This window comes from Chryseobacterium aurantiacum, assembly GCF_003020585.1.
GTDB classification, from domain to species: Bacteria; Bacteroidota; Bacteroidia; order Flavobacteriales; family Weeksellaceae; genus Chryseobacterium; species Chryseobacterium aurantiacum.
This window is the reverse complement of record NZ_PXUE01000001.1, coordinates 461,372-576,714: the sequence shown is the minus strand read 5'-3', so window position 1 is coordinate 576,714 and position 115,343 is coordinate 461,372. Positions and strand designations below refer to the sequence as shown.

Annotated in this window: 103 protein-coding genes and 1 tRNA gene (1 of these 104 cut by a window edge); 53 read left to right on the top strand and 51 right to left on the bottom strand. The window is 36.1% G+C overall.

What is annotated here, in order from left to right:
- Nucleotides 1-286 carry the start of a pyridoxamine 5'-phosphate oxidase gene (gene pdxH / locus C7D53_RS02575; RefSeq protein WP_106914828.1) on the bottom strand. The gene continues 356 nt to the left of window position 1, outside the view, so 286 of the gene's 642 nt are visible here — the first part of the coding sequence; it begins with the start codon at nucleotides 284-286; its stop codon lies off the left edge, out of view.
- Nucleotides 287-310: 24 nt separating this feature from the next.
- Here pdxH and C7D53_RS02570 point away from each other — a divergent pair, with 24 nt between their 5' ends.
- Both C7D53_RS02570 and C7D53_RS02565 read left to right on the top strand, forming a co-directional pair.
- Entirely contained in the window at nucleotides 311-859 is a 549-nt protein-coding gene (locus C7D53_RS02570) for a YqgE/AlgH family protein (protein WP_106914827.1), read from the top strand.
- Nucleotides 860-962: 103 nt separating this feature from the next.
- Nucleotides 963-1,544, top strand: coding sequence for an N-acetylmuramoyl-L-alanine amidase family protein (locus C7D53_RS02565; RefSeq protein WP_106914826.1), 582 nt, complete (start codon nucleotides 963-965; stop codon nucleotides 1,542-1,544).
- Nucleotides 1,545-1,627: 83 nt separating this feature from the next.
- Here the strand turns inward: C7D53_RS02565 and C7D53_RS02560 are convergent, their stop codons facing one another.
- The 9 genes from C7D53_RS02560 to C7D53_RS02520 all read right to left on the bottom strand — a co-directional run bounded on the left by C7D53_RS02560 (nucleotide 1,628) and on the right by C7D53_RS02520 (nucleotide 12,629).
- Nucleotides 1,628-2,443: an aminotransferase class IV gene (locus C7D53_RS02560; RefSeq protein ID WP_106914825.1), complete on the bottom strand. Its 816-nt coding sequence runs from the start codon at nucleotides 2,441-2,443 to the stop codon at nucleotides 1,628-1,630.
- A 78-nt stretch (nucleotides 2,444-2,521) separates the two neighbouring features.
- The gene (locus tag C7D53_RS02555; RefSeq protein ID WP_076352676.1) at nucleotides 2,522-2,908 is read right to left on the bottom strand and encodes an START-like domain-containing protein; all 387 of its coding nucleotides are present in this window, start codon (nucleotides 2,906-2,908) and stop codon (nucleotides 2,522-2,524) included.
- A gap of 190 nt (nucleotides 2,909-3,098) precedes the next feature.
- A complete protein-coding gene (locus C7D53_RS02550; RefSeq protein WP_106915551.1) occupies nucleotides 3,099-4,274 on the bottom strand; it encodes an aspartate aminotransferase family protein in 1,176 nt (391 codons plus the stop codon).
- Nucleotides 4,275-4,380: 106 nt separating this feature from the next.
- On the bottom strand, nucleotides 4,381-6,123 hold the full coding sequence (locus C7D53_RS02545) for an OstA-like protein (RefSeq protein ID WP_106914824.1): 1,743 nt from the start codon (nucleotides 6,121-6,123) through the stop codon (nucleotides 4,381-4,383).
- Between the two features lie 3 nt (nucleotides 6,124-6,126).
- On the bottom strand, nucleotides 6,127-6,600 hold the full coding sequence (locus tag C7D53_RS02540; RefSeq protein ID WP_002976876.1) for a Fur family transcriptional regulator: 474 nt from the start codon (nucleotides 6,598-6,600) through the stop codon (nucleotides 6,127-6,129).
- 67 nt (nucleotides 6,601-6,667) lie between these two features.
- The gene (locus tag C7D53_RS02535) at nucleotides 6,668-8,659 is read right to left on the bottom strand and encodes a KUP/HAK/KT family potassium transporter (RefSeq protein ID WP_106914823.1); all 1,992 of its coding nucleotides are present in this window, start codon (nucleotides 8,657-8,659) and stop codon (nucleotides 6,668-6,670) included.
- 116 nt (nucleotides 8,660-8,775) lie between these two features.
- Nucleotides 8,776-9,756, bottom strand: coding sequence for a pyruvate dehydrogenase complex E1 component subunit beta (locus tag C7D53_RS02530; RefSeq protein ID WP_076352679.1), 981 nt, complete (start codon nucleotides 9,754-9,756; stop codon nucleotides 8,776-8,778).
- A 326-nt stretch (nucleotides 9,757-10,082) separates the two neighbouring features.
- Nucleotides 10,083-10,502, bottom strand: coding sequence for a DUF2147 domain-containing protein (locus C7D53_RS02525; RefSeq protein WP_106914822.1), 420 nt, complete (start codon nucleotides 10,500-10,502; stop codon nucleotides 10,083-10,085).
- Nucleotides 10,503-10,700: 198 nt separating this feature from the next.
- Nucleotides 10,701-12,629 (bottom strand): LTA synthase family protein, encoded by a 1,929-nt coding sequence (locus C7D53_RS02520; RefSeq protein WP_106914821.1) that lies wholly within the window; start codon nucleotides 12,627-12,629, stop codon nucleotides 10,701-10,703.
- Between the two features lie 89 nt (nucleotides 12,630-12,718).
- Between C7D53_RS02520 and C7D53_RS02515 the strand changes: the two genes are divergently transcribed.
- From C7D53_RS02515 to C7D53_RS02495, 5 genes are all read left to right on the top strand, one after another.
- Nucleotides 12,719-13,432 carry a CDP-alcohol phosphatidyltransferase family protein gene (locus C7D53_RS02515; RefSeq protein ID WP_106914820.1) on the top strand — a complete coding sequence of 238 codons (714 nt, stop codon included), beginning with the start codon at nucleotides 12,719-12,721 and terminating at the stop codon, nucleotides 13,430-13,432.
- An 84-nt stretch (nucleotides 13,433-13,516) separates the two neighbouring features.
- Nucleotides 13,517-14,281: a 3'-5' exonuclease gene (locus C7D53_RS02510; protein ID WP_106914819.1), complete on the top strand. Its 765-nt coding sequence runs from the start codon at nucleotides 13,517-13,519 to the stop codon at nucleotides 14,279-14,281.
- A 1-nt stretch (nucleotide 14,282) separates the two neighbouring features.
- The gene (locus C7D53_RS02505) at nucleotides 14,283-14,681 is read left to right on the top strand and encodes a putative signal transducing protein (protein ID WP_106914818.1); all 399 of its coding nucleotides are present in this window, start codon (nucleotides 14,283-14,285) and stop codon (nucleotides 14,679-14,681) included.
- 105 nt (nucleotides 14,682-14,786) lie between these two features.
- Complete coding sequence (locus C7D53_RS02500) at nucleotides 14,787-15,392, top strand: fumarylacetoacetate hydrolase family protein (protein ID WP_106914817.1); 606 nt, start codon at nucleotides 14,787-14,789, stop codon at nucleotides 15,390-15,392.
- Between the two features lie 59 nt (nucleotides 15,393-15,451).
- Entirely contained in the window at nucleotides 15,452-15,889 is a 438-nt protein-coding gene (locus tag C7D53_RS02495; protein WP_076352686.1) for a universal stress protein, read from the top strand.
- Between the two features lie 83 nt (nucleotides 15,890-15,972).
- On the opposite strand, the gene C7D53_RS02490 is transcribed toward C7D53_RS02495, so the two are convergent.
- Nucleotides 15,973-16,206, bottom strand: coding sequence for a DUF6341 family protein (locus tag C7D53_RS02490; protein ID WP_106914816.1), 234 nt, complete (start codon nucleotides 16,204-16,206; stop codon nucleotides 15,973-15,975).
- 42 nt (nucleotides 16,207-16,248) lie between these two features.
- Between C7D53_RS02490 and C7D53_RS02485 the strand changes: the two genes are divergently transcribed.
- Both C7D53_RS02485 and C7D53_RS02480 read left to right on the top strand, forming a co-directional pair.
- Entirely contained in the window at nucleotides 16,249-17,154 is a 906-nt protein-coding gene (locus C7D53_RS02485; protein WP_106914815.1) for a DUF6427 family protein, read from the top strand.
- Between the two features lie 6 nt (nucleotides 17,155-17,160).
- Nucleotides 17,161-17,745 (top strand): DUF3109 family protein, encoded by a 585-nt coding sequence (locus C7D53_RS02480; protein ID WP_106914814.1) that lies wholly within the window; start codon nucleotides 17,161-17,163, stop codon nucleotides 17,743-17,745.
- 71 nt (nucleotides 17,746-17,816) lie between these two features.
- Here C7D53_RS02480 and C7D53_RS02475 read toward each other — a convergent pair whose 3' ends face one another.
- From C7D53_RS02475 to C7D53_RS02420, 12 genes are all read right to left on the bottom strand, one after another.
- Nucleotides 17,817-18,503: a hypothetical protein gene (locus C7D53_RS02475; RefSeq protein WP_106914813.1), complete on the bottom strand. Its 687-nt coding sequence runs from the start codon at nucleotides 18,501-18,503 to the stop codon at nucleotides 17,817-17,819.
- Nucleotides 18,504-18,706: 203 nt separating this feature from the next.
- The gene (locus C7D53_RS02470; RefSeq protein WP_106914812.1) at nucleotides 18,707-20,041 is read right to left on the bottom strand and encodes a trigger factor; all 1,335 of its coding nucleotides are present in this window, start codon (nucleotides 20,039-20,041) and stop codon (nucleotides 18,707-18,709) included.
- Nucleotides 20,042-20,217: 176 nt separating this feature from the next.
- The gene (locus C7D53_RS02465) at nucleotides 20,218-20,772 is read right to left on the bottom strand and encodes a hypothetical protein (protein WP_106914811.1); all 555 of its coding nucleotides are present in this window, start codon (nucleotides 20,770-20,772) and stop codon (nucleotides 20,218-20,220) included.
- A gap of 26 nt (nucleotides 20,773-20,798) precedes the next feature.
- Nucleotides 20,799-23,183 (bottom strand): TonB-dependent receptor, encoded by a 2,385-nt coding sequence (locus C7D53_RS02460; protein ID WP_106914810.1) that lies wholly within the window; start codon nucleotides 23,181-23,183, stop codon nucleotides 20,799-20,801.
- A 270-nt stretch (nucleotides 23,184-23,453) separates the two neighbouring features.
- A complete protein-coding gene (locus C7D53_RS02455; RefSeq protein ID WP_162926059.1) occupies nucleotides 23,454-23,810 on the bottom strand; it encodes a hypothetical protein in 357 nt (118 codons plus the stop codon).
- 146 nt (nucleotides 23,811-23,956) lie between these two features.
- The gene (locus C7D53_RS02450) at nucleotides 23,957-25,888 is read right to left on the bottom strand and encodes an ABC-F family ATP-binding cassette domain-containing protein (protein WP_106914809.1); all 1,932 of its coding nucleotides are present in this window, start codon (nucleotides 25,886-25,888) and stop codon (nucleotides 23,957-23,959) included.
- 198 nt (nucleotides 25,889-26,086) lie between these two features.
- A complete protein-coding gene (locus C7D53_RS02445) occupies nucleotides 26,087-27,433 on the bottom strand; it encodes a phospholipase effector Tle1 domain-containing protein (protein ID WP_106914808.1) in 1,347 nt (448 codons plus the stop codon).
- A gap of 154 nt (nucleotides 27,434-27,587) precedes the next feature.
- A complete protein-coding gene (locus tag C7D53_RS02440; protein ID WP_106914807.1) occupies nucleotides 27,588-28,265 on the bottom strand; it encodes a response regulator transcription factor in 678 nt (225 codons plus the stop codon).
- Complete coding sequence (locus C7D53_RS02435; protein ID WP_228422151.1) at nucleotides 28,234-28,998, bottom strand: sensor histidine kinase; 765 nt, start codon at nucleotides 28,996-28,998, stop codon at nucleotides 28,234-28,236. The genes C7D53_RS02440 and C7D53_RS02435 overlap by 32 nt, the downstream gene beginning before the upstream one ends.
- A 17-nt stretch (nucleotides 28,999-29,015) precedes the next feature.
- On the bottom strand, nucleotides 29,016-29,639 hold the full coding sequence (locus C7D53_RS02430; RefSeq protein WP_106914806.1) for a hypothetical protein: 624 nt from the start codon (nucleotides 29,637-29,639) through the stop codon (nucleotides 29,016-29,018).
- Between the two features lie 15 nt (nucleotides 29,640-29,654).
- A complete protein-coding gene (locus C7D53_RS02425) occupies nucleotides 29,655-30,428 on the bottom strand; it encodes a hypothetical protein (RefSeq protein WP_106914805.1) in 774 nt (257 codons plus the stop codon).
- Between the two features lie 63 nt (nucleotides 30,429-30,491).
- Nucleotides 30,492-31,112, bottom strand: coding sequence for a DUF5715 family protein (locus tag C7D53_RS02420; protein WP_106914804.1), 621 nt, complete (start codon nucleotides 31,110-31,112; stop codon nucleotides 30,492-30,494).
- Nucleotides 31,113-31,332: 220 nt separating this feature from the next.
- On the opposite strand from C7D53_RS02420, the gene aqpZ reads away from it, so the two are divergent.
- Nucleotides 31,333-32,052 (top strand): aquaporin Z, encoded by a 720-nt coding sequence (gene aqpZ / locus C7D53_RS02415; RefSeq protein WP_106915548.1) that lies wholly within the window; start codon nucleotides 31,333-31,335, stop codon nucleotides 32,050-32,052.
- 58 nt (nucleotides 32,053-32,110) lie between these two features.
- On the opposite strand, the gene C7D53_RS02410 is transcribed toward aqpZ, so the two are convergent.
- The 11 genes from C7D53_RS02410 to aceB all read right to left on the bottom strand — a co-directional run bounded on the left by C7D53_RS02410 (nucleotide 32,111) and on the right by aceB (nucleotide 41,884).
- Nucleotides 32,111-32,656: a hypothetical protein gene (locus C7D53_RS02410; RefSeq protein WP_106914803.1), complete on the bottom strand. Its 546-nt coding sequence runs from the start codon at nucleotides 32,654-32,656 to the stop codon at nucleotides 32,111-32,113.
- Nucleotides 32,657-32,732: 76 nt separating this feature from the next.
- Nucleotides 32,733-33,719, bottom strand: a complete 987-nt coding sequence (locus tag C7D53_RS02405; RefSeq protein ID WP_106914802.1) for a LuxE/PaaK family acyltransferase — start codon at nucleotides 33,717-33,719, stop codon at nucleotides 32,733-32,735.
- A gap of 192 nt (nucleotides 33,720-33,911) precedes the next feature.
- Nucleotides 33,912-34,682 carry a UDP-2,3-diacylglucosamine diphosphatase gene (locus C7D53_RS02400; protein WP_106914801.1) on the bottom strand — a complete coding sequence of 257 codons (771 nt, stop codon included), beginning with the start codon at nucleotides 34,680-34,682 and terminating at the stop codon, nucleotides 33,912-33,914.
- A 24-nt stretch (nucleotides 34,683-34,706) separates the two neighbouring features.
- Nucleotides 34,707-35,153, bottom strand: coding sequence for a 6-pyruvoyl trahydropterin synthase family protein (locus C7D53_RS02395; RefSeq protein ID WP_076352703.1), 447 nt, complete (start codon nucleotides 35,151-35,153; stop codon nucleotides 34,707-34,709).
- A 72-nt stretch (nucleotides 35,154-35,225) separates the two neighbouring features.
- Nucleotides 35,226-36,668 carry a serine hydrolase gene (locus C7D53_RS02390; RefSeq protein ID WP_106914800.1) on the bottom strand — a complete coding sequence of 481 codons (1,443 nt, stop codon included), beginning with the start codon at nucleotides 36,666-36,668 and terminating at the stop codon, nucleotides 35,226-35,228.
- A 55-nt stretch (nucleotides 36,669-36,723) separates the two neighbouring features.
- The gene (locus C7D53_RS02385) at nucleotides 36,724-37,104 is read right to left on the bottom strand and encodes a hypothetical protein (RefSeq protein ID WP_106914799.1); all 381 of its coding nucleotides are present in this window, start codon (nucleotides 37,102-37,104) and stop codon (nucleotides 36,724-36,726) included.
- A 38-nt stretch (nucleotides 37,105-37,142) separates the two neighbouring features.
- Nucleotides 37,143-37,667, bottom strand: a complete 525-nt coding sequence (locus C7D53_RS02380) for a hypothetical protein (RefSeq protein WP_106914798.1) — start codon at nucleotides 37,665-37,667, stop codon at nucleotides 37,143-37,145.
- Nucleotides 37,668-37,699: 32 nt separating this feature from the next.
- Nucleotides 37,700-38,095 (bottom strand): acyl-CoA thioesterase, encoded by a 396-nt coding sequence (locus C7D53_RS02375; protein WP_106914797.1) that lies wholly within the window; start codon nucleotides 38,093-38,095, stop codon nucleotides 37,700-37,702.
- A 112-nt stretch (nucleotides 38,096-38,207) separates the two neighbouring features.
- Nucleotides 38,208-38,780 carry an OmpH family outer membrane protein gene (locus tag C7D53_RS02370; protein WP_106914796.1) on the bottom strand — a complete coding sequence of 191 codons (573 nt, stop codon included), beginning with the start codon at nucleotides 38,778-38,780 and terminating at the stop codon, nucleotides 38,208-38,210.
- A gap of 188 nt (nucleotides 38,781-38,968) precedes the next feature.
- Nucleotides 38,969-40,249: an isocitrate lyase gene (aceA, locus tag C7D53_RS02365; RefSeq protein ID WP_106914795.1), complete on the bottom strand. Its 1,281-nt coding sequence runs from the start codon at nucleotides 40,247-40,249 to the stop codon at nucleotides 38,969-38,971.
- A 60-nt stretch (nucleotides 40,250-40,309) separates the two neighbouring features.
- The gene (gene aceB / locus C7D53_RS02360; protein ID WP_106914794.1) at nucleotides 40,310-41,884 is read right to left on the bottom strand and encodes a malate synthase A; all 1,575 of its coding nucleotides are present in this window, start codon (nucleotides 41,882-41,884) and stop codon (nucleotides 40,310-40,312) included.
- A 126-nt stretch (nucleotides 41,885-42,010) separates the two neighbouring features.
- On the opposite strand from aceB, the gene C7D53_RS02355 reads away from it, so the two are divergent.
- From C7D53_RS02355 to C7D53_RS02345, 3 genes are all read left to right on the top strand, one after another.
- Entirely contained in the window at nucleotides 42,011-43,483 is a 1,473-nt protein-coding gene (locus tag C7D53_RS02355) for a helix-turn-helix domain-containing protein (protein ID WP_106914793.1), read from the top strand.
- Nucleotides 43,484-43,580: 97 nt separating this feature from the next.
- Nucleotides 43,581-44,234, top strand: coding sequence for a ComF family protein (locus C7D53_RS02350; protein WP_106914792.1), 654 nt, complete (start codon nucleotides 43,581-43,583; stop codon nucleotides 44,232-44,234).
- Nucleotides 44,235-44,345: 111 nt separating this feature from the next.
- Nucleotides 44,346-45,032 carry an alpha/beta fold hydrolase gene (locus C7D53_RS02345; protein ID WP_106914791.1) on the top strand — a complete coding sequence of 229 codons (687 nt, stop codon included), beginning with the start codon at nucleotides 44,346-44,348 and terminating at the stop codon, nucleotides 45,030-45,032.
- 4 nt (nucleotides 45,033-45,036) lie between these two features.
- On the opposite strand, the gene upp is transcribed toward C7D53_RS02345, so the two are convergent.
- Together upp and der are read right to left on the bottom strand one after the other, a co-directional pair.
- On the bottom strand, nucleotides 45,037-45,687 hold the full coding sequence (gene upp, locus C7D53_RS02340; RefSeq protein ID WP_106914790.1) for a uracil phosphoribosyltransferase: 651 nt from the start codon (nucleotides 45,685-45,687) through the stop codon (nucleotides 45,037-45,039).
- A gap of 154 nt (nucleotides 45,688-45,841) precedes the next feature.
- The gene (gene der / locus C7D53_RS02335; RefSeq protein ID WP_106914789.1) at nucleotides 45,842-47,152 is read right to left on the bottom strand and encodes a ribosome biogenesis GTPase Der; all 1,311 of its coding nucleotides are present in this window, start codon (nucleotides 47,150-47,152) and stop codon (nucleotides 45,842-45,844) included.
- 256 nt (nucleotides 47,153-47,408) lie between these two features.
- On the opposite strand from der, the gene C7D53_RS02330 reads away from it, so the two are divergent.
- Nucleotides 47,409-47,479: transfer RNA gene (locus tag C7D53_RS02330), tRNA-Gln, on the top strand.
- A gap of 465 nt (nucleotides 47,480-47,944) precedes the next feature.
- Here the strand turns inward: C7D53_RS02330 and C7D53_RS02320 are convergent.
- The 3 genes from C7D53_RS02320 to C7D53_RS02310 form a co-directional block, all read right to left on the bottom strand.
- On the bottom strand, nucleotides 47,945-48,358 hold the full coding sequence (locus tag C7D53_RS02320; RefSeq protein ID WP_106914787.1) for a hypothetical protein: 414 nt from the start codon (nucleotides 48,356-48,358) through the stop codon (nucleotides 47,945-47,947).
- An 85-nt stretch (nucleotides 48,359-48,443) separates the two neighbouring features.
- Nucleotides 48,444-51,437 carry a zinc-dependent metalloprotease gene (locus C7D53_RS02315; protein WP_106914786.1) on the bottom strand — a complete coding sequence of 998 codons (2,994 nt, stop codon included), beginning with the start codon at nucleotides 51,435-51,437 and terminating at the stop codon, nucleotides 48,444-48,446.
- 999 nt (nucleotides 51,438-52,436) lie between these two features.
- Entirely contained in the window at nucleotides 52,437-53,492 is a 1,056-nt protein-coding gene (locus C7D53_RS02310) for an acyltransferase family protein (RefSeq protein ID WP_106914785.1), read from the bottom strand.
- Between the two features lie 877 nt (nucleotides 53,493-54,369).
- On the opposite strand from C7D53_RS02310, the gene C7D53_RS02305 reads away from it, so the two are divergent.
- Genes C7D53_RS02305 through C7D53_RS02290 form a run of 4 tightly spaced genes read left to right on the top strand, consistent with a single transcriptional unit; the run spans nucleotide 54,370 to nucleotide 63,006 of the window.
- A complete protein-coding gene (locus C7D53_RS02305) occupies nucleotides 54,370-55,959 on the top strand; it encodes a T9SS type A sorting domain-containing protein (protein WP_106914784.1) in 1,590 nt (529 codons plus the stop codon).
- 5 nt (nucleotides 55,960-55,964) lie between these two features.
- Nucleotides 55,965-58,916 (top strand): hypothetical protein, encoded by a 2,952-nt coding sequence (locus tag C7D53_RS02300; RefSeq protein WP_162926058.1) that lies wholly within the window; start codon nucleotides 55,965-55,967, stop codon nucleotides 58,914-58,916.
- A 5-nt stretch (nucleotides 58,917-58,921) separates the two neighbouring features.
- Nucleotides 58,922-62,629, top strand: a complete 3,708-nt coding sequence (locus C7D53_RS02295) for a DUF6443 domain-containing protein (RefSeq protein ID WP_106914782.1) — start codon at nucleotides 58,922-58,924, stop codon at nucleotides 62,627-62,629.
- Nucleotides 62,626-63,006: a hypothetical protein gene (locus tag C7D53_RS02290; RefSeq protein ID WP_106914781.1), complete on the top strand. Its 381-nt coding sequence runs from the start codon at nucleotides 62,626-62,628 to the stop codon at nucleotides 63,004-63,006. The genes C7D53_RS02295 and C7D53_RS02290 overlap by 4 nt, the downstream gene beginning before the upstream one ends.
- A gap of 33 nt (nucleotides 63,007-63,039) precedes the next feature.
- On the opposite strand, the gene C7D53_RS02285 is transcribed toward C7D53_RS02290, so the two are convergent.
- Entirely contained in the window at nucleotides 63,040-63,366 is a 327-nt protein-coding gene (locus tag C7D53_RS02285) for a helix-turn-helix domain-containing protein (protein WP_106914780.1), read from the bottom strand.
- Nucleotides 63,367-63,530: 164 nt separating this feature from the next.
- Between C7D53_RS02285 and C7D53_RS02280 the strand changes: the two genes are divergently transcribed.
- The 3 genes from C7D53_RS02280 to C7D53_RS02270 all read left to right on the top strand — a co-directional run bounded on the left by C7D53_RS02280 (nucleotide 63,531) and on the right by C7D53_RS02270 (nucleotide 67,672).
- Entirely contained in the window at nucleotides 63,531-65,906 is a 2,376-nt protein-coding gene (locus C7D53_RS02280) for a CHC2 zinc finger domain-containing protein (RefSeq protein WP_106914779.1), read from the top strand.
- A gap of 108 nt (nucleotides 65,907-66,014) precedes the next feature.
- Complete coding sequence (locus C7D53_RS02275; RefSeq protein WP_106914778.1) at nucleotides 66,015-66,830, top strand: tyrosine-type recombinase/integrase; 816 nt, start codon at nucleotides 66,015-66,017, stop codon at nucleotides 66,828-66,830.
- The gene (locus C7D53_RS02270) at nucleotides 66,809-67,672 is read left to right on the top strand and encodes a tyrosine-type recombinase/integrase (RefSeq protein ID WP_106914777.1); all 864 of its coding nucleotides are present in this window, start codon (nucleotides 66,809-66,811) and stop codon (nucleotides 67,670-67,672) included. Before C7D53_RS02275 ends, C7D53_RS02270 begins: the two co-directional genes overlap by 22 nt.
- A gap of 259 nt (nucleotides 67,673-67,931) precedes the next feature.
- On the opposite strand, the gene C7D53_RS20820 is transcribed toward C7D53_RS02270, so the two are convergent.
- The gene (locus C7D53_RS20820; RefSeq protein ID WP_162926057.1) at nucleotides 67,932-68,132 is read right to left on the bottom strand and encodes a hypothetical protein; all 201 of its coding nucleotides are present in this window, start codon (nucleotides 68,130-68,132) and stop codon (nucleotides 67,932-67,934) included.
- 291 nt (nucleotides 68,133-68,423) lie between these two features.
- On the opposite strand from C7D53_RS20820, the gene C7D53_RS02265 reads away from it, so the two are divergent.
- From C7D53_RS02265 to C7D53_RS02250, 4 genes are all read left to right on the top strand, one after another.
- Entirely contained in the window at nucleotides 68,424-69,275 is an 852-nt protein-coding gene (locus C7D53_RS02265; protein ID WP_106914776.1) for an RHS repeat-associated core domain-containing protein, read from the top strand.
- A 128-nt stretch (nucleotides 69,276-69,403) separates the two neighbouring features.
- Nucleotides 69,404-69,709, top strand: a complete 306-nt coding sequence (locus C7D53_RS02260; RefSeq protein WP_106914775.1) for a hypothetical protein — start codon at nucleotides 69,404-69,406, stop codon at nucleotides 69,707-69,709.
- Nucleotides 69,710-69,856: 147 nt separating this feature from the next.
- A complete protein-coding gene (locus C7D53_RS02255) occupies nucleotides 69,857-70,885 on the top strand; it encodes an RHS repeat-associated core domain-containing protein (protein WP_262497856.1) in 1,029 nt (342 codons plus the stop codon).
- A gap of 13 nt (nucleotides 70,886-70,898) precedes the next feature.
- The gene (locus tag C7D53_RS02250; protein ID WP_106914773.1) at nucleotides 70,899-71,585 is read left to right on the top strand and encodes a hypothetical protein; all 687 of its coding nucleotides are present in this window, start codon (nucleotides 70,899-70,901) and stop codon (nucleotides 71,583-71,585) included.
- A gap of 633 nt (nucleotides 71,586-72,218) precedes the next feature.
- Here the strand turns inward: C7D53_RS02250 and katG are convergent.
- Nucleotides 72,219-74,495, bottom strand: coding sequence for a catalase/peroxidase HPI (gene katG / locus C7D53_RS02240; protein ID WP_106914771.1), 2,277 nt, complete (start codon nucleotides 74,493-74,495; stop codon nucleotides 72,219-72,221).
- 433 nt (nucleotides 74,496-74,928) lie between these two features.
- On the opposite strand from katG, the gene C7D53_RS02235 reads away from it, so the two are divergent.
- Together C7D53_RS02235 and C7D53_RS02230 are read left to right on the top strand one after the other, a co-directional pair.
- Nucleotides 74,929-75,396 (top strand): heme-binding domain-containing protein, encoded by a 468-nt coding sequence (locus C7D53_RS02235; protein ID WP_106914770.1) that lies wholly within the window; start codon nucleotides 74,929-74,931, stop codon nucleotides 75,394-75,396.
- Nucleotides 75,397-75,400: 4 nt separating this feature from the next.
- Complete coding sequence (locus C7D53_RS02230) at nucleotides 75,401-75,811, top strand: thiol-disulfide oxidoreductase DCC family protein (protein WP_106914769.1); 411 nt, start codon at nucleotides 75,401-75,403, stop codon at nucleotides 75,809-75,811.
- Between the two features lie 117 nt (nucleotides 75,812-75,928).
- On the opposite strand, the gene C7D53_RS02225 is transcribed toward C7D53_RS02230, so the two are convergent.
- A complete protein-coding gene (locus C7D53_RS02225) occupies nucleotides 75,929-77,368 on the bottom strand; it encodes an alpha-amylase (RefSeq protein WP_106914768.1) in 1,440 nt (479 codons plus the stop codon).
- 187 nt (nucleotides 77,369-77,555) lie between these two features.
- On the opposite strand from C7D53_RS02225, the gene C7D53_RS02220 reads away from it, so the two are divergent.
- Complete coding sequence (locus C7D53_RS02220) at nucleotides 77,556-78,230, top strand: DUF4290 domain-containing protein (RefSeq protein ID WP_106914767.1); 675 nt, start codon at nucleotides 77,556-77,558, stop codon at nucleotides 78,228-78,230.
- Nucleotides 78,230-79,537, top strand: a complete 1,308-nt coding sequence (murA, locus tag C7D53_RS02215) for a UDP-N-acetylglucosamine 1-carboxyvinyltransferase (protein WP_106914766.1) — start codon at nucleotides 78,230-78,232, stop codon at nucleotides 79,535-79,537. Before C7D53_RS02220 ends, murA begins: the two co-directional genes overlap by 1 nt.
- A 134-nt stretch (nucleotides 79,538-79,671) precedes the next feature.
- On the opposite strand, the gene C7D53_RS02210 is transcribed toward murA, so the two are convergent.
- Together C7D53_RS02210 and C7D53_RS02205 are read right to left on the bottom strand one after the other, a co-directional pair.
- Nucleotides 79,672-79,983, bottom strand: coding sequence for an NIL domain-containing protein (locus C7D53_RS02210; protein ID WP_106914765.1), 312 nt, complete (start codon nucleotides 79,981-79,983; stop codon nucleotides 79,672-79,674).
- Between the two features lie 157 nt (nucleotides 79,984-80,140).
- Nucleotides 80,141-80,812 carry a YiiX/YebB-like N1pC/P60 family cysteine hydrolase gene (locus C7D53_RS02205; RefSeq protein ID WP_228422149.1) on the bottom strand — a complete coding sequence of 224 codons (672 nt, stop codon included), beginning with the start codon at nucleotides 80,810-80,812 and terminating at the stop codon, nucleotides 80,141-80,143.
- Between the two features lie 102 nt (nucleotides 80,813-80,914).
- Here C7D53_RS02205 and C7D53_RS02200 point away from each other — a divergent pair, with 102 nt between their 5' ends.
- On the top strand, nucleotides 80,915-81,613 hold the full coding sequence (locus C7D53_RS02200) for a response regulator transcription factor (RefSeq protein WP_106914764.1): 699 nt from the start codon (nucleotides 80,915-80,917) through the stop codon (nucleotides 81,611-81,613).
- An 11-nt stretch (nucleotides 81,614-81,624) separates the two neighbouring features.
- Complete coding sequence (locus C7D53_RS02195; protein ID WP_106914763.1) at nucleotides 81,625-82,986, top strand: sensor histidine kinase; 1,362 nt, start codon at nucleotides 81,625-81,627, stop codon at nucleotides 82,984-82,986.
- 30 nt (nucleotides 82,987-83,016) lie between these two features.
- On the opposite strand, the gene C7D53_RS02190 is transcribed toward C7D53_RS02195, so the two are convergent.
- The gene (locus tag C7D53_RS02190) at nucleotides 83,017-83,862 is read right to left on the bottom strand and encodes an EamA family transporter (protein ID WP_106914762.1); all 846 of its coding nucleotides are present in this window, start codon (nucleotides 83,860-83,862) and stop codon (nucleotides 83,017-83,019) included.
- Between the two features lie 440 nt (nucleotides 83,863-84,302).
- Here C7D53_RS02190 and C7D53_RS02185 point away from each other — a divergent pair, with 440 nt between their 5' ends.
- From C7D53_RS02185 to C7D53_RS02170, 4 genes are read left to right on the top strand one after another with little or no spacing between them, the layout of a single operon-like run.
- Entirely contained in the window at nucleotides 84,303-84,785 is a 483-nt protein-coding gene (locus C7D53_RS02185) for an MgtC/SapB family protein (RefSeq protein ID WP_106914761.1), read from the top strand.
- 4 nt (nucleotides 84,786-84,789) lie between these two features.
- The gene (locus C7D53_RS02180) at nucleotides 84,790-85,887 is read left to right on the top strand and encodes an efflux RND transporter periplasmic adaptor subunit (RefSeq protein WP_106914760.1); all 1,098 of its coding nucleotides are present in this window, start codon (nucleotides 84,790-84,792) and stop codon (nucleotides 85,885-85,887) included.
- 42 nt (nucleotides 85,888-85,929) lie between these two features.
- A complete protein-coding gene (locus C7D53_RS02175) occupies nucleotides 85,930-89,025 on the top strand; it encodes an efflux RND transporter permease subunit (protein ID WP_106914759.1) in 3,096 nt (1,031 codons plus the stop codon).
- Nucleotides 89,015-90,274 carry a TolC family protein gene (locus tag C7D53_RS02170; RefSeq protein ID WP_106914758.1) on the top strand — a complete coding sequence of 420 codons (1,260 nt, stop codon included), beginning with the start codon at nucleotides 89,015-89,017 and terminating at the stop codon, nucleotides 90,272-90,274. The genes C7D53_RS02175 and C7D53_RS02170 overlap by 11 nt, the downstream gene beginning before the upstream one ends.
- A gap of 206 nt (nucleotides 90,275-90,480) precedes the next feature.
- Here C7D53_RS02170 and C7D53_RS02165 read toward each other — a convergent pair whose 3' ends face one another.
- Nucleotides 90,481-90,936, bottom strand: a complete 456-nt coding sequence (locus C7D53_RS02165) for a DUF1801 domain-containing protein (protein WP_106914757.1) — start codon at nucleotides 90,934-90,936, stop codon at nucleotides 90,481-90,483.
- A 103-nt stretch (nucleotides 90,937-91,039) separates the two neighbouring features.
- Nucleotides 91,040-92,836 (bottom strand): T9SS type A sorting domain-containing protein, encoded by a 1,797-nt coding sequence (locus C7D53_RS02160; protein WP_106914756.1) that lies wholly within the window; start codon nucleotides 92,834-92,836, stop codon nucleotides 91,040-91,042.
- A 226-nt stretch (nucleotides 92,837-93,062) separates the two neighbouring features.
- Here C7D53_RS02160 and C7D53_RS02155 point away from each other — a divergent pair, with 226 nt between their 5' ends.
- From C7D53_RS02155 to proC, 8 genes are all read left to right on the top strand, one after another.
- Nucleotides 93,063-94,268 (top strand): pyridoxal phosphate-dependent aminotransferase, encoded by a 1,206-nt coding sequence (locus C7D53_RS02155; protein ID WP_106914755.1) that lies wholly within the window; start codon nucleotides 93,063-93,065, stop codon nucleotides 94,266-94,268.
- Nucleotides 94,269-94,277: 9 nt separating this feature from the next.
- Complete coding sequence (locus C7D53_RS02150; protein WP_106914754.1) at nucleotides 94,278-94,763, top strand: hypothetical protein; 486 nt, start codon at nucleotides 94,278-94,280, stop codon at nucleotides 94,761-94,763.
- Between the two features lie 2 nt (nucleotides 94,764-94,765).
- Nucleotides 94,766-95,779: a UDP-N-acetylmuramate dehydrogenase gene (gene murB / locus C7D53_RS02145; protein WP_106914753.1), complete on the top strand. Its 1,014-nt coding sequence runs from the start codon at nucleotides 94,766-94,768 to the stop codon at nucleotides 95,777-95,779.
- A 138-nt stretch (nucleotides 95,780-95,917) separates the two neighbouring features.
- Complete coding sequence (locus C7D53_RS02140) at nucleotides 95,918-98,671, top strand: TonB-dependent receptor (protein ID WP_106914752.1); 2,754 nt, start codon at nucleotides 95,918-95,920, stop codon at nucleotides 98,669-98,671.
- Between the two features lie 21 nt (nucleotides 98,672-98,692).
- On the top strand, nucleotides 98,693-99,931 hold the full coding sequence (locus tag C7D53_RS02135; protein WP_106914751.1) for a DUF4876 domain-containing protein: 1,239 nt from the start codon (nucleotides 98,693-98,695) through the stop codon (nucleotides 99,929-99,931).
- Nucleotides 99,932-99,957: 26 nt separating this feature from the next.
- Entirely contained in the window at nucleotides 99,958-101,490 is a 1,533-nt protein-coding gene (locus tag C7D53_RS02130; RefSeq protein ID WP_106914750.1) for a DUF6850 family outer membrane beta-barrel protein, read from the top strand.
- A 2-nt stretch (nucleotides 101,491-101,492) separates the two neighbouring features.
- On the top strand, nucleotides 101,493-102,641 hold the full coding sequence (locus tag C7D53_RS02125) for a cytochrome-c peroxidase (protein ID WP_106914749.1): 1,149 nt from the start codon (nucleotides 101,493-101,495) through the stop codon (nucleotides 102,639-102,641).
- 148 nt (nucleotides 102,642-102,789) lie between these two features.
- Nucleotides 102,790-103,593, top strand: coding sequence for a pyrroline-5-carboxylate reductase (proC, locus tag C7D53_RS02120; protein WP_106914748.1), 804 nt, complete (start codon nucleotides 102,790-102,792; stop codon nucleotides 103,591-103,593).
- Here proC and C7D53_RS02115 read toward each other — a convergent pair.
- Nucleotides 103,574-103,996 (bottom strand): VanZ family protein, encoded by a 423-nt coding sequence (locus C7D53_RS02115; RefSeq protein ID WP_106914747.1) that lies wholly within the window; start codon nucleotides 103,994-103,996, stop codon nucleotides 103,574-103,576. The genes proC and C7D53_RS02115 overlap by 20 nt on opposite strands.
- 55 nt (nucleotides 103,997-104,051) lie before the next feature.
- Here C7D53_RS02115 and lnt point away from each other — a divergent pair, with 55 nt between their 5' ends.
- Nucleotides 104,052-105,686, top strand: coding sequence for an apolipoprotein N-acyltransferase (gene lnt / locus C7D53_RS02110; protein ID WP_106914746.1), 1,635 nt, complete (start codon nucleotides 104,052-104,054; stop codon nucleotides 105,684-105,686).
- 226 nt (nucleotides 105,687-105,912) lie between these two features.
- On the opposite strand, the gene C7D53_RS02105 is transcribed toward lnt, so the two are convergent.
- Nucleotides 105,913-107,631, bottom strand: coding sequence for a T9SS type A sorting domain-containing protein (locus C7D53_RS02105; protein ID WP_228422147.1), 1,719 nt, complete (start codon nucleotides 107,629-107,631; stop codon nucleotides 105,913-105,915).
- 242 nt (nucleotides 107,632-107,873) lie between these two features.
- Between C7D53_RS02105 and rpmB the strand changes: the two genes are divergently transcribed.
- The 6 genes from rpmB to C7D53_RS02075 all read left to right on the top strand — a co-directional run bounded on the left by rpmB (nucleotide 107,874) and on the right by C7D53_RS02075 (nucleotide 110,331).
- On the top strand, nucleotides 107,874-108,116 hold the full coding sequence (rpmB, locus tag C7D53_RS02100; protein ID WP_002976757.1) for a 50S ribosomal protein L28: 243 nt from the start codon (nucleotides 107,874-107,876) through the stop codon (nucleotides 108,114-108,116).
- 6 nt (nucleotides 108,117-108,122) lie between these two features.
- Entirely contained in the window at nucleotides 108,123-108,305 is a 183-nt protein-coding gene (gene rpmG / locus C7D53_RS02095; protein ID WP_027373683.1) for a 50S ribosomal protein L33, read from the top strand.
- A 20-nt stretch (nucleotides 108,306-108,325) separates the two neighbouring features.
- Complete coding sequence (locus C7D53_RS02090) at nucleotides 108,326-108,478, top strand: DUF4295 domain-containing protein (RefSeq protein ID WP_002976755.1); 153 nt, start codon at nucleotides 108,326-108,328, stop codon at nucleotides 108,476-108,478.
- 89 nt (nucleotides 108,479-108,567) lie between these two features.
- Entirely contained in the window at nucleotides 108,568-109,038 is a 471-nt protein-coding gene (locus C7D53_RS02085) for a RidA family protein (RefSeq protein WP_106914744.1), read from the top strand.
- Nucleotides 109,039-109,053: 15 nt separating this feature from the next.
- Nucleotides 109,054-110,007, top strand: coding sequence for a signal recognition particle-docking protein FtsY (ftsY, locus tag C7D53_RS02080; RefSeq protein ID WP_106914743.1), 954 nt, complete (start codon nucleotides 109,054-109,056; stop codon nucleotides 110,005-110,007).
- Between the two features lie 69 nt (nucleotides 110,008-110,076).
- On the top strand, nucleotides 110,077-110,331 hold the full coding sequence (locus tag C7D53_RS02075) for a GlsB/YeaQ/YmgE family stress response membrane protein (protein ID WP_106914742.1): 255 nt from the start codon (nucleotides 110,077-110,079) through the stop codon (nucleotides 110,329-110,331).
- 70 nt (nucleotides 110,332-110,401) lie between these two features.
- Here C7D53_RS02075 and sppA read toward each other — a convergent pair whose 3' ends face one another.
- Nucleotides 110,402-112,162, bottom strand: coding sequence for a signal peptide peptidase SppA (sppA, locus tag C7D53_RS02070; protein ID WP_106914741.1), 1,761 nt, complete (start codon nucleotides 112,160-112,162; stop codon nucleotides 110,402-110,404).
- Between the two features lie 21 nt (nucleotides 112,163-112,183).
- Between sppA and folK the strand changes: the two genes are divergently transcribed.
- Genes folK through C7D53_RS02055 form a run of 3 tightly spaced genes read left to right on the top strand, consistent with a single transcriptional unit; the run spans nucleotide 112,184 to nucleotide 115,308 of the window.
- On the top strand, nucleotides 112,184-112,600 hold the full coding sequence (gene folK / locus C7D53_RS02065) for a 2-amino-4-hydroxy-6-hydroxymethyldihydropteridine diphosphokinase (RefSeq protein WP_106914740.1): 417 nt from the start codon (nucleotides 112,184-112,186) through the stop codon (nucleotides 112,598-112,600).
- 17 nt (nucleotides 112,601-112,617) lie between these two features.
- Nucleotides 112,618-113,733, top strand: coding sequence for an outer membrane beta-barrel protein (locus C7D53_RS02060; protein WP_106914739.1), 1,116 nt, complete (start codon nucleotides 112,618-112,620; stop codon nucleotides 113,731-113,733).
- Nucleotides 113,734-113,784: 51 nt separating this feature from the next.
- Nucleotides 113,785-115,308, top strand: coding sequence for an OmpA family protein (locus C7D53_RS02055; protein WP_106914738.1), 1,524 nt, complete (start codon nucleotides 113,785-113,787; stop codon nucleotides 115,306-115,308).
- The last annotated feature ends 35 nt before the right edge of the window (nucleotides 115,309-115,343 follow it).

Sequence of the window (115,343 nt, the reverse complement as noted above, 5' to 3'; positions counted from 1 at the left end):
GACATGCCTTGTGGTTATTTTCTATAGCTTTTCCTTTTCTGCTGTTATAGTTGGTATAGAAAATAAACCCTTCATGTGTGTAAGCTTTCAGCAAAACCATTCTTGTTCTCGGACAACCGTCTTCTTCCACTGTAGAAACCGCCATAGCATTGGCTTCAGAGATCACAGAGCTTTCACTGGCCTCCAAAAACCAGTCTCTAAACTGCTCAATTGGATTTTGTTTTATCTCACTTTCAATAAGTTGGGATTTCTCGTACACTTTTCTTTTGTCGTGCAGGTTTTCCATAAATATTTTTTATTAAATTTGAGTATGAATCACTCATACAAAGGTAAAATATTAATCTCGACACCTGACATTTCCGGCGATCTTTTTTCAAGATCGGTGGTATTGGTTATTGAACATAATGAAAGCGGTGCATTTGGTTTGATATTGAATAAGAAGAACAGCCAAATGAGTAGTAAGTTCAGGGAATTCTTCGATTTCAAAATTGAAGTATATGATGGAGGCCCTGTAGAAAACGAAAAAGTATTCTTCATTGTAAAAGGCGAAAGAATCACTGAAGTTTACACAGAAATTAACGATGAATACTATCTTACGGAAGATATTGAACGAGTTATAAATGCTGTATTGGGCAATGTACTGGATATTCAGAATATAAAAATATTCTCCGGGTATTCCGGATGGTCTCCCAATCAGTTGGATACGGAGGTTCAGAGAAAGATGTGGACTGTAGTAGATGTTTATAATCTTGACTATACTCTTCCCAATGATCAGACTTTATGGAAATCTATTATGCAGAACCTTGGTGGTGAATTCCTCCTTTGGGCGAATTCACCTGAAGATATCTCCCTGAATTAATAGTAACTTTTTCAGTTTCAGGACACAATTAACAAATTTTAAGATTCTGTTAACCAATTTTAAAGAAACTTTTTCCGTTCTTTGAAAAACCAAAATCATTGAAATGAAAGGTAGTACATTACTTGCTTTATCAATCTTTTCGACTACATTTTTATCATTTGCACCTCTTAACAAGAAATACATTGTCGTTGATGCCGGCCACGGAGGAAATGACCTGGGAGCAGTGCATGGTAATTTTTCCGAAAAAGATATTTCATTAAGTATTGCCAAGGAAATTCAAAAGCTGAATAAGAATCAGGAGAGGTATGAGGTGATTTTAACAAGAAGTTCAGACACCTATCCTAGTCTCTCTGAAAGAACGGTTCAAATCAATAAGCTTAATCCTGAAATGGTCATTTCTCTTCACGTCAACAGGTCTCCTCAAGAGGAAACCTCTCATCAGGGAACTGAAGTTTTCATTCAAAACGCTGAAGCTTCAAAGATGTTGGGTGAAAAAATATCTCAAAAATTTAATGCCCGTAAAATTGAGGAACGCAATCTTCACATTTTAAGAGAGACCAAGGCTCCGGCTGTATTGGTTGAGCTTGGATTTATTAATAATTCTGCTGACAGAAATTATATAACCAGTGAAGCGGGGCAAAAGGAAATCGCACAGAAATTCATTGAAGTTTTCAACGAATACTAAAATACATAACAATTTCTGATTTAATCAGAATAAAACCCGGTAAAGGACTTTAAGAACTTCGTTGTTTACCGGGTTTGTCAATTTTAATGATTAAAACTTTTTTTCCAACTTTCTACCAATTCTGAGAATCGGGAAGTTTCAAAGGTTTTATTTCTTATTTTACCTACAGAAAATATGCCTTTCTCATCAGAAATCATCAAAATTTCTTCGGCTTTCTGAGATTCAAATGCAATAATCTCGTGTTCCTGGATATCTGCAAGGTTATTTTTATGTAAAAAAGTAACAAAATTCTCCATTAATGGAGAAATGTAGGCTCCTTCTGTCTGCTTTGGAACTTTAATAATATTCCCGTCCAGAAAAAGAAGATTTCCGGAGGTAGTACGTGCAATTCTTTTATTGGGATTCAAAAGGATTACATCATCAAGATCGTTTTCCTGCGCGTAAATGCCACCATATATGTTTTCAGGGCAATGTACTCTGATATTGCTCAAAAGGTTGTTATTCACATTGATTTCCTTAATAAGGTCTAATTCCAATGCTCTTGGATGAACAGCCAATACATCTTCCATTTCCACGATTTCATAAAAATAGGAAACTGAAGATTTCGCCAGGGTTACTTCATCATTATTTCTAAAGACCTGGAAATTGATGATTCCATCCTTTATACCCTTACCATCGATAATTTCCTTTTGAAAAAGGGACTGAAAATACTCCAGTGTATAGGTGAGAGGAATGTTCATTCTCATCTTTCTCATGGAAGCCATCAGGAAGAAATAACATTCTTCATCCATGATTAATGCTCCGTTTTTTATAAAGAAAGAAACCTTTACCGCATCGCCCCAAAGAAAGGCTCTATTCTTTACATTTAATGCGTCTGATGTAAAATATTGATTTTCCAATTTTTGATGTGATTTATTTACAAAAAAATAATGAACGATAAATCGTTCATCAGTTTTATCATTTAATACGATCCCGCCTTATGCAGCACCTAATTTTATTCTAAGGTTCTCAATAAGATTTTCCCAATACATTGCGTTTTCTTCTTCATCGCCTTCCTCACAGAAGTCAGTAATATTTAATGCTAAATCTTCTGTAATATCATCTATTGTGATTGTCATTTCAAAGAAGTTCTTAGTTCCCTCATCTTCTTCCCATCTGTAACGCACGAAACCTTCAGGCTTATATCTGATTAAAGTGGCCTTTTCTGCAGGTCCTCCACCCCAGCTAAAAAAGAAGTCATCGCCTTTTTCTATTACCTCATCCGCAAACCATTCAGATAACCCCTCTCCGGTTGCCAGATATTCATATAAAATCTCTGATAAACAGTGCATTGGGAATTCGTAATGGACTTTATGTTTCGCCATATAATCTTTGTTTTTATCGTCCCGCAATATATAAATTAATTTTTTTATTACGCAAAAAAACAATTACTTTTTTATAGAATCTGTATGATATTTATCACCGGAATAAAATCTGTATTATGTTAAGTTTTAATAGATAATGGTATAATGTAAAGCATAAAAAAAATCTCTCTGAAGCAGAGAGATTTTATGTTTAGTTTTCATTCAGTATATCAAGAATAATCTGACATCCTTCTTTGATTTCTTCCATAGATAATGTAAGAGGTGGGGAAATTCTGAGGTATTCATTTCTGTATAATTGCCAGAAAACAATTAACCCTTTTTCCATACATTTTTTGGCTACGTTTAGGGTATATTCCGGAGATCCAAGATTAACGGCAAGCATTAACCCTTTACCATTGATATTTTTAATCTTTGGATGAACCAAAAGTTCTCTAAACAACTTTTCTTTTTCATCCACTTCATTCATTAAGCCACTATCCAATACTTCTTTTAATGTAGCATAACTGGCTGCTGCAATGAGCGGATTTCCTCCAAAGGTAGTAATATGACCTAGTTTAGGAGAATGAGATAGAGTTTCCATAATTTTTCGGGAACTCATGAAAGCTCCTACAGGAACTCCGCCGCCCATTCCTTTTCCCATCACCAGAATATCAGGAACTATCCCAAAATGTTCAAATGAGAACAGTTTTCCTGTTCTTCCGAACCCTGGCTGAATTTCATCCAGAATCAGAAGGGCTCCTACTTCTTCACATCTTCTTTTTAGTTTGATCAGGTAATCATGATTAGGAACGAGAAATCCTGCCGCCCCCTGAATGGTTTCAAGGATAACACAGGCTGTTTTCTCTGTGATCTTATCAAAATCTTCTTCGTTATTAAATTCAATAAAAGAAATCATTGGTAATAGCGGACGGAATTCTCTTTTATGAGTTTCATTTCCAGAAACGCTCAAAGCTCCGTGTGTATTACCGTGGTAAGAGTTTTTAAAGGAAACTATTTCCTCTCTTCCGGTGTATCGTTTTGCGAGTTTTAAACTTCCATCAATTGCTTCTGCCCCACTGTTCACAAGATAGGTTACTTCCAAAGGTTCCGGTGTGGCTTCTGCAAGCAATTTACATAGTGCTATAGGCTTATCCTGTGCATATTCTCCATATACCATTACGTGAAGATACTTGTCTGCCTGTTCTTTAATGGCATTAACAATTTTAGGATGTGAATGGCCCAGAGTATTGGCAGAAACTCCTGCTACAAAGTCAAGATACTTCTTGCCGTCTGTACCATAAATATAACTTCCCTCGGCTTTTTCGACTTCAAAACCTGCCGCAAACTGGGTGGTTTGTGCCTGATATGTAAAAAAATCTTTATGCATTTCCATCGTCTCAAAAAATTTCAGCAAAGCTATAAAAGATTCAGCAAATGCCGAAATTATTGACAGGGAATAAAAAAACCGCTTTACTAAATAAAGCGGTTCTATATTATTTTCTTACTCTTTTCGGTTTCTTAGCTTCTTCCTTGGCTCTTTCTTTTTCTATGACATCCTGTGCCTGATCATAGAGTTCATTGTCTGAGGAATACTTGATTTCTTCATAGTTGGGACTATCTACCAAAATATCCTGCCATTTCCTGATCCTGTCTTTTGTATTCCAGTTAAAGTCCGGAAATTTTCTTCTTGCAGGCTCTATTTTACTCATTGGGTAGGTATCTGAAGTGGCTCCGATGCTACAAGAGATGATCTGTAAACCTCTTTCTTCAAATAAGGCACCAATTATTCCACAGGCAGAAAGCGTTATTCCTATTCTTTCCGGCTTTTTGGTTTCTTTATCTACATCATCTACATAGGCAATTGCCTGTGCGTTTCCTACTACTCTTGCTTCTTTAATATCATTATTCTCATAGTAGACCGTCATAAACTTTCCTTTCACCTGATTAAATTCGTCTTTCAGGGTTAAGGAGTCTACTTTACTGATAGCAAAGGCATTTCCAATGACTTTTAAAGAGTCTATATTTTCGGTTTTGGTATTAAAGTAAGCTTCTACTTTATTTCCGGTTACCTGCTTTTCACCACTCCACAAAATTGGATTGGTGTACATATGCATGATACCATCTGTCTCATTGAAAGCGATAGAGTCCGCTCTTCCCTGTGCATTGGACTTGAAGATTCTTGCTTTTTTATAGGCTCTTAAATAGCTTTTCTTTATTTTAATATCTGATGAATCCGGTTTTTGATAGGAGATGATTTTTTCTGATGCAAAGTAAATGGAATCTTTTTCCATGATCTTCACCGCATACGGGTTCTTCGTCATCATTGAAGAGTCTTTCTTTTCGAAAATTTCCCCATAGCCTCCTTTGATGTATCTTCTTTCTTTAGGATCATCCAATGTTACATTTCCCGTCGCTTTTCCAAAACCAGAAAGCTGGTTGTAGTACATATCATCACCGGTAAGGATTTTATCATTATAGAAGATCTTGGAATTTTTATTAAGGAAAGCTTCCTTGGTTTCCATTCTATAAGTCCCTCTTTCGGTGTATACTCTGTTTTTTGGATTGGCACGATTGGTAATGGTTGTAGGCCCAAAAAACTCGGCCACCTTGGTATTTTGATTCTGCTTGATATTGGCCCCCTCAATGATGTATTGAGCGTTATCAATTTTCACATTACCTACAAAATCAATCATTTTGGTCGTCAGGAAGTAAGTAGCAGATTTTGTATACATTACATTTCCCTGCGTATCAGAAATGGTACCTCCTGTATTAAAATAGGCTTGATTATTAAGCTTATCATAATACAGAATATCTGTTTTAATGGTTTGTTTAGGATCGGTAAGAACAACATTTTTTCGGGCAACACCTTTTTGGATATTACCGTCATATTCCATCTCGCCGGCAGTGATTACAGAGCCATCAGCATTCTGAAGTCTTGTATTGCCTATGGCTTTTACAAAATTTTCTTCATTGTATATGATAACTTCATCTGCTGTAAGGATGGAGCCTTGATGTTCAATCTGAACATTCCCTGTAAGATATTGATTCCCTTCATATTTTTCAGGGTTTTTGCTCATCTCATCTGAATGGATGATTTTTACTTTATTTTCAGGTTTCAGCTGCTTGGGTTGAGCCGGTGACGGAGTCTGCAAATAAGGATCCCTCTTCACCGGAGTTTTCTCCTGCGCAAAGCCGAGCGTAGAAATAAAGAGTAACAGAAAAAGGATTTTTCTCATTAATTAGTCATTCTTAGTGCCATAAAAATACAGCGAATGAGAATCAATTTTTACGCCAAATGCTTCTTCAATGGCTTCTTTGATTCCTTGGATTCTTGGGTCACAGAATTCAATAATTTCTTCAATTTCTTTATCAGAGTCTTTTTTGTAGATCACTAAGTGGTCGTGCTGCTTATCAAAATAAGACTTTTCATAGGAAGAAGAAGTCAGGGTTTTTTCTCCAAACTGATGCTTACGAATAAGGCCTGCATCAAGGAAAATTTCAATAGTATTGTAAATGGTAGCCTTAGAAACATGATATTTTTTCTGCATCATCAGAAGATATAGATCATCTACATTAAAGTGATGATCCATATTATAAATCTCTTCTAATATCGTATATCTTTCAGGAGTGTTTCTAAACCCTTTTTCTAATAAGTAGTTTCTTAGAACATCCTTGATTAAAGCTATATTTTTTTCTTTTTGTATTGTATCCATTAAAAAAATTATCTACAAATTTATCGATTTTTATTTAAATAGATAGTATGGTTACATGTTCCTGAGCTTAAGAGTTATGACGGAAGTAACCGGACTGTTCAATCTTGTTGTCGTATACTGTAAGTTCTGTAATAGGTGCAGATTCTACTTCTACGTTGTGAGAAGAGACTCCCCAAGCCTTAAAGTCATCACTTCCAATGTACTTCACAAAGTTATAAATATTCAGCGTAATCTTCTGTTTAACAGTTAAAAGAATATCGTTGATATAGGTGTTATCTATGATTACATATTTCAGATCCGGTGGTATATTGTGCGCTCTTAAGGATGGATGGCTGCTTCTTGACGGAATGGTTCCATCAGCCATAAGATCTCTCAATACCATGTTGAAATAGTCATTGATCCTTCTATCTACCTTAAATCCTAAAAGGAAGTTAATTTTATAAACTGTTCCTGGTAAAATCTCATCCACAGTATATTTGAAAGTATATGGATCTTCCTGATTTACAATACTTAATATAAAGTAATGATCTGCTCTTTTCGGTTGTTTTTTGATAATGGAATAAATAATTTTAGATTCCACCTCATCATTTCTTTTTGCTCTGCTCAGATAAGCAAGGTTTGTAGCATATTTTGGAATTGTTTCGTCCAGTTTCATATCTTTTAGGATAGAAATATACTTATCAATTTTCACATACTGAATAAAGTTTGCTTTAATAAGTCTTCCGTTATACCAAGCGTACATACATACAGCAATAAACCCACCTAATACCATTGTAAGCCATCCTCCATCTACAAACTTAATTACGTTTGCATAGAAGAATCCTGATTCCAGGAACAGGTAAACGACTGCAAAACCTGCAATAAAGATTTTATTCACTCTTGTACGGCTTAGCCAGTATAAAAGAAGAATGGTAGTCATCAACATGGTGATGGTGATGGTAAGTCCATAAGCGGCTTCCATATGTTCTGATTTTTGGAAGAATACAACCACTACAAAACAGAAAGCCATTAATCCCCAGTTAATTCTAGGAATATACATTTGTCCTTTGATCCCGGATGGATATTCAATGTGTTGATTGGGCCAGAAAGAAATAGACATTGCTTCTGAGAACATGGTAAATGAACCTGTAATTACAGCCTGGCTGGCAATAATTGCAGCTGCTGTTGCCAGGATTACACTTGGTAAAACAGCCCATTCCGGCATAATTCCAAAGAAAGGGTTTACTCCGTTATGTACCTGATGATAATTATCCAACAACCAAGATCCCTGTCCCAGATAGTTTAGGATAAGCATTAGCTTAACAAAAATCCAGCTGATTCTGATATTCTTTGCTCCACAGTGTCCCAGATCGGAATAAAGGGCCTCTGCCCCCGTCGTACATAGGAAAACAGCTCCCATGATCACAATGGCACTGGATGAATGGGTAATCAGATTATACGCATACATTGGGTTGAATGCTCTGATAATCTCAATATGATCAAAAATATGCATTGATCCGGAAATTCCTAAAACAAGGAACCAGGTGACCATTACCGGTCCAAAAAACTTACCAATAGAGGCTGTTCCGAATTGCTGAACTACAAAAACGATAAACAGGATGACTAATGTGATAAGTACCACCGGAGTTTCGGGATTGTATATTTTAAGCCCTTCAATAGCTGACATCACCGTTAAGGAAGGGGTAATCACACTATCTGCCACCAGCGTGGAAGCTCCTATAATGGCGACTATATACAGCCATTTTTTCTTGAGTTTCTTTACCAGTGAGTACAAGGCAAGAATTCCTCCTTCACCCTTGTTATCTGCCCTTAAAGCGATGATAACATATTTCAGGGTAGTCTGAAGCGTCAATGTCCAGATGATACAGGATAATGCTCCCTCAATGTATTCATCAAATGGCATGGTAGCGCCGTCTTTTCTTGCATTCACAATCGCTTTCATTACGTAAAGCGGTGACGTACCTATATCTCCGAAAACGATCCCTAGAGATACTATAACGCCTACAAATGAAAGCTTCTTTAGGTCAAAGTGATGACCGCCTTCTGTAACTTCTGCCATATCAGCCAATTTATTTTTTTAAAAGCGCAAATTTATATCAATTTTATGACCCCAAGAATTTTTCTTCATGAATATAATAAATGAAAAAACTTCCTTTCGGAAGTTTTTCTCTATTACTATTTAACGTACATTGCTTTTTTAATTTCCTCTTTTACTTTTTCAAGCTTAGGGAACCACTCTGCAAATAATGCAGAAGAATAAGGCGCAGGTGCATCAGGAGTAGTAATTCTCTTGATTGGAGCATCTAAATAATCGAATGCTTTTTGCTGTACCATGTATGTAATTTCAGAAGATATTGAACCAAATGGCCAAGCTTCTTCCAAGATAACTAATCTATTTGTTTTCTTCACAGATTCTAAAATTGTATCAAAATCTAGTGGACGAATTGTTCTAAGATCGATAACTTCTACAGAAATCCCTTCTTTAGCCATATCTTCAGCAGCCTGAATAGCCAGCTTCATGATTTTACCGAAAGAAACCAAAGTAACATCTGTACCTTCTTTCTTAATTTCTGCTTTTCCTATTGGTAAATAGTATTCTTCCTCAGGAATTTCCATTTTATCTCCATACATCTGCTCAGATTCCATGAAAATAACCGGGTCATTATCCTGAATAGCTGTTTTCAACAATCCTTTTGCATCGTAAGGGTTCGAAGGAACGATTACTTTAAGACCAGGAACATTTGCAAACCAGTTTTCGAAAGCCTGAGAGTGGGTAGCTCCCAATTGTCCTGCAGAAGCAGTAGGTCCTCTGAAAACGATAGGACAGTTCCACTGACCTCCACTCATTTGACGAATTTTCGCTGCATTATTGATAATCTGATCAATACCTACCAATGAGAAATTGAACGTCATATACTCTACAATTGGTCTGTTACCATTCATCGCAGCTCCTACAGCAATTCCTGTAAAACCAAGTTCAGCAATGGGTGTATCGATTACTCTTTTAGAACCAAATTCATCCAACATTCCTTTTGAAGCTTTATACGCACCATTGTATTCTGCAACTTCCTCCCCCATTAAAAAGATGGATTCGTCTTTACGCATTTCCTCGCTCATTGCTTGTGCAATTACCTCACGAAAAGTATATTCTGCCATATTTATTTGAAAAATTTAGACTACAAAAATAGTGTTTTTTTATTACTAACATAACAAAAAAGGCATCTCATTTGAATGGAAAGCCTCAATATTAATTTTATTTAAAAAGGGTTTTCCTCCTGACAGCCCCGTTCTTTGTAGTTTTTTTCTAAGATCATACCAAATTTTTATAGATTTTGTTGTTCGTAATTTCTCATCTCTATTTATATCTATTTAAAGTGATGGTACCATATATTATGCTGAGATTTCCGATAAAGCTTTTTTCAAAAAAATAAAACGACATTTCATTTCTGAAATGCCGTCTTAAAATTCTATTTAAACTTATATTAATTAGCTTTCTCCCAAACCTGGGTTCTTCCTAATAATGATAATCCCAGATATCCTCTTACATTTAGCTTATCTCCGCTTTTTGTAACAGTACATTTGTAAGTTTTACCCGTTTTTGGATCTGTAATAGTTCCTCCGGTAAACTCATCTCCTTCTTTTTTCAATCCTCTGATGATTTCCAAACCTACAATTGGCTTACCTTTTCTGTCATCTTTACAAGCTGAACAGTTAGGATCCGCAGGCTTTATCAGCAATTGAGAAACTTTTCCATAGTATTTCCCATCTGATTTTTTAAAAATCTCTACAATAGACTTCGCTTGCTTTGTTTCATCATCTATCGTCTTCCATTTGCCCTCTATCTGTGCAAACGTAAGTACACTGAATAAAGAAAGTGCGAATGTTAACATTAATTTTTTCATATTTCTTATAGTTTTAATTTTAATACAATATTCTTATCTACGTATTGATAAAAATATAAATTAATTTTCAACAAACAAAAACTTTTATTATACAAAGCATAAAGAGACAAAATAGGGAAAAGATAAAATGACAAATCTCACTATTTCCGGATCAGATACATCTATCTTTTGCAGCTTTCCTCTTTGTACTTTTTACTTCTAATAAAGCTTCCTGTTAATCACCCTACTCATATAATCCTGATACCAGGCCTTAGCAATCATCTTCCCTTTTTCCACTTCAGGTGTTTTAAGCTGATCTATCAGATTCTTTTCAAAAGCCAGATCTGTTTTATCATAAACCCCTATGATTTCCTTTCCGTCAAAACGATAAATATAGTTCCCAATGATAAACTGCTCTGTATTTCCATCCGAATTCATCATAATAGGAGTGTATTTTTTATCGCTTACCAAACTTCTTCCCCAGCTCCTAATAGGCTTGTTGTAGCCAATAAGATCTGCCAGTGTGGGATAAATATCTATTTGCTGGGCTATTTCCTGATTTTCTCCTTTAAGCTGATATTCAGGATTTGGAGAATAGAAAACCAACGGAACAGCAAAACGGTTCATTGCCTTTTCATATTCAGGATAATAAATCTGGTTGGTATGATCTCCGGTGAATACAAATATGGTATTATTAAACCAAGGTTGTTTTTTCGCGGTTTCAAAATACTTTTTAATGGCGTAGTCGGTATACTGTATGGGTTCATGCATTTCCAGTGGTCCTTTTTTGAATTTCCCCTTATATTTTTCTGGAATTTTAAAAGGGTGATGGGAAGATGCTGTGAACACCGTTGTCATGAAAGGCTGTTTCTTTCCTACGTTTTTAGCAAAATACTGAAGGAAAGGTTCATCCCAAATGGCCCACATCCCGTCAAAATCCTCATCATGATTGTATTCTGTTTTTCCAAAATAATGTTTAAATCCAAGGATATTTCCAAACCCAAGGAAACCCATAGATCCATTTGGCGCTCCATGATAAAAGGATGTATCATAACCAAGATCGTTACATACAGAAACAATGGATTGTATTTTCTGATTAGAATATGGTGATCCTGTAAAAGCATCCGTAAGACTCGGAATTCCTGCCAATACGCTGCTCATCCCATGAATGGACTGTCTGCCGTTTGCAAATGTATTGGGGAAAATAAGACTCTGGGTAGCCAGGCTATCCATAAACGGTGTATAAGAAACATAATCCTTAATATTTTTATCCTTATTAAAGGCTCCCGAATATTCTCTCCCAAATGACTCTACAATAAAAATAACAATATTGGGGCGGTTCTCTACCTTTCTGTCATATACTTTATAAGGCTGTACATTGTCCTCAATATACTTTTCATCCACAAAATGAACTTCCTTAAAATTGTTCGTATTTAAAGTTCTAAAAAATGAAAAAGTACTGTTAAGAACCATATTTCCCTGCAATGGGTTGGTTACAAAACGTGTAGCATCTACCATATTGATAGGTCTTGTACTGTGTTTGAAATCTCCCCTGATCCCCCCTACAACCAACACTGCAGTAATGCATAAAGTAACGATGGAGGAAAGAAAGTATGGTAATAATCTGGCAGGTTTTGCCTCTTCCACTTTTACTCTTTTATAAAGGAAAACCCATAATCCCATTAAAATTACAAACCAAATCAAGACAAAGGGATGCTGCCCTATTGAGATCATAAGTGTCTGTGAAACGTTGGACTCATGTTCTGCTACCTGAAATACAGCAGACGTTAACCTGGCCTGAGAGAATTTATAATAAATAAAATCTCCAAAATTCATGGCATATGCCAGTCCGTTTGTTATAAAATAAAGCCAGAAAAGAACTTTCTGAAACACTTTTTTCGTATTGATAACCAGCGGAAGAAGACTGAGCAGTATAAACAATGCATTAACGTATAAAATTGCCGTGGTATCGAATGCTGTACCGTGATAGGCAAGCTTTAGATAGTCTGAAACAGAATCTACCTTGATCAGGTCTTTATTAAAAAACCAAAATAAAAGTCTTGCAATCTGATAAAAAGCATAGGCTAAAAAAATTCTGTAAAGCAATGCCAGAACTTCCTGTTTTCTAAATCCTTTTAAAAATTTCATGGGGCAAATTTACACCAAAATCACTTTATTGCATTTTTTAGTGCAGATTATTTTGAGTTAGAATTTTTAAAAACTGTAATTTTGTAGTTATGGATTTTATAAAGAATAATCTGGCCAATGCCTTGACCCTGGCTAATTTATTTGCAGGCTGTGTGGGTGCAATACATCTTATTTTAGGAGACTATCAAACAACGGCAATATGCCTTATCCTCTCCTCTATCTTTGATTTTTTTGACGGATTTGTAGCCAGAGCCGTAAAATCAAACTCCAATCTTGGACTTCAGCTTGATTCTCTTGCGGATATGGTAAGCTTTGGATTGATCCCCGGACTTACCATGTATAAAGCACTTGAACCATTTGGAATAGAGCTTCTTGGATTGCATTTTCCATTTGAAATCAAATATATAGGATTACTGGTAACCACTTTCTCTTGCTTAAGGCTTGCTATTTTTAACCTTGACGAGGAACAGAGATATTATTTCAAAGGATTGAATACTCCTACCAATACTGTTTTACTATTTGGATTATATTATGCCTTTAAGGAAACAGGAACCTTCAGCTTTTTATTTGAAAACGAATTACTGCTGATTTTACTAACACTTCTTACTTCATGGCTGCTAATCAGTCCGATAAAGATGATGGCTATGAAGTTCAAATCCAAGCAACTGAAAGACAATTATCCAAAAGTAGTATTACTGGTGGGCGGAATTGCTATTCTGGCTTTCTTTCAGGTGGTAGGAATTCCTATGCTTGTTATTTATTATATATTGGTATCCCTTGTTTTTCAAGGACAACTAAAATAGACGTTAAAAAACTTATACGAGGAGATAAAACGAAACTATCCCTCCTTTTAAAATTAACACATTTTCAAATTATTAATTATCAACATGAACTTAAAACTCCATAAACCACTTTGTATTTTTGACCTGGAAACTACAGGAACCAACATCGGAAAAGACAGAATCGTTGAGATCTGTATCCTAAAAGTAAACCCTGATGCATCCAGAGAAAGCAAAACATGGCGTGTAAACCCGGAAATGCTTATTCCAAAAGAAAGCAGTGAAATCCACGGAATTTATGACGAGGACGTAAAAGATGCTCCTACATTTAGAGATATTGCTTCTAAAGTGATGGAAATGATTGCCGGCACTGACCTTGGAGGTTTCAATTCCAACAGATTTGATGTTCCGCTTTTGGCTGAAGAGTTATTAAGAGTAGGAATGGATTTTGATCTTAGTAAATTCAAATTGGTGGATGCACAAACGATCTTCCATAAAAAGGAACCTAGAAACCTTGGAGCAGCTTACCAGTTTTATTGTGGAAAAACCCTTGAAAATGCACACTCTGCAGAAGCAGATGTAATGGCAACGTTTGAGGTTTTGGACGCTCAGGTAGGAAAATATGATGATATTCCGAATGAAATTGCCCCTTTAAGCGAGTTTACATTCCATAATAAGAATGCTGATCTTGCTGGATTTATTGGTTACAATGAAAAAATGGAGGAAGTTTTCAATTTCGGAAAGTATAAAGGACAAGGGGTAAAAGCAGTCTTCCAAAAGGATCTTGGATATTTCGGATGGCTTCAAAATGCTGATTTCCCTTTATATACCAAGAAAGTTTTTACAAAAATACAATTGTCAAGTAAATTTTAATATGTCTGATCTGATTCGTTTTAAGTTTTATGAAACTGCCCTTGAAGCCAATAGGGATAAACAAATATTGGCTGAAAACGGCATTAATAGTTTTATAGCCAACGAACAGCTTATCCAATCAGACTGGCTGCTATCCCAAGCTGTGGGCGGAATTCAGCTTCAGGTTTTTGAAGAGGATCTGGAAAAGGCCAATCAGGCTCTTCAGGATTATAAGGATAATGAGCAGTATTCACTAGAAGTAGAACATACGATTGATGATCCTGAATTTGATTTTTCATGTCCCAAATGTGGTTCCAATCATATTTACAGAGATGACAAAGCAACCAGCTTCTTTGGAATTTCATTTTTAACGAGTCATAAATTTATATGTTATTATTGCGGAAATGAGTTTACACATTAAAGCATAAAGGATTATATATTTCAGGCTTATCATCTTTTACTATTAAATAAAAAAACGGCTTCGCTACCTGCCCTGTGGTTCGAAGAAAATAAATAAAAAAGAATTATGAAAATCATCTGCATAGGAAGAAATTACAGCGAACACGCTAAAGAATTAGGAAACGAAATTCCGGAGAACCCTGTTATTTTTATGAAGCCGGATACTGCGGTTTTAAAGGGAAGTGATTTTTATATTCCTGAATTTTCAAATGACATCCACTATGAACTGGAAGTGGTTTTGAAAGTTTCAAAAGGCGGAAAGTATATCCAAAAAGAAACGGCTCATAAGCATTACGAAGAGATCAGCTTAGGAATTGATTTTACAGCCAGAGATCTTCAAAGTGAGCTAAAGTCTAAAGGTCTTCCCTGGGAGCTTGCGAAAGGCTTCGATGGTTCCGCAGTAGTAGGAAGCTTCTTCAAGAAAGAAAACTACAATCTGGAAAACCTGTCCTTTTCCCTTTTAAAAAATAAAGAAAAAGTTCAGGATGGAAATACAAAGGATATGCTGTTTCATTTTGATGATATCATAGCTTTTGCTTCTCAGTACTTTAGCTTAAGAGTGGGTGACCTTATTTATACAGGAACACCAAAAGGGGTTGGAAAAGTGGAAGAAAATGATATCCTTGAGGCCTATCTTCAAGAGGAAAAAATCCTTGACATCCGAATATTGTAAGTTAATTAACATAAAGTCTGGCAAATTTTTCATATCTTTAGGTAACAAAATGAAAGGTTATGATAAACATTGTATTGCCCGTAGATTTTGGGGACAAAACTGACCAATTGGTAGATGGCGCCATAAAATTTGCAAAACAACTTAATGGTAAAATTTACCTTATCCATGTAGCACCTTCAGATATTGGCTTTGCCATTGGTGATATGGGGTTTCAGTATTTCCCGGAAGTGGAAGCGAATGAAATCAGGGAAGAGCTTGTACAGCTTAACAAAATTGAGCAAAGAATCATTGCACATGATATCGATTGCGAACATCTTTTAAAGCAAGGACTGGCCAAAGATATTATTTTGGAATATGCAAAGGCTAAAAGCGCTGATTACATCGTAATGGGATCTCATGGCAGAAGTGGAATTTATGATGTATTTGTAGGAAGCTTAACAAAAGGGCTTACTAAAAGTTCAAATATTCCGGTTCTGGTACTTCCTATCCACGACTAAGTAAAAGAAATTTTTAATCGTTAGTAATAAAAAAACCGATCAAATAAATTATTTGATCGGTTTTTTACTATATAACCAATTAATTAACCTTCTTTTTTGTAGATTTTAGGATCGTAGTAAGGATTCTTACCTTCCGTTGGAGAATAATAGTCTTTGTCTTTATCGCCTCCTAGTGTAACTACCAGTACGTAGCACCAGTAAACAAACAATACACAGCAAACTATAAATAGAATCCAGTTTAAAACATTTCCAAAAGCATCAAAGAAACCGAAAGTCCATTTGAAAACTTTGCTTAAGAATAGAAAGAAAGACGTCATTATTTTCCTTTTTTAAATTAACTTTGTACAAATTTATAAAAAATGTTTAAATTACTTTCAAAAGAAAGCAATATTTTTTCAATTCCTGTTTATATTGGTTTTCTTCTTTTAGTAGTCGTAATATTTAACATACTGAATTTCAACACTTATGAAGCAATTATTGCCGGAATTACTTTTCTGGGAATTGCTTTAGGATATTTTTGTTTTCACAGTATTGCGCTTAATTATCAGACACATCTTCCTTTATTTCTATATACCATTTTTATTTTCGGGTTATATCCGGGAAATCTGGATATAGGAATAGCTGTTTCATTACTTACCAATTCCTTCCTCATCCTTCTTCTTACAAGTGCAGATGAAGACGTAAGGAAAAAATCATATGTGTTGGTAGGAGCCATTATTGCCCTTAACTTTATTTTTCTTCCCACAACCTGGCCCTTGGCTCTTTTTGTAATTATCCACGTGATTGCAACTTCTGCCAAAATAGGATTAAACCTTTTCAGGTTTCTTTTGGGAATTATTTTAATTATATTCAGTTATTTTTCTGTCATGTATTTTGTTCAGTTTACTTCATGGGATATCGATTATTTTCCGTTTGGAAAAATGAAACCGGTAACCGATTATACTGAACTTATACCTCTGATTCCAGTTGTTATTATGCTCATCTACGCAGTATATGACCACTTTAAAAACTATAACAAGAAAAGCCCGATAAGCAGATATAAATATACTTTTCTGCTGGTTTTTTCCGCAGCCCAACTTATTACCATTATTCTGTATATGAATAAAAGCTACGAATATTTACTTCTTTTGGCTTTTCCATCCAGTATTATCTTAAGCAGAATGATGAGATTTTTACCTAAATACTGGATGCAGGAGACTTGCCTATGGCTTATTATTATAAGTTTATTTGCCTTTAAGGCAGGTACAGTTTTTGATTTATTTTAAAAAATTATGATTCAGATAGACGATAAATTGATTTCTGAGGAAATCTTTTCCGAAGAATTTGTTTGCAACCTTACCAAGTGTAAGGGGGCATGTTGTGTGGAAGGAGATGTAGGAGCTCCTTTGGATAAAGATGAGCTTGAAATACTGGACGGTATTTTTGATAAAATAAAGCCCTATCTTACCCAGGAAGGGGTAAAAGCCCTTGAAGAACAAGGAACATGGACTACCGATCCACACGACGGAATGTATGTTACTCCAATGGTGGAGAATCGTGAATGCGCTTATGTAACCTTTGATGACAAAGGAATTACTAAATGTGGTATTGAAAAAGCCTATGAAGATGGTGCTGTAGACTGGCAGAAACCTATTTCATGCCACCTTTACCCAATCAGGGTTACAGAATACTCTGCATTTACAGCTTTAAATTATCATGAATGGAATGTCTGCAGTGATGCCTGTACTCTTGGAAAAGAACTTCAGGTACCTGTTTACAAATTCCTAAAAACACCATTGATAAGAAAGTATGGTGAAGAGTTTTATACTGTTCTAAGCGGAGCCGCTGAAGAATGGAAGAAAGAATATGGTTCATAAAGATTGATAAACCTTTGATATTAAAAAAGCCGGAGTATTTCCGGCTTTTTGTATTATAATACAGGGGATTTCTATTTAAAATCAGCATCTGTAACACCAGAATTGATAACAATTTTAGTAGTCTTGATGTTTACTTTTTGTCCGCCTCCCTCAGCATCTACTTCAGCCGGAAACTTCAAGCCATCTACTGTCATATAGCTTTTTACGGTTATATTACCCTCTCCTGCCAGTGTTTTATACAAAAGCCCTGTAGCGGCATCAAAATAAAACTTTCCTTTATCTGAAGAAAGTAAATTATAATCTTTACCATCCAGTTTTTCTACAGTTACATTTTGAAAATTAGCACCCTCAAAAGCCAATGCATCCACTGGTTTTCCTTTTTTCAATTCAGCAATCTTCTCAGCAGGAATATCTGTTTTATTTCCCATCTGGTCAAAATATCCTTTTTCACCATCAAAAAGCTGAACCATCTTCTGCCCCATAAGTGACTGAACGGACTTGAATTTATTTCCTAATTTCATTGTGGTCATTGTAATTTCCATACCCTGAGTACTCATTGTGTTATCAGTAATCATGGATTTTACGCTTTCTAATTTATCTTTTCCTCCCAATGCCTTGAAGTAATTATCTAATACATCCTTAGCTGTTAGTTTGGATTGTACAGCCTCTTTTTTAGCAGAAGCGGCATCTTTCTTCTGAGCTGCAGCCGGCACAGAAAAAAGTACGGCACAGAAAAATGGAATGATAATCTTTTTCATATATGTAATAAGTTTAAAAGGTAAATATAGGAATATTGGATGACATACCTAAAACAATAAGGAATGAATCATAAGCAATGAATATGGACTGAAATGATAAAGGATAGAGAGAAAGATAACTTGGCAAATTTGTTCCCTTCCACATTCAATAAAAAAAACCGTCAAAAAATTGACGGTTTTCAAATATTTATATCGGAGTATAATTATTTTTTAAGCTCTTCTAAAAATTCGTCGTGAGAAATTTTAGTTTCTTTTTTGCTAGATTTTTCAAGGATAACATCCTTCAATTTAGCCATAGCAACTTCAGAAGAGATTTGTCTTACTTGCTCTTGGTCTTTCAACATTTCAACAGCATATTTTTGGATCTCCTCCTCACCTAGGTGGTGAATTCCGTAGATAGCCAATTGATTTTTCACTAACTGCTCAGCTTGTGCCAATACATCAGCATAGTCAAGGTTAATTTCGTTATCAGTCATCAATTTTCCTTCGATGATCTGGTATCTCAATTGGTTTTTCTCAGCTTCAAGGATTTCTTTAGCCTGCTCTTCAGACTGGATGTTCTGGTTAGAGAACATTAACCATTTTACAAGGAAAGTTTCAGGAAGTGCTACTTCTTCTTTTTCAGTTACTTGCTCCAATACTTTATTCACGAAGTGAACGTCAGCATTTTGTTGGAAGTACTCGTCTAATTCAGTTTTCACTTTTTCTTTAAGCTCATCTTCAGACTTAATGTTTCCTTCTCCGTATACTTTGTCGAATAAGTCTTGGTTAAGCTCAGCTAGGTTTAATGAATAGAAGTCTTTTACTTTTACTTCTACCTCATTATGGTGTAGGTGCTCTACTTCTTCTTTGCTGAATCCTAATTCTTTAGCTAATTCTTCATCACCTGCAAGAGTTTCCTTAGTAACATTTACAGAACCGTCCATTTTCAAAGCTTTTACTAGTTTGAAAGCTTCCTTATTGTCAGCTGTAACAGTAACGTTCTTTGGGTGGTGGTGGTGCTCTCCTTCAGCGTCTTCTTCAACTACTTGAGAAACTTCTAAAGCAATGTAAGAATCTTTAGTGATTTTATCTTGAGGAACTTGCTCAGCGAAACGCTTCTGCATGTTTTCAATGCTCTTTGTGATTTCTTTTTCAGAAGCTTCTACTTTGTAGTGAGGTGCTTCATATTTAGCTAAATCTATAGTAAATGCAGGCTCATATCCTACTTCGAAAGCAACTTCTAACTGATCAGCATTGTAATCGAACTCGTTTACTGGCTGAGGAACTGGCTGACCAACTAATCTTAACTTGTTTTCGTTAACATAATTGTTCAAAGCATCAGAAACCTGTCTGTTAATTTCTTCAAATGCAATACCTGCTTCATATTGTTTTTTAACCATACTCAAAGGCACTTTCCCTTTTCTGAATCCAGGAACTTGCGCATTTTTAGCATAATTAATCAACTGCTTCTCTACTTTTTCTTTGTAGTCAGATTTTTCCAATGTCACTGTAAGCAATGCACTTACATCATCATGGTTTTGTGCGGTAACCTTCATTATTGATTAAAATTTTAGGTTGCAAAAATATGAATTTTTTATGACAAATACCCATTTAAAATCAACTAATACAGCCAAATATTGTTAAATAAAAAAACCACTGAAAAAATCAGTGGTTTACCAAATTTAATATGAAAAGATAAAGGTCCTTTTCTCGAAAAGGTTTTCTTTTTTAATTAGTGAAAATCTATAAATAGATCTACATCGCTTTCACCTCCTACAGTGCTTCCTAACTGGTTATCTGCAGATGGAGAATTATCATTTACAGAAGTAGGGCCATGTACCAGTGTAATATTTACCTTACCGGCCGCTGCTGTAGCTACAGTCCATTCTGTTTTAAGTCCTAATTTTTTACCATCAGTTCTTACAATATCATCAGCAGCTCTTTTTACTTTAATATCTGCTCCTGAGAATTTATACACAACAAAGTGCATATCTTTTTCTTCTATAATTTCTTCAGCACTGTGGTAGTGATCATCGTGCTTAATTTGAAAATCCACGTCTACAGCATAGGTTGCTCCCTGATTAAGGTGAAGGTGATCCGCTGTTTGGCCATCAATCACATTTACAGTCTGCTTTTCACCATTGGCTTTATTGGTAAGAGTTACCACAACCTTTCCAATTTCTTCATGCTCATGGATATCTTCAGGAATATCATCGTTTCCGTTACGACATGAGAATAATAATACAGCTGCAAATAATAAAAGTGATATGTTGAATAATTTTTTCATTTTAATTTAATTTTTAATATTAATTGTTAGAAATTGTATTTAAGAGTAACCACAAAATTTCTTCCCGGTTCCGGCATATAATATCTCAGTCTGTTGAGATACTCCTTGTACTCTTTGTTAAAAATATTATTGATTCTGAAATTCAGATTCATGTTTTTGAATAGATCTGCACCTATCGATGCGTGAAATATTGAAAATGAGGCAGGCGGAGTACTGTAATCTATTATTCTGGTTACCAGTTCTCCATCCTCAATAAACTGCACAGGCTGATCTCTGATTGGGAAGCGATTCTGCTTGAACATATTTTCATTTTCCAGTCTGATGTAGAAGTGAGATGGTTTATTCAGACTAAACTCCAATGAATTTCTAAGGTTCATAGGCATCATTAGGATAAGAGGTTCATTTTTTGTTAAATCATCTCCTCTTAATGCGCTGAAGCTTGTTGTCCATTTTAGGTTATCTGAAATAGTAAGCTGTGCATCCGCATCTATTCCATACATTCTGGCTTTCACCTGCTGATAGGCCCAAACAGCAAAGGTTCCCCTGCTTGTATTCTGGATTTCTATCGGCATTTGATTGATGAAGCTGTCAGAAAATATAACATAAGGATTAGCCTCCACCTGTAGTCCTTTCAAAACATCGAAACGCCCTGTCAGAGAAAGATTGGCATTATAAATCTCTTCCTTTTTGATTCTTAAATCTCCTTTTTCAATAATGGCAGCAGAATGGTGAAGTCCGTCAGCAAATAACTCAGCCGGATTCGGGGTTCTGCTCATTCTTGAAAAGTTAAACTTAACATCAAAGTCTTTGGAAGGTTTATAATTCAGACCAATATTTGCTGAAAAATTATGATAATCAAAGATAGGACGGGAAAGCACTCTGCTTCCACTCTGCTTTATGTAAAACTGAGGAAAAACACTTGCATATTTTTCATTCCACTCCTTGGCATCATAATATTTGTAAGAATCATATCTGCTAAAATCATATCTCACTCCGGCCTCTGCATTTAACTTTGGAGAGAAAGTATATTTAAAGATAGAAAAGGCTCCTGCATCATAACGGTAATAATCAGGAATCAAACGTCTAACCTCCGTTGCCGGATTAGGGTAGTTATCCTGAAAATCTGCTGAAATTCCGCTTTCCAGACTCCATTTTGCACGTTCAATAAGGTGGGTAAGGCTTGCCGAATGGGTAATCAGCCTCAAATCCATCGAAGGAGTGTCTTTCAGATCTCCTTTTCTGATATCATATTCCTTACGTTTGTTCAACTGAAAGCTGTATTGGAAAGTAATTTTCCCAAAATCAGCAAAACGCTTATAGGCAGAAAACTTCGCAATGTGATGTTCTACATTCTGCTTTGGATACCCTATATCATAGCTGAAATTATCCAGAAAATAAGGTTGTCCGAAGTTCATAGCTCTGTAGATATCATAGCTGTTTCCAAGGTGTGCCCCTTTATAAATTCCAAAATCCTGATTGATTCCGCTATAGGAAACATCAAACCCCTGCATAAAACCATGCTTTCCAAAAGAAAAATTGAATGAATTCACCTCGGCTCCGGTATTCTGAAGAGTATGATGTGGAATATAAATATCACCAAGCTTTTTGTAGCTTCCGCCTGCTTTTACAAACCATTCATTCTCCCAGGATTTAAGCACATTGGCAGAAATCTCGCCTCCTCTTCCGTTGGAAATTCCGGACAGCTTAACATTTCCCATCAAGGTATCTTTCTTTGGTGGAATTGCAGGTTCCAGAAGTACAACTCCCGCTACTCCATCATTCCCATATTTCAATGCGGATGCCCCTTTGATAACATCTATATGTTCAAAGTCATTGACATCTACGTTGGGAGCATGCTCTGCACCCCATTCCTGTTCTGCCAGCTTCACCCCATTATTCATAATAGAAATACGGCTTCCATAAAGACCATGAATAACAGGTTTTGTAATATTATTTCCTGTCTTCAACACTGCAACTCCCGAAATTTTGGAAAGAATATTCCCTAGATTCTCGGTAGAATTTCTTTCAAGCTCTGCTTTATCCAGTGTTTTCATTACTACAGAGCCTTTATTTTTATGGCCTCCGTGTAAAGTAATGGTTTCTATATCACCTGTATGGTGTTCTAAAGTAATGGTAATGTGAAGGTCCTTATCAACTCCTATATTTTCAGTATAATCATTGCAATCAGGATGTTTGGCAATGAGTGTATACTTCCCCGCAGGAATCTTATCAAAGGAAAACTTCCCTTTTTTATCTGTTTTCACTGTAAGGTTTCCGATTTTCACCACAGCATTTTCCAGCATGGTTTTATCATGAAAATCCTGAACGGTTCCTTGTACGGTGTAAGTTTGTTGTGCACTCGTGAATACTGATCCACAAAAGATCAGTAGCAGGCAATATATCAATTTCATTGTAAATAGATGGATTGCGTACTCTTTTAGTAAGGGTACATTTTTCGTTAAAATTTGTTGGATGGATTTACCTTCATGGTACAATGTATCATTTAAAATGTATTAAGGACAGGAGTAGAAATTAGACGTTACTAAATGTGTATTTTTTACAACTACAACATCAAGGTACGAGCTATTTCTCAACGACCTAAAACATTACATTTTAAGTTTAAAAACATTATACTTTGAACCCTAAAGTTCAGAGCTATAAATCCAATAAGAATTGTTTGATTAGGCAACTGCGGGCGGTCCCCGAAGCTGAAAAGTGAATTTGGTCTGAGACCAAATTTTTTCCTGAATGGCAATAATTTGCTTTACTTCGTGCGTATAATGCTCAAAGGTAAAGCTGAATTCTTCAGGAGCCAATGTATGTCCGGTAACCAAAAAGTGGCAGGCCAGACAGTCGCCAGCTTTCTCTTTAGCAACAGCTTTCGTCATTGAATTTTCAACCTTTTTAAGATTAAAAGCCTTAAAATAGTCTACAGAATCATGATGGTGAAAGCTTTGAGAAAGCAGCGCAAGGAAGTATACCCCAAACAATAGTCTGGAGATAAAACTCTTTAAGTTTCTGCTTTCTTTAAAAATCATTTTTCAAAATTAGGAAAATAATTTAATTTTCAGACTAAACTTCTATTAAATTACTTTTATGATTTACAGATAATACGTCGAAACGACATCTATATTGTTACAAAAATAAATGCTTCATAATTTTTATGAAGCATTTATTTTTTATTTTAAGTAAGTTGAGTTCCCAGATATTCCCATTCCTGCAATGCTGCGTCCAATTCTTCTTTATCAGCATTATACTTTTCTAAAGTTTCATCAGATGGGTTTTCTTTGGCAAAGGAAGCTTCCATTTCTTCAATTTTTGTTTCAAGTTCAGAAATTTTCTCTTCTACTTTCTTTATTTTATTTTGAATATTCTTCTGCTCCTTGCTTACAATATTAGATGCCTGACTGTTACTAACGGCAGGTTTTTCTTCAGTTTTTTTAGTTTCTACTTTTACATCATCCTGATGAAGTTTAGCTTTTTCTGCAGAAATCTCTCTAATTGTTTCCTTTTGTCTGTATTCAAGGTATTCATTAATGTCACCCAGAAATTCTTTCATCTTTCCATCACGGAATTCGTAGATCTTATCACAAAGTCCCTGTAGGAATTCTCTGTCGTGAGAAATTACGATCAACGTTCCTTCAAAATTCTGTAAAGCCAATTTAATAATCTCCTTAGACTGAATATCCAAGTGGTTGGTAGGCTCATCCATTATCAGCGTATTGAAAGGACGAAGCAGCAATTTACAAAGGGCCAGACGGTTTCTTTCTCCTCCGGAAAGCACTTTTGTTTTCTTAGAAACAGCATCTCCCTGAAACAGGAAAGATCCTAATAAATCTCTTACTCTAGGTCTTGTTTCTTCTGTAGCAGCATCTTCAGCCTCTTCTAAAACAGTTTTGTTAGGGGTTAAAACCTCTTCCTGATTTTGGGCAAAATATCCTATGTTTACATTATGTCCAAGATTCCATGAACCAGAATAATCCTGAATATCACCTGCTAAAATTTTAGCAAGTGTAGTTTTCCCTTGTCCGTTTTGCCCCAAAAGAGCAATCCTGTCTCCTCTTTGAACGATGAAATCTACATCATCAAAAATTTGTTTTTTTCCGTAAGCTTTTCCTAAATGTTCGGCTTCGAAAATAATTTTTCCAGGAACCATGGATTGTACGAAACGGATATTGAATTTTGAAACGTCTTCGTTATCAACTTCGATACGTTCAATTTTATCTAGTTTTTTGATCAATGATTGAGCGAAAGATGCCTTTGTAGCACTTGCACGGAATTTATTAATGTTATCTTCCATCTGCTTGATCTCCGCATCCTGATTCTTTTTAGCCTGAATCAGTTTTTCACGGCGATCTTCTCGCATCACAAGATATTTTGTATAGTTGGCTTTGTAATCGTCAACTTTCTTATTGTTGATATCAAATGTTCTGTTACAAACAGCCGTCATAAACTGTTTATCGTGACTTACCAGAACAATTGCTCCCGGATAGTCTTTCAAGAAGTTTTCTAGCCAGATGATGGATTCCATATCCAAGTGGTTGGTAGGCTCATCGAGAAGCATAATATCATTCTTTTGAAGAAGTAATTTTGCCAGTTCGATTCTCATTCTCCATCCTCCTGAAAATTCATCGGTGATTTTTTGGAAATCATCTGCCTTAAATCCAAGACCAAATAACACTTTTTCCATGTCTCCTTCAAGATTGTAGGCGTCATGGTTCATTAAAAGATCATTCAGTTCCGTCATTTTATTGATCAAATCCGTATAAGAATCACTTTCGTAGTCGGTTCTTACAGTCATTTGATGATTGACTTCCTCCAGTTCATTTTTCCAAGCATTAATTTGCTCAAAAGCCTGCATTGTTTCAGCCCAAACGGTTCTTCCTTTTACAAAATCAAGATCTTGCTTCAGAAAACCAATTGTAACACTTCCTTCGGTTACAACTTCTCCTTCGAAGAAATTGATTTCTTTGGATAGCATTTTCAATAAAGTGGATTTTCCCGCACCATTTTTTCCTACGAGACCTACCTTATCATCCTTTTTAATGGTGAAATTTACATTTTGAAATAAATAATTTCCTGAATGGTGTAATCCTAAACCTTGAACCGAAAGCATTTTTTAAATTAATGGTTAATAATGTATAATGAATTTTCGAGCGCAAAAATACGGAAAAAGAAATGAATAGCCCAGAAATAAAAAATCGGGAGCTGTAATACCGTCTTTATACGTCTTTATACACTTCAAAAAAAAGAAAAAGGACATCTTAACCTGATGTCCCCAATAACCTAAATTTAAAACTGAGAAGTACTAATGCTAATGGTTAATTTCATTTAATATTCTTATTGCTGGAGACTTTACAATAGACCGCATCCAGATATCATTATTGGGAACACTGGTTCCGTATAGAAAATCTGACACAAAGTTGTCTTCAGGCAAGTGAAGCTCAACGGAGAGCCTTGTCTGGCTGTCTGGATCTACAGTAGTATTGCTTGAAACATTCAATCCATTGTTGAGCAGTTCAACATTTTTTTCATATTCTGACCGATCCAGCCGGTTATCGTTGTACAGTCCAAAGTTTGCTGAAATATGGGTATAATCAGCCAATCCATGATAGTTGTATATTGGTTTCTTATTCAGGGAAAGGTCTTCCATATAGGTTTCCAGTTCTGTATAGAAACTTTCAAGCAAGGGATGCCTGTTATAATCTACTTCAAAATACATCTCCAGATTAAAAACGGATGCTATTTTATTGGTTTCTTCAAGCATAAGTTTTCCATATATTTTCGAAAGTTCGTTGTAAACCTTATCTCTGCAAACATAAGCCTGTGATAAAACGGCACCTTCCTCAATTTTGTAATCTGAAAGTAAAGCGTTCCATATTTTGTTTCCTCCGGCATCTGTTTTTGCGTTTCTGATGTCCTCAACATAGACTTTCAGATGATCGATATTTAAAAAATCTGTAGAAATGTATACTGACTGAGGTCCTTCCAAATAGCCGCCTCCAATGTCTGCATGGGCACCGGGAACAAAAACCTCTTTCCAAACTGATGAATACCCCTCTATTTTCTGATCCTCCATTGATCTTGAGTTCCCAAAAAAACCTGTTAATGGAAAGAAAAACCTAGATTCATTCACCGCACAGAAGTGAAGTGCATTTTCTACGTGATGAGAAAGGCTCAGATCATAGGTGTTAAATGGTTTGGATTCTACAGCATCAAAAACTCCCATGAATTTTATCTTGACATTCCCATTGAAATGCTGTGACAGGAATTGATTGCAAAAAGTTCTTGCCAGCATTCCTCCTCTACCGAATCCGTATAAATAAAAATGATATTCACAGCCAACTTCTTTGATGATATTTCTTACAAAATCATGGGCTTTCTGAAGTTTATCATCAGAAGAATATCCGTTTCCATAGGGCGGGTTCGCACATGTTGCCATTGCAAAATTGCTATCTTCTTTTCCGGCTACGGTTCCTATTCCCTCAATATATATTTTCTCATATCCGTTAAATGATCTGTACAATTTATAGATATTGGTAAATGCACCATGATAGCTTTCATTATTGTTCAGTGGTTTATCTGATGAAAGAGCATTTACTCCGTTGTTTCCTGTACCGTCAAAAAAAATTCCGACGGAAATCACTCTACTGCCATTCATTATTTTAATAATTTTTAATACAGATCCTGTCTGTACATTTATGTTTTTTTGCTTAAAATCCCTAAAAGAGACATTTCAAAATAACGGAAGAAAGATCGGTTAAGCTAGAGTGAAAAGTACCAAATAAAAAATTCCGTATTTCTACGGAATGGGGTTATATTTTTTCAAGGGAGTAAATATTGTTGACAATGGCGTAGATTACGATTCCCACTGTATTTTTGGCTCCAATTTTTTCAAGGATTCGTTGTCTGTGGCTTTCCACAGTTCTTGGGCTTATAAAGAGTTTTTCGCCTATTTCATTGTTGGTAAATTCCTGGCAGATCAGTTTTACAACGTCTTTTTCTCTTTCAGACAGTTCATCTTCTGTTTCAAAAAGCGAATTTTTCTTGGCTGTGCTGTTCATATAGGTAAACAACATCTGGTGATCTTCGGCTGTAAAGAAAACTCCGTTTTTATCAACCATTGTTATGGCATCTATAAACGTTTTTTTATTTGAATTTTTGGGAAGAAATGCAGAAACCCCCAGTTTCACCATATACCCCAGAATGGAGGTTTTGTAGTGGGAAGAGAGAATAATAATTTTAAGATCAGGATATTTTTCCTTGAGAATCTCCACCAGTTCAAATCCGTTCATTGGTTTCATCTGGACATCTACAAGGGCAATATCAGGAAATTCTGATTTTGAAAGTTTTTCCAGATCTTCTATAAAATCGGGACCGTTATCAGCTGTAAGGCTAACAGATATGTTTTTTTCATTAGACAGCAGCATTTTCACTCCTTCAAGGATTAGCTGTTCATCATCAATCAGTGCTATTTTGATTTGGGAACTCATGATATTTTGGAATTTTTACAATTAAACGACTTCCTTTATTTAAAAAAGTTTTTTTCCATTTGTGAACGGCATTCATAGATTGAATTCTGGATTCAATATTCTTGATTCCCATTCCTTTTTTCACCTCTTCATATTCAAACCCCTGTCCATTATCTGAAATAACAACAGCCATATTTTGTGAATAATCTTTGATGTAAATCCACAGGTCTGTAGCATCAGAATGCTTGATAACATTGGTGGTAAATTCCTGAATAATCCTGTACAGCTGTACTTCTACAAAAAGGTCTTTCTTTTCGTATCCCGGCATTACCTGCAGGGAAATATTAATCTTATGAGAAAGGTTGGCAATGAGTTCTTCAGCATATAAAACCAGCCCCACCGATTCAAGATTAACAGGATATAGTGAGTGGGAAATACTTCTGGCAGCGTCAATCAAGGAAGACATTTGGCCGTAGATATTTTTTTTAATCACCTCATCACCCTGGGTATCCAGATTATTAAGCCATAAGGAGAGGATATTGAGCCTGTTTCCAATATCATCATGAATCATGACTGCAATTCTTTTTCTTTCCTCTTCCTGGGCTTTGATGTTCTCAAGTACTAATTTTTTCTGATGAAGAACTTCAGCTTCATGCTGGGTGTTTTTTTCTTTGATAATCCTGCTTATAAAAGCCCTGTAGGCTAGCATAATAAAAGATACTATAATTGCTATGGTAACAATTATAAGGATCAACAGGTTAATATTTAAGGTTACTTCTTTAATTTGATGAAAGTATATAAAAGTGAACAATACAAAATACTGGAAAGAATATTATTGGCGCTAAAAAGCATGTAATAATCACTTTCTGAAAGATTGGCGATCTGATGCTGAACAATAAAAATAAATACCGACACTGAGTAGTAGAAAAATATACTGGCATCCACAAAAAGAAACCGGCTCTGGGCAGATCCTATTTTGATTTCACTAATCAGGGTAAATCCTGAAAGGCAAATAATAATGATATTTGAAACCACTTTTGCAATATCTGCATTGGCAGGATAATCGAAACCATATTTTGAGATCATAAACCCGACAGCCAGTGTTCCTACCAGGGGCAGAAGATATTTTGGCCAGTCCAGTTTTCTTATGAATAAACCTGTTAGCAGGAAAAACTCTCCGGCAATATAAAACGGATAAAGAAATGAGGTATCATTGAGCCTGAAAACATAAGGCAATACAAGATTCAGTAATTCAATAAAAAAAAGAAAAGCAATACAATGAAAATATTGCCTTTCCTTATGATTTAATATGCGGTATTTAGCTGCTCCCAACAGTATTACAGCCAGAAGCAATCCGTAGTTGAGGAATAAAATCGTCTTATAAAGCTCTGCCATTCCTAACGATATATTTTAAAATTCACTCCCTACATCCGGGATACGGCAAATAGGAGGACATGGTTTTGCCCAATCATAGGTATTGGTAATCAACTGTACGCGCTCTGCTTCGCTTTGAAGGTTTTCATGGAAAGATATAAAGATAAGTGTTACCAACATTTTACCATAGATATCATTGTATTTAAGTCCGAAAGAGCAGGTAATTTTTGATAAACCAGCATCTGACAGGCATAAATCGGCTGTAGGAACATAGAACTTTTTAAAGATTCCTCCTCCCTCAGATTCTTTATATTCCTTGTAAAACCAATCCATTCCAGATTCTCTCCATCTTTCAATGGCTTCTACTGCTACATCCTGTTCCAAAATAGGCTTATTGGATACCGGGAAAGCCATATCTGTATTTTTCTCTATTTTTTCAAATCCCTTGGACAGAATTGTATTTTTAACAACTGTATATTCCAAAACTTCCTGAAGTTTCAGATCACTTGTAAGCTCAGTAAGGTAACTGCATGGGTATTCCTTTTGGTCAATCCTTTTCCCTTCATTATTCATAGGATAAAGGATTAATATCAATGTCCCTTTATGAATACCTATTGCTGCACAAAATTCCGGATATTCCTTATATTCCCTCATCCAATCAAGTTGGCCTTCGGAAATATTAAAAACATAGTTGGTTGGGATTAGATCTTTTAATCTTGTAAAATTGGTACGACACGTGTTCCAATCCTCTGTAGCAGCTCTGCACTCGTCTACAGAAAGCATGAAGTCTACAATGTTTAATGTTGTCATAAGCGTGGTTTTTAGTTGTATAAAATTATACAAACTAAACATGCTACGCAAGTAAGAATTTAACTAATAATTTTTCACCGTAATATGATAACAGCTTTGTTGTTTTTCTTTTATGTAATATATTCTACCAGCATTTGCATAATGCTTTAAAACTTTCTCTAATGCCATTTCCATTTTCGGATTGTACTTGAGAACATCATTGAATCTTATATAGGAAATATCGAAAGAGTTGCCATAATTATGAGAACTTATCCCTAGTGAGGCATTGGAATTTACTTTTCTTAGCCTGCATTGGTCTTCCAGTGTTCTTGTAATGGATGAAACAGTAAATGTTCCTCCTTTGGTAGCCTTACTGAATTTAGTCCCCATATTTTCCAGCGTGGTTTTCGCCTTAGAAACCATATACCCTCTGCTATAATCAAGTTTTTGGACACGATATCCTTTCCCTGACTTCTTTATTTTATGAAATTTTCCTTTGTTGATGTATTTCTGCAGTATTTTAGAATCTTTGAGCAATTGAATACCAAAACTCTTTGAGGCATCAAGATGGGGTTTATAAAGTGCAGTAGGCTCCACTTTCAAAACAGTCGTAAGATCATAGCAGGGAAGAGCTTTCTTCGCTGCCTGCGAATAATGTAAACTATAAATAAAAGGCACGAAGACCACACACAGAAACTTTTTCATTAACCACCACTTTAAATTACCAACGAAAGATAAATCGTTTATGTTATATCTTTCAACTATGACTCTAATAGTATTCAAATAAATCCCAAACAAACATTAAACCAAATTATTGAATTTATAATTTTTGTTCCCACATTTTTGAAATATTTTTTCAGTTTTAACTTTTTATTTTAAGATATAAATTCTACATTTGAGATACATTTTTAAAATAAACAACATGATAAAAAAACTTTTTGCTGAATTTTTCGGCACATTTTGGCTTGTTTTCGGAGGTTGCGGAAGTGCAGTCTTCGCAGCTGGTGTTCCCGATATTGGTATTGGGCTTTTAGGAGTTGCACTAGCCTTTGGTCTTACAGTTCTTACAATGGCATACGCTGTAGGCCATATCTCCGGAGGTCATTTTAATCCGGCTGTTTCCTTTGGACTTTTAGCAGGTGGAAGATTTTCTGCAAAAGATCTTATTCCTTACATTGTAGCACAATGTCTGGGAGCTATTGTTGCAGCAGGATGTCTGTACACCATTCTAAATGGTGCCGGAGTGGTAGATTTCTCTAAACCGGGTGCATTTGCCACCAACTTCTACGGAGAGGCTGTTTATAACGGAAAAGCATTCAGCATGGGAGCTGCATTTCTGGCAGAGTTCTTATTAACAGCATTTTTCCTTATCGTCATTATGGGAGCAACGGATAAATGGGCTAATGGTAAGTTTGCGGGAATCGCAATTGGTCTTGCGCTTACTTTAATTCACCTGATCTCTATTCCAATTACCAATACTTCTGTAAACCCTGCAAGATCTCTTTCTCAGGCTGTTTTCACAGGAGGACTTGCCATGTCACAACTTTGGTTGTTCTGGGTAGCTCCAATTTTAGGAGGAATTGTAGGGGGATTGATCTACAAATTCTTACTTCAGAGAGATTCTACCGAAGTAGTAGAAGATTAGAATATGCTTACAAATAGATTAACTTAAATAAAGAAAACCTGTCAGCCGACAGGTTTTTTTATTTCAATTTTTTGATTTCAAAAGGATTTTTAAAAATCAGTTCTTCATGTTTACCTTTGATTTCCATTTTACGTTGAAGTAAATTCAAAGCCATTTTTCTAATGAACAGGTCTTTATCGTTTAGCTTCCAGTAAGAATCTTCATGAAGTCTTTTGGGTTCGCGGATAAGATAAAATTCCGTTTCCCAGGTGTCTGCATTATGATAAAATTCAATGATACCACAGTGTTCAGGAATAAGATTGACATCTATCATTCCCATTGGCAATAAAAAACTGAACGCGTTACAGATGTAGTCTCCACAGGAAATCTTGTCATGCTTCAGAAATTTCTCACCGGTATCTTTATTTAAATATGACTTCCTGAAATCATTTTTAAAGTCACTTTTTGAAAACTTGATCTCTATTTCATGGCTCATCCCTTCAGCATCAACTATGAGTATATCTGCCTCCCAGTCTGCCTGAAAATAATTTGTCAGAACGAGTTCTTTCTCAAAATCGCAGTGAGAATGAATGTAAGCGTGAACAAGTTCTTCTATTTTGATCATGAGATGGTTTGAAATAGGGTTAAAGGTAAAGATTCAGATATAAGAGGAGACTTTATCTCTGAATAACAAATCTTAATCAGCTTACCAGCAAGCTACAGCCTCGGATATCAGAATGGTCTATTCTTCCCAATACCTGAAATTTTTCTCCTGTTATTTTCCCTAAATCCTGAGTAGCAATAAAGGAGCATGAATGAGTATTGGCAAGATCAATAATATTAATAGCTCCTGTTCTTCCCTCTTGTTCATAAGAAAAAGGATCTTCTGCATTTCTAACCATAATCTTCATCCAGTTAGGACAGCTATATTCATTATTTCCCAAAGAATAAGCCTGGGACAATAACTCTGTCATAGAATATTCTGAATAAATTTTGTTCGTATTAAAGCCGTTCTGTAAAATCTTCAGAAGTTCATCCTTTGTCATTTCTTCTTTTCGTCCTTTCATTCCGCCCGTTTCAATAACAGTCATGTTATGAGATTCAGAAATTGACAGATTAAGAGATTCTATGGTATCTAAAAAATCTAGCAGGGCAAAGGAAACCCCAAAAAGAATGACTTTTTTATCTTTTAATTGGTGTAAGAGGTCATAAAGTTCGGAGTGGTTGTAAAGAAAATATCCGTTTTCAGGTTTGTCTGATTTTTTCATCAGATAATCCACCATATAAATCAATGAGGAATTTTGTTTTTCCAGATAACTTGGAAGCAGGCCAAGAAAGATAAACTCCTCAGGTTTTCCAATGAACTGTTCAAAACTTTTATAAATGCTTTCCTCATAAAGTTCAGGATTGGCTATGAAATGTTTTGATAGATTCATCTGTGTAGTTCCCGAACTTTGAAAAAACAGATCAGTAGTTACATTTTGATCCAGAATCTGATGATTTTTAAACATTTCAATGGGTAAGAAAGGAATTTTTTCAAGACTTTTAACCTCATCCGGATTGATGTTTAAATAGTCAACAAATTTCCTGTATACTTCAACATTTTCATATTGATAACGAAATGTTTTCAATGATGCATTCAGGAAATCCTGCTCTGTTTGTATGTTGAATATACTTTTCAGCTCCATAATTTTTAATCTTCTACAGTTTTAAAATAAAGCAATTATTGAGAAACAATATTTTTATTTAATAATTTTTTAATACTAAAATGATACTTTGGTAAACTTCTTGTAAGTATTTATTTGGAATATGGATTAAAAACAGAATGGGTCTCCCACTCATTCGCAAATTACCTCTTTTAGGGGTAATTTTTTTGTGATTTATTTTTCGTAGACCTTTAATTCAAAATCCTTTTCAAAAACGCCATAGGTAAAATAAGAAATCCAGTCTCCAAGGTTGATATACTTTGAATTCTGTTCCAAATCCAGTACCATTGGAAGATGTCTGTGCCCATACACAAAGTAGTCAATCTTCTGAGTTTTCAGTTTTTCTTTGGAATAGATAATCAGGAACTCTTTGTCCTCACCTAAGAAAGCTTTATCCTCTTCTCCGGAGATCATTTTATTCTTTTGAGAAAGGTATAATGCAATTTTCATTGCAATATCCGGATGAATCCATTTGAAAAACCATTGTGCCACCGGATTGGTGAATAGTTTCTTCATTCTTTTATACCCTTTGTCTCCAGGTCCAAGTCCATCACCATGAGCCAGCAGAAACTGCTTGCCTCCCATTTCAAAGTATTGTTTCTGATAGAAAACCGTACATCCTATTTCTTCTTCCAGATAATCTTTCATCCACAGGTCATGATTTCCTACAAAGAAATAAATATGAATTCCTCTGTCTTTCAGTTCAGCAATTTTCCCTAAAACACGCACATATCCTTTTGGTACAACGTGTTTCCATTCATGCCAGAAGTCAAAAAGGTCACCCATTAAAAATAAAACCTGTGCATCTTCCTTAATTTCATCCATCCAGCGTATAAATTTCTCCTCACGCACTTTGCTTTCCTGAAGAGTAGGAGCTCCAAAATGCTGATCTGAAGCAAAATATACTTTTTTTCCAGGTTCTAAATTAATTGTTGTTTTTAACACCTTCTGCGTTTTATGGGGTAATAATTATTGATTGTCTTCTGCAAACCATTCTCCATAAGAGTTTTCTGTCTCATGAAGTTTAAGATAAGCCAGTGATATTCCCTCAGGAAGTCTGGATTTTACTTTGGCGGCAATAGCATACAGCATATTTTCACAGGTTGGCTGGAAGCTGCAATAGATTACTTTATGTCCTTTTTGCTCAAGATCATCTCCCAATTCCTTATGGGGAGTTAAAGCGTTTAAAAGAACTGCATGATCCCAAACGTCTACAATTTCAGATTTTACGATACTTTTGATATCTCCGAAATCAACTACCATCCCGTTTTTAGGGTTTTCAATATCATTAATCGGCTTTCCTTTCACCGTTACAAACAGCTTATAAGAATGTCCATGCATATTTTTACACTTCCCATCGTAGTTGTACAGTACGTGGGCCGTTTCGAATGTAAAAATTTTTGTTATACGTATCATATTGCAAAGATATGATAAAACCGTTAAACACAGAAAAGACTGTTTCTATTACAGCGATATTCAAATCTGCATTTAATCTATTTTCAGGGTTAGATTATTGTCTTGTGTTCCGTCTACGTTGGCAGCATTGTAAGGAACTGTTAACCATCCGTTTTTGTTCATGACAAACTTAAAGTTATACGTTTTTCCTTTTTCAAAGTTTGATTTTGGGATCGCCAATTCAAAAGTATGGTTGTTTTTGGAAATTAATTGATAGGATTTATGATCCGCTTTCCAATCATTAAATGAACCTGCCACTGAAATACTGCTAACCAGCTCAGAACTTAGATTTTTAGGGTATTGGTAAGAAAATATGACGTTGTCTTTTTCTATTCTGTATCCGTAAACATCTTTTTTCAGATTAGGATGAACATAAGGTTCTGCAATGGTAATCTCCTCTGTAAATGTATATGGATCTATGAGTTTTTTGTCCATAATTCCGGCAATATGATTAATCATTTGATACATCACCGGAAATCCCTTGTTCCCATTATACATGACAACAATACTCATATCATTATCAGGAAAAATACTGTATGCGCTTACATTTCCACCGGAAAAACCATACGATCTTATATTATTGGAATCTGTAATTTCCCAGCCATACGCGAATTCAAATCCATTATTTTTGTAATTAAATGGCTGCCACATCCTTTTTTTTGTTTCCGGCTTCAAAAAATCATTTTTACTAAAATGTATACTCCACTGTAGAAAAGCAGGAAGTGTAATGGCCAGTCCATTTGAAGAATGGGCTCTCACGCCTTCAATGGCAGTTAATTTTTCGTATTGTTTTGTTGTAGAATTGTAATTATACTTCCCTACCCTGTTAGGTATTTTTTCTACAGAATTGGAAGAAAATACGATCTGATCTCTGGAATCCGGAAATTGATTTTCTATAATAAAGTTTTCATAGGTTTTTCCTGTTATTTTTTCAATGATCATCGTAATCAGCAGGTAATTGGTTTGGTTATACCTATAATGATCTCCGGTTTCAAATTCCATTTTTTCCTTTCCTAACCGGTCAATGACTTCGGCATTGCTTGCATTTACCGAAATATCTTTAAAATCAACCCAGTTTGGAAGACCTGAAGAATGCGAAAGAAGATTCTTCACCTGAACATTTTGCCATTCCTTGGGTAAGTTGTCCACATACTTTGAAACTTTATCTTCCACGGACAGTTTTCCTTCTTCAATAAGTTTAAAAAGGCCAATATTTGACATTAACTTTGTATTGGAATAAATCCTAAACTTTGAATTGGAATCTACTTTTTTATCACTTTCCAGGGTTTCTGCTCCGTAATATTTTTGGAAAACTATTTTGTTATTTTTCACAATTCCCACAGACATTCCTGGGATTTCATTGATTTGAATAACATTTTTCACATAGCTATCGACAGCTTTTGATGGGATTGTTTTTTGGGCATAGCAGAAAAAAGAAAGATTAAGTAATAATCCGGTTAAGATAATTTGTTTCATTTTTGTATCGTTGATTTCTTTATATAAGACAATTCTGGAGATTATATTATTACCTTTAGGGTTGTAATTTTTCTATTTCAAATCCCCATTCTTTCAAATAGTCCAATCCATTTTGTTTTTTTATAGTATTTTCTCCCGTCCAGCCATTTTTTAGCCCTTGTAAAATGAGTTGTCTTATATATTTTGGTTCATTCATATTGACTACTTCTATTGAATTTGTAATCTTATTAGCAAGACTAATCCCTGATTTTAGAGGCTGTCCCATTATATAGTCATCAAAAGTTAGGAAATCAATAATTAGTGGAGTTTGCTTGCTTCCGTTTAAAAAAATTTTAACGGTCAGAGTATTGGTTTCTGTCCCTTGATGATATTGATCTGTGACCACATACAGGTACTCCAGATGATCAACAACTATTTTTCTTAATTTATTTTTCATTCTGCATTTTCTGTTTCTAATTGTTTGCAGAGTATATTTTATCTGTAGTAATCTTTTCCTCCAATTCCGATGCTCCAGAAATTTTTTGCTTTTATCAGATCTTCTTCCAGCCAGTTTTTATTTTCATCATATTCGTTATTGGCTTTCATGTCGGCAATATCTTCTTCTACATCTTTTTCCGTTATCTGACGCCATACTCCCACTGAATTATTTAAAAAAGCATAACAATATTCCGCTTCACAATCATCAACATCCCCATTATTTTTTTCTGAAAGAATCTCAATAAGCTGATTGGCACCAATCTGAAACGGATCAATCCCATAGATTGAAAGCTCTGTGCTTTCAGGAAAAGGCCCGTAAATAAATTCTATAAATTCAGCATTTTCATTTTCATCAAGATCTATTCTAAATTCATAATCATCGTAGAATAATTGCTCCTCACTGGAGCTATCTGATGGGGGACCCAATAATTTTTCAATATTGAACCTGGATTCTCCCAATGGAAGTTTTCCGATGTTTTCAATGTGAATACCATCTAATGGTATAATCTCAATTTTTATCATTTTGTGGACATGGTTATTTAGATTTTGAAAATTTATAAGATCAGCCCAAGTTTTTCGAGCCAGTTTCTTTCTAATCGTTTTATTTTCTTTGTTTCAGTATCAAACAAAATCCAAAGTGTACTTGAATCTACCACCAGTTCACCATTGCAATAAAATTCTACTTTTCTTGGCTGTTTGGCACCTTCAGGAGTTTTGGGATAAGTTTTTGCTGTAATGACATCATTCAGATATACTTGCTTTTTATATTGGATATGGTGATCCAGAAGCATCCAGACATCATTTACATATTCTGTCTTTTGTTTTAAAAGATCCCAGTGCTCAGCTGCTATTTCCTCTACCCAATGTACATACTGCACATTATTGACATGGTTGTTCTGGTCTATATGTTCTTCCGTTACCTGTATCTGTCTTTCATATATTAAACTCATCTCTCTGAAATATTTACTCAAATTTATGATTTAAAAACAAAACGTGCTTTATACAAAAAAAACGGAATCAGATATTAATCCGATTCCGTTTTATATTATTCTAACAATAAGATTATTTTTTAGACTTTGGAGCAGCCTTAGTTGTTGCAGAAGCTCCCAGTTTAGTTTTTACCTGAGCTGTAATATCCTCACTCCCATCTGTATAAACAAGATTATTACTATCCTGTGATGAAGTATCAAATATATAATTCAAATTTCTTTCTTTAGCTACAGCAGAAATAGCATCCTTTACTTTTTGTTGTATTGGAGCAAACAATTCATTTTGTTTAGCAGAAAGTTCTTTAGCAGCCAATGCTCTGGATTCTTCTATTTTTTTAGCTAATCCCTGTAGTTCTGTATGAGCAGCCATCAACTCTTTTGTTACAGCTTCCTTATTGGCTTCTGTAATTGTACCCTCTTTATCTTGTGCAGCTTTAAGTTTAGTCTGATACTCATTGATCATTTTTTCAATTTCAGTCTGCTTTGCTTTAGTCAACCCTTCAATAGTTGCCCCTACCGTTTTTACGTCGGACAAATTAGCAAAAATATCATCAGTGTTCACGTTTCCAATCTTCTGCTGAGCATTGGCAGCATTCGCTGTTAATGTTAACCCTGCTGCAATAAAAAATAATTTAATTAACTTCATTTTATATATATTTCAAAAAATTCATTTTTTTCGAGTCCAAATATAACATAATTTTCCATTTGTTTTCGGTCTATTTTTTTCCACACAATCAAGGAGTGATTAGCACCAAAAACATTTTGAAATTATACTAAAAATCCCTTCTCAGTTTTGAAAAGGGATTTGAAAAATATGATGCGAAATACTAATTATTAATGAAACTGTGCTGTTTCCGTAGAATCCTTCATGGCTACTGTAGCAGAAGAACCGTTGGTAACAACATTTTGTACCTCATCAAAATATCCGGTTCCTACAAAAGACTGATGCTTCACTGCACGGAATCCTTTTTGCTGTAGGGCAAATTCACGTTCCTGTAATTCTGAATATCCTGCCATTCCTCTTTCTTTGTAGGCTAAAGCCAGCTCAAACATAGCCGTATTCAAGGCATGGAATCCCGCCAATGTAATAAACTGGAATTTATACCCCATTTTTGCCAGCTCTTCACGGAAAGTAGACATCTCTTCCACACTTAGCCTTGCTGCCCAGTTAAAAGATGGAGAACAGTTATATGCAAGCATTTTTCCTGGAAATTTTGCATGAATTCCTTCCGCAAATTTTCTTGCCTGTTCCAAATCCGGATTAGAGGTTTCCATCCAGATCAGATCTGCATAGGGCGCATAGGATAATCCTCTGTCTATCCCCTGATCTACTCCGTTTCTTACTACATAAAATCCTTCAGAGGTTCTCTCTCCTGTCACAAACTTCTTGTCTCTATCATCAATGTCTGAAGTCAATAAATCCGCAGCATCAGCATCGGTTCTGGCAATAATAAGACTTGGAACCCCTAATACATCTGCCGCCAGACGTGCTGCTATTAATTTATTGATGGCTTCCTGAGTAGGAACCAGTACTTTCCCACCTAAGTGTCCGCATTTTTTTGCAGAAGAAAGCTGATCTTCAAAGTGTACACCGGCAGCTCCAGCCTCAATCATCTGCTTCATCAGTTCAAAAGCATTCAGGTTACCTCCAAAACCAGCTTCAGCATCCGCAACAATTGGCACAAGATATTCTCTATCTCCGGCACCACTTACTGACTGAACCTGATCTGCTCTCAATAAGGCATTATTTATTTTTTTTACTACAGACGGCACTGAATTCGCCGGATACAATGACTGGTCAGGATACATTTCTCCTGATAGATTGGCATCCGCTGCCACCTGCCATCCGGAAAGGTAGATTGCTTCCAATCCTGCATCAACTTCCTGTACGGCCTGGTTACCTGTTAATGCACCAAGTCCTGCTACATAATCCTGGGTATTTAATTTATCCCAGAGTTTTTTAGCCATTTCTGTAGCAATGGTATAATCAATTTTGTAAGAACCGCGAAGTTTTAAAACTTCTTCAGCTGTATAGGGTCTTTTTACTCCGTTCCAACGTGGGTTGGTCAGCCAATCTTGCTCTAGAGCCTGGGTTTGTTCTTGTTTTGTTTTCATAATATTTGGATTTTGTTAGATTAAGGTTTGGTTTAAAATTCTAAGTGTTTTACTTTCAATTTAAATAAAAGGATAGGCCTTTAGGGTTAAAAATTCTTCAAATTTTTCTGAGAAAATCAATTCATTAAAAAGTTCTTTAGCAAGATTGAATTTTCCGTTTTTGAAAAGGGTTTCTCCCACATACTTTTCAATATTATCCATTTCTTCGGTTTCCCATTGCAGGATCATATTTCGGGTTAATGTTCTGTCATCAATCAATACGGCTTCATTTTTCAGCCATTGCCAGATCTGTGTTCTGGAAATCTCTGCGGTTGCTGCATCTTCCATCAAGTTATAAATGGCCGCAGCTCCTGTTCCCATCAGCCAGCTTTCAATGTAAAGAATTCCGACGTTGATGTTTTTTCGGACACCCTTTTCTGTAATTTCACCTTTAGGAATTTCCAGCAGATCACTTTCTTTTATATGGTATTCAAACTTTTTATCAATTTGATTTTTTGATGGCATATACTGGTTAAAAATTTCCATCGCTACAGAAACCAATGCAGGGTGTGCCACCCAGGTTCCGTCGTGTCCATTTTTTACCTCCCGTTCCTTATCGCTTTTTACTTTTTCAAAGGCAATATTATTGGCTTCATCATTATCTTTTACAGGTATTTGTGCAGCCATTCCGCCCATTGCATGAACGTTTCTTTTATGACAACCTTCAATGACTCTTTTTGAATAAGCGCTCATAAAGGGAGAAGTCATTGTTACCTGATCTCTGTCCGGAACAATAAACTCAGGCAGGTTTCTAAATTTTTTGATGTATGAAAAAATATAATCCCATCTTCCGCAGTTTAATCCTGCACTATGTTCTTTTAATTCGTATAAGATTTCATCAATCTGAAATGAAGCAGTAATGGTTTCTATTAAAACTGTTGCCTTAATAGTTCCCTGTGGAATTTCCAGATAATTTTGTGCAAAAACAAAGACTTCATTCCACCATCGTGCTTCTTTGTAATGTTCTAACTTGGGAAGATAAAAGTAGGGGCCACTTTCTCTTTTTAAAAGATTTTTTACATTTCTGAAAAAGTAGATTCCAAAATCCACCAATGATCCTGAGGTCTCTTCTTCATTTATTTTAATATGCTTTTCCGGAAGATGCAATCCTCTTGGCCGAACCAATAAAACAGCCGTTTTTTCATGAAGCTGATAGCTTTTTCCTTTTTCGTTTACAAAATCAATGGTTCTGTTTACAGCATCAGAAAGATTAATCTGTCCCTCCATGCAGTTTTCCCATGTTGGCGAGGTGCTGTCTTCAAAATCCGCCATAAATGTTAACGCTCCGGAATTCAAGGCATTGATAATCATTTTGCGGTCAACAGGTCCGGTAATCTCCACTCTCCTGTCTAATAAGTCTTCCGGTAACGGGGCACAAACCCAGTTCCCATTTCTGATTTCTTCAGTTTCCTTTAAAAACTCTGGAAGCACTCCCTGATCGAATTCCTGCTGAGTTTTTTTTCTTTCTTTTAAAAGTTCTAGTCTTTTAGGATTAAAGTTCTGGTGAAGAGCAATCAGAAAATCGATTAAATCCGGAGTAAAAATTTCTTCAAACTGTGTCTGAGCCGTTATTTTTAGTTGAGTCTTGGTTTCCATAACTAATTGATTTTGTGATTTGATGTTACAAACATAAATAAAAATTTTCACAAATAGCGAACGTTCGCTAAATTTATTTAAAAATTATTATGCGAATAATCGCATCTAAATATTTATATTTGAGTAATGAATTCAGAAAGCGACTTTATCAAGACAGTTTTCGGGCTGAAACTGAAACAGCAGAGACAAAAGAAAAATTGGTCTCTACAGGACCTTGCTGTAAAAACCGGATTATCAAAATCTTACCTTAATGAAATTGAAAATGGGAAGAAATATCCTAAGCATGACAAGATCATTCAGCTTTCTGATGCCCTGAATTGTACTTTTGATGACCTGGTTTCTACGAAACTGGATAAAAGCCTTGCTCCTTTTAATGAAATTCTTCAATCGGATTTTTTTAAGGAAGTTCCTTTGGAATTGTTTGGGATTAATAAAAATAATCTTATCAGTATCATTAGTGACGCTCCTAAAAAGGTAACTGCATTCATTAATGCATTAATAGAAATATCACAAAACTACAATCTTGGAAAAGAGCGTTTTTACTTTGCTGTTTTAAGATCATTTCAGGAATTGTATGATAATTATTTTCCGGAAATTGAAAGTAAGGTAAATTTGTTTACTGAGGAGAATCATTTACAGATTGATAAAAACCTGAAGTCTGACATTCTGGAAAATATTCTTACGGAAAAATTTAGCTATACGATCCAATCTGAAGATTTTGCAAAATATGGTACGCTGGACAATCTGCGGTCTCTTTTTATTCCCGAAAAGAAATTGCTTCTTCTAAATAAAAAGCTTGAGAAAGATCAAAAAACCTTTATTCTGGCAAAAGAAATAGGGTTCAATGTCTTAGAGCTGAAAGTTCGTCCTACTACCTATTCATGGCTTGATTTTGGAAGTTTTGAAGAGATTTTGAATAATTTTTATGCATCTTATTTTGCAGGAGCATTATTAATATCAAAGGAATCTGCCATTGAAAAGGCTTCTGAGTTTTTCCAGCAAAATATTTGGGAACCGAAGAGCTTTGAGGAACTTATCAGTAGCTTCACCCATTCTCCTGAGACGTTTTATTATCGCCTGACCAATATTCTTTCTGCGGAAATGGGAATTAAGGATTTGTTTTATTTATGTCTTGTCAAAAAGAAAGACTCTGATAAGATTCAGATTTTAAAGGAACTTCATCTCAACCACCAGCAGGCTCCTCATGCCAATGCTACTAATGAGCATTACTGCCAGAGATGGATTGCTGTAAAAAACCTTCACCATTTAACGGAAAATGAAACGCTGACAGATGCTCAAATCTCTCATTACAAAGATCAGGGAATAAGTTATCTGGTTATTTCCACTTCTCAGAAAAATCCTTTTTCTGATGGCAGTAACAGAAGCTACTGCTTGGGAATTCTTTTAAATACCCAAACGATTAAAAAGATTGGCTTCATCAAGTCTCCTTCGCTAAAAACCATCAATGTTGGGGTTACCTGTGAATCCTGTAGTATTGCGGATTGTGAGATAAGGCAGGCTCCTCCTGTACGACTGGAAAAGGAACATTTTAATCTTAGTATGAAGAATTCAATCGAAAGAATTAGAAAAGAATTTTAGTATTGGGGTGTTGAACAAGAGAGTATCGAAAGAATTTTGTGTTTATGGTATTGATTATTAAGCTAAAACTTTTTCTTATCTTAGTAAAAACACATTGATGATACTTGACTTACTTTTCCCTAACCGATGCATTCATTGCAATAGAATCATTGGGCCTGATTTTTTGGTTTGTGATCTTTGTTTCAGCCAAATTCATTTTACTCATTATGATTATTTTGAGAGTAATCCTATCAAGGAAAAATGCAGTCTTCTTTTCCCTGTTGAAAATACCTTTGCATTAATCAAGTTTGAGGAAGAAAGCCTAAGCCGAAAAATTATTCATGAACTGAAATATAGAGGCAGGGAAATAACGGGGAAAATCTTAGCGGAATGGACAACTACCCATCTTGATTTTAAAAATCAGCATCCTGATCTTATGGCAAGCGTACCTCTTCATCCTAAAAAATTGAAGGAAAGAGGATATAATCAGCTTCATCTATTTACAGAAAGTCTTTCAAAGTTTTATAAAATTCCATTTGATCATCAATTGATTAAAAGAAATCATTATTCTAAAGCTCAGGCGTTAAAGGATAAACAGCACCGTTTAGAAACGGCTAACCCGTTTTCCGTCACCCAACCCATTACCGGAAAGCACATTCTTTTGATTGACGATGTTTTTACCACTGGAAATACTGTTTCCTCCATTGCTTGGGAAATTCTAAATGCAGGAAATAATAAGGTGAGTATTTTAGTGATGGCCGTGGATGTCTGAATTTTTAAAATGTTCAAGGATTTCTATATTCAAACTATTTCACATCATTACTTTAAAATTCATTTTCACCTCCCGATTCTTTTGCTTAATTTTCAGGAAAACTAAACCATCATGCCTCATCTGATCTTATTACACGGAGCTTTAGGCCATAGTGATATCTTCAAGCCTTATCTGGAGAGCTTATCTGCCTATTTTACTATTCATACTCCATTATTTTCAGGACATGGAAATCTTGAACTTCCGACGGGAGGGATCAGTATAGAAAAATATACACTAGAGCTAACGAAATATTGTAAAGACAATAATCTGAAAGATGTATTTATGCTGGGACACAGCATGGGTGGATATGTAGCGCTCTGCTATGCCATGAACAATCCTGAAAATGTAAATTCCATTATAACTCTGGGAACAAAATTTGACTGGAATGAGGATCAGGCTTTAAAGGAAAGTAAAATGCTGAATCCTGATATTATTTTGGAGAAAATACCACAATATGCTCAACTTTTAGAAATTCAGCATGGTACAAAATGGAAACAACTTCTTCCTGCTATTGCTGATTTGATGATTAATCTAGGGAAAAATCCACCATTAAATAAAAACCTTTCAATCATTACTATTCCTGTTCAAATCATGGTGGGAGACAAAGACAATATGGTAAGTATTGAGGAAAGTACTGAAGTTTATAAAAGCCTTCCAAATGCAAAATTGGCCGTACTCCCGGATACAAAACATCCCATGGAAAAAGTACGACCTAATTTATTATTGAATTTAGTAAAAGATTTCTGGAATCTTTCTTAAACTGTTATCGTTGAAGTTTTTCTCCGTAGCTTAAATCTCCGGCATCTCCCAATCCTGGTGTAATATACCCTTTCGATGTTAGCTGCTCATCAATAGCTCCTACCCATATGTGAGCATCAGGATAAGCATTTTGAACTGTTTCAACTCCTTGCCTTGAAGCAATGGCTGCCACAATGTGAAGCTGGGTTGGGGTTCCGTTTGTTAATAAGTCTTTAATTGCCTCAATTAATGAAGCTCCAGTTGCTAACATTGGATCTGCAACAATCAAAGGTCTTCCTTCAATGCTTGGACAAGTCAGATAATCCTGTTTGATGGAGAAATAATCATTGGCATCGTGCTTTCTATAGGCAGCCACGAAACCACAATCTGCTCTGTCCAAATAGTTTAAAATTCCTTCAAACAATGGAACTCCGGCTCTTAAAATAGTTGTAATAACCGGCTGAACAGCAATTTCTGTACTTTTTATAGTATCTAAGGGAGTTTGTATTTCAACTTCTCTTATCTCTAATCCTTTGCTTATTTCAAAAGCTGCAATTTCTCCGATTCTTTCCATATTTCTTCGGAATCTCATTCGGTCATGCTGAACATTAACGTTTCGAAGTTCGTTAATCCATTCATTGACAAGGGAAAAGTTTTGTGATAAAATAGTAAGCATGAAGATCTTAGGGTTTTAATTATAGTGGGTTAACATTAATTCCTGCAAAATTACAACTAAAAAACGAATTTGCAGATTGATACCAGCGCATTAAGGTATATCTATAAAAAATCTGGCAAGGAATTCCTCACCAGATTTTTATTAAAAAGTCATTTTATTTTTGTCTGAAATACACTTCGATAGGAACTCCGGTAAACCCGAATTCTTTTCTTAATTGATTTTCAGTAAATCTTTTATATGGTTCCTTCACATACTGCGGCAGGTTGCAGAAGAATACAAACTGTGGTGATGGTGTAGGAAGCTGAACACAATATTTGATCTTAATATATTTTCCTTTAAGTGCAGGCGGCGGCGTATTTTCGAAAATAGGAAGCATTACTTCGTTTAATTTTGAAGTTTTGATCTTCTTTTTACGGTCTTCATAAACCTCCATTGCTACTTCTACGGCCTTCAGGATTCTTTGCTTAGTTAAAGCAGAGACAAATAGAATTGGAATATCCTGGAACTGACCGATTTTGTCTTTAATTGATTTTTCGAAGTCACGGATTGTATTTGTTTGCTTGTCTTCAATCAAATCCCATTTGTTGACAAGAATTACAATTCCTTTTCTATTCTTTTGTGCCAGTCCAAAAATGTTCATATCCTGAGATTCCCATCCTTGCGTAGCATCTACCATGATGATCACTACATCAGAATATTCAATAGAACGGATAGATCTCATTACGGAATAGAATTCTAAATCTTCATTTACTTTAGATTTTCTTCTCATCCCCGCAGTATCTACCAATACAAACTCATGTCCGAATTTGTTATATAAAGTTTGGATACTATCTCTTGTAGTTCCTGCAATATCTGTTACAATATTTCTTTCAACATCAAGTAGAGCATTCGTCATTGTAGATTTCCCTACGTTTGGACGACCTGCAATGGTAATTTTAGGTAATCCTTCAAATGGATCCTTATATTCTGTTGTTGGAAAGTCTCTTACAATATCATCCAACAAATCTCCTGTTCCTGAACCTGTCGCTGATGAAAGAGTGTAGTATTTATCAATTCCTAGCTGATAGAATTCCGTTGCCGGAAGCTCTTCTTTAGAAGAATCCACTTTATTAATTACAATGTAAATAGGTTTGTTGGATCTTCTTAGTAATCTGTAGATTTCGTAGTCCGTATCTGTAAGCCCCTCTTCTACGTTCATCATAAAGATGATTGAAGTAGCCTCATCTACTGCTAATTGTACCTGCTTACGGATCTCTTCTTCAAAGATATCATCTGTACCTACATCATAACCTCCTGTATCAATTACAGTAAAGTCTACTCCATTCCAGTCAGATTTCCCGTAATGACGGTCTCTGGTAACACCGGCTGTAGAATCTACAATAGCCTCTCTTCTTTCTAATAAACGGTTAAAAAGCGTGGATTTCCCTACGTTGGGACGTCCAACGATTGCGACAATATTTGACATAAAAAATGTTTAATAATCCTGTTGCTATGCCCAGGATAAGTTATTAATGGGTTACTCCAACTTTTGGAGCCCAATTTTTTGCAAAGATAAGATTTTATTATTTAGTAATAAAAATGTAGCGGTTTTGGAATTTTTTATGAAAAATAATTCTTTGGATATCAGAAAGTAAGGCCACCCAAGCCCCTATTATGTTAATAAATATTTAATTTTGATTTTCATATTTAAAATAAATTATATAATTTCGCAGCATCAAAACAGACCTATAGTGTAACGGTAGCACTCCGGTTTTTGGTACCGTCAGTCGGGGTTCGAATCCCTGTGGGTCTACAAACCATCCTTTTTTAGGATGGTTTTTGTTTTTTAGTCAATAAATTTATTTTTAAATTTTAGTATTGATAGTATTTCAATCGTTTCACACCCTCTACATCAATAAAGATTTTTCAATTCCTCTAGGGTCTAACGCCTCTTACTCATTAATCTGTTTCATTAGTTTTACATATTTTTCCAACTACTGGTGAACAAAAATCACTGAACCCAATTAATAGAATTCTAAGTCTTCATCTCGAGTTGAAATTCGATACTGAATTGGCTTTCCTGAATTATATCAAAACTTCCAAAAAGAAGACAAAGTCAAAAATGGAACTTCAGAAAGACAATAAACTGCACTCCTTTTTAAGGGAATTTAAAACTAACAATTCTGGAGGGGAAAAATTATCCTTGAGTATATCGGGGCCTGGCTTATTGAAAGTAAACTGAACATTTTGTCCATTTCTTTTTGTAAAAACAAGGGGTTTATTTTATAAAATCCAATTCCTGCCCAACTTGGATCTTAGTGGGAATATAAACTTTATAAGTACACTTTTTACCAGTGACAGGGCTGAAATATATTTCGGTTCCCATATCAGAGTAAGATCCGGAGATAGATGCTTTGGTTAAAGTAAAGGATATCTTATGGATTCCATCCACACTTATTCCTTTAAAAATATTGATGTTTTGAATGGGTTGTTCAGAAATGCTGCTTTCCGTTACATTAAATAACAACTCCTTTCCGTTTAGATCAAATATTCTTAGCTGTAGAGGCTGTTTCTTGTTTTTTATAAACTCTTTTCTGAACTTCTTCACATCAAATTTAAAATGATATTCCGTGTTTTGAGAATACAGTCCAACAAAAACGAATAAGAGAATCAGCGATATTTTTTTCTTCATGATTGAGGCTTTTATATTTAAACTAGCATTTTCTAAAAAAAAGAGATGGCCTAGCAGCCATCTCCATTATATTTTTCAGTTCATATTATTTTTTAATAACAGTTTCCTGATGGATTAAACCTTGCTTATCAAATAATCTTAAAATGTAGGAACCTGTTGAATATTCTCGGAAACTTATATTCCCCGAATATTTCTGCCTGCCTGTTAGATTTCTTCCAGACATGTCATAGATTTCATATTGATTGATATTCTGGTCAGTCATTACAGACAATACATCTTTTACAGGATTAGGAACAATTTTTATACCACCGCGGGTCTGGATATCTCTCACATTCAGACTTTCAGTTAAGGTAAGAGTTCTGGAGTTCCTGCTTTCATTTAAACAGATATTCAAGGCAACAAGCTCACTGATGCTTTTGCCCACAAAGTTTGAAACATTCGCTGTGTTGATATACGAGATGCCTTGTACAGTATATGTGCCTGTTGGCAGAGACGTAAAATCTGCAGTGGAACTTACAGCCTGAATTTTACCTGTCGAAATATTAATTGCAGCAAATGTATAGTTGTAACCTGAAGGTGCCATAGATGTTTCATATAGGCTTCCAGGGCCTGTAGCAGTTATGGTATAGCTGGTAGCATTGGCTGGACTCGAGAAATTAGAAAGAACCATATAATAATCTACCCCTTCGCTTAACACTACAGCTTTTGTGGATCCGGTAGAACTATAACTTGAGCCGTTGTAGTATGAATTTGAAGTTAAAAAGTTAGCCATTGAAGCAGGACTTCCGGAATGTACAGAAGTAATAAGGAATCCTGATGATTTGGAGAAAACATAGGAACCACTTTCCGTTACTCTGAATTTAAATGTATTGGTCACCGAGCTGCTGCTTACAGAGTAAGGAGCCGTCATTGCAGAGTTACTGTATACAATAATTCCATTTGTGCTGGTTCCAACATTATATACAATGGTTTTCGAAGTATATGGAGAACCTGCAGCAGGAGGTATGGACATATTCAAATTGCTTGACGGGCTTCCTGCAATTGTTGTGACAGCCGTTTTTGGTGTAATGTACGATGTATAAGCATTGCAGTCTGATGTTATCGTAAAATTATTGTCGGAAACATCAAAGAATTCTGCATATGGATTGATCACACCCACTATCTTGATTCTAGCCTTATCCGTAGCAGGAATATAAGGAATAGTAACATTGGAACTTCCATTATTTAAAACATTGGAAGCCAAGATATAGGGAAATGTGACGCCTCCGTCTCCAGACAACAGGATATCAACATTACCTTTAATGGTATTCGTATTATTCACATCCCATGTAACCGTGATGCTAGCATTTGATGCCACTGAAATACCCGTTGCACTTGGATAGGTAACAGCCAGTGGTCCTGTATTATTAACAGTTACAATAATTTCATCTGAATCCAATCCTCCATTTGTAATATTATTATCCCTTACCGTAAAACGAAATTTCATTGTTCTTGCCACTAAAGGCAGAGCTTCAGCATCATTGGTGGGAGGATTGTTTTGATTGTTAAGAACAAATTGCATTTTAGGAAAATACCTTTCTGTGGTAGAGATACTTTGCTCTGATCGGAATAATGGAGCAGTGGTACTGTTCACTGCAGTATAGCCGCCTGTCCCGGTAATGGTAGAGCCAAATGCTCCTTTATCGTTAGCAGAAGCTATATCAGCCTGCTCCCAGGTATAAGAAATATTACTATCATTAGGATCCGTACCAATTCCTTTTAATTTGAACGGGGTGTTTTTCGGAATGGTAACATCTACTCCGGCATTAGCGGAAGGAACAAGGTTGGCACTAGCCATCAAGGTATAGCAGCTAGCCGATGATTGTAGATTGGCCAGAATCTGGTCCAAGCTTTTTGCGTTAAAATAGTTTAAATTATTGTTCCCTGTATTGGTCTGATTATTAGGTGTTGTACAATTGTTGGCATAGCTCATGATCGTTGATCCTGCCCCTGGTTCAACAGCTGTAGTCGAATCCCATCCACTTGTACAAAATGTAGGACTGGTTGCACTACCTCCCACAGCATTGTAGGTATGCCAGGCAGAAAACTGATGTCCCATTTCATGGGCGATTAAGCCTGCAACGGTTCCTTTTGGCATAGTTAAAGCCCATTGGCTCCATGCTCTTGCTTTCGAAGTGTTGTTGCAAGGCTGCGGACCAGCCTGTCCCTGTGCCCCGCCACTGCTTAAGATATTAAAGGTATGCCCTATGTCATATTTATTGTAGACCAGTGTGGCATTGGTATTAAGTGTATTAAAACCGGTCTGTGAATTTGCCGCGCTGGCAAAAGAAGGATCAACAGTGAACGGATCTGTAGCAGCATCAGTAAATATCAATGACTTATTGGTGGTTTCTGCAATAAGGCTGAACGTTACTGAAAGTTCAGATTCATAGATCTTATTGATCAGATTTACCATATTAACAAGTTCTGCCAGAGCATCATCCGTATTTCCGCTAAAAGCCTGAGCAAACTCACCAGTAGTAGCCACTGCCAATCTGAATTTACGAATCTGATTTCCAAACGGAAAATTGGATACTGATTTGGATGCTAAAGATTCTTTAACTGCAGCCAGTTCTTTAATGACTTCATTTTCTTCCACACCGCAAACGAATCTTTCTCCAAAGTTTGAAAATGCACTATAAATTCTATATTCACCAGGAGCTGTTTTATAGGGTTCCACAAAAAAGTACCCAGCATTGTTTTTAATAATGGCATTAAAGTGATCTTTAAAAACAGAGAGCTTTAAAGAAGATGTTTTATCTTCACTTATCCCGTCAAAGGTAAGGATGCTTCCAAGTCTTTGGTCTGTAAGACTGTTTTCATGTAAAGTAAATCTTGTCTTTCTTCCGTCTTCTGTAGGAAGACTAATAGACATTTCTGAGATTTTTTCTTTCTTTAAGCGATTTTCTTTGAATTGATTTTCAAATCCCTGAAAGTCGAAGCGGAAAATACTACCCGGCAGTGAATCATTTTTTGAAAGATTCTGTGCACCCAAATAGTTAAAAACCATTAGTAGGGCTAAAATAAATTTGTGCTTCATATCTATATGTTTTACACAAAATTAGTAAAAAAACAATGATAGCAATATGAATAATTCATTTACAATTGTTTTTATTGAAAAACAAATACTAATAACTTAAAATTAATGATATTTTATCATAAAATACGCAATTTAATTAATAATTCACTTATTTTTAAACAGAATTCAAGAATAAACAATTAAAACATTATATAATTACAATTTAATCAAGTAAAATATCATTCAACGTATTATTGCTGTAAAAATTTAAATTATTTTTATCTTATAACAATTCAACATATAATCCCAGAGCATACTTTTCTTTCGTTTCAATGCAGGTTTTTTGTACAGTTCGAATATCAACAGTCACTAATGATAAAAGCCCCTCACTTTAGGTGAAAGGCTACACTAATTCTGATTTGAAAAAAATTTATCTAGAGAAATTCTCATGTAAGGTAAAGATGTTTTATATGCATTCAAAGCACATTTTCACAAATACGAATATCTCTCTAAAAATTATTGGAACAGGTTAATGATATATGAAAAAAGTGAGCATTTTATAGTTTTTTTTAATAAAAGCATTATAGTTCAGCTTGCGGATCATCATGAGTTGCTCCGCGTTATTTCCCCATGCGTGTATGATATCTAAAAAACCTCGGTAGTGTGCAAATAAAATAAAAAGATACCTTAGTTTGTTTCCTTTATTTCAATCGTCTTTAGGGGCTCGAACCTATATTCTACAACCAGCACTCTATCTCTATTTTAGTCTTTTCAAATAACTACTGCATGATTCTTCCACAGTTTTAGTCATTATCAATTATAGAATACAAAGTTTAATTTTCAGTAATTTAAGAGTTTCCAAAACAAACCTTTTTCACACTATTATAAAATGCATCTAAGTGCCCCATATATATTTTTCAAACATTTTTATAGAAGATTTAGACAAGATAGCTGAGCTCTATATTTAATAAATGAATTAACCATTCCATATTTTATAAAGATCATAAAATAATTACAGACCTATTCATCATGATGAATAGGTCTTTTAGAAACTAAATCTTTATAACCTAAAGCTCTAGCTTCAATGAGGTGCCAGGAAAAATATCCAAATAATAACGATAGGACTAATGAAAGAATCATTAAAGGAATTGTATTTAATTTATAAAAGTACATAAGAGCCTGTTGTATAGGGAAAGAATAAATATAAATCCCATAAGAAATATCTCCAAAGACATCACCGATTCTGTTAATGTATATCGTTGAATTCCTACCTATAAAGATAACCAATATGGGTAAAGTAAAAAAGCAGGTATAACCAACTATTTTCAGATATACACTTCCAGCCAACACAATAATTGAAAACATGATTAATAAATTCTCCAGTCTTTTATCCCTAATATTCAAGTAGGTTAATAACATTCCACCTGTGAAAAAACACATCAAATCATAGAAATTTTTGCCATCCAATCCTGCCCTTAATAAAGTACTGGAAAGAAAAGAACTAGCATGTACAGCTAATAGGTAACTGGAGATGAATAACATGCCTACTGTTATTTTTAGAACAGATTTTTTACGTATAAAAAACAATAAAGAAACCATTATGTACATACTAAACTCATAGCATATTGTCCACAAGCTTCCATTAATAGAACCCGGAAATGGATTATTACCGAAAACACCATTAATTTTATACTGTAGGAAAAACAAGCTTATGTTACGGGGAATATAAGTATAAACTGATATATTCTTCCAATAAGGAACATGATGCTCATATACAGCAGGAGCCAGAGCAACAGTCAGAAGCAGAACAACAAATAACGCAGGGAAAAGCCTTAAAATTCGTTTCCAATAAAAATCAGGAAGGTTTTTACAATGTAGTAAACTTTTAAAAATTAAAAATCCAGAAATAATAAAAAAGCCTTTTACGCCAATGTATGAAAGAGACATTTGTCCAAAAGTTAATTGAGATAAAAAATCAGATCCATTAGCCCCAGATAGAGGATAGGAGTGGGTAATGACAACTAAAACCGCAAAAATAAGTCTTAAGAAGTCAAAATTGTTATTTCTAGAAATCATATTTTGTTATTTCTTATTTAATAGCTTGAGAGTTTTAAATGAATCTTAGATATAATTGCAAAAACATCGGGTTATGATTTGCAATCATTGAAAACCGAACACAAGTCACTTGAGTTTAATTAATATTCTTCATCCAATACTGATAATATTCCGCTCCTAAATATTGAACCCATGAAAGAGGAATTCTTAGGCAAGGTAAAGATGTTTTATATGCATTCAAAGTACATTTTCACAAATACGAATATCCCTCTAAAAGTTTTTAAAACAGGTTAATGATATATAAAAAAGCAAGCATTTTATAGTTTTTATTGTTGTTTTTTTTAATGAGAATATTGTAATTCAATTTTGGAGATATTGTAAACCTCACTTTGTTTTTCCGCGCACGCGTGTAGACACAAAAAAGGTTAATTTTCTTTTAATGACCGTTCCTTATATATTCTGACATCCAAAAAGTCTTGTTTAAGGTCATCATTTCTAATCCTGTAACTCTTTCGACCTTGCCTAAATCTGTATTGTACCGAATTACTTTAGACTAGTAAATGCTTGTTTTTTTTATGTACCTAAGATTTTTAGCGTGGAATTTCTTTAAACCCCTAGGCTTAACTTGTTTCATAATTTCTGGTCGTTATTTTTTGCTTTTATCACACTCTCCCACTTAATCATCTTTAAGAGTATTTCACGTCGTTCAACACAAAATAAAACACGACAAGTTTTGTCGCTACCAGAAAATATCTTTGTATTCAGCTAATATAATGCTGTGAATTATACCTGTGAATTACACATTTTCCATTAAATCACATTAATCCGAGCTGTAGTGATAAAAAAGGTTAAATTTACAGGCATATAAAAAACTAATCTCTAACTAAAAAAACTGAGAATGAAAAAAATTTATCTCGGTGCATTTACTCTGTGCACTGTGATGGGTGCATCTGCCCAGGAAGTACTCTGGCAAAGGGATATCAAGTCCTCCACCCAGGACTTTCTAAGCCAGGTTACTACCACCATCGATCAGCAGTATCTTATTACAGGAAGCTCCATTCAGAGCGACAAGATTCAACAAAATAGCAGACAAAACAATGGCTACGACTTCCATTTGGTGAAACTGAACCAGCAGGGAGAACAGGTTTTTGAAAAATACTTTTCAGGACAGAATCATGATTATCTTTCAGCCACCGTAACCACGCAGGATGGCGGATTCCTTTTGGCAGGAACTTCCTATTCAGGGAAAGGTTTGGATAAAAAGGATGATTCCAAGGGAGGCTCAGACATCTGGCTGATCCGCATCAATGAATTCGGAGATGAACTGTGGCAGAAAACATTGGGAAGCTCTTCGGATGAAGAAGCTAAAGCTGTTATCCAAACTACGGATCAGGGATTCATTGTAGCAGGGAATATCCAAAACTCACCTAAAGGATATGGCTCCAAAGATGTTTGGCTGGTGAAGCTTGACAAAAACGGTAAGGAAATTTCCCAACTTATTTTGGGAGGAAGAGGTCTTGACGAGGTTGAAAAAATGATTCCCACCAAAGATGGCGGTGCATTACTGGGCGCTTATTCCCGAAGTGGAATTGTGAATAACAATGGGCAATCAACAGAGAAATCTACTAGCGCCAATCCATTATCTACAACCTCCAAGCAAAGCGAAAACTTTGGTGAGGGAGATTACTGGATCATCAAGCTCGACAAGAATGGAAGGGTTGAATGGGAAAGAAACCTTGGAGGCAAGGGAGATGACCACATCAGAACCCTGGCATTGACTTCCAATGGCTACATCATCGGCGGGGAATCCAGATCGGAAAGGTCAGGGAACAAGACCGTGGGAATTGAACAGGGTACAGACCTTTGGCTGATATCCCTGAATGAACGTGGAGATGAGCAGTGGCAAAAGTCCTACACCTTTGGAAACAGGGATGTTTTGATGGGAATGAATGTGATTCAAGGTCAAGACTTAACCAAGGGTATCCTGCTGGGAGGCTATACCCAGGCTGAGGGAAGAATGGAAAAGGATGATGAGACTTTCTGGATGCTTTACCTTGACGGAAACGGAAATGAGCAGTGGAGAAAGCACGTCAAGGGAGAATCCAAGAAAAGGGAGGAGAGACTTTCGGATGTAAGGCTTAACAAGGATGGTTCCATTATTCTGGCAGGAACGAGTGCCGAGGAACTGGGCAAGGAGAACTGGAAGATTGTCAAGCTGGGTGACAAGCAGGTGAATGACTTGATTGAAAAATATGACATCAAGATTTATCCAAACCCAGTCTCGGATTATGCCTATGTTGAAATAGGCTTTGACTTCAAGGAGGCTGATATTCTAGTCTATGACATGAGTGGAAGACAACTGCAAAACCTGAAAACGAAAAATAGGGTTACTAAAATCAATACACAGGCCTTGGTTCAGGGAGCCTACCTGGTGACCATACAGACTGATAACAAAAAGACGGCGAATGCAAAGCTAATTAAGAAATAAACACAATGAAAAGAAAGATAATAACGTTAGGTACCATTTTATTTTTAAGTACAATGGTACAGGCACAGTATATTCCGAAAATAATCCCTCCATCACCCAATGCTACTTCTATAGCAAAGTTTGTAGAGAGTCCGGTTTCCTACTACAGAGGTTCGGCAAATGTGAGTATTCCTTTATTTAATATTGATTCAGGAGATCTTCCGCTTAATGTATCTATACAGTATGACACGAAAGGAATTCCAATTGGTGAAGTAGCATCCTCAATTGGAACTGGTTGGAGTTTAAGTGCTGGGGGATTAATAACCCGCCAAGTGAGGCAACGACCAGATGAAAATAAACATGGCTATTTAACTTATTCTTATAATGCAACTTATCAAAGTGATGCTGATTTGCGGAATGAATTAGGTGTTGAAAATGCATCATTTAGCGATTCAGATCAACCAGTAGATGAAGATCCGGATTTATTTTTTATTAACTTCTTGGGAAAATCAGGAAAGTTTATTATTGATAATGTTAGCCCAAAAAAGGCTGTTGTACAAGGGTTTGATGACTGGAAAGTTGATATAGATTATGTAGATATAAACTCTTCACAATTTGAAATTAATAGGATTGTAATTACTGACGAATTAGGAAATAAATATTATTTTGGTCAGGACTATTCTGGAGTCAATTCAGCATATGATATTGTTAATTCCATAAGTTCAGGAATTCTTGAAGCATCTACAAAACAGCTTGAAGATAGCTATAAAACAGCCTGGCATCTTAAAGAAGTCAGAACAGCTAAGAACAGTTATTTATTTAATTATGCTCAGGAAATAGTACACTCTTTTTCAAAAGAAGACCTGAAAGGAAATGTTTCTGGTTATATCAACCCTATATCAATGACCAGAACTGTAACAAAACAGCAAGTGCTTAAGAATATTTCTTTTCCAGAAGGAACATTAGACTTTATATATGGGACTGCTGATCGTGAAGATTTGAGAGGAGGTAAGGCTTTGAATACAATCATATTGAAAGATACAAAACCAAATCAGATCAGAAAAATATCTCTCGTCCAAGGTTACCGTACAGGAGATGGTAATCATACGAATATTCATCCAAAGCTTTTAAGTACGGACTTGAAATCAGACAAAAGACTATTTTTAAATCAGATCAATGAAATGGATAAGGACGATATTGTTATTTCATCTCACAAGTTTGAATATAATCCTAAAGAGCTTCCTAACCGCTATTCCAATTCTATTGATCATTGGGGATATTTTAATGGAAAACCTAATAGTATGAATATTTTCCAAACGGTTGCTGATAGAAATATATATGCAGAGTATGCTGAAGCAGGCATATTAACAAAAATTACCTATCCTACCGGGGGAACTGAAAGCTTTTTTTATGAAGATAATAATGTAATCATTCCCACACACTTATTCAATGCAATATACCCTGTTCTCCCATCAGTAAATATTGTAGGAGGAGGAAGAAGAATTTCTAGCATTGAGACCAATGACAACAATGGAAAAATTACCAAAAGAAAATTTACTTACACTTTACCTAACGGAACAACATCAGGAAAATTGCTTGGAATACCTGATTATATGTCTGTTATAAAAAGATATGGAAATATTCCTATTGTAATGGGGCAATTATCTCGTACAGCACAACCTATGTCCAGTTTTAACAATGCCGGACAGGTAGGATATTCAATGGTAAAAGAATCCTTTTTATCGGCAGACAACTCCGTATTATGGTCCAAGACCTATACATTTACCAATTATCTTGATGGTGGAGAATACTATAGATATCCTTATCATCTTCCTGATGACATGAGCTGGGCAAGGGGATTAACCCTAGGCGTAACATCTTCTGATTCTAGTGGAAAAACTGTAGAATTATTACAAAATCAGTATAGTTTTTCAGGAGAAGAAATATACCCCTATAGATTTTACGAAAAATATGACGGTACAGTGATAAGCAATGTTTATAAATACGGACCACTTCCAGGAATGCCACCATCTCAGGCTGAACCCAATTATCTTCTGTCTCATAATGTAAAAAGTATTCCCATGTATAAGCCTGGTAGATATTGGGATAGTTTAACCATTCCTACTGATGATCTTGATAACTATAATATATACAGAACAGCCTTTTTTTATGGTGGCGTCATCAAAAATTACCAGAAGATCAAAACAGAATATGAGAATGGAATTCCTGTAAAGACAACTACTACAGACATAGTCAATGAAAGCCTGAACCACCATAAGGTAACCTCTGAAAAGACGACCTATTCAGATGGTACAAGCCAGGAAAATTCGTACCAATATGCCCACGAAAAAGGGAATGTAAAATTGATCAATGCCAATATGGTAGGTGTTCCCCTGGAGACCAAGGTTATAAAAAGGCAGAATTCTAATGATATGTCAGGTAAGATAATATCAAGGGTAGAGACAAGGTATGACTATCCTTTAAAATTGTTTCCAATTTCAGTATCCTCCTATGATCTTCAGAGTCCCAATACTAAAAACCTGGAAATCTTCTATGATCTATATGATCCCAATGGTAATCTTCTACAATATACCACAAAGGGTGAGATATCAACGGTTATCATTTGGGGATATGGCAAAACCAAGCCCATTGCCAAGATTGAAAATGCAAAGCTAGAAGATATTCCTGACTCATTGATCAGTGCCATAGTAACAGCATCCGATACAGATGGACAAGATGTCCCTGGTAATAATGAAACAGCATTTCTGGCCGCTCTTGACACCTTTAGAAATAGCCTGCCCAACTATCAGGTCACAACCTACAGCTACGACCCTTTGATTGGGGTAAGAAGCATCACCCAACCATCAGGAATCAGGGAAGTTTATCTTTATGATAATGCCAGAAGACTTATGGAGATCAGAGAAGATAACCAGTCAGGAAAATTGTTAAAGGAATTCAACTACAAATACAAAAACTAACACTGATGAAAAAAATAATTATACCTATTGGTGCCCTTTTAATGATGAGCACAGTACATGCACAGGTGCAATTGCCAAGCGGTCTTACTGGGGTAACCAATGAAAACTATATCTACACAAGAACCTACCTTGAGGCAAAAACCCAGAGTGATGCTAATGCCAAACAAATCCAAGGGGTACAATATTTTGATGGGCTGGGAAGACCTAAACAGATCGTGAATATGAAGGCTTCCCCATTAGGAAGAGACGTTGTCACCCAAATCGTATATGATGGTTTTGGAAGACAGGTGTTGGATTACCTGCCTGTTCCACAGGGAGGCACTTCAAACGGTGCTATTGTTACAGACCCATTATCCAATGCCAGCCAGCCGGGTATTTATGGCTCAGAAAAGATCTATTCTGAAAAAATACTGGAAAGTTCACCCCTAGGCAGAATCCAGCAGCAAATCCAGGTGGGTAGCGACTGGGCCAACAAACCTGTAAAGTTTCAGTATGAAGCCAATACTACTGGAGAGGTAAAAAAGTTTACCACCACTACCACATGGCCTGATGGAGCCTCCTTGTCAAAATTAGACCCGGCCACGGATGCCACGGATCCTGACTCTGAAAACGGATTCTACAAGAGCGGACAGCTCTACAAAAATATAGTCACCGATGAGGATGGAAACAAGACCATTGAGTTTAAGAATGCCAGGGGACAAACCATTTTGGTAAGAAAGGTCCTAAGCGCTACAGAAAATGCAGATACCTATTATGTTTACAATGAATATGACCAGCTGGCATTTGTCATTCCTCCATTGGCATCAGCCTCGGGATCTTTAGACTTATCTACCCTTGACAGGTTGTGCTACCAATACAGATATGATGGCAAAAACAGACTGGTTGAGAAGAAGCTTCCCGGCAAGGGCAGGGAATACATGGTCTATGATAAACAGGATAGACTGGTAGCCACCCGTGATGCCAATCTAAGAGACAAGGGACAATGGCTTTACACCAAGTATGATCAGTTTTCAAGACCCTGCATTACAGGAATTTGTACGGGAGGTGAAAGAATTGCGGAGCAGACCCTGGCAGATGCAGTAAGCTCCAATAACCTAAAGAGCATCGACTATGTTTTCTTTCCCTGGCAGGGAATGGACGTATACTATAACTATCCCGGTACTACCTATCCAAGTTCCGATAAGTGGGTGGATATGCTGAGCGTTAATTACTATGACTTTGTTCCCGGATACAGCTTTAATCCGTCCTTTCCTACCAATATCTTAGGAGAGCCGACCATCAGCGGTACACCCAATGCTGATGGAATCAGTACCAAGGGGCTTGCCGTACTAAGCATCGTAAAAAACATTGAAGACAATAACTGGACAAAAAACTATTCCTACTACGATAAAAAGGGAAGAGTAATTGGAACCCATTCCATCAACCATTTGGGGGGATATACAAAAACGGAGTCCAAACTTGACTTTGCTGGGGTTACCCGGAATACAGTAACCACACATCTAAGAAGAGCAGGCGAACCTGAGGTAACGGTAAAGGAGAGTTTTGCATATGATAATCAAAACAGGCTTTTGAAGCACTATCACCAGGTGGATTACTGGCCGGAGCAGCTATTGGTAGAAAACTCCTACAATGAACTTTCCCAGCTTAAGAACAAGACGGTTGGAAATAGTCTGCAAAGCATTGACTATGCCTACAATATCAGGGGATGGATGACTGATATTAACCCTGCTCAAATGTCATTATCTGACCTGGGAGGGAAGTTATTTTCCTACAAGATCAAGTATAACCAAAAGAATGGAACCACCAACCCTGACATGGGCTTTTTTGTGGGCAAGAATGTAAAGCCCATGTACAATGGAAATATTGTCGAGGTGGACTGGCGTGCCGTGGAATCGCTGGGAGCCAACCCTCCCCTGGAACCCAAAAGATATGGCTATGCCTATGATGGTTTGAACAGGCTCACGGCAGGATACTACCAGAATCCCAACAACCCATGGAGCAAGGAGCACACGGAGGCAATGGACTATGACCTGAATGGAAACATCACCAAACTATACCGAACCTCTGTCATGAATGGAACCACTGCCGAGGTTATTGATGACCTGGTGTATAACTATGGCCCAGCCACAAATCCTGGGAACCGTCTTTTGGATGTCAAGGACAATCGACATAACAAGGCTGGATATGAGGGCGGAGGAAATACCATTTCCTATGACCCCAACGGAAACATGATTAATATGCTGGATAAGCAGATCACAGGCATCAGCTACAACTTTCTGAACCTGCCCCGTACCTTGGATATAGGCCATGATCCCATCACCTCCCAGGTAAAGACCAACTATAGTGCTGACGGGGTAAAGCTGAGAAAGGAGAACATGCAAACCTCCATTGGCGTTGCGGGTACCAGCTGGACAAAGGAGATTACGGACTATCTTGATGGCTTTCAGTACCTGAACAAGACTTCCTCAGGTGCTGTTGAAATGTTTTCCCGGGAAACCACCTTTGCATTGGAGCAACAGGCATTCAGTATGGCAAGTCGTGTGGTTATCCCTCCAACAGGTGGTGATGGAGGAGGAATCATCAAGAACCCCCACAACCCTGAACTGCAGTTTTTTCCAACAGCAGAGGGCTTTTATGATTATCAGAAAAAGATGTATATTTACCAGTACAGGGATCACCTTGGAAATGTAAGGGTAAGCTTTGGTAGAAATAATGTAGGTGCCCTTGAAATTACAGACGCCAATGACTATTATCCTTTTGGGATGAACCATTTGAAGACGGGTAATGCGTTCTTTGGAGTGGGTAGCTATAAGAATTATAAGTACAATGGTAAGGAGCTTCAGGAGACAGGTATGTACGATTATGGAGCAAGGTTCTACATGCCAGACTTGGGAAGATGGGGTGTTGTGGATCCCTTGAGTGAAAAATTCAGAAGATGGACACCATACGCTTATACAATAAACAATCCGATTAATTTTGTTGATCCAGATGGAAGACAAATAGAGCCTGGTAGTCAAAAAGATTGGGACAGACAAAAACAATCTGTAACCTCAGAAAGAGATAAGTTGCAAAAGAATGTTGATAATTTAAATCAAAAAGCTTCTGAGAAAGGTTGGAGTGCTGAGAAACTTGCGGGAAAAATTGGAAATATGCAAGATCGTATAAACAGCTTAAATGGAACAATTTCTAATTTGGGAACTTTGGAAAGTAGTACACAGGTTTACAGTTTATCAAATATTGGAACATCAGCAAATGGAGGTATTACTTATGACACTACTACTGGTAATATTGTGATAGCATATGGGACTACCGGCAATTTTGTTCACGAAGCTACACATGCAGGACAATTTGAAAGTGGAGATATAGGATTTAGTGCCAATACAGGACAAGTTATAGGTCAGGATATTCAAGATGAAGTAGCAGGATATAAAGCACAGTTTGCATATGACCCTTCATCTGTTTCTGGTTTAGCTTCAACATCAGGTGTAACAGCAAATTCATTTGGTAGTATCACACCAGGTTGGGTACAAGGTTTAGGAGGTGGTACTTTGTATAATCCTGGAGGAAGTGCAAATACAGGTATATCACCTGTTAATATGAATTCTACAAAACCTGATTTGATCAAAGCGTATCCTCATCAAGCAACAACTCTCCAAAGCTTACCTAATAATTTTGTATTAAAAACAGACCCTTCGGTTTACTATAAAAAATGATAAAGATAATAGGATATTTTATTTTGTGTATATTATGTATTTCCTGTGCTTCTGCTCAACAAGTAGATGAAAATAGTATTATTGGCGTTTTTTACAATAATAAAGCATCAGCGAGAAATGCATTAGGCTACGAATATACTCTTAAACTTGAAAGAGGAAATAGATTTAGTATGTTTCAGCGTTTTCAAGATGCTTCACCAAGATGTGATGGTTATTGGGAGCTGAAAGATGGTCTTTTACTTTTGAAATGTTCAGATATTGAAAGTATAACAGATAAACTGTCAAATGCTTATATGAATCAGCGAGATTTTAAAATAAAAATAAAAAATAAGGATAAACTAGAATTAAATAATAGTATAATTTTAAAAAGAAAATAAACAAAACCCCTCGCAATAGCGAGGGGTTTTGTTTTATAAAATAGATTGAATTTTTCTTTTTGCAATAAAAGCGTCAATGACAGAGAAGATATGATTGCGGTCTTCAGCTTCAAATTTTGAAACCTCTAAAATACGACTACTTATATTTTTATCAATCTGCACGTCTTCTTTTCCGGTAAGATAATCTAAAGATACGTCTAAAATATCTGCAATCTTACGAGCGATATCTATCGAGGGGAAAACTTCGTTCCTCTCGTATCTTCCCAACACGTTTTTATGTATTCCTAACAGACTGGCTAAGTCGGTTTGAGAAATCCCTTTTTGTTTTCTAAGCTCTGAAACTATACTTCCGAAATTCATAATAAAGAAACTTTATAGGTTTAAAAAACCTTGTTTACTATTGAAATGTAAATATATGAAAACAAAATTGGTTCTTAAAAACTAAAAAAGTTTGCAAAATAAAACTAAAATGGTATCTTAGCACCGAAATAGTTGTCAAAAAATATTTTAAACTTTTTTATCCTATGGAAATCCCCAAAATAAAATCTCTGCTCACAATCTCCAATGTTCTGCATTATTACGGTCTAAAACCTGATAAGAACGCTAAAATGTGCTGTCCGTTCCACGAGGACAAAACACCGTCAATGCAGATTTATTACAAAACGCAGACAGCATATTGCTTTAGTTCCAATTGCAAAACCCACGGCAAAAGTATGGATGTGATAGATTTTATAATGCATAAAGAAAGTTTATCCAAGCATGAAGCGATAAAGAAAGCACAGGAAATTATAAATCCGGAGACGAGAAAAAATAATCGTCTGTCCGATACGGACTTTTTAAATAATATGTTCCAATATTTTAGGAATGCCATCAGCAACAGCAAACCTGCAAAGGGATATTTAGAGAAAAGAAATTTAGACAACAGCCTTTTAGAAATCGGCTATAACTCGGGACAGTTCCACCACGGAGAAAGGAAAACGGAAGAATTATTGAAACAAGCTTTAGAAACAGGATTGCTTTTAGACAAAGGATTAATAAATAACAGAACCAAAGAAAAAGCATATCAGGTTTTTGGGAAATGTTGTATCTGTTTTGCGCTCAGAAACCGGAAAAATGAAATTACAGGACTTTATTTTAGAAGCACGCTGAATGACGATAAACACAAGCATTATTATCTGAAAGGCCGAAAAGGAATTTATCCTGGTTATCCGAAATCAGACACCAAAAAACTGATATTGACGGAAGCTATCATCGATTGTGCGAGTTTACTCCAGATAAAGGAAATCAGGGACAATTACAGTCTGATAAGTTGCTTCGGGACGAATGGATTGAATGAAGAGATTTTAAAAGCTATAAAGGAACTCAAGGATTTAGATGAGATAATATTTTGTTTTGACAATGATGAAGCAGGAAAAAAAGCGGTTATCAAATGTAGCAATCTAATAATGGGACAATGTAACAATGTGACACTGAGCGTAGTTGAAGTGCCGAATAATGATGTAAATGAAACCCTGCAACTGCACGATGAGACAATATTTACAGAATTATTAAAGAAGAGAAAGGATGTTTTTCTTTCATCTGAAAAAAATAAATCGGACGAGGGTTCGAATCCCTCCAACGACACGAAAAGCGGAACTGGTCTCAAACACCAGTTCCACGAGAATAAAGGTTCAAGTCTTAGTAAGGCTACCACAAGTGTTGATTTTACAAAGGAAAAAGGCAATATCCCCCCAGAAATACCCCCGAAAAATAGCATAGACTTTTTACAACAAAAAAACTTACTTCAGAACCTTAATCAACTGATAGAAAAATCCGGGATTATCGGTGAAGAGCAGTCCAGGCTGCTATTATTCTTAATCACGATCAGTTATCTAAATAGAAGTCCTTTACATGGTATTGTCCAGGGAAGTTCTGGAAGTGGGAAAACCCACATAATAAGCAGGATTGCGGATTTAATGCCACAGGAAGACGTGTTGAGATTTACAAGAATTACAGAATCAAGTTTATACAATTGGGGAGAATTTGATTTATTCCAAAAGATAATTATCATCGAAGATCTGGACGGATTAAAAGAAGATGCATTATATGCCCTAAGAGAATTTATCTCCAACCAGGTATTAAGAAGTTCCGTTACCATTAAGGATAGAAAAGGAAACAATAAATCTTCCCATAAAGTTGTTAAAGGACAATTCAGCAGTTTATCGGCAACCACTAAAGGAGAATTGTATGAGGACAATATGAACCGCAGTTTTATTGTAGCCATTAATGAAAGCGAGGAACAGACCGAGAAAATAATATCCTACCAGAACCGCAGAAATGCAGGAGAAATCGACCGAAACATACAGGAAAAAGCAATCAGTTTTATACAAAAGTTGGTAAGAAATTTAAAGCATTACGAGGTTATAAATCCTTTTGCAACACAGATACAGTTACCAAATAATGTAAAGAATAAAAGGCGTTTAAATGAAATGTTCCAAAGTATCATTAAGCAGATCACATTAATCCATCAGTTCCAAAGAGAAGTTAAAAACGGCTTTTTAGTTACAGAAATAGAAGATATTGAGACTGCCGTAGAAATATTATTCGAGAGCATTATTTTAAAGATTGACGAGCTGGACGGAAGCCTGAGACAGTTTTTTGAAAAGCTAAAGAAAGCCTTTAAGGAAGAGAGCTTTACAAGGTTTGATGCAATGGAGGTTACAGGATTTAAGAAGACACAATTACAGTTCTATCTGAACGATTTAGTAAGGCTGGAATATTTAAAACAGATTGGCTTTGCCAATAAAGGATTTAAGTATAAAATCTCTTACAGTGATAATATACAGCGGGTTAGAAAAGATTTAAAGGAAGAATTTGTAAAACAATTAGGAAAACTAAAAGCGAACGCTACTGAACACTAAACGGAAGCAAAACGAACATTAGAATATTGAAAAAGTCCGATGAATAAAGAAAAGTTTGTTAGCGTTCGGAAAAACAGAAAATATTGAGTAAGCAAAACGGTCATAGATATGGAAGACATTTATTTATTCAGAAAAGAATTACAGAATTTAGGGTATTGCAAAACCGTTGTAAACTCTTATCCAAAAGTGGCTGAAAGATTTTTGAATCATTGTAAGAAACCAAAAGAAGAAATAAAAACGATTGATATTTTAAACTATCATTCTATCCTTAAAGCCACCAAAAGCAGAGTAACCAAAGAGAACCTAAGCCAAAGCGGAATAGCAGGAATAATGCGTGCAGTACGATTATATTTTGAGTATCTCCAAAGAACCGGAGAAATAAAATTGAGTCCTTACCAACTGAAAATAAAACCCCCGAAATACGAAGAAAGAAAAGTATTTACAGACGAAGAAATCAGAAAATTATACAATAAAAGTAGCGAATTACAAACGATAATATTACACCTGTGTTATGCGTGCGGACTCAGAAGAACAGAAGCAACAGAACTGAATATTAAAGATATAGATTTAGAAAATTGTTTGCTATACATCAAAAAAGGAAAAGGTAGGAAACGAAGAGTAATCCCATTTACAAAACAGGTTCAGAGAGATATTAAGGATTTTATTTTTTCATCTGCAGGAAAAGAAAATTTACTCAACATTACGCCGGAAAGAATCTATATAGAGTTCAAATACCTACTCAAAAAAACAGGATTATACGGACAGGGATTTACATTACATTGTTTGCGACATACGATTGCTACACAGTTATTGGAAAAAGGAATGGAGCTTGAAAAAGTAAGGGATTTTTTAGGACATGAGTATTTAGGAACAACCCAAATCTATACAAGAATAAAAGGCAAATGGAAATCAGAGAATATTTAGAAAATCATTTATCAGAAAGCTCTGCACAAGGATATTTGTATGAAATAGAAAAGTTCAAAAGACATTATAAAAATCCGGAGAAAATAAGCCATCAGAATATTATGGATTATATAGAACTGGTCAGAAAAACCAATTGCCCGCAAAGCGTACACAAGATTTTACAGGCGATAAAAAAATATTTTGAATACCTACAGGAAACAGGAAAAGTAAAGCATAATCCTGCGAAACCCATAAGAATAAAAGACGGAAAAGAAAATCCTATACAATTACAGGAACTGCTCACAGAAAAGGAATTACAACAGCTTTTAGAACCAAGAGAAGAACGCTATCCAATACTTACAAAAAGGAATCAGATTATCATAAGTTTACTCGTCAATCAAGCGTTATTAGTCGGAGATATTGAAAGATTAAAAGTTGAAGACATTGATTTGAAAGAAGCAAAAATAAGAATCCAAAAAACAGGAATTACCAACGAAAGGATATTGAATTTAAAAGCCGAACAAATCCTATTATTTTATCAGTATTTACAGGAAGAAAGAGCAAAATTAGTAACGTTCAGAACCGAACCGGAAAACTACTTTTTATTAGGAAAATTAGGAACAAAAACCACAAAAGACGATATCAATTATTTGGTATCAACTTATCAGAACAAGTTTACAAAACGATTGACTTCCACAAGAATAAGACAAAGCATAATTAAATTAAAATTAGACAACGGAGAAAACCTTAGAAAAGTTCAATATTTTGCAGGACACAAACACGCAGACACAACCGAGAAATATAAAGAAACCGGAATCAATGCGTTGCAAACAGCGATTAATCAGTTCCATCCGATAAAATAAGAGCCAAGTAAAAAGGAAAAAGAACCAAAGTCCAACGCTTGCATTTTAAATAATATCCCGCCCCCAAAGCTAAAAAAGACATTTTCCTCCAACGCTCGCCCGAAGCTTGTCCGACGCTTTAATGCCACAGCAAATTACATAATCGAAATTATACGCAAATTGCCACCGCAAACCGTTGCCTTCCACTCCGCTGAAGCTTCGTTACAGGCAAACCAGCACCATCTTTGCCTATAATTTGGGATTATGTAAAATGCTTTCCTCACGCTTCGTGCATAGCAACTCCGCTTCCAACGCCCCCGAATCTTCCCATCCCAAAACCGGCACCGAAAAATACCTTTTCCACCAATGCTTCAACCATCCGAAATAAGGAAAAATGCACCATCCGCCCTGAATCGCCGTTGAACCGGAGGTATGTTAAAGGATGTGGATTTGTGGATAAAGCTGGGGCTAATAGCATCATCAATTTTACCCACAAGTCCACATCTACAACAACAGCGACAGTAGAAATTTTCTACAATTTTAGAAAAGAGATTTATTTTTTCAATTGAAATAAAAAAGTTGGCGGGTAGAACTCTGAATTGAGTGGAATTTTTCTTTTTCAGTTGAATAAATCTGTATTTTTGAAAAAGCGACAGAGAAGTGTTCACCAGGCAAGCCGTCGCACGAAGAAAGGTTGAGTAGGCAAATCCTGAAAAGTTGAGCGGAGATATAGAACTACAAGTACAATGGCAAGGAGCTTCAGGAAACTGGGATGTATGACTATGGAGCAAGGATGTATATGCCGGATATTGCAAGATGGGGAGTTGTGGATCCCTTGGCAGAGAAGATGAGAAGATTTAGTCCATATAATTATGCTTGGGATAATCCAATTATGTATGTTGATTATGATGGAATGTTTGCTACACCACCAGATGATTATATTGACGCTAGTGGTAAATATTTAGGAAGTGATGGAGCTAGTACTAAAAATATTAGGATTATAAATAAGGTCGATTGGAATAATATTACTGAAGAAAAAGGAGGATCTATGTCCGCAGCCGCTACATCAGCTTTACAAGCAAGTAGCTCTGTAGTTACTGTAAATAATACTCAGATAAATTCAGATATTAATAATGCAAACAATGAAACTATTGCTGATCAAACAAAAGAAAGACAAGTGTTTATTGGAATTGAAGTTACAAGAGGTGATGTACCTACCGCACAAGTCACATCTGTGAGAGGTCCCGATGGAGTCGATGGAAAAACAACAATAACAATGGATCAACGAGTGGATGCTTCAGGAAATATAGTAAAACAAACATTTGAGGGGACTAAATTGCTTCCAACAGCTCAAGTACATACACATAACACTACTCAAGATCCTAATCTTAAAAATGTACCTGGTACATCGGATTTAGATAAAAGCACTTCAAGTCCTTCCACAGGATTTAACATTCCAGTTTATGCAGTAGATTCTTATACTGGCGTTCAAACAAATGGTAACTCTATACATAGAGTTATGCCAAATGGTACACAAACCAATAATGTTGGTACTACGAATACGAATAATATTGGTCAAGAATCACTAAATCAATTTGTTAATAAACAAAAAACTCCATACTGAAAAAGAATTTATTAATATTAGTTTTAAATTTTTGTTTGGTTAGTTGCTATTCACAAAAATCAAACTCGGATATAATATATTTTTTACCATCTTCCGTCACTAAAATCCTTAATCATGAGGTACAAAAGATGGGAGAGGATAAAAAGGTTTATATGGTTTTAGACAAAGAAAATAAAGATATATATACTATCTATTTGAATAATCTTTCGAACTCAACAGAAAATTTTTGGATAGAATATAGTAATAGAGCTGTGTTTTTAAATGGAAAGTTAGTACCTCTTTATTTTTATTCAGATGAATATTTTTCATTTGCTGAAAAAGGAGAAAACGTATTAAAAAAGTTGGGAACCGAAGAGAATATTAAAAAAGTCATTAATATTCGAGAAAATGTTTTCAATATAAGATTTAATCTTAACGGAGAAATTATAAAATAAATACCGGAGTTACTATATTTTTAGAGTGAAAAGTTTATACTTTTTATCCTTTCGAAGTTAATGAAATGTTATAAATAATTAGGGTATTGATTTCAATGCCCTAATTTTTAAACAAGTTTCGGGAAAAAGAGCGCGGGTACCCTTGAAATAACAGATGCCAATGATTACTATCCTTTTGGGATGAAACATTTGAAGACAGGGAATGCGTTCTTTGGAGTGGGTAGTTATAAGAATCATAAGTACAACGGCAAGGAGCTTCAGGAGACAGGGATGTATTCCTATAAATTCAGGCAGCTAATGATTGATCTTGCACAATGGACAACTCCAGATCCGTTGGCAGAGATATATCCGGGACAGAGTTCATATGCCTTTGTTGGTAATAATCCAATAAATAGAATAGATCCTTTAGGTTTAACAGATTATAAAGTAAATGGAGAAATTCGAACAATTAATGACGGACATACAAATGTAACAATGAATGTAACAGAGCGTCAATTTAATCGTCTACAGAAAAGGTTCAATAAAGGAGGTTCTAGCTATGAAAGATTAATGAACCTATTATCTGATCGCAACGGTTACACCACTTTCTCTGCAAATGGAAGTGGCGTTGGTGATGGCTTCACAATCACAAAGCATAAACCAGGTGAGGACAGTTATGGCCAATGGTCAATCCAGAATAATCATCAGACTTACGGAACAGTTGAACATATAGCAAGAGTTACGGACTCTAGTTTAGGATCTGTGACAGGTCAATTTGGAAATATTAATGTTGGGAGTAACAATAAGCTTTACTTTAGACAAAACACTGGAAGAATCTTTAATGGTAACCAGTATGTAAGAACTGTTTCTGCTGCATCAAAATATAGCAAATTAGCGAAAGGAGCTAAATGGGGAGGTCTTGCTACAGGTGTTGCATTAGGAGGATATGAAATATATCAAGGAGTTCAGCAAGATGGGGGCACTTATGGATATAATGCACAAGTACAAACAGGTGGCGCAGTTGGTGGTTTGGCAGGAGGATTAGCTGGTGCTGCAGCAGGAGCTGTTATTGGCACTTTTTTCGGAGGTGTAGGAGTTGTCCCCGGAGGAATAATTGGAGGATTGATAGGTAGTGCTGCAGGAGCTTGGGGCGGAGACTATTATGGAGAAAAGGCAGCTAAGGCAATTATTGAATAAACTATAACTTATTATGAAAGATATTCTATTGCTATGGCAAAAAATGCATTATAATATATATAGATTTAATGTGTTTACAAGTATATACGTATTTGGATTGCCTATCATGCTGCTACTAAAAAATAAATATATTCTTGAAGTCTATAAAAAAAGAGGTATTAGTAATCCTGAAAAATTAATTAGACGTACTATATCAAATCCTAAAGTAGGAACAATCAATTGGTTAACTGATGGATTTATGATATTATTTATAGCGTTAGTTTGTTTTTCTATTTTAAATTTCATTACGATAACATCGGGATATGTAATTTGGAAAGACTGGTCCCCTTTAGTTTTTATTTTGTTAATTGGTATTCCAGCAATAGTAATTAATTATTTTGCTCTATGGCAAAATGACAAATACCTAACATATTTTAAAGAATTTGAAAAAGAAACAAGAAAGATGAAGCGTAAGTGGGCTTTGATAAGTTTTAGTTTGGTTCTTGGAATTTTTAGATTATTAATTTTCAGTTTTTACTGTATTAATAACACATCTAGAAGTAAAACTTTAACTCCTCAAGCTAAAGAGAAAATAAGAAATTCTTTTTTGAATAAAGCTGAAGATAGTTTATACCAAGGTATTGATAAAGACTCGATTGACGCTAATATAGAGACTCGATTAGAAAAAATAGAAGATAGCTTATATAGAAATATAAATTGAACTAGTCAATAATCTAAATCTCCCGCTGCTGCACAAATCCTTTCATGTGGAAGATAAATAAAAAACCCACCGCAATTGCGGTGGATTTTTATTTAAAAGATATTTACACAAGTAATTCATTATATATTTCGACACTCCTATTTCAATTCCCAATATTTTCATAAGTTTACCTCATAAAATAATATGACAAACCAGTTTTTATGGAAGATGATTTTAATATAGAAGTTGACAAGTCCAGTAAAAAAACTATTACCCTATTTATCGTTTTTTTTTGGGATGTATTTTACTATTCACCATTATCTATTCTATTATAAACTCCAATTCTGATAAAAAACGAAACTTATTAAATATCGACAGACATACAAAGGTTGTTGAAATTTACTCGAACAAAAATCAACACAATTTTAGCTATGTTAAATATTCTAATGGAATTAATGAGTTGTTAGAATATCCATATAAAGTAGGAGATTCAGTATCAAAGAAAAAAGGAGATTCTATAGAATATATTTTCAGGAATGATAGTATAATCATAAATAATTATTTAGAAGAAGCGAGGAAAAATGGAGTATTAAAATAAAAAACAAAAGGCTGCAATAACTGCAGCCTCTTTTATATTGTTTTAAAACATTGTCATTAAGCCAGATCAAATCTATCCAGATTCATCACCTTTGTCCAAGCTGCAACAAAATCATTGATAAATTTACCTTGAGCATCAGCACTTCCATAAACTTCTGCAATCGCTCTCAATTCTGAGTTTGATCCGAAAACCAGATCAGCTCTTGTAGCAGTCCATTTTGGTTGACCCGTTGAGCGGTCTGTACCCATATATACTTCATTGTCTCCTGACATGGCTTTCCATTGCGTTCCCATATCCAGAAGATTTACAAAGAAATCATTAGTAAGAACTCCCGGGCGGTTGGTAAATACTCCATTCTTAGAACCATCGAAATTGGTATCCAAAGCACGCATTCCGCCAATCAATACCGTTAATTCAGGAGAAGTAAGCGTTAATAGCTGAGCTTTATCAATTAATAAAGACTCTGTAGAAACTGTGAATTTTCTTTTCAGATAATTTCGGAATCCGTCAGCTGCAGGCTCCAAATATCCCATAGATTCTACATCAGTCTGTTCTTGAGAAGCGTCCATTCTTCCCGGTGAGAAAGGAACCTTAACTTCATGTCCTGCATTTTTTGCAGCAGCTTCCACCGCAGCATTTCCTGCTAAAACAATGACATCAGCCAGTGATATTCTCTTGCCTCCACTTTGAGAATCATTGAATTCTTTTTGAATACCCTCCAATATTCCCAATACTTTCTGTAATTGTGCAGGATTATTTACTTCCCAATTTCTTTGAGGCTCCAGTCTTATTCTGGCACCGTTCGCTCCACCACGTTTATCGCTTCCTCTAAATGTAGATGCAGACGCCCATGCTGTTGAAACCAATTCAGAAATGCTTAATCCCGAAGCTAAAATTTTAGAAGTAAGAGATTGAACATCCATATCATTGACTAGTTCATGATTGGCCTGAGGAATAGGATCCTGCCAGATCAGTTCTTCCTGAGGTACATCTGGTCCCAGATAACGGGCACGAGGTCCCATATCTCTGTGGGTAAGCTTGAACCATGCTCTTGCAAACGCATCTGCAAAGGCATCAGGGTTTTCATAAAAATGTCTTGAAATTTTTTCGTAAACGGGATCCAGTCTTAAAGAAAGATCCGTTGTAAGCATCGTAGGTTTATGCTTTTTAGAAGAATCAAATGCATCAGGAATGATTTCAGCCCCATCTTTTGCTACCCATTGGTGAGCGCCTGCAGGGCTTTTCGTTAATTCCCACTCGTTTTCAAACAGGTTTTTAAAGAAATAATTACTCCATTCAGTAGGAGTTTCAGTCCATGTTACCTCCAATCCACTGGAAATGGCATCTCTTCCGCTTCCGGATTTGTAGCTGCTTGCCCATCCTAATCCTTGTAATTCAATACCTGCGGCTTCGGGTTCCTTGCCAACATGATCTGCAGGTCCGGCACCGTGGGTTTTTCCAAAGGTGTGGCCTCCGGCAATTAAGGCTACTGTTTCCTCATCATCCATCGCCATACGTCCAAAAGTATCTCGGATATCTTTAGCGGCAGCAATCGGGTCAGGGTTTCCGTCCGGACCTTCAGGGTTTACATAGATTAATCCCATTTGTACAGCGGCCAAGGGATTTTCAAGATTTCTGGAGTGAATATCTCCATCTGCGTTATCATCAGTAGGAAGAACAGCTCCTTTCTCTACTACTCCTTCAGAACCATGAGCATAACGGATATCTCCTCCCAGCCATGTTTTTTCTGATCCCCAATAAACATCTGCATCCGGCTCCCATACATCCTCACGTCCACCGGCAAATCCAAAGGTTTTGAATCCCATAGATTCAAGGGCTATATTTCCTGTAAGGATTAAAAGGTCTGCCCATGATATATTTCTTCCGTATTTCTGCTTAATAGGCCACAATAATCTTCTTGCCTTATCTAGGCTTACATTATCGGGCCAGCTGTTCAAAGGGGCAAAACGTTGCTGTCCTGCTCCTGCTCCACCTCTACCGTCGCCTACACGATAAGTTCCGGCACTGTGCCAAGCCATACGGATAAACAAAGGGCCGTAGTGACCAAAATCTGCCGGCCACCAATCCTGTGAATCCGTCATTAAGGCATGAAGATCTTTTTTTACAGCTTCAAGATCAAGGTTCTTAAACGCTTCAGCATAATCGAAGTCTTTATCCATAGGGTTGGATAGTGAAGAGTGCTGACGCAAAAGATCTACCCTAAGCTGGTCAGGCCACCAATCCTGGTTTTGAGTTCCTCCACCTGCTACATTCTTCTTCATGGTTCCGTTGTGAAACGGGCATTTACTGATGTCATTCAAATCGTTTTCCATTTGTCGTTTATTTATTTTTTTATATTGATTAGTACAGTTTAAGTAACTTCTTTAGTTGTAAGAACATGGCAAACTTACAACGTCTTTTTAATAAATACAATCTATTAATTTTTATTTCAATGATAGTTAAAAACTATAAAGAAACATTTCCGACAGCATCTGAACTCAGGACACAATTGTGGTATTAAGTTAGTAAATTTTTAAATTCATCTTGGTAAAAAAAAGCAGTACTCTACCCTATTTAGAATAACTCAATATAATAATCAACAGAAAAAGGAAGAAAACATATGGGAAGAAAATTGTTTATTTTGCTATAAATAAAAATCAACACATAAAACTGTATAACAAACACTTATATCATTAACATCAACTCAATTAATGATAAAAATTATTTAGCTATCTTTATAATTAACAAACATGAATACCATTCCCTATGAAAAAAATACTCGTTGTTATCCTCGTTGCATTCATAATCATTCAGTTTTTTCCTATTGATAAAACCAATCCGCGCCCTACCCCCGGCATGGACTTTTTGAAAATAAAGAATACACCCGAAAAAGTAGCTAAGGTTATCAGAACTTCCTGCTATGACTGTCATTCCAATGAAACGGTTTACCCTTGGTACTCCAGTATTTCTCCAGTTTCATGGTTTGTAAAAAATCATATTGATGAAGGCCGAAAGCATCTTAATTTTTCTACCTTTGCAGTATATGAACCTCAAAGACAGCTTCGCAAACTTAAAGAAAGCATGGAGATGATTGAGAAGAAAGAAATGCCGCTTGAGTCTTATTATCTAGGACATCAAAACGCCAAGTTAACAGATGATCAGCGTGCAGATCTCATAAAATACTTCAAGCAGGTAAAGGAAGATACAGAAAGAAGGATCATGTTTAATAAATAACATTGTGGAAAACTGGGAAAACAAACATATTGTATTTTTTGACGGCGACTGTGGAGTGTGTAACTTCTGGGTCCAATGGATTTTGGAAAGGGACAAAAAAGATAAATTCATGTTTGCCTCTCTACAGTCTGAATTCGGACAGGAATTTTTATCTGAAAGAGGATTGAAAACCACAGATTTTAACACCATGTATCTTTGGAAACCCAAACAATATTATCTGATCAAATCAAGAGCGGTCCTTCAGATTGCCGGGTTATTGGGTGGAATTTACAAACTTTCAGCCATTGGTAAAATAATGCCTGCCTTTCTGAGTGACAAGGTGTATGATGTTATATCCAGAAACAGAATGAAACTGGCTAATCAAAAGTGTTTTCTTCCGAATCAGCATCAGAAGAAAAAATTTATTCAAGTATAATTTCCCACAGATTTCACAGAATTACACAGAGGTTTATGCTCTAAAGAATCTAAGTTATCAGCAAAATCTGCGAGAGATTATATATTTTTTTTAAGCTCTGACCTCGTTACTCATTACTCATAAATTAGGCGACCACACCGAGTAACTATTGGGTGGACATTGAATTTTCACCCACTTATCTCCCTGCGTTGTAGGATACCAGCTTGAACTTCCGGTAAAATCCTTGATCTGCTGATTACTCCAATTGGTTTCAATCCAGCGTTCCTGCCAGCTTGATGATGTATTGATATAAACTACCAGCCCCGGATTTCCGTTGTATCCATTACGTCTTGCAATGTATTCATCATTATCTGTATATAAGATAGAAGTTGTTCCCGTAGCCTTGTTATTGTGAATCCAGATTAAATTATTTAGCTTGTCCTTATTCAGCCATTCTTCATAATCTCTGTAGAAAATGGTTGGATATCCCTCATGGGTTAAAATATAGGCATAGGCCGGCATTTTATTATAAATGATGTCTGTATCATGATTCGCTACAAAAGTTACGGCCTTGTACGGGTTTCTTTTCCACATCATGTCATCATTTAAGGCGTTCAGATTCCCATTGTCAAAGGCTTCATCCATTTTATAATAGGCTGCAAAATCAAATACGGAGCTGTTTGCACTATTTGCCCAAGCCTCCAAAGTATTAACATTAGAATCCCAAAGTTCTCCTACAGAAAATCCTCCCACCTTTGAATTCCAGTTATTGACTACCCAAGGTCCAAATCCTTTAACATAATCAAACCTCCAACCGTCAAACTTCATGACATTTTTGTAGTATTTCCCTACAGAATCATCTCTGCCCCACAGCCAATCCTGTACATGAGGATTAGCATGACAAAGATCCGGAAACCCTCCAAAAGAACCTTCGTCATTATTTCCGTAAGAGTTTTTATAAAAATCATTGTAACTTCTCTGAAATTTGCCGGAAGCTACCCCTGAAAAATTAGTCCACGTATTCGTTCCGGTGTAAGGGTTCGCTTCAGATTGCCCGCCACTGTTATGATTAATAACAATATCAGCATACACCTGCATATTTTCAGCATGGGCTTTTGTAATTAAAGCCTCCAGTTCTGTTCTTGATCCAAAACGGGTTTCTACACTTCCATTTTGATTAAAATCTCCAAAATCATAATAATCCGTAGGATCATACCCCATTGAATAGGCTCCATTTTGCGCCTTTGAAGCCGGAGGAAGCCATACAGCACCAATTCCCGCGTTAGACCATGCCGTTAATTTATCTTTAACTGTATTCCACCAGTTACCTCCTTCAGGAACATCCCAATAAAATCCCTGCATCAAAACACCGCCACCCGGACCTGCTACAAATTTCCCCTGTATAGATCCAGATCCTTTTCCGGTACTGAAAGGTCTGCCATCATGATGGGTTACGTTTACAATTTTATCATGTACCTCATCTTTTTGAGAAGGCTCTTTGATAAATTCATCATTGTTCTGACAAGATCCTGCGAGTGCCAATGCCAGTAAGGAAAGCAAAAATTGTATTTTTTTCATCGGAATATTTAATTATCAATCTATTAAACAAGTTACAATTTTCTTAAAACCAAATTCAAATTAACGTGAAATATTTTTATTTTTCATAATAAATCAATAAGATAGCCTGCATGAAGTTTCATTAAAAAATCATAATTTTTTAAGATTCTCGAAACAATTTTTCTTTTAATCCATATATTTGCATACTATGGAATACAATACCCAAAAAACTCAGCTTCATATGCCGGAATACGGCAGAATTATACAACAGTTGGTTGAGCGCTGCAAAGAACTTCCTACCAAAGAGGAAAGGAATGAAATGGCTATGGCAATCATCGATTTTATGGGTCAGAGAAACCCACAACTTCGCGACGAGGAAAATTATAAACATAAACTTTGGGACCATCTTTTTATTCTTGCCAATTATGATTTGGATGTAGAATCTCCTTATCCGTTTCCTACTATGGAACAATTGGCAGAAAAACCTAAAAGGATGGAATATCCAAAACTTCAAGGTGACTTTAAGTTTTACGGAAAAAGTATTCTTCAATTGATAGAAAAAGCAATAGAACTGGAACAGGGTGATGAAAAAGAAGCCCTTATTGAGGTAATTGCCAACAATATGAAGAAGTCTTATAATGTATATAATAAAGAACATGTGACGGATGACGTTATTTTCCGCCACCTGAAAGAACTGTCTGAAAACAGGTTGGACCTTACAGGAATTGATTCTCTTGAAAAAAGTAAGATTTACTATACTAATAATAACAACAGAAACAATAACGGTAACAACAACCGAAATAATAGCAACAGTAACAACAACAATAATAAAAATCAACCCAACAAAAGAAGACATAATAACAATCATAAAAACAGAAAATAATGAGTGGAACATTTCAAATAAGAGGAGGAAAAAGACTGCAGGGTGAGATAACTCCACAAGGAGCCAAAAATGAGGCTCTACAAATTTTATGTGCGGTTTTGTTAACTGATGAAGAAGTTAGGATTAAAAATATTCCGGACATTCATGATGTTAACAGATTGATTGAAATTCTGGGAGATTTTGGTGTAAAAGTGGTTAAAAATGGTCACGGAGACTACACCTTCAAAGCTGATAAGGTTAATTTTGACTATATAAAGTCTAATGAGTTTAAAAAAGACGGAGCTAAACTACGTGGCTCTATCATGCTTATGGGACCAATGTTGGCACGCTATGGAGAGGCTTATATGCCAACTCCGGGGGGTGACAAAATCGGAAGAAGAAGATTGGATACTCACTTCCAGGGATTAGTAGAGCTGGGTGCAGAATTTCATTACGATGAAGAAGAGTATTTCTATTCTTTAAAGGCTAAAGAGCTTAATGGTAAATTTATTTTACTGGAAGAAGCTTCTGTAACAGGAACGGCCAACATCGTTATGGCTGCTGTATTGGCTAAAGGAAAGACAAGAATTTACAACGCTGCATGCGAGCCCTATCTTCAACAGCTATGTAAAATGCTGAACAGAATGGGAGCTAATATCTCAGGAATCGGATCTAACCTATTGACTATTGAAGGAGTAGATTATTTAAGAGGTACTGAACACACAATGCTTCCGGACATGGTAGAAATCGGATCTTGGATTGGTCTAGCGGCTATGACAAAATCTGAAATCACTATTAAAAATGTAAACTGGAACCAACTAGGTGTGATCCCCAATACATTCAGAAAACTGGGTATTCAGCTTGAACAAAGCGGTGATGATATTTATATTCCTGCTCAGGAGCATTATAAAATCCAGAAATTTATTGACGGGTCTATTCTTACCATTTCGGATGCTCCATGGCCGGGATTCACTCCGGACTTGTTATCCATTATTTTGGTGGTAGCCACTCAGGCTAAAGGAAGCATCCTTGTTCACCAGAAAATGTTTGAATCCAGACTATTCTTTGTAGATAAATTAATCGACATGGGTGCACAGATTATTCTATGTGATCCGCACAGAGCTACCGTAATCGGATTAAACCAGGAAGCTCCGTTAAGAGGAACTACAATGGTTTCTCCGGATATCAGAGCCGGAAATGCACTTCTTATTGCCGCATTATCTGCTGAGGGAAAATCTATTATCCACAATATCGAGCAAATCGACAGAGGATACGAAAATATCGATGGAAGACTAAAAGCAATTGGTGCTGATATCGAAAGAATTTAAAAATATTTTATTTAATATAGAAGCGTTCAGAGTAATCTGAGCGCTTTTTTGTTGATTGATTTGAAATAAAATTAAAAAAGTGCCTGATTAAAAAAATCAGACACTTTGAGTAATTAAAACTATATGAATCTCCCCTATGAATATTTTCGGCAGAGATACTCCACCGTTGTATTCAAAAGTTTATTTTTATTCAGATAAACTTCAAGCTGATGATAGTCTTCTGAATTAACATTAATGTATAATTGTACTGAACCAAAACTGTATCCGTTCACATATTCCACATTGGCTGACAACACTCTGTGACAAATCCCAAATTGATTATAGATGGTATTCATTAAATGCTCAAATTTCATTTTGCCATTCAATTCTATTTCCAATAACAATTCTTTTTTAGGTAGGTTCAGTTTATTTTGCAGAACCTGCAGGCCAGGATTAGGTGTAATCATCACTAAACATTTTTTGGTTAAACACTTTCAGATCATATTGCTCTTTGCATTTAAATCTGTCACAAAAATATAAAAAAATATTAGTCCACCAAATTAGTAGACTAATATTTTTTAAATTTTAACAAAAAAAGAAGCCTTTACAGCTTCCTTTGGTATTTTAAAATTCTTTTATTCTTTCCAGTTTTTCTGAACCGGCCAATCCGTTGGGATTGCAGCCAAGCTCTCCCTCAGGGACTTTCAGATTTTTTTTGCTATAAAAATTCTCCCAAAATATATTGATTTTTCCTGTCTTGGGATCAATAAATGTCATGGGCTCCAATTTGAAAATTTGATCACTTCTAAAGGCCCTTTCTATAAAATCTGAGCAGTAATATGAATTTTCATCTAAAATATAATTGAAATTATAAGGTTTCCCTAACATTGAATTCGCTTTTTCAATGGCATTCGGAATTGCTTTTTGATAATCACGCTTCAAACGATACACCACTACATTCTGGCCATCTTCTTTCTGATCTTTAATAAACTCCTTTAAATCCTGCTTCTGAGATCCTCCTTTCGGTGCAGCATGCAAAACATACATTTTACCACCTACTTTTTCGAGAATACCAATATGATCAAAGGATGCCATCTTTTGCTTTTGCGTAACATTATTAATGGCACCGGAAAGTCCTGTTTCCTTGGCGGTAACAAAAAGAAGGTCTCCATTATTAAGATGTTCTGTATCCTTTTGGGATGCACATTGCATAAACACAACCATTAAAAAGGACAGAAGACCTGCAATGGATATTTTTTCTAATTTTTTATCTAAAAACATTTTAAATCCTGACATTTGATTATTATTTCGGGATCAAAATTACAAAATAGAATTCATTACATTTGTGGTGAATATTGAGCGAGTTTTCATTCCAATAAAAACACTTTACACATTCTTATGCCTCATATTTTACTAGTAGAAGACGACAAAAGACTTTCACGGCTTATCGGCAGAGGACTTCTGGAACAGGATATGGACGTAAGCTTTGCCTATGATGGTGAAAAGGCATTGGAACTGGCCTCATCTCAGGATTTCGACCTCATCATTACGGATATTATTGTTCCATTAAAGAATGGACTGGATTTTTGCAAGGAAATAAAAAGTTCGAAACCCCACATTCCCGTTATTATGCTTACGGCTCTCGGAACCACTGATGATAAATTGGAAGGGTTTGATTCCGGAGCGGATGATTATCTTACCAAACCGTTTGAAATGCGTGAACTCATTGCCAGAGTTAAGGTTTTAATGAAAAGATTTTCTCTACTATCCCCTACAGAACAGCTATTGAAATATGAAAATATTGAAATGGATCTCAAATTGAAGTCTGTAAGCAGAAACGGAATCTCCATAAAACTGACTCCCAAGGAATTTAATCTGATGAAATATATGCTGGAAAATCCCGAAAGGGTTCTCTCCCGTTCTGAAATTGCAGAAAATGTATGGGAAACTCACTTTGATACGGGCACCAATTTTATTGATGTCTATATCAATTATATCAGAAAGAAAATTGACAGGGATTTTGAAAGCAAACTAATCCATACCAAAGCAGGAATGGGTTTTATTTTGAAAAAAGGATACGAAGAAAACCACCAATAGTACTTTAAAGCATGAAAGTCAGAACCCGGCTTACTCTACTTTTTACTTTTGTCACAGCAATGCTGATGATATTCTATGGTATTGCCGTTTACTATTCTTCAAGTGAAGCAAGGGAAACCTCATTTTATGCTCAGCTTAGAAATGAAGGCGTTGCCAAGGCCAATCTTTTTTTCCAGAGTACATTATCTGAAAAGGAAATGCACCGTCTTTACAAAAACAATACAAAAACCATTAATGAAGTTCAGGTAGCCATCTATGATCCGGAATTCAACCTTATCTATCATGATGATTCCAAGGTAGATTATGTAAAAGAGGATCCGAAGATGCTTTCCCGAATTCTGAAAAATAAAGAAATAAGTTTTCTTATCGATGATCTTCAGGCGGTGGGAACCGTTTATTCTCATAATGGGAAAGAATATTTAGTAACTGCAGCAGGATATGATCAGTATGGCTATAACTCAATCAATCATCTGCTTACCATCAGTATCATTGCTTTTATCAGTATTCTTATTCTGATTTATCTGGCTGGAATTTTTCTTTCTAAAAAAGCCTTGAATCCACTGAGTGAAATGGTTGAACAAATCAAAAGGATTACAGCCGGAAAATTACAACTGCGTTTGAAAACCACCAAAGAAAAGGATGAGCTTAATGAGCTTGCCAAAAATTTCAATGGGATGCTGGAAAGACTGGAGAATTCCTTTGATGCTCAAAAGCATTTCGTATCCAATATTTCACATGAGCTTCGTACCCCGTTATCTGCCATTATTACAGAACTGGAACTGGCCTCTGAAAAGGAGCAGACCAAGGAAGAATATCGGGAAACCATTCTGTTTGCTTTGGATGACGCCCGTAATATGGTCAAGCTATCCAATAGCTTGATGGATCTCGCCAAGGCCAGCTATGATGCGAATGAAATCAGTTTTTCTGAAATACGGCTTGATGAAATTCTTCTGGAATCCTATTCAAAGATTATAAAGGAAAATTCAGAATACAAAGTTTCACTGAATATAGACGATAAAGTGGAGGAAACCCAGCTTATCCTTCAAGGAAATGAGTATCTGCTACAGGTTGCCTTTAATAATCTCATTGATAACGCTTGTAAATATTCTCCTGAGCATAGGTGTTCTATAGATGTCCAAACCCATGCAAGTTCATTAATCATCAGTTTTACCAATACAGGAATTATCATTTCACCGGAAGATCTACAGTATATTTTTGAGCCATTTTACAGAAGTGAAAATTCAAAAAAAGAAAAGGGATATGGCATCGGACTATTTCTTACCGACAAAATTATTCATCTTCATCATGCCATCATTAAGGTAGCATCAGAAAACAATAAAACGGTTTTTATGGTGATCTTTGATTTTCAATAGGGATTTAAAATGTCTTTCCCCCTTTAAAGTTTACTCATGAGAAATTCTACTGAAAATTGTAGTTCCGATACTGGCTGCGATGACACAGGCAATGGATATCCACTGCAAAAAAGTTAATTCTTCTGCCAAAAACACCAATCCCGAAAGGGCTGCAAAAGCAGGTTCCAGACTCATCAGAATGCTGAAAGTTTTTGCCGGAAGTTTTTTAAGGGCCATCATTTCTAATGAAAATGGCAATGCACTTGAAAGGATTGCCACCCCTAACCCTTTCATAAAAATTGTAGGCGTGAGATTAAAAACGGCTCCATCCCATATTGTAAAGGGAATAATCACCAGACTTGCAAACAGCATCCCAGTGGTAACGGCATCTTTTCCGTCCATTATCTTAGAAACTTTTCCACCCATCACGATGTAAAGAGCCCAAAATATTCCTGCAAGAAAAGCAAGTCCAAGTCCCACTAAATCGATATGGTCACTTTTCCAGGGAACAATAAGCAATATCCCTACACAAGCCAACAGGGCCCATACCACATCCAATAATTTACGAGAAAGAGCCAAGGCGAGAAATAAAGGTCCCGCAAACTCAACAGTAACCGCTAACCCTAGTGGAATTCTCTGAATAGCCATATAAAAAATAAGGTTCATAGCAGCCAACCCTACTCCGTACATTGCACAATATTTCCACTTTTGGCTGGTGAACTGCAAAAACTTCGGGCGGTTAATCAGTGTCAATAAAATGGCAGAAAGAACAATCCTTAAGGTAACAGTTCCAATAGCCCCTATCGCAGGGAAAAGCTGCTTGGCAATAGATGCTCCGCCTTGTACACAGACAATAGCTAAAAGCGTAGCGGGGATCGCCAGATTTGATTTTTTCATTTCTACAATTTAATTTATAAAGACAACTTTTGGTATGAAACCGGGAGATAAAACAAGCTTTATTCTACAAAATTAAGAATAGTGTAGTACAAAACTGAATTTTTGCAAATGTATTGAATTATTATCTTAAACCATGGTTACAGTTTGGCGCTTTAATTCTAAATTCTGTAACCATTCATAAACCTTTATATAGGATCGAGTGTTGCTATCAATTATATAATCTTTCATTTAAAAAAGTACTCCCCTATTTTCTCTAATAAAATTCTAATAGCATTCTAAAACCTTTCTAACGGTAAAAAAGCTACTTCATTTCTACTTTTGCACAGTAAAAAATAAAGCATATGGACTCAGATCCCTACAGTAATTATCAATCTTAAAAGCTTTAGTTGTACCCGCTTTTCCCGTACAGCCTAAAAGCTTTGCAAAAAACAGGAAAAGTTATGAATACATTTGAATTTACCCTTCGTTTATTAACTGCTTTCTGCCTGGGAGCCGGTATAGATTTCGAAAGACAGTGGCGCAGAAAAAATGCAGGCCTACGCACCAATACTCTGGTTTGTATAGGCTCTGCAGCATTCGTATTAATTGCCATCAGAATTGGTGGTGATGCAGCCGGAAGAATTACCTCTTATATAGTAAGTGGAATCGGTTTTCTTGGCGGTGGTGTTATTATGAAAGACGGCCTTACCGTAAGAGGTTTAAATACCGCCGCTACTTTATGGTGCTCTGCAGCAATAGGCGCCTTATGTGCCTTAGGCTATCCCAAGGAAGCACTTATCACCGTTTTCTTCATTGTTTCCACAAATATATTTCTACGCCCCACTTTGTCTACCCAAAAGGAAGCGCGAAGTAAAAACATCGTCATTAAAAAGAGAAAAAACGATACAAAAACAAAAATCAGCAACAGTACTCAATTTTATTAAGATCATGAAAAAAATAATCTTAGGCATTATTACCCTCTTTGCAATTTCCTGCAAAGACAATGCCCCTCTGCAAAGCAAGGAAGAGGAAATTACCATCAAAAATAATCAGGTTACTATTCCGGAAAGTAGTCCTGTTTTAAAAAAAATAAAAACCATAACCGTTAGCGATCAGCAATACAACCATGATATTACCTCTGTAGGAACCATAGAAGCCATTCCCAACAACTACGCCGAAATAGCAAGCCCTTTTTCAGGAAGAATTACAAGAGCTTTTGTTAATATCGGCCAAAAGGTAAGCGCAGGAAGTCCCCTTTTTGAGGTTCTTTCTTCCGGTTATCTGGATGTACAGAAAGAATATTCTGATGCTTTGAATGAAGCCGGCCTCGCTGAAAAGAAATACAAGCGCCAGCAGGATCTTGTAAAACACGGAGTAGGAATACAGAAAGAACTGGAAGAATCAGAAACCGAATTTAAAAACAAAAAGATCTCTTTAACCAATGCATCTACCGCATTAAAAATCTACAACAGTCAGAGCAAAGGTTCCGGAGGATTGATTGTAAGAGCACCTATCTCAGGAGAAGTTATTTCTAACAAAATTGTAACCGGACAATATCTTCGTGAAGATGCTGAACCTGTAATGATTGTTGCTGAACTCTCAAAAGTCTGGATCTCAGGAGAAGTTAAGGAGAAAGATCTTCGATTTATAAAAAACGGAGATCAGGTATCTGTAAAAGTTAATACTTATCCGGACAGAGCCATCACCGGAAAGGTTTATCACATCAATGACTGGGTAGACGAGGCAACACGAAGCATTAAGGTGCTAATACAGTGTGAAAATCCAGACAGAACCTTGAAACCGGGCATGTTTGCCACTATTATTTATTCTACCGATTCTGAAAACACAATTATTATCCCAACCTCTGCATTGATGCAAAAAGACGACAACCAGTATGTATGGATTAAAACAGGAAAAAATCAATTCATAAAAAGAAATGTCACCACAGCAGAAGCCTCTGAAAAAACAGTAAAGATCACCTCAGGGCTTAAGTCTGGTGATGAAATCATGACGACCGGTGGAATCTATTTGCTGGATGTAAAATAAATGTCAAATGCGGAAGCCGAAGTTTCCCATTAAAGTTAGCATATGAAAAAGTTATTAACAATTTCCATACAGAAAAAATGGCTGATACTGGCCCTCTTCATATTATTAGGCGTTTTTGGATATTATTCCTGGACTAAACTTTCCGTTGAAGCCTATCCTGATATTGCCGATACTACATCACAAGTTGTAACCCAAGTACAAGGTTTAGCCGCCGAAGAGGTGGAACAACAGATTACAATTCCTCTGGAAAGGGCTCTCAATGGGATTCCCGGAATGCACGTGATGAGAAGCAAGAGTACGTTTGGCCTTTCCATGATTACCATCGTATTTGATGATGGAATTGATGATTATTGGGCCAGACAGCGTATTCAGGAAAGACTCTCCGATGTTTCCCTACCCTATGGTGCACAGCCGGGGCTGGATCCTTTAACCTCTCCCGTAGGAGAAATTTACCGCTACGTTATTGAAAGTGACAACCATAGCCTAAGAGAACTTACTGATCTGCAGAACTTCGTCATTATTCCCAGAATAAAACAAGTTTCCGGGATTGCTGATGTCACTAATTTTGGAGGAATCACCACGCAGTTTCAGATAGAGCTTGATCCCAATAAGCTGGAACAGTACGGTCTTTCCCTGGCCGAAGTCATCGAAACCATTAGTAAAAACAATGCCAGTGCAGGAGGAAGCATGCTTCCCCGTGGAGATCTGGCGTATGTGGTTCGTGGAATAGGACTCATCAAAAACCTTGATGATCTGGGAAAAACCGTTATCAAAACAGAAAAAGGAGTTCCCGTTTTCCTGAATGATATCGGAACATTGAAATACGGAAACCTTGAACGTAAAGGAATTCTGGGCTTTACAGACCGTAACCGAAATTATAATGAGAGCGTAGGAGGAATTGTTCTTTTACTAAAAGGGCAAAATCCGTCACAAGTTTTAACAGGCGTACATGAAGTAGTAGATGAACTCAACAAGAATATTCTTCCGGCAGGCGTAAAAATTCATACTTATCTGGATAGAACCGATCTGGTAAAAACAACCCTCAATACAGTTTCCCATACCTTAACGGAAGGAATTGTACTGGTTATTATTATCTTAATCATATTTCTTGGAAGCTGGCGCGGTGCACTTCTTACCGCCATTACCATTCCTTTTTCGCTTCTTATTGCATTTATTTTAATGCATTTTACGAATATTCCCGCTAATCTTCTTTCATTGGGGGCCATAGATTTCGGAATTATTGTAGATGGTTCCATTGTAATGCTGGAAGCTATCTTGAAGAAAAGAGAAGATCATCCTGATGAAGAACTGGAGGAAAAAACAATTATCCAGAAAGCCACTGAGATTGCAAAACCTATTTTCTTTTCAGGAATTATTATCATTACGGCCTATTTACCGCTATTCGCCTTTGAAAGAGTAGAAAAAAAGCTATTTACCCCAATGGCCTTTACGGTAGGATATGCATTACTGGGAGCATTGGCTGTTGCTTTACTTTTGATTCCCGGACTGGCCTTTATGATCTATAAAAAGCCAAGAAAAATTTATCATAATAAATGGCTTGAAAAAATAAGCAATGCCTATGGAAGAGGAATAGACAGCATCATGGCTGCTCCCAAAAAGATTTTCATCCCTGCCGGAATTGTACTGGTAGGTGCCGGAATTCTCTCTTACAACGTAGGTAAAGACTTTTTACCTGAGCTTGACGAGGGTTCCATCTGGCTGCAGGTACAGCTTCCTCCTGGCATTTCATTGAAAAAGGCTCAGGAAATGAGTGATTCGCTTCGCCTCAGAACGATGAAGCACTCAGAAGTCACTTACATTATGGTACAAGCAGGAAGGAATGATGATGGAACAGATCCATGGACTGCTTCTCACTTTGAAGTATCAGTAGGAATAAAACCTTACAAGGAATGGCCATCCGGGAAAACCAAAGCCGATCTTATTAAAGAACTGGCAGAAGATTACAAAGAAATGCCTGGTTTTACCGTAGGGTTTTCGCAGCCGATGATTGATGGTGTAATGGATAAAATTTCAGGAGCGCACAGTGAACTGGTGGTCAAGATATATGGTGATGATTTTTCAGGAACAAGACAGGTGGCAGACAACGTACTTTCACTTTTAAAGAAAATTCCAGGATCTGCTGACCTTGCCATTGATCAGGAACCTCCGCTTCCTCAATTACAAATCATTGCTGACAGAAATAAAATTGCTCAATACGGCCTCAATGTCTCCGATGTAACAGACCTCATCGAGACTGCCCTTGGCGGAAAAGCCGTTTCACAAATTTTTATCGGAAACAAAGTTTATGATATTTCCTGCCGATATGTAGAAAACAGCCGTAATACTCCTGAGAAAATAGGAAACCTAATGCTGGCCTCTTCATCCGGAGCCAAAATTCCGCTTTCCCAGATTGCAAGTGTAACACTAAGTACCGGAGAAAGCACCATAACAAGGGAAATGAATAAAAGACACCTTACCGTAAAGCTTAACCTGCGCGGAAGAGACCTTACCTCATTCCTCAACGAAGCACAGAAAAGCATTGAAAATAATATCCGCTACGATCATGAAAAGTACCAGATCAAATGGGGTGGCCAGTTTGAAAATAAAAACAGAGCCTACTCAAGACTGGCAGTCATTGTACCGCTGGCATTGGCTCTTATGTTCCTGCTGCTTTATGGTGCATTTGGAACTTTCAGACAAGCACTTATATTGATGAGTATTATTCCGCTGGCATTATTTGGAGGAATGCTTGCCCTGAATATCAGAGGAATGTCTTTGAATGTTTCTTCTGCAGTAGGTTTCATTGCCCTATTCGGGGTAGCCATCCAAAATGGGGTGATTATGGTTTCTCATATCAATACCCTCAGAAAAAATGGCATTCCTCTCAGAACATCGGTTATTCAGGGAGCCAAGGATCGTTTCAGACCGGTATTAATGACTGCCTCAGTGGCTATTATAGGATTACTGCCCGCTTCACTGGCAACAGGAATTGGTTCCGATGTACAAAGACCTCTGGCCACAGTAATTGTGTATGGACTTATGTTCTCTACATTCCTTACCCTGTTTGTACTTCCTGCCATTTATTATTTAGCTGAACTTCGTTTTGACAAACAAAATGTAACAACCCATGAAATTTAATTTTTTAATCATATGGTGCTGTACCGTTACAGGTATTTTCATCAATGCACAAACCGTAAAAGAGCCTCTTTATTTCAATGAATATCTGGCTTATGTTAAAGATAAAAACCTAGGTCTTGCCGCACAAAAGTATAATGTCAGCATGGCAGAAGCATCTGTTCTTACCGCAGGTATTTTTCCTGATCCGCAAGTAGAAATGGAAACCTCAAACAACGGGGTTTCCAAAGATATGGGACATACCATAGAGGGAGCCATCAGCTGGACTCTTGAATTAGGAGGAAAAAGAAAAGCAAGAATTGAAACGGCAAAAAATGAAGCAGAATACTCCAAGCTGCAACTACAGGATTACCTTAGAAATCTGCTTGCTGATGCCACCTTAGGATATATTGAAGCTTTAAAATCTAAAGCCTTGCTGAACGTTCAGAAAGAGTCTTATCAAAGTATGCTGAAACTGGCAAAATCTGACAGTATCCGATACAAATTGGGTGATATTTCTAGAGTAAGCTCTCAGCAAAGCAAACTTGAAGCATCTTCTTTACTGAATGAGGTATACCATCTTGAGGGAACCCAACAGCAATCCATTACTGCCCTTTCTGATTTTATAGGCAGTGACAGTACAGAAAAAGAGGTAAGCGGAGACCTGAATTCTTTTAACAGAAACTATCATCTGAATGACCTTATTACACAAGCTGTTAACGAAAGGTCTGATCTTTTGGCATCCAAGCAGAATATCAATACAGCTGCAAGTCGTATTAAACTTGAAAAAGCCAATCGTATCATAGATCTTGGATTAAGTGCCGGTGCAGGCCACAATACTGTTGCCAATAATGAAATAGCTCCTTCACCTGCAGTAAACACTGTAAAATTAGGAATCAGTGTTCCTCTGAAATTTTCCAACCGGAGAAATGCCGATCTTAAAATTGCAGAAATGAGTTATTCACAGGCAGAAACTGAATACAGACAGATTGAAAACAGTATCCGAATGGAAGTTACCCAAGCCTATCAACAATATACTTCTTCCCAAAAACAGTTACAACAATTTGACAATGGCATGCTGAAAGAAGCTGAAAATATTCTGAAAGGAATTACCTACAGCTATCAACGCGGTGAGAGCTCTATTCTGGAAGTCCTCAATGCACAGAGAACTTATAATGAACTTCGTCAAAATTACTTCCAGCTTTTGGCAGAAAATGCAGCAGCCTTAATTGATCTTGAGCGTAAGGCGGGAATCTGGGATATTGATTTCTAAGAAGAAGCTGATTGTTTTCAACCACAAAAGTCACAAAAGCTTTTTTTAACACTTAAGTAAGAATAAGTTATTATAGATACGATTGAAAAGAACACTTAGGTTTCTATGAAAATCTATGATTCTCATCTTATGTAAACTAAAGTATTTTTAAAGAAAACTTTTGTGGTTTAACCTAATCTGCGGTTCAATTTAAAAACAAATTAAAACTACTTCTTATACTGTGACTCGTAAATAGCAATCCAGTCCTCTACCATCATTTTCTGGCTCAGTTCAGCAATTAATTCAAAGGGAATATCTTCCGGTTTCTTGAAGCGTACACAAGATTTGCCCATATCCAGTTTTTTCTTTGAATGTTTAGGATATTCTGCAACAAACCAGTCAAGGAGCTCCGGCTTGGAATACAATCCCATATGATAAAGTGCTATAAAGTTCTTTTGGGAAGCCAGATTGATAAACGGCAAAGGAGTATTGGCAGCACAATGATATCCTGCCGGATAGGTTTCCATGGGAACTACCCAGCCTATCATTCCGTAATTGGAAGTATCTTCAAAACCCTTTGGGAGATGAGTATTGATGGTGTCAAAAAGTTTTTTAAAGGCTTCCTGTCTTTCTTCGGGAATCTTTGAAATATAGTCCTCTATAGAATGAGATGAGATTTGCATTTTCAGTTAGTTTTAAGGTTTCAAGTTAATAAAAAAATCATTTACTATAAAAAGGCGGCAGCACAAAATGTACTGCCGCCCCACTTTATTTACACTAAAAAAATTATTTTTTAATTGCTTTTACCGTAGACTTAGATCCGTCCTTAAAGTAAAGCGTAATAAAATATAGTCCCGTATTCAGTCTGCTAAGATCCAATTCTTTTACAGCTCCTTCAACAGTCTTTACAATTCTTCCTGATGCATCAGCAACGCTTGCAGATTTCACTTCTCTCGTATCTGATAGGTATAGAATATCTTTAAACGGATTCGGATGAACGGCTGCTTTTTTGGTCTGAGAGCTTACTTCAGAAGTACTTAACTGTTCTTTTTCAACTGTGAAATTATCAATATAGAAATTATAATCAAGATCATCATCTACCGGACCTGTATCTCCATAAAAAGCAAATACAGTATTGGCATTTGTAAAATTAGCTAAGCTAAAGGTATATTCGGTTGAGGTATTAGACGGGCTATTATTGGCATTCCATGTTTGTAATATAGTCCACGTACTTCCTCCATCATTGGAAACTAAAAAATGAACTACATCATCACTATCCATTTCTGAAGCTGCCGTTCCGCTATATGTAGTTACTCCATAGTCAAATTTCACTTTATATCCTCCCGCTGAAAGATTAAAAGGTAATGTTTTAATCCAGCCGGTCTTTGAAGTCCCATATAAATTCATACTTGCAGACCCGTTAGATGGTCCATTCAGGAAATTACGCTGATTCCAATAGCTAGTGCTGCCTGTAGGCCCTGTATCCGGAGTTCCGCCAGAAAGTGAATTGGACCAGCAATTCCCGGGATAACTTGTAAAATTGTTAGTATAGGATGGTTCTACCGCTCCACATAATGTAGTAAATGATTTTGAGAATGACCATGCACTTTTACTTGATGCACCACTACAGTTTGTTCTTACCCAATAGTAATAGTTTGTACTTGGAGATAAGCTTCCCAAAGTATAAGATGTCCCGCTAACAGCCGAATGACTTGGAACCGTATTTGCGGTAGGTGTTGCAGCATTGGTACTGTAATAAATATCATGACTTACAGCCTGATTGCTTGAAGGAACTGTCCATGAAATTTGGGCAGAGCTTGAGGTCACTGCAGTTGCAGCTTCTGTTGTTGGGGCAAGACAGTCTGTATAGGCATCTGCTGAAAAAGCAAAGACATTCACAACTCCTGCGCTATTTGTTTTTGTTACGGTAACGCTTTGAATCGGTTTTGCCTGATTGGCGGCATCAATATTTAAAACATTTTGATATAACCTTGGATTGGTAGAATTTGGCTCCAAAGAATTTGAAGTCCTTAGAATTCTTCCAATTCCCTGAATGGCAAAATTAATTCCGCTGTACCAGTCTGAAATATTTTGTCCTGTAAAAACCTGTGTAGTATTATCTGTAAAGTTAACTGTTATGGTAACTGTAGAACTTCCACTTCCACTGGTAGAAAGCATGTATAATTTAAAAGCAGCCACCGGATTGCTAAATACAAGTGTTCCGGAATTGCTTCCCGCAGCATTCGTATTGATTCTTAAGGAATTATTTCCGGAAAAATCTGCAAGCTGGTAACTTAAACCAGGTGTTGAAGCCACTACAGAGTTAATAATCCCATTAGTAGGAATACCATAATTAATAGGTGTACTCGTTGAAGTCAGCTGAAAATCCCTGGAAACAAAATTATAGGAAACCCCATCTACATCGGTTGTTGTAGAAATCATGGAAGAACCAATTCCGTTAGCAATAACATCAGCGGTATACCCTGAACTAACAGGCATTGTTTGAAAATTTTGCCCCATCATGGCAGTTGCTGAGAGAAGCGCAATAGCCGGAAGAGCTTTAAAAAATAAATTTATTGTCATTTTATTCACATTTGATTGGAAAATTAAGAAAAATATCAATATAACAATGTTATTTTTAATAAATATTTAACAATTAATTAAAATTTATCAAATTTTTATCATTACAATAATTTGAGTTATTTATGATAGAAAAGGATATAGAGGAACGATGAGCCACTATCTTCTTGCTTTGAATTTTATTATTGAGAAATTAAATCCTATTTTTGTCATACAAATTTTTTGAACAATGCCAAATATTTCAAACAGAGCACTGCATATGCCGGCATCACCGGTAAGAAAACTGGTTCCCTTTGCATTACAAGCAAAACAAAAAGGAATAAAAGTATATCACCTTAATATCGGACAGCCTGATATTGAAACTCCGGAAACAGCTTTAAATGCTTTAAAAAACATCGATTTAAAAGTATTGGAATATGCACTTTCTGAAGGTAATATTGAGTATAGAAAGGCCCTTACTGAATATTATCATTCATTAGGTTTTTCAGATCTTACTCCGGATAACTTTATTGTTACCAATGGTGGTTCTGAAGCCCTGAACTTTGCTATTTCAACATTATGCGATGATGGAGATGAGGTGATCATCCCTGAGCCTTATTATGCAAATTACAATGGTTTTACCAGCACATTTGATGTAAATGTAGTCGCTGTTCCATCTACCATTGATACTGGTTTTGCATTACCTCCGATTGAGGAATTTGAGAAAAAAATCACAGAAAAAACAAGAGCAATCATCATTTGTAACCCAGGAAATCCAACAGGATACCTGTACACTCGTGAAGAGCTGAAAAAGCTTGCTGAAATTGCCTTAAAATATGATATTGTCATCATTTCAGATGAAGTATACAGAGAATACGTATATGACGGAAAACAGCAGATTTCAATGCTTGACTTCCCTGAATTGAGTGAAAACTGTATTATTATTGATTCAGAATCCAAGCGTTATTCTATGTGTGGGGTAAGAATCGGATGCATGGTTACCCGTTCTCAGAAAATCCGTAATGCAGCGATGCTTTTTGCACAGGCAAGATTAAGCCCGGTTCTTTTGGGACAGATTGCAGCAACTGCAGCACACCAGAATGACGGTGCCTATATCAGAGCGGTAAGAGAAGAATATACCCATAGAAGAAATATTTTAGTAGACCTTTTAAATGCTATTCCGGGAGTAATCTGCCCTAAGCCAAGAGGAGCATTCTACTGTGTTGCTGAACTTCCGGTGGATGATACCGAAAAATTTGCACAATGGTTATTGGAGAAATTTTCTTATAACAATGAAACCATTATGGTAGCACCTGCTGGCGGATTCTACAGCAATCCTGAATTAGGAAAAAAACAGGTAAGAATTGCCTACGTTTTGAAAGAAGAGGATTTAAAGAAAAGTGCTGAAATTCTTAAGGAAGCCTTAAAGAAATACAGAGAAGAATTTAGCCTATAAAATCATATCATGCCGACAACAAGAAATATCCATCTGAAAATACTCTTTTCGATTCTTTTGCTGTCGGCATTTTTTTCTTGTGACGAACCCAAAAAAGAAACTGCAAGCAGTTCTAAAGTCCCCAATGAAATAACTTCTATCAGGCTATCTCATATTGGAGGAACTATGGGTGAGTACAGGATCATTAAAGTGACACCAGATTCAGTATTTGCTGAAAAAGGTGCTACCGCCCATAAAACTCATCAGGAATGGTCTTCGGCCATTAACATGGATACCTGGAAGCAACTTAGATCTTCGATCAATGTTAAGGATCTTGATAATATAAAAAGTTCTCCGAGCCAACAGTCAGTGGATGGAATTGATGAAACTTTTCAGATACGTACTCCTAAAAAGATCCATATTTATGTTAATTCTTTTGCGGATACCGAACACTACAAACAACTTCAACAGTTTAAAGAACAATTAGACCAAATTCTTCCCAAAGAATACAAGTAAACATGCAAGAAAATTTCTCATTAAAGCCTTACAATACATTTGGCGTTGATGCCAAGTCAAAATATTTCATTGAAATTAACAGCATTGAAGAATTAAAGGATGCCTTAAGTTTTTCAAAGGCAAAATCTTTTCCTCTTTTATTTTTAGGAGGTGGAAGTAATATTCTTCTGACAAAGGACTTTGATGGGGTTGCCATTAAGCTTAATTTAAAAGGTATTTCTGAGGAAGACCTTAACGAAAATGAAGTTCTTGTAACGGCAAAAGCTGGTGAAAACTGGCATGAATTTGTTCTTAACTGCCTTGAAAAAAATTATGGAGGGCTGGAAAATCTTTCTTTAATTCCGGGGAATGTAGGAACTTCTCCAATGCAAAATATCGGAGCCTATGGAACGGAAATTAAAGATGTATTTGTAAGCTGTAAAGTACTGGATCTGGAAAATCTTGATCTGAAGACTTTCGATCTTGAGGAATGTAGATTTGGTTACAGAGACTCCATTTTTAAACAAGAGGGAAAAGGCAGATATATCATTCTGGAAGTTACCTTTAAGCTTACCAAAAAGGATCACCACATTAAGACTGAATACGGAGCCATTACTACTGAGCTGAAAAATAGGGGAATTGAGCATCCTACAATTCAGGATGTTTCTAAGGCTGTTATCAGTATCAGACAAAGCAAATTACCGGATCCCAAGAAAATTGGAAATGCAGGAAGTTTCTTTAAGAATCCAACTATCCCTTTGGTTCAATTTGAAGCCCTACAACAAAAGTTTGAAAATATTCAGGGATACCCTAATGGAAATTGGGTAAAGGTGCCTGCCGGATGGCTGATTGAACAATGCGGATGGAAAGGTAAGCAGATTGGAAATGTAGCTTCACACAAACTTCAGTCATTGGTTATCATCAATGCTACCGGAACTGCAACTGGAAAGGAAATCTTTGACTTCTCTACTGAAATCATCAGTTCTGTAAAGGAAAAATTCGGGATAGAGCTTGAACGGGAAGTGAATATTATATAAATTCCACATTATATTATATAACATTCTCAGGATAATTTTCCTGACATTTGTCTATTATTTTAATTTATTCTAAATAACTATTGGTCAGCATTATTATATTTTATAATTTTGCCACCTGCTTATTTAGAATAAATAAAAATGACTAGATCTTTATTTCTTGTTTTCTTTTTCATCTTCAGTATACAGTGTTTATACGCTCAGGATGAAAAATCACAATTGAACATCACTGTTTTTGACGAAAACAATAAAGAATTAAGGGGTGCCTCTGTTATGATCAATCAGACCTCTTTAACTACTGATAAGAATGGGAATACCGGTATTTCCATTTCCAACGGTCAATATCTTGTAAAAGTTCTCCATCCCAGTTATCAGGAAAAAGAACTGAATATCAGTCATTCATCAGCACAAAACATTACCATCAAGCTTCAACCCATCAATAAGCTAGAAGAAATAGTGGTATTTTCTAAGGAAAGTAAGGGCTTAACCACCAAGTCTGTTATTGACAGACAGGCCATGCAGCACCTACAGCCTTCTAGTTTTACAGACTTAATGGAGCTTCTTCCCGGAGGTCTTTCTAAGGCACCTGTATTAAATTCAGTAAATAAAGCTACTCTTCGGGAAAATACAGGAATCTATACAGGAAATCAATATAATACTTCCTCACTGGGGATACAGTTTATGATTGATGATAACATCATCAATTCCAATGCAGATATGCAGGTTTCACTGGATGAAAAACAATTTTTGGAAGCTCCGAAATACAGAGAAACCTCATCTTCCGGAGTTGATATGAGAACTATTTCTACAAATGACATTGAAAAGGTAGAAATTATTCGTGGGATTCCGTCTGCAGCCTATGGAGACTTAACTTCCGGTTTAATCAAGATTGAAAGAAAAATAAAGGCTTCTCCTCTACAGGCAAGATTTAAAGCGGATGGATTCAGCAAGCAATATTATGTAAGCAAAGGTTTTAAATTAACTGATAAATGGCAGCTGAGCGCGAGTGCAGATTATCTGGATTCAAAATCCAATCCTACAGATGATTTTGAAAACTATCAGCGTATTACGGCTTCTATCCGTTCAAAAAAGATTTCCACGCTATGGTCAAGACCTTTGGAATGGAGGTCAAATATTGATTTTTCCACGAATATTGATAACAAAAAATATGATCCGGATAACGGATATCCATCTATTGACAAGTATACTTCGAACAATAAAAGAATAAGTTTCACCAATAATTTTATCTATCAACTGGATAAAAACTCATTTTTCAATAAACTGGTTTTAAATACAGCCATCCGACAGGGATTTGAAAAGATAGAACAGGTAAAACTGATACAATTATCGGGGCCTCGTTCTTTTTCACTCGCTACTCAACAGGGAGAAAATGCAGGATACTTTCCGGATCTTCGCTATGTTGCAGAATTTTCTACAGAAGGAAAGCCATTGGACATTACTACTTTTCTACAGGCAACCGGTACTAAAAAGACCATGGGAATTACGCATCAATATGAAGCGGGTCTCGACTGGAGATATTCTAAAAACAATGGTAAAGGGCTTCAATATGACATGAGAACTCCGCCCTCTGCCAATACAGGTATTACAAGACCCAGAGCTTATAATGATATTCCTGCTTCAAGCCTGGTAGCTGCTTTTGTTGGAGATCAGATGAGTTATGCTATTGACCAGCATAAATTCACATTGTATGCAGGTTTAAGATTTTCCAAAAATCTGGGAATTGATAATTCCTATGCAATCAGTAAAAAAGTATTTACCGAGCCTAGATTGAATTTTCAATACAGCCTGCCTCATATCATAATCAATAATTATCCTTTAAAAACAGATGTTACATTAGGATATGGTCTTTTCTATAAGCAGCCTACTCTATTGATGCTTTACCCTAATAATGAATATTGGGATTATACGCAGCTGAATTATTACCATAATGATGCTCAATACAGATATGTCAACTTCATGACCTATGTACAGCCCAGAGAAAACAAAGAACTTCAGGCTGCTAAGAGTATAAAAAAAGAAATCCGTTTAGACCTTTCCTACAGAAATCATGAGTTCTTTATGACTTATTTCAAAGAAAACATGAACAATGGTTTCCGTACTATGGATAAAACAACTGTTCATAATTATAAACAATACGATGCCACAAAGGTGGATATTTCTCAATGGACCCCCAACGGACCAGACTTAATGAATGTTCCGTATGAAGTAAAAAATATTTTCGGAAACTACACCACTACAGAAAATGGAAGTGAGACGTTGAAGCAAGGTATCGAATTTGGTTATACCTCGCCAAGAATTAAGGCCATCAATACAAGGTTTACCTTTACAGGAGCATGGTTTAAATCACAATACAGAAATTCAGCACCTGTTATTTTTAAACCTCCGGTAACCATTGGTTCAGAGATTTACCCTTATTACGGGATCTACAAGAGCGATTATGGATATGTTAATTCAAATTTAAATTACAATCTTCTTGTAGATACTTATATTCCAAGTCTGGATCTGATTGTTTCAACTTCATTTCAGGGAAGTTTATATGATCATTCAAGAAACGACAGAAGAATCGCAGAACCTATTTCTTATTATGGAATGGACGGTGTAGTACATCCTTACACAGAGGCAGACAAAACAGATACCTACAAACAATGGCTGGTAAGAAATGTTTCAGTTTCTGATAATCTGGACAGGCTTACCACCTTTACAATCTCAGGAAATATAAAGGTTACAAAAAGTATTTATAAGGCATTACGTACTTCGTTATTTGTCAACAGACTTTTCAACTACAGTGCCCCCTACACATTCAACAATGTAAAGGTCTACAGAAAAAGGATGAATACGCCTTACTTCGGAATGGAATTAAACTACAATTTTTAAAATATACTAAAAGGAAATAGCATGAAAAAAACAGTTTTACTATTAAGCTTTGTAACCATGATGGGAGCTGCATTTACAGTTACCTCATGTACAGATGATGAATTCGGAGTACAGACTGCACAAATTGGTGTCTTAACTTTATCTTTTACTGGCGAGAATATTAATTCTTACGAAAATCTGGATATTGAACTTAGAGAAGTGAATACCGGAGCTATTATCACCAAAAAAACTCAAAAAGTAACGGCAACCTCTATAGAAGTCCCTTATGGTTCTTATAAGATTATTGTGAACGGTAAAGTAGTTACCACTCAGTTGAAAACTACTGATGCTGCCGGTACAGCAGTCGCAGATATCACCACAATGGCTACCAATATTACGGTTCCTTTATATTTTAAAACATTCCATGAGGATTTTATCATTGAGGAAGTATTCTTTACAGGAGTTAAAACTCCAGATGGTAAAAACTATAACTCGAGCCGTTATTTTAAAATCGTAAATAATACAGATAAAGTTTTATACGCGGATAACCTGATCATTGGCCAGTCTCAATTCATGACAACTGAAGATGACAACCCTACTCCTTATGACGTTAACCAATATTTTCCGGTAAAAGGAGTTCTGATTTTACCAACCCATGAAACAGACCCAACTAAAAAAATATACCCTGTACAGCCTGGTGATTTTATCGTTGTAGCAGATAATGCAATTAACCATAAAGCACAGACAAGTACAGCTTTTGATCTTCATAATGCAGACTTTGAATTCCCATCAACAGCTCCTGCCCTAGGACAGGTTGACAATCCGGCTGTTCCTAATGTAGATGTTGCTTTTAGCACAGCAAAGAATATGTTTATCATGCACAACAGAGGGTTTGAAAGCTATGTTATAGCACGTTTCCCGGCTGGAGAGTCAAAAGATACATTCCTTCAAAACCGTAAATACGATTTTAGCTATATCAATTCTGCAGGGACCGTTACCAAAAGAAGTGTTTATTCAATTCCGAATACATGGATTATAGATGGGGTTAACAATAGTGTTCCTACCAAGTTTTTCCACACATTAACATCTCCTAGCATTGATGCAGGATGGACTTCTGCAGGATCTGTAGATAGTGACCCTACCCGTTTCGGAAAATCTGTAAGACGTAAGATTACAGGAAAAATGGTAGGGAATAAAAATCTTTACATGGACACCAACAATTCTTCGAATGACTTCGTTAAGGATTCCGAAGCTAGTTTAAAAGACGGTATTGTTCATTAAAATATCGGTTTAACTTTCAATACATTATGTTCAATACAAAAACATCTTTCTTCCTGCTATTGGTCAGCATGTGTTTTCTCTCTGTGAAAGCACAGGACAGTATCAGTCTTTTTAAGACCATCAACAACCAATACGATACAGAAAGAAATTTTAAAGATAATTTTTTCTATAACCCGGCTTCAATGTCGGGTTATAGTCCTTCGTCATTTTCGGAGTTCAGTGTTGGTTATCATAAAAATGATAAAAAAATATACCGCCAGCAACTCGGAAACGGAGATAAGGGTTTAACCGTTGAAGCAAAGTCATTTCAAAAATTAAAACCCAACCGTTATGTTTGGGGAAATGCAAGCTATCAAAATCTAAAAACCGGACTGCTGCAATGGAACGAATCATTAGATTATGACCGTGTAGCTCCCTACATCACTGCAGATTCTGCCGGAGGGAAGTTAAATCTTGAACGCTATCATTTTGCCGGAGGATATTTACAGAAATTTAACCGATGGACCATTGCCGGACAGGTAAGCTATCTTGCACAGATGGGATTCCGTGCGAAGGATCCACGACTAAAAAGTACGACTTCTGACCTCCGTATAAAAGCAGGTTTGAACTATATTTTTTACAAAGAATATGAAGTAGGCGTATTTGGTGAATTCAGCAAGTATACCCAAAATAGCTCCATCACATTCCAAAGTTTATTAGGAAGACCTTTTACATACCAAATGTCAGGTTTTGGATTTTCAAACTACCTCTTCAACGGAAGTGCCAATCCCAATACCACTTTTGAAGAATTTGCCTACAAAGGAGGGATACAAATAGCCAATAAACAAGGCAGAGATTTTTATCTTCAAGCTGTGTGGGGGAAATCAAATAATATTAAAAGCTATGTCAACAGTCCATCTTCCAACTTATTTTATGATCTTTCCGATTTAGAAAATAAAACCATTGAAGTGGAGGGCGCGAAATTTTTCAGCATCAATGAAAAAAACAGAATCGGACTTTTAGCTAACTTTTCTTCTTCTGTAAAAACAGGCTATGAATATGGGTATTCACTGAATACGGCAAGCTTACAACAGATTTATAAAAGAAAATCATACCGTAAGGAAGATTATACAACTGTAGTGAAAGGGTTTTACCAATACAATCAGGAAAACTTCTCTATTACTGCAACTCCGTTTTTCGCATATGAAGAAATTAAGGAAAGAAGACTCTATCCTGCTGCAGGACAAAAATTCATATACAGCTATTTCGGAATTAATGTTGATTATAAGCAACAAATCAAAGACAATCAGGTACTGACAGTACAGCCTTATTTCTCACAACGAGTGGTTGGCAAAAATTTTAATGCCTTAACTACTTCAGGAAATGCTGCTGTAAATGAGTGGATTCTTCAGGATTATATTTATCAGGCGAGCGACATGACCACATGGGGAGCCTCTGTAAGATATGACTTTAAACTGCCAAAACTTCCTGCGTTCTTTGTAGGAGCGCAGTATCAATCCCAGAAAATTCAGAAAAAAAATAATAATTTTGTAGGTGCTAGTATCGGGATAACGTTTTAGACATGAAAAAAATAATCTATTGGGGGTTAGGCGGAGCTGTAATGATCTTACTAAGCTTTACTCCTAAGGTAAATCAGGATCTTCTGAGATTTCAGGATCCTACCATTGAAGATATTGTTAAAAGTTATAAAAAAGCAATATCAGAATGGCCAAAACCAAATATTGACTATGGTGTAAAATGGAATGAGTTTTCACCCATTAAATCTGATTCTTCATTTTTTGCAGAGCAGGACAAACCCAATGTTATTTTGGGGAAAACATTATTTTTTGATCCCAAATTATCCCAGTCCAATCAAATCTCATGCAGCTCTTGTCATGACCCTGAAATGGGTTGGTCAGACCGAAGACATGTAGCCTTAGGAAATGATCACCTCCAAGGAAACAGAAATACAATATCACTTTATAACATTGCGGAAAGGCAACTGTTTTTCTGGGACGGAAGAGCAAAAACCCTTGAAGAGCAGGCAGCAGGCCCTTTGGGTGCACATCATGAGATGGCAATGGATGTAAAAACATTACCTGCAAAAATTCAGGCATTAAAAGGTTATAAGCCGCTTTTCAAAAATGCCTATGGGGATGAAAAGGTAACCTATGACAGAATTGTAAGAGCTATTGCAGACTTCCAGAAAACCATCAAAAGCCAGCCAAGTCGTTTTGATAAATTTTTAGAAGGAAAATACACCGCATTATCTGACGAGGAAATTTATGGTATGCATATTTTCCGAACCAAGGCAAGATGTATGAACTGCCACAGTGGCCAGTACCTTACAGACGAATCTTTCCATAATATTGGTTTAACCTATTACAAAAGAAAATATGAAGATCTCGGACTGTATAATATCACCAAGAATGCTGAAGATGTAGGTAAATTCAAAACGCCTCAACTGAGAGACCTGATGCTTACCCAGCCATGGATGCATAACGGGCTTTTCAATGAGCTTGAAGGAGTTGTAAATATGTACAACAGCGGAATGCACATGATAGATCCTTCTCCTGAAGCCAAGCAAAAAGACCCTCTTTATCCTGTGACTGATCCTTTATTGAAGCCTTTAAAGCTAACGAAAGAAGAAAGAAAAGCCCTGGTTTCTTTCCTGGAAGCTCTTTCAGGAACAAAATATAAAATGAGAAGACCGGAATTCCCCGTGGAATAAGAAATGGTTTAAAACAATAAAAATAAAGTCCGGTACAATACCGGACTTTTTCGTTGAATAATATGGTGATAACTTCAGGCTTTAACGTGAACAGTCTTTCCTGTCACAATAAAAAACATTATTTTCGTTAAGAAATAACGCAAACAATATGAAAATAGCTATTTTGGGAGCCGGAAACATGGGATTATCCTTTTCAAAATCATTTTTGAAGTATGAACTGATTAAGCCGGAAAATCTTCATCTTATCATTCGAAATTCATCAAAAGTTTCCAAAATAGCTGAAGAATTTCCTAAGTCAAAAATTTCCACCTTTGAAGAAGTAAAAGATCTGGATGCAGACCTTATTATTATTGCTGTAAAGCCACAGGATTTCCAAACTGTTGCTCAGAATATTCAATTTCCCCTAAAGGAAAACCAGATGGTTCTATCCATCATGGCCGGAATTAATATTGAGAAAATTCAAAAATCATTACAACATCCATTGGTGGTAAGAGCCATGCCTAACTCTCCTACTCTTTTAGGAATGGGAATTACAGGCTATACCGCTGCAGATGGCATTTCATTCAGTCAGCTTATCAATATTGAAAGGCTTTTGAATAGTACCGGAAGATCTGTTTATCTGGAAAATGAAGACCTTTTGGATGGTGTTACCGCCCTTTCAGGAAGTGGACCCGCCTATTTTTATTATATTATTGATGCCATGATCAAAGCTGGAGTAGAAATGGGAATTGAAGAGAATCTTTCCAAGCTTTTTGTAAAGCAAACCATGCTGGGCGCCTATCACTTAATCAATAACTCTGAAAAAAACCTGGAAGAGCTTATTAAGGATGTTGCCTCAAAAGGGGGAACTACGGAAGCTGCTTTAAAAACATTTGAAGAAAACAGCTTTAAGGAAATCTTAAAACAAGGAATTTTAAATGCCGAAAAGAGGGCTAAAGAACTAAATAACTAAATTTTTTCTCAATAAACCTACAAAGTCGCCATCCCAAATACACTCCAAAGGTATTCAGGATGATATCATCTACCTCAAATATTCCCATTCTTGTAAAATATTGGAGTGCTTCTACAATGACGATTGCTGACACAAAAGTAAAAATCAATGTTTTCAGCTTTCGTAAATTTGGAAAGTTCCATCCCAGAAAGCCAAAAGGTATAAACATGACAATATTTCCAACAACAATCATTACAACATCTTTCCAGGACATTGCACCCTGAATAAATTTGATGGTAGAAAACACTGGTTCCACTGTGATCAGGTTATCTTCATACTGAAACCTGCCCATTCCCAGAAACATCAGGTAGAGCAAAAACAGTGAATACGGAATAATAATGATTTTATAAATTTTCTTTAACATCAGGTGCTAATATATTCATTTCAAAAACATTAAATTTGTATGTTAAAATAATTTAATGAAATACGTTCTACTTACACTTATTTCAGCAATGCTGCTGTCGGTTTCATGGCCTACTTATGGAGTTCCGTTTTTTATATTTTTCGCCCTAGTTCCCCTTCTGATGATGGAACATGGAATTTCAAAATTTTCAGATTATAAAAGAAAAGGCTGGATCATCTTTGGGCTGTCTTATCTTTGCTTTATCATCTGGAATATTGTTACCACAGGATGGCTATACGGTGCTAAAAACCCGGATGGAAGCAATTCTCTGATGGCGGTAGTATTTCCTGTACTTGTTAATTCCCTTTTATATTCCTTTATTTTCCAATGCTATCATTGGTACAAGAATGCACAGGGAACGTACTGGGGACTTGGATTCTTTATTGCCATCTGGATGAGTTTTGAAAAATTCCATTTAGGATGGGAACTTACCTGGCCTTGGCTGAACTTAGGTAATGTATTTTCAGATTATCCAAAGCTAATTCAATGGTATGATACTCTAGGAGCAACCGGAGGAAGCTTCTGGATTCTTCTTATCAATGTTTTAATTTTCTATACTGTAAGAACATGGGAAGCCGGAAGAAAGAAAAAAGATTTGATTAGAAACTCATCCATTGTAGCAGGTTTAATTGCTATTCCGATGATTATTTCAATTATTAAGTACAATAATTTTAATGAAAAACCATCAGGACAGGTCAATGTACTGATGCTGCAACCCGATCTTGATCCTTACGCAGAAAAATACTCTAAGGATAGTTTAGCCATTGAACAGGACCTTCTTAATCTTGCGGAAAAAAACTCTACCACAAAAATAGATTACTATATTGCTCCGGAAACAGCGCTTCCCGGAAGAGGCTCTATTTCTGAAACAGCTTTTGAAAAGAGTTTACTTTTAAATAATATCAAGGATTTTTTATCCAAACATCCGGGTTCTGTCTTTGCAACAGGAATTTCTTCACATCGTTTTTATTTTGATCCTGCAAAAGTACCCAATGAAGCCTATCAAATTAACCCAGGGGTATGGGTGACAAGCTACAATACATCTATTCAGCTTGCTCCTCAGCAAAAGGTACTGGCCTACCACAAAGGAAAACTTGTTCCGGGTGTTGAAATCTTCCCTTATATGAGTGTTCTTAAACCTATTCTGGGTGATGCAATGCTTAATCTGGGCGGAACGGTAGCTTCCTTGGGAACAGATAAAGAAAGAATTGCTTTTTCCAATCCTTACAATAAAGGGAAAATTGCTCCTATTATTTGCTATGAAAGTATCTACGGTGAATTTGTAACCGATTATGTTAAAAAAGGAGCTAACTTTTTAGGAATTATGACCAATGACTCCTGGTGGGGAGTTACTGAGGGACACAAGCAGCTTTTATCCTATGCTAAATTGAGAGCCATAGAAACCCGAAGAGAAATTGCCCGTTCTGCCAACAGCGGAATTTCAGCACACATCAATGCAAAGGGTGAAATAGTGGCGGATACCTTCTATGGTGACCAAACTACTCTGTTTGCCAAGGTAAATCTTTACGAGAACATGACGTTTTACTCAAGAGCGGGAGATCTTCTCTCGAGATTTTCAATCTTTGCCTTAGGGTTTTTATTGTTTTATTTTCTGATTAAATGGTTTCAAGCTAAAATGAAGAAAGCATAGTCTTACCATAGTAATTATACTCGCTTTACAGCATATAATATAAGAATCTGCGTTATCCGCCAGATTTGCGATAGAAATATAAGTTCTCGCAGATTTTGCAGATAACGCAGATTTTTTTTTAGAAGAGATTGAATTCTTTCTTTATTTTAAAATACCAAAAGATTCACTAAATAAAAAGAGAAAAGCCAGCTGGACGTCTGGCTTTTCTCATGATAGAATGATTCAGTTATTTAATTGTAAGTTTTTTCGTGGTTATTTCGTTTTTTATTTTCAGTTTTAATAGATATACTCCTTTGGGTAAATGAGAGACATTAATAGATTGGTCTCCATTTAAAATGACATTCAGCTTTCGTCCATCCATTGAATACACTTCAGCTTCAGAAACCTTTTCACCTTTAATATAAACTTTATCAGAGGTTGGGTTTGGATAGATAACAAGTTGTTTTTCTGTATTGATATTATTTTCTTTAGTTGCCAGTGTACCTACGGTAGAAATATCTGAATATACCTTTGAAGCATCAATGGTTCTTACACTCCAGTATACATTCTGTACAGACGGATCTAAATCCAGAAACCATGACGGTGTTGTTACTACATATTTAGCAATGTCATGCGCACCCTGAGTTGATCCCACCTTAATTTCGTAGCGCAGGGCATTAACAGGAGTTTTATCATCTGTTGCACCACTCCACGTAAAATTGAACCTGTTTCCGTTTCTTGTCAGATTAAGATTGGTGGGAGCTGTTGGCTTTGCATTTGTAGCTGTGGAATTATTTTTAAAAGCTTTTGTGAGTGATGGCAATCCTGAATCTGACCAATCAAACCCGCCTAATACAACATCTAAGTGGTTATCATTATTAAAATCAAACAATTGAACCATTCCCGGACCTCCCAATTTATAGATACCTGTTGCGGTTCCTTCTGTAAATGTCTGGCTGGCCGGATTATATAAATAAGTCTTTACAACTGCATTATAGTTGATATCACCGGAGATGATAAAATCATAATATCCGTCATTATTCAAGTCTCCTACACTTAATGATGCGTCAGAAATCTCAGCAGGGCTGATTTGTTGAGTAACCAATGTACCTGTTCCATCATTCATTAAAATGGCAAAATAAGGATCATCATTAGGATCTTTACCCGCCACTACAACATCCTGAAAACCATCTGCATTGAAATCTGCAACCTCAAGTTTTCCGGATATCAAAGAATCCAGAGATTGTGTATCAACCAAAGTTCCCCCCTGATTCATATATACCTTAGATACAGGATCTCCGTTGATATCAGATCCAATTACAATAAGATCCAAAAGATGATCATTGTTTAAATCTACTACCTTAAAGCTTCCGTTTTGAGTTCCGTTAACCCAGTTTTCAGTTACTTCAAAACCAGTTCCTGTATTTCGGTAAAAATCTAATGTATTATTAAACTCCCCGCTACCATGGGCAAATTGAGTTCCATTAATTGCATAATCCTGCTTTCCGTCATGGTTGAAATCAAAGACTTCCATAGAACCATAGATTTTCCCGGGAAGCTCTTGCTGTTTTACAAAACCTACTCCGGTATTTTTAAATCTATAATGCTTATAGTTCACAATATCCATATAGCTAAGCCCTGTAGAGACTATATCCATTAACCCGTCATTATCAAAGTCAATAAATTTCACGTCTCCCAAATGCGTCACATCTCCACCAAGATCAGTGTAAGGCTGAAATGTTGTTCCATTATTCTGATAAACTTCGTTATAGGTAGCATCGGGCTGTCCGTCTCCATCAGAATCTATTGCTCCGGTGACTACAATATCCAGGGTGCCATTATTATCGATATCAGCAATATCAGAAGCTGAAAAATAAAAATTATTCATCCCGGTCTGTATCTCACTGAAGCTTTGCGCTGCCAAGCCTACAGGAAACATAGACAATAGAAAGTAAATTCTCTTCATGTTATTCTTATTTAGATTAATTAAAAACAAAGATAGAATATTAAATTTCTTTGTTAAAAAAAAGCCTGTATGAAATATATCAGCAGGGATTTTCGGCTATATCCCAGAAATTCGGGTATTTTAAAAAATCAATATTATTAATCAGCCACTTATTTGCAAATATTTTCCAAAAGATTTGTCTATCTAAAAAATTCTTCGTTATTTTGCACTCTCAAATATTATACAAATAAGAACATCGAGATATGTCAAGAATTTGCCAAATAACAGGAAAGCGTGCAATGGTTGGTAACAACGTTTCTCACGCTAATAACAAAACGAAGCGTCGTTTTGAAATTAACTTATTAGAGAAGAAGTTTTACCTTCCGGAGCAAGATAAGCACGTTACACTGAAAGTATCAGCTCATGGATTGAGAGTGATTAACAAGATTGGAATCGAGGAAGCTATTGAAAGAGCTACTAGAAACGGATTGATTAAAAAGAATTAATAAATCATGGCAAAAAAAGGAAATAGAGTTCAAGTAATCCTTGAATGTACAGAGCACAAAGAAAGCGGTATGCCAGGAATGTCTAGATACATTTCTACAAAAAACAAAAAGAACACTACAGAGAGATTGGAATTAAAAAAATACAATCCTGTTCTTAAGAGATCTACCCTTCACAAAGAAATCAAGTAATTTATAAATAATAATTTACCATGGCAAAGAAAGTAGTAGCAACCCTACAAAGCGGTCAGTCTAAAAAGATGACTAAAGTGGTGAAAATGGTTAAGTCTTCTAAATCAGGAGCTTACGTTTTCGAAGAAAAAGTAATGAATGCTGATGAAGTAGATGGTTATTTGAAAAAATAATTAATACTTTATTTACAATATAAAAAACTACTCATATTTTGGGTAGTTTTTTTGTTATCTTTGTTCACCAGATTATTAATCAGTGAAATATGAAAAAAATTCTAATTCTGGCCTGTACAGTAATTTTTCTATTTTCATATAGTCAGGAAACAATGAATACGATAGAATATAAAAGTTCTTCAAAAGTTTTCAACATTCAGGGATTATCACAATCAGTAAGTATTGATTGTGGAAGTTCCAAAATGATTTTATTATCTGGGCAGGTTCCTCTGGATTCAGCAGGAAATCTGGTGGGAAAGAATGTAGAGGAACAGACACAGCAAATTTTCAATAATATTGAAAATATTCTGAAAGAGTACGGAGGTACAGGAAAAGATATTGTGAAGCTTGTGATTTTCGTCACAGACATATCAAAAACTCCTGATTTCAGAAAAGTAAGAGACAAACATGTCAATCTTCAAAACCCTCCCGTAAGCAGCCTTGTAGAGGTAAGCAAGCTTTTCAGAGATGATGTCCTGATAGAGGTAGAAGCCACAGCAGTAATTAAAAACAAAAGATAAGAACAAACTAAAACTATGAGTTGGTTTAAAAATATTTTCAAAAAAGAAGAAAAAGAAACCTTAGATAAGGGGTTGGAAAAATCCAGTCAGGGATTCTTTGAAAAAATGACGAAGGCCGTTGTCGGTAAAAGTAAAGTAGATGACGAAGTTCTGGATGATCTTGAAGAAATACTGATTGCATCCGATGTAGGCGCTTCTACCACCATCAAGATCATAGAAAGAATTGAAGAACGTGTATCCCGCGATAAATATGTTGGGGTAAACGAACTGGATAAAATTCTTCGTGATGAAATTGCTGGTCTTTTGCTTGAAAACCCTCACGCAGGAACAGGAAATATCGACACTTCCAAAAAACCCTATGTAATTATGGTAGTAGGGGTAAACGGTGTTGGAAAAACAACAACCATTGGAAAACTGGCTCACCAGTTCAAATCTGAGGGTAAAAAAGTAGTTTTAGGAGCTGCTGATACCTTTAGAGCTGCTGCCGTTGACCAGCTTACCATCTGGAGTGAAAGAGTGGATGTCCCTATCGTAAAACAAGGAATGGGTTCTGACCCTGCCTCTGTAGCTTTTGATACAGTACAAAGTGCTGTTGCCCAAAATGCAGATGTTGTCATTATTGACACCGCAGGAAGACTTCATAATAAAGTCAACCTGATGAACGAACTTTCCAAAATCAAGAGAGTAATGCAGAAAGTAATTCCTGATGCGCCTCATGAGATCCTATTGGTTCTTGATGGTTCTACAGGACAAAATGCATTTGAACAAGCCAAGCAATTTACAGCAGCTACTGAAGTGAATGCACTGGCGGTAACAAAGCTGGACGGAACAGCAAAAGGAGGAGTTGTTATTGGAATCTCAGACCAATTCCAAATTCCGGTAAAATATATAGGTGTAGGCGAAAAAATGCAGGATCTACAGCTTTTTAATGGTACGGAATTTGTAGACTCATTCTTCAAGAAGAGATGATTTATGTCATGTTTTCCCTTATATTAGCAAAACAAATCAATAAATATTAACAATTAAAATCTTAAAACTATGGGAATTTTAACTTGGATCATATTTGGTCTTATTGCGGGAGCCATTGCTAAATTAATAATGCCTGGTACTCAAGGAGGCGGATGGCTAATAACAATTATTCTGGGAATTATAGGAGCTTTTGTTGGGGGATTTATAGGAAATTTTCTTGGCTGGGGAACAGTAGACAGTTTTGACTTCAGAAGTATGCTACTTGCCATAGGGGGATCACTGATTGTCCTTTGGATTTACGGAATGGCTACAAAGAAAGGTTAATCAATATTATTAAAAAATAAAATCCCGGATCTGAAATTCAGATCCGGGATTTTCGTTCAATATAATTTAGTTAGTTGTTGATTCTAATCTGGTAAGGCATTTCCATTTTCACTTCAGACTGCAGCTTCTTGTCTGTAATCTGCTGTAAAATCTCATAGTTAGATTTTCCTATTTTACTCTTAATGATTCTCGCGGAAACATCTTCTTCGTTCAGGTCCTTAAAGATCTGCTCGAAAGGAGACATTTTCTTAGGGAAAGACTCAACCTGGTATGCTGACTTTAATCCTGCTTTCTGCGCAGCAAACTTTACAGCATCATTCAGTGTTCCCAGCTCATCCACTAATCCTATTTGCTTAGCACGAACCCCACTCCATACTCTACCTCCACCTACATTATCGATCTCTTCAAAAGTTTTCTTTCTGTTTTGAGTAACAAAATGTACAAATCTTTTATATGTACCCTCCACACTTTTCGTCATCATATTTACTCCGTAGGGCGTTACTCCATTCAAACCTGAATAATACATAGAATTAGCATTAGTAGAAACCACATCTGCACGAATTCCATTCTTGCTGGCAATATCCTTATAATAAGGCAACACTCCGAAAACTCCGATAGAACCGGTAAGCGTATTAGGCTCCGAATAAATCTTATCTGCAGCCATTGCTACATAATATCCGCCTGAAGCAGCATAGTCACCAAATGAAACTACCAGTGGCTTTTTCTTCTTCAGCTGTTGTAATTCAAATAAAATTTCATCTGAAGCATTTGCACTTCCTCCCGGAGAGTTGATTCTAAGAACCACCGCCTTCACTTTATCATCATCCTGAAGTTTTTTAATGTACTTTACATATTTTTCAGAATGGATGTCGTTATACTGATCTCCATTGTTGATAGATCCTGACGCATACAATACAGCTACCTTTTCACCGGATTTATCCTCATCTTCGTAAGAACTGATATAATTAGTCAAAGAGATCTTATTCAGCTTTTCCTTATCTGTTAAACTTAATTTAGCTTTAAGCAGATCTTCATATTCTGTTTTTTGAATAAGTTTATCCGCAAGCTTATATTTTAATCCCTGCTCCGGAATCATTCCATACAAACTGTCAACAATCGTTCTGAACTGAACTGTATCAATCTTTCTTGATGCTGCCATTTTATAGGAAGTATTTTTCCAAAGATCATTCAATAGAGTACTTAGCTGTTCCTTATTTTCCGGGGAAATATCATTTCTTAAAAATGGCTCCACCGCAGATTTAAATTTCCCGTGACGAATCACTTCAATCCCAATTCCATATTTATCAGCAAAGTCTTTAAAGAATGTAACTTCAGTAGCAAGTCCCTTCAATTCTATTCCTCCCGCAGGATGCAGATAATATTTCTCCGCTACCGACCCTAAGTAATAAGCAGATTGAGAAACCCCGTTACCATAAGCATAAACAAATTTTCCACTTTTCTTGAAATCCTCAATAGCATTTCTAAGATCATCAATCTGTGTTAAGCCTGAATTCAGCTCATCAGCCTCAATACTGATTCCTTTAATATTATCATCAGTCTTGGCTTTATTAATAGCTTCCAATGCATCATATAGAAGAACACTCTTATTCTGATTACTGATACCGAATAGTCCCATCTCTTCTTCCGTAGGGCTGTCTATTATGTTTGTCTTTAAATTAATCGTAAGAACCGAGTTCTTTTTCACAGCAACAGCCTTATCACTTCCCATAGAACTGAACACAATCAACATAATGAAAAAGATGAAAAATACAGCGCAAAGTATAACTATAGCTACTATATTTGCCAAAACATTTTTAAAGAAACTTCTCATAAATTCAATCAATTTTCTAATATGTCGCAGCAAAAGGTAGTTTTGTTACTAGGAAGTAACCTTGGAGATCAAAAAAAAAATATAGAGCTTGCTTTACAGAAAATAAGTACCGCTGGAAACACCATTTCCCAAACCAGCGAATTTTTAATGTCTGATCCTGTAGAATTTGTCAGTTCCAATATTTTTTGTAATATTGCAACAATAATATTCACGCATCTTTCACCAATTCAATTGCTTGATTGTATTAAGAAAATTGAAATTGACATGGGAAGAATTAATGATTCAAAAGTATCAGGAGGCTATACAGATAGAGTAATAGATATTGATATCATTAAGTACAATGAATTAAACTTTAAGTCAGAAAGATTAGAAATCCCTCATAACAAACATCTTTTTGAAAGGGATTTTTCAAGAGTATTATTAAAAGATTTTATTTAAAACATAAAACATATTGTATGAAATTAGGTTTATTATTATTGGCTACTACCTTGCCAATTGCAGCTTTCGCGCAGAATAGCAGTACTACAGTAACCTCTTCTACTGAGTATCCTAATACTTTTTCCTCAGGTTCCGCTAATGTACAAACTTTCAACAACAAAGCCAGACGTTTCAGAGACTGGTCTATTTCAGTTGGTGGAGGTCCCGCATTTATGGTACACTCTGATCTAAAATCCCTTCGCAAGGATAAGACCAACTGGGGTTACAATGCTTATATAAGTGTTGATAAGCAAATTTCCCATACTTTTGGCTTAAGCTTAATGTATACGAGAGGAGAGACAAAGCAGACAGGTCAACTTCCTGGTACAGCCGGCCAACTTGCCGGAGTAGGTACTGCAACAACTCAATTTGACCAAATTGCTCTAATGGGAGATATTAACTTCTCTAATCTTTTGAGAAGAGTTGATAATCATTCTCCTTACAGATGGGCCATTCACGGTTATGCCGGTATTGGTATCCAAGGATTCAGAACGTCTTTACATGACAATGATGAATTCAGATGGAGCAATAGCCCAAAAAGAATTCCTTTATTTATCAAACAAGATATGGATATTAATTCCATATTCTATCAAGGAGGTTTAGGGGTAAAGTATAATGTTTCAAAACTTATTGACGTAGAAGCAAGAACCATGTACATTATCAGTGGTGATGATGAATTTGATGGCGGCGGATGGGCTGGTCCTGGTGACTATGAGCCAGGTTCAACAAGTTCGAAATATAATATGCTTAACGCCAGAAGATCAGACAATGCATGGACAGTAAGTTTAGGGGTATCTTTCAAATTAGGAAAACACCTATCTCACTTAGCATGGCATGATCCACTTCAGGAAGCATACTACAGAACCAGCGTTCTAGAAAATGCTACTACTGATCTTGTAGTTTGTGAAAAAGGAGACGCAGATAATGATGGAGTATGTGATGATTGGGACAGACAGCTTGACACTCCTGCAGGAGCAAGAGTAGACGGTGCTGGTGTTGCCTTGGATATGGACCTTGACGGGGTTATTGACCTTTATGACAAGTGTGTAACTGTTCCCGGACCTGTTGAAAACAACGGATGCCCAATTAAATAATAAAAAGAAGCTAAGAACTGCTTTTCAAAAAATCAAAATAAATAATACACGATGAAATTAAGTTTAGCAATTGCTGCACTGGCTTTGGCGATGCCTGCTATCAGCTATGCACAAGACTCTGCAGTAACCACAGATGGGAAGTATCCAAATACTTTTTCTTCTGGTTCTGCAAATGTTTCCCCTTTCACTCAACAATCAAAAAGGTTTAATGACTGGTCTATTTCTGCAGGGGTTGGAGTACCACTAATGCAGTCAGCAGATTTAACCTCTATCAAGAATGGTAACGGTAAAAACCTTTTTGGATACTCTGCTTATGTAAGTATTGATAAGGCAATTACCCATGCTTTTGGTATTAACTTACAATATGACAGAGGTGAAACAAGACAAGGATGGTTCAATACCAAGGATGCTGCACCTGACGCAACCGCTGTAGGCGCAAGAACTCAGTATGATGCAATCTCAATCTTGGGAGATATTAACTTCTCTAATCTTTTGAGAAGAGTTGATAACCATTCTCCTTACAGATGGGCTCTTCACGGATATGCCGGTGTTGGTACCATTGCGTACAGAGCATACCAGAAAGACATCAAGGGACAAAAATTAATGACTGAAATCAAACCTTTCCAACTTGGATCTATGTTTATGCAAGCTGGTGCTGGTTTGAAGTTTAAGGTAAACAGAAGAATTGACATTGAAGGTAGATTAATGTATGTTGTTACCGGTGATGATGAATTTGATGGTGGTGGTGACAAATACAGTGCAGTCAATAAACGTGAAGAACAAGTTTCTGATAACTTCTTCAATGCAACGTTAGGTCTTTCTTTCAAATTAGGAAAACATGAATCTCACTTAATGTGGCATGACCCACTTCAGGAAATTTATTACAAGCTTGATGTATTGGCTAATAAAAAGCAAGACATTGAAGTATGTAAGAAAGGTGATGCTGATAATGACGGAGTATGCGATGATTGGGACAGACAGCTTGACACTCCTGCCGGTGCAAGAGTAGATGGTGCTGGTGTTGCCCTTGATACAGACCTTGATGGAGTTATTGACCTTTACGACAAGTGTGTAACTGTTCCTGGCCCTGCTGAAAATAATGGATGTCCAGTGAAGAAAGATAATAAAGAGACTGCGATAGAAGTAGAAAAAACACTTAAGGATATCTACTTTAACTTTAATAAAGCAACGATAAGACCAGAGTCTAATAGTAAACTTGACTTAGCTGCTTCAATTATTAAGGAAAATGGTGGTAATTATCTATTAACAGGACATACCGATATCAAAGGTAATGCTGCATATAACCTAAGATTATCTAAAGAAAGAGCTGCTGCTGTAGTTGGAGCTTTAGAAACAAGAGGAGTAAATGATAATGCATTAAAATCTAGAGGTGTAGGTTCTGCAGAAGCAATAATACCTGCTTCAGCTTCAGATGCTGAAAGATTAGCTGACAGAAAAGTTACAGTAAGATTTATAGAAAGTTCTGAATGGGATTCTATTAAAAAGAAAGATTATGAAGATGCTCCTGTAAAAAAAGCTACTAAAAAAGCACCTGCTAAAAAAAAGAAAAAATAATTTCTTATTAAATACATAAACCGAAAAGAATTGTT

What these genes read in the sequence shown, in the direction of transcription:
- C7D53_RS02570 (WP_106914827.1), top strand. Translation starts at nt 311, where the DNA reads ATGAATCACTCATACAAAGGTAAAATATTAATCTCGACACCTGACATT.
- C7D53_RS02565 (WP_106914826.1), top strand. Translation starts at nt 963, where the DNA reads ATGAAAGGTAGTACATTACTTGCTTTATCAATCTTTTCGACTACATTT.
- C7D53_RS02555 (WP_076352676.1), bottom strand. Translation starts at nt 2,908, where the DNA reads ATGGCGAAACATAAAGTCCATTACGAATTCCCAATGCACTGTTTATCA.
- C7D53_RS02550 (WP_106915551.1), bottom strand. Translation starts at nt 4,274, where the DNA reads ATGCATAAAGATTTTTTTACATATCAGGCACAAACCACCCAGTTTGCG.
- C7D53_RS02545 (WP_106914824.1), bottom strand. Translation starts at nt 6,123, where the DNA reads ATGAGAAAAATCCTTTTTCTGTTACTCTTTATTTCTACGCTCGGCTTT.
- C7D53_RS02540 (WP_002976876.1), bottom strand. Translation starts at nt 6,600, where the DNA reads ATGGATACAATACAAAAAGAAAAAAATATAGCTTTAATCAAGGATGTT.
- C7D53_RS02535 (WP_106914823.1), bottom strand. Translation starts at nt 8,659, where the DNA reads ATGGCAGAAGTTACAGAAGGCGGTCATCACTTTGACCTAAAGAAGCTT.
- C7D53_RS02530 (WP_076352679.1), bottom strand. Translation starts at nt 9,756, where the DNA reads ATGGCAGAATATACTTTTCGTGAGGTAATTGCACAAGCAATGAGCGAG.
- C7D53_RS02525 (WP_106914822.1), bottom strand. Translation starts at nt 10,502, where the DNA reads ATGAAAAAATTAATGTTAACATTCGCACTTTCTTTATTCAGTGTACTT.
- C7D53_RS02520 (WP_106914821.1), bottom strand. Translation starts at nt 12,629, where the DNA reads ATGAAATTTTTAAAAGGATTTAGAAAACAGGAAGTTCTGGCATTGCTT.
- C7D53_RS02515 (WP_106914820.1), top strand. Translation starts at nt 12,719, where the DNA reads ATGGATTTTATAAAGAATAATCTGGCCAATGCCTTGACCCTGGCTAAT.
- C7D53_RS02510 (WP_106914819.1), top strand. Translation starts at nt 13,517, where the DNA reads ATGAACTTAAAACTCCATAAACCACTTTGTATTTTTGACCTGGAAACT.
- C7D53_RS02505 (WP_106914818.1), top strand. Translation starts at nt 14,283, where the DNA reads ATGTCTGATCTGATTCGTTTTAAGTTTTATGAAACTGCCCTTGAAGCC.
- C7D53_RS02500 (WP_106914817.1), top strand. Translation starts at nt 14,787, where the DNA reads ATGAAAATCATCTGCATAGGAAGAAATTACAGCGAACACGCTAAAGAA.
- C7D53_RS02495 (WP_076352686.1), top strand. Translation starts at nt 15,452, where the DNA reads ATGATAAACATTGTATTGCCCGTAGATTTTGGGGACAAAACTGACCAA.
- C7D53_RS02490 (WP_106914816.1), bottom strand. Translation starts at nt 16,206, where the DNA reads ATGACGTCTTTCTTTCTATTCTTAAGCAAAGTTTTCAAATGGACTTTC.
- C7D53_RS02485 (WP_106914815.1), top strand. Translation starts at nt 16,249, where the DNA reads ATGTTTAAATTACTTTCAAAAGAAAGCAATATTTTTTCAATTCCTGTT.
- C7D53_RS02480 (WP_106914814.1), top strand. Translation starts at nt 17,161, where the DNA reads ATGATTCAGATAGACGATAAATTGATTTCTGAGGAAATCTTTTCCGAA.
- C7D53_RS02475 (WP_106914813.1), bottom strand. Translation starts at nt 18,503, where the DNA reads ATGAAAAAGATTATCATTCCATTTTTCTGTGCCGTACTTTTTTCTGTG.
- C7D53_RS02470 (WP_106914812.1), bottom strand. Translation starts at nt 20,041, where the DNA reads ATGAAGGTTACCGCACAAAACCATGATGATGTAAGTGCATTGCTTACA.
- C7D53_RS02465 (WP_106914811.1), bottom strand. Translation starts at nt 20,772, where the DNA reads ATGAAAAAATTATTCAACATATCACTTTTATTATTTGCAGCTGTATTA.
- C7D53_RS02460 (WP_106914810.1), bottom strand. Translation starts at nt 23,183, where the DNA reads ATGAAATTGATATATTGCCTGCTACTGATCTTTTGTGGATCAGTATTC.
- C7D53_RS02455 (WP_162926059.1), bottom strand. Translation starts at nt 23,810, where the DNA reads ATGATTTTTAAAGAAAGCAGAAACTTAAAGAGTTTTATCTCCAGACTA.
- C7D53_RS02450 (WP_106914809.1), bottom strand. Translation starts at nt 25,888, where the DNA reads ATGCTTTCGGTTCAAGGTTTAGGATTACACCATTCAGGAAATTATTTA.
- C7D53_RS02445 (WP_106914808.1), bottom strand. Translation starts at nt 27,433, where the DNA reads ATGAATGGCAGTAGAGTGATTTCCGTCGGAATTTTTTTTGACGGTACA.
- C7D53_RS02440 (WP_106914807.1), bottom strand. Translation starts at nt 28,265, where the DNA reads ATGAGTTCCCAAATCAAAATAGCACTGATTGATGATGAACAGCTAATC.
- C7D53_RS02430 (WP_106914806.1), bottom strand. Translation starts at nt 29,639, where the DNA reads ATGGCAGAGCTTTATAAGACGATTTTATTCCTCAACTACGGATTGCTT.
- C7D53_RS02425 (WP_106914805.1), bottom strand. Translation starts at nt 30,428, where the DNA reads ATGACAACATTAAACATTGTAGACTTCATGCTTTCTGTAGACGAGTGC.
- C7D53_RS02420 (WP_106914804.1), bottom strand. Translation starts at nt 31,112, where the DNA reads ATGAAAAAGTTTCTGTGTGTGGTCTTCGTGCCTTTTATTTATAGTTTA.
- C7D53_RS02410 (WP_106914803.1), bottom strand. Translation starts at nt 32,656, where the DNA reads ATGATCAAAATAGAAGAACTTGTTCACGCTTACATTCATTCTCACTGC.
- C7D53_RS02405 (WP_106914802.1), bottom strand. Translation starts at nt 33,719, where the DNA reads ATGGAGCTGAAAAGTATATTCAACATACAAACAGAGCAGGATTTCCTG.
- C7D53_RS02395 (WP_076352703.1), bottom strand. Translation starts at nt 35,153, where the DNA reads ATGATACGTATAACAAAAATTTTTACATTCGAAACGGCCCACGTACTG.
- C7D53_RS02390 (WP_106914800.1), bottom strand. Translation starts at nt 36,668, where the DNA reads ATGAAACAAATTATCTTAACCGGATTATTACTTAATCTTTCTTTTTTC.
- C7D53_RS02385 (WP_106914799.1), bottom strand. Translation starts at nt 37,104, where the DNA reads ATGAAAAATAAATTAAGAAAAATAGTTGTTGATCATCTGGAGTACCTG.
- C7D53_RS02380 (WP_106914798.1), bottom strand. Translation starts at nt 37,667, where the DNA reads ATGATAAAAATTGAGATTATACCATTAGATGGTATTCACATTGAAAAC.
- C7D53_RS02375 (WP_106914797.1), bottom strand. Translation starts at nt 38,095, where the DNA reads ATGAGTTTAATATATGAAAGACAGATACAGGTAACGGAAGAACATATA.
- C7D53_RS02370 (WP_106914796.1), bottom strand. Translation starts at nt 38,780, where the DNA reads ATGAAGTTAATTAAATTATTTTTTATTGCAGCAGGGTTAACATTAACA.
- aceA (WP_106914795.1), bottom strand. Translation starts at nt 40,249, where the DNA reads ATGAAAACAAAACAAGAACAAACCCAGGCTCTAGAGCAAGATTGGCTG.
- aceB (WP_106914794.1), bottom strand. Translation starts at nt 41,884, where the DNA reads ATGGAAACCAAGACTCAACTAAAAATAACGGCTCAGACACAGTTTGAA.
- C7D53_RS02355 (WP_106914793.1), top strand. Translation starts at nt 42,011, where the DNA reads ATGAATTCAGAAAGCGACTTTATCAAGACAGTTTTCGGGCTGAAACTG.
- C7D53_RS02350 (WP_106914792.1), top strand. Translation starts at nt 43,581, where the DNA reads ATGATACTTGACTTACTTTTCCCTAACCGATGCATTCATTGCAATAGA.
- C7D53_RS02345 (WP_106914791.1), top strand. Translation starts at nt 44,346, where the DNA reads ATGCCTCATCTGATCTTATTACACGGAGCTTTAGGCCATAGTGATATC.
- upp (WP_106914790.1), bottom strand. Translation starts at nt 45,687, where the DNA reads ATGCTTACTATTTTATCACAAAACTTTTCCCTTGTCAATGAATGGATT.
- der (WP_106914789.1), bottom strand. Translation starts at nt 47,152, where the DNA reads ATGTCAAATATTGTCGCAATCGTTGGACGTCCCAACGTAGGGAAATCC.
- C7D53_RS02320 (WP_106914787.1), bottom strand. Translation starts at nt 48,358, where the DNA reads ATGAAGAAAAAAATATCGCTGATTCTCTTATTCGTTTTTGTTGGACTG.
- C7D53_RS02315 (WP_106914786.1), bottom strand. Translation starts at nt 51,437, where the DNA reads ATGAAGCACAAATTTATTTTAGCCCTACTAATGGTTTTTAACTATTTG.
- C7D53_RS02310 (WP_106914785.1), bottom strand. Translation starts at nt 53,492, where the DNA reads ATGATTTCTAGAAATAACAATTTTGACTTCTTAAGACTTATTTTTGCG.
- C7D53_RS02305 (WP_106914784.1), top strand. Translation starts at nt 54,370, where the DNA reads ATGAAAAAAATTTATCTCGGTGCATTTACTCTGTGCACTGTGATGGGT.
- C7D53_RS02300 (WP_162926058.1), top strand. Translation starts at nt 55,965, where the DNA reads ATGAAAAGAAAGATAATAACGTTAGGTACCATTTTATTTTTAAGTACA.
- C7D53_RS02295 (WP_106914782.1), top strand. Translation starts at nt 58,922, where the DNA reads ATGAAAAAAATAATTATACCTATTGGTGCCCTTTTAATGATGAGCACA.
- C7D53_RS02290 (WP_106914781.1), top strand. Translation starts at nt 62,626, where the DNA reads ATGATAAAGATAATAGGATATTTTATTTTGTGTATATTATGTATTTCC.
- C7D53_RS02285 (WP_106914780.1), bottom strand. Translation starts at nt 63,366, where the DNA reads ATGAATTTCGGAAGTATAGTTTCAGAGCTTAGAAAACAAAAAGGGATT.
- C7D53_RS02280 (WP_106914779.1), top strand. Translation starts at nt 63,531, where the DNA reads ATGGAAATCCCCAAAATAAAATCTCTGCTCACAATCTCCAATGTTCTG.
- C7D53_RS02275 (WP_106914778.1), top strand. Translation starts at nt 66,015, where the DNA reads ATGGAAGACATTTATTTATTCAGAAAAGAATTACAGAATTTAGGGTAT.
- C7D53_RS02270 (WP_106914777.1), top strand. Translation starts at nt 66,809, where the DNA reads ATGGAAATCAGAGAATATTTAGAAAATCATTTATCAGAAAGCTCTGCA.
- C7D53_RS20820 (WP_162926057.1), bottom strand. Translation starts at nt 68,132, where the DNA reads ATGATGCTATTAGCCCCAGCTTTATCCACAAATCCACATCCTTTAACA.
- C7D53_RS02265 (WP_106914776.1), top strand. Translation starts at nt 68,424, where the DNA reads ATGTATGACTATGGAGCAAGGATGTATATGCCGGATATTGCAAGATGG.
- C7D53_RS02260 (WP_106914775.1), top strand. Translation starts at nt 69,404, where the DNA reads ATGGGAGAGGATAAAAAGGTTTATATGGTTTTAGACAAAGAAAATAAA.
- C7D53_RS02250 (WP_106914773.1), top strand. Translation starts at nt 70,899, where the DNA reads ATGAAAGATATTCTATTGCTATGGCAAAAAATGCATTATAATATATAT.
- katG (WP_106914771.1), bottom strand. Translation starts at nt 74,495, where the DNA reads ATGGAAAACGATTTGAATGACATCAGTAAATGCCCGTTTCACAACGGA.
- C7D53_RS02235 (WP_106914770.1), top strand. Translation starts at nt 74,929, where the DNA reads ATGAAAAAAATACTCGTTGTTATCCTCGTTGCATTCATAATCATTCAG.
- C7D53_RS02225 (WP_106914768.1), bottom strand. Translation starts at nt 77,368, where the DNA reads ATGAAAAAAATACAATTTTTGCTTTCCTTACTGGCATTGGCACTCGCA.
- C7D53_RS02220 (WP_106914767.1), top strand. Translation starts at nt 77,556, where the DNA reads ATGGAATACAATACCCAAAAAACTCAGCTTCATATGCCGGAATACGGC.
- murA (WP_106914766.1), top strand. Translation starts at nt 78,230, where the DNA reads ATGAGTGGAACATTTCAAATAAGAGGAGGAAAAAGACTGCAGGGTGAG.
- C7D53_RS02210 (WP_106914765.1), bottom strand. Translation starts at nt 79,983, where the DNA reads ATGATTACACCTAATCCTGGCCTGCAGGTTCTGCAAAATAAACTGAAC.
- C7D53_RS02205 (WP_228422149.1), bottom strand. Translation starts at nt 80,812, where the DNA reads ATGTCAGGATTTAAAATGTTTTTAGATAAAAAATTAGAAAAAATATCC.
- C7D53_RS02200 (WP_106914764.1), top strand. Translation starts at nt 80,915, where the DNA reads ATGCCTCATATTTTACTAGTAGAAGACGACAAAAGACTTTCACGGCTT.
- C7D53_RS02195 (WP_106914763.1), top strand. Translation starts at nt 81,625, where the DNA reads ATGAAAGTCAGAACCCGGCTTACTCTACTTTTTACTTTTGTCACAGCA.
- C7D53_RS02190 (WP_106914762.1), bottom strand. Translation starts at nt 83,862, where the DNA reads ATGAAAAAATCAAATCTGGCGATCCCCGCTACGCTTTTAGCTATTGTC.
- C7D53_RS02185 (WP_106914761.1), top strand. Translation starts at nt 84,303, where the DNA reads ATGAATACATTTGAATTTACCCTTCGTTTATTAACTGCTTTCTGCCTG.
- C7D53_RS02180 (WP_106914760.1), top strand. Translation starts at nt 84,790, where the DNA reads ATGAAAAAAATAATCTTAGGCATTATTACCCTCTTTGCAATTTCCTGC.
- C7D53_RS02175 (WP_106914759.1), top strand. Translation starts at nt 85,930, where the DNA reads ATGAAAAAGTTATTAACAATTTCCATACAGAAAAAATGGCTGATACTG.
- C7D53_RS02170 (WP_106914758.1), top strand. Translation starts at nt 89,015, where the DNA reads ATGAAATTTAATTTTTTAATCATATGGTGCTGTACCGTTACAGGTATT.
- C7D53_RS02165 (WP_106914757.1), bottom strand. Translation starts at nt 90,936, where the DNA reads ATGCAAATCTCATCTCATTCTATAGAGGACTATATTTCAAAGATTCCC.
- C7D53_RS02160 (WP_106914756.1), bottom strand. Translation starts at nt 92,836, where the DNA reads ATGACAATAAATTTATTTTTTAAAGCTCTTCCGGCTATTGCGCTTCTC.
- C7D53_RS02155 (WP_106914755.1), top strand. Translation starts at nt 93,063, where the DNA reads ATGCCAAATATTTCAAACAGAGCACTGCATATGCCGGCATCACCGGTA.
- C7D53_RS02150 (WP_106914754.1), top strand. Translation starts at nt 94,278, where the DNA reads ATGCCGACAACAAGAAATATCCATCTGAAAATACTCTTTTCGATTCTT.
- murB (WP_106914753.1), top strand. Translation starts at nt 94,766, where the DNA reads ATGCAAGAAAATTTCTCATTAAAGCCTTACAATACATTTGGCGTTGAT.
- C7D53_RS02140 (WP_106914752.1), top strand. Translation starts at nt 95,918, where the DNA reads ATGACTAGATCTTTATTTCTTGTTTTCTTTTTCATCTTCAGTATACAG.
- C7D53_RS02135 (WP_106914751.1), top strand. Translation starts at nt 98,693, where the DNA reads ATGAAAAAAACAGTTTTACTATTAAGCTTTGTAACCATGATGGGAGCT.
- C7D53_RS02130 (WP_106914750.1), top strand. Translation starts at nt 99,958, where the DNA reads ATGTTCAATACAAAAACATCTTTCTTCCTGCTATTGGTCAGCATGTGT.
- C7D53_RS02125 (WP_106914749.1), top strand. Translation starts at nt 101,493, where the DNA reads ATGAAAAAAATAATCTATTGGGGGTTAGGCGGAGCTGTAATGATCTTA.
- proC (WP_106914748.1), top strand. Translation starts at nt 102,790, where the DNA reads ATGAAAATAGCTATTTTGGGAGCCGGAAACATGGGATTATCCTTTTCA.
- C7D53_RS02115 (WP_106914747.1), bottom strand. Translation starts at nt 103,996, where the DNA reads ATGTTAAAGAAAATTTATAAAATCATTATTATTCCGTATTCACTGTTT.
- lnt (WP_106914746.1), top strand. Translation starts at nt 104,052, where the DNA reads ATGAAATACGTTCTACTTACACTTATTTCAGCAATGCTGCTGTCGGTT.
- C7D53_RS02105 (WP_228422147.1), bottom strand. Translation starts at nt 107,631, where the DNA reads ATGAAGAGAATTTACTTTCTATTGTCTATGTTTCCTGTAGGCTTGGCA.
- rpmB (WP_002976757.1), top strand. Translation starts at nt 107,874, where the DNA reads ATGTCAAGAATTTGCCAAATAACAGGAAAGCGTGCAATGGTTGGTAAC.
- rpmG (WP_027373683.1), top strand. Translation starts at nt 108,123, where the DNA reads ATGGCAAAAAAAGGAAATAGAGTTCAAGTAATCCTTGAATGTACAGAG.
- C7D53_RS02090 (WP_002976755.1), top strand. Translation starts at nt 108,326, where the DNA reads ATGGCAAAGAAAGTAGTAGCAACCCTACAAAGCGGTCAGTCTAAAAAG.
- C7D53_RS02085 (WP_106914744.1), top strand. Translation starts at nt 108,568, where the DNA reads ATGAAAAAAATTCTAATTCTGGCCTGTACAGTAATTTTTCTATTTTCA.
- ftsY (WP_106914743.1), top strand. Translation starts at nt 109,054, where the DNA reads ATGAGTTGGTTTAAAAATATTTTCAAAAAAGAAGAAAAAGAAACCTTA.
- C7D53_RS02075 (WP_106914742.1), top strand. Translation starts at nt 110,077, where the DNA reads ATGGGAATTTTAACTTGGATCATATTTGGTCTTATTGCGGGAGCCATT.
- sppA (WP_106914741.1), bottom strand. Translation starts at nt 112,162, where the DNA reads ATGAGAAGTTTCTTTAAAAATGTTTTGGCAAATATAGTAGCTATAGTT.
- folK (WP_106914740.1), top strand. Translation starts at nt 112,184, where the DNA reads ATGTCGCAGCAAAAGGTAGTTTTGTTACTAGGAAGTAACCTTGGAGAT.
- C7D53_RS02060 (WP_106914739.1), top strand. Translation starts at nt 112,618, where the DNA reads ATGAAATTAGGTTTATTATTATTGGCTACTACCTTGCCAATTGCAGCT.
- C7D53_RS02055 (WP_106914738.1), top strand. Translation starts at nt 113,785, where the DNA reads ATGAAATTAAGTTTAGCAATTGCTGCACTGGCTTTGGCGATGCCTGCT.